General features: G+C 70.3%; 108 protein-coding genes, 2 tRNA genes and 2 pseudogenes (2 of these 112 running past the window's edge). 45 read left to right on the forward strand and 67 right to left on the reverse strand.

Annotated features, from left to right (window positions below; translation table 11 throughout):
• Positions 1–958: the 3' portion of a PQQ-dependent sugar dehydrogenase gene (locus tag KF840_22940; protein ID MBX3027762.1), read on the forward strand. 710 nt of this gene lie to the left of the window's left edge; only the last 958 of its 1,668 coding nucleotides appear in the window; the start codon falls outside the window, past its left edge; the stop codon is at positions 956–958.
• Positions 959–961: 3 nt separating this feature from the next.
• Here the strand turns inward: KF840_22940 and KF840_22945 are convergent, their stop codons facing one another.
• Positions 962–1,189 (reverse strand): helix-turn-helix transcriptional regulator, encoded by a 228-nt coding sequence (locus KF840_22945; GenBank protein MBX3027763.1) that lies wholly within the window; start codon positions 1,187–1,189, stop codon positions 962–964.
• Between the two features lie 220 nt (positions 1,190–1,409).
• Between KF840_22945 and KF840_22950 the strand changes: the two genes are divergently transcribed.
• Genes KF840_22950 through KF840_22965 form a run of 4 tightly spaced genes read left to right on the forward strand, consistent with a single transcriptional unit; the run spans position 1,410 to position 6,795 of the window.
• A complete protein-coding gene (locus tag KF840_22950) occupies positions 1,410–3,026 on the forward strand; it encodes a hypothetical protein (protein ID MBX3027764.1) in 1,617 nt (538 codons plus the stop codon).
• Positions 3,027–3,044: 18 nt separating this feature from the next.
• Positions 3,045–3,995 carry an alpha-L-glutamate ligase-like protein gene (locus KF840_22955; protein ID MBX3027765.1) on the forward strand — a complete coding sequence of 317 codons (951 nt, stop codon included), beginning with the start codon at positions 3,045–3,047 and terminating at the stop codon, positions 3,993–3,995.
• Positions 3,956–4,840: a transglutaminase domain-containing protein gene (locus KF840_22960; protein MBX3027766.1), complete on the forward strand. Its 885-nt coding sequence runs from the start codon at positions 3,956–3,958 to the stop codon at positions 4,838–4,840. The genes KF840_22955 and KF840_22960 overlap by 40 nt, the downstream gene beginning before the upstream one ends.
• Positions 4,837–6,795 (forward strand): hypothetical protein, encoded by a 1,959-nt coding sequence (locus KF840_22965; protein MBX3027767.1) that lies wholly within the window; start codon positions 4,837–4,839, stop codon positions 6,793–6,795. Before KF840_22960 ends, KF840_22965 begins: the two co-directional genes overlap by 4 nt.
• 13 nt (positions 6,796–6,808) lie before the next feature.
• On the opposite strand, the gene metH is transcribed toward KF840_22965, so the two are convergent.
• The 4 genes from metH to KF840_22985 form a co-directional block, all read right to left on the reverse strand.
• Positions 6,809–10,354, reverse strand: a complete 3,546-nt coding sequence (gene metH / locus KF840_22970; GenBank protein ID MBX3027768.1) for a methionine synthase — start codon at positions 10,352–10,354, stop codon at positions 6,809–6,811.
• 53 nt (positions 10,355–10,407) lie between these two features.
• Positions 10,408–11,628 carry a YihY/virulence factor BrkB family protein gene (locus tag KF840_22975; protein ID MBX3027769.1) on the reverse strand — a complete coding sequence of 407 codons (1,221 nt, stop codon included), beginning with the start codon at positions 11,626–11,628 and terminating at the stop codon, positions 10,408–10,410.
• Positions 11,629–11,699: 71 nt separating this feature from the next.
• Complete coding sequence (locus tag KF840_22980) at positions 11,700–12,416, reverse strand: hypothetical protein (GenBank protein MBX3027770.1); 717 nt, start codon at positions 12,414–12,416, stop codon at positions 11,700–11,702.
• A 6-nt stretch (positions 12,417–12,422) separates the two neighbouring features.
• Positions 12,423–13,241 carry an SDR family oxidoreductase gene (locus tag KF840_22985; protein MBX3027771.1) on the reverse strand — a complete coding sequence of 273 codons (819 nt, stop codon included), beginning with the start codon at positions 13,239–13,241 and terminating at the stop codon, positions 12,423–12,425.
• Between the two features lie 447 nt (positions 13,242–13,688).
• On the opposite strand from KF840_22985, the gene KF840_22990 reads away from it, so the two are divergent.
• Complete coding sequence (locus tag KF840_22990) at positions 13,689–15,056, forward strand: hypothetical protein (protein MBX3027772.1); 1,368 nt, start codon at positions 13,689–13,691, stop codon at positions 15,054–15,056.
• 59 nt (positions 15,057–15,115) lie between these two features.
• On the opposite strand, the gene KF840_22995 is transcribed toward KF840_22990, so the two are convergent.
• The gene (locus KF840_22995; GenBank protein ID MBX3027773.1) at positions 15,116–16,507 is read right to left on the reverse strand and encodes a PilT/PilU family type 4a pilus ATPase; all 1,392 of its coding nucleotides are present in this window, start codon (positions 16,505–16,507) and stop codon (positions 15,116–15,118) included.
• Between the two features lie 152 nt (positions 16,508–16,659).
• On the opposite strand from KF840_22995, the gene KF840_23000 reads away from it, so the two are divergent.
• Entirely contained in the window at positions 16,660–16,989 is a 330-nt protein-coding gene (locus KF840_23000; protein MBX3027774.1) for a hypothetical protein, read from the forward strand.
• A 37-nt stretch (positions 16,990–17,026) separates the two neighbouring features.
• Here KF840_23000 and KF840_23005 read toward each other — a convergent pair whose 3' ends face one another.
• Positions 17,027–17,401 (reverse strand): response regulator, encoded by a 375-nt coding sequence (locus KF840_23005; GenBank protein MBX3027775.1) that lies wholly within the window; start codon positions 17,399–17,401, stop codon positions 17,027–17,029.
• Positions 17,402–17,740: 339 nt separating this feature from the next.
• Between KF840_23005 and KF840_23010 the strand changes: the two genes are divergently transcribed.
• Positions 17,741–18,151 carry a hypothetical protein gene (locus KF840_23010; GenBank protein MBX3027776.1) on the forward strand — a complete coding sequence of 137 codons (411 nt, stop codon included), beginning with the start codon at positions 17,741–17,743 and terminating at the stop codon, positions 18,149–18,151.
• Positions 18,152–18,423: 272 nt separating this feature from the next.
• Here the strand turns inward: KF840_23010 and KF840_23015 are convergent.
• From KF840_23015 to KF840_23030, 4 genes are all read right to left on the reverse strand, one after another.
• A tRNA-Leu gene (locus KF840_23015) sits at positions 18,424–18,509 on the reverse strand.
• 15 nt (positions 18,510–18,524) lie between these two features.
• Positions 18,525–19,694, reverse strand: a complete 1,170-nt coding sequence (locus KF840_23020) for a tyrosine-type recombinase/integrase (protein ID MBX3027777.1) — start codon at positions 19,692–19,694, stop codon at positions 18,525–18,527.
• The gene (locus KF840_23025; protein MBX3027778.1) at positions 19,694–19,888 is read right to left on the reverse strand and encodes a hypothetical protein; all 195 of its coding nucleotides are present in this window, start codon (positions 19,886–19,888) and stop codon (positions 19,694–19,696) included. The genes KF840_23020 and KF840_23025 overlap by 1 nt, the downstream gene beginning before the upstream one ends.
• Positions 19,888–20,205: a hypothetical protein gene (locus KF840_23030; GenBank protein MBX3027779.1), complete on the reverse strand. Its 318-nt coding sequence runs from the start codon at positions 20,203–20,205 to the stop codon at positions 19,888–19,890. Before KF840_23030 ends, KF840_23025 begins: the two co-directional genes overlap by 1 nt.
• A 123-nt stretch (positions 20,206–20,328) precedes the next feature.
• Between KF840_23030 and KF840_23035 the strand changes: the two genes are divergently transcribed.
• Positions 20,329–20,568: a hypothetical protein gene (locus KF840_23035; GenBank protein ID MBX3027780.1), complete on the forward strand. Its 240-nt coding sequence runs from the start codon at positions 20,329–20,331 to the stop codon at positions 20,566–20,568.
• Positions 20,569–20,969: 401 nt separating this feature from the next.
• On the opposite strand, the gene KF840_23040 is transcribed toward KF840_23035, so the two are convergent.
• The 16 genes from KF840_23040 to KF840_23115 all read right to left on the reverse strand — a co-directional run bounded on the left by KF840_23040 (position 20,970) and on the right by KF840_23115 (position 34,942).
• Positions 20,970–21,257 (reverse strand): hypothetical protein, encoded by a 288-nt coding sequence (locus KF840_23040; GenBank protein ID MBX3027781.1) that lies wholly within the window; start codon positions 21,255–21,257, stop codon positions 20,970–20,972.
• Position 21,258: 1 nt separating this feature from the next.
• A complete protein-coding gene (locus tag KF840_23045; protein ID MBX3027782.1) occupies positions 21,259–22,566 on the reverse strand; it encodes a hypothetical protein in 1,308 nt (435 codons plus the stop codon).
• Positions 22,567–22,674: 108 nt separating this feature from the next.
• Positions 22,675–23,124, reverse strand: coding sequence for a hypothetical protein (locus KF840_23050; protein MBX3027783.1), 450 nt, complete (start codon positions 23,122–23,124; stop codon positions 22,675–22,677).
• Between the two features lie 277 nt (positions 23,125–23,401).
• Positions 23,402–23,635 carry a hypothetical protein gene (locus tag KF840_23055; protein ID MBX3027784.1) on the reverse strand — a complete coding sequence of 78 codons (234 nt, stop codon included), beginning with the start codon at positions 23,633–23,635 and terminating at the stop codon, positions 23,402–23,404.
• Complete coding sequence (locus KF840_23060; protein MBX3027785.1) at positions 23,628–23,825, reverse strand: hypothetical protein; 198 nt, start codon at positions 23,823–23,825, stop codon at positions 23,628–23,630. The genes KF840_23055 and KF840_23060 overlap by 8 nt, the downstream gene beginning before the upstream one ends.
• A complete protein-coding gene (locus KF840_23065; protein ID MBX3027786.1) occupies positions 23,822–24,235 on the reverse strand; it encodes a hypothetical protein in 414 nt (137 codons plus the stop codon). The genes KF840_23060 and KF840_23065 overlap by 4 nt, the downstream gene beginning before the upstream one ends.
• The gene (locus KF840_23070; protein ID MBX3027787.1) at positions 24,232–24,771 is read right to left on the reverse strand and encodes a hypothetical protein; all 540 of its coding nucleotides are present in this window, start codon (positions 24,769–24,771) and stop codon (positions 24,232–24,234) included. Before KF840_23070 ends, KF840_23065 begins: the two co-directional genes overlap by 4 nt.
• Entirely contained in the window at positions 24,764–25,000 is a 237-nt protein-coding gene (locus KF840_23075) for a hypothetical protein (protein ID MBX3027788.1), read from the reverse strand. The genes KF840_23070 and KF840_23075 overlap by 8 nt, the downstream gene beginning before the upstream one ends.
• A 110-nt stretch (positions 25,001–25,110) precedes the next feature.
• Positions 25,111–25,431 carry a hypothetical protein gene (locus KF840_23080; protein MBX3027789.1) on the reverse strand — a complete coding sequence of 107 codons (321 nt, stop codon included), beginning with the start codon at positions 25,429–25,431 and terminating at the stop codon, positions 25,111–25,113.
• A gap of 241 nt (positions 25,432–25,672) precedes the next feature.
• Entirely contained in the window at positions 25,673–27,454 is a 1,782-nt protein-coding gene (locus tag KF840_23085; protein MBX3027790.1) for an AAA family ATPase, read from the reverse strand.
• Positions 27,451–27,621: an AlpA family phage regulatory protein gene (locus KF840_23090; GenBank protein MBX3027791.1), complete on the reverse strand. Its 171-nt coding sequence runs from the start codon at positions 27,619–27,621 to the stop codon at positions 27,451–27,453. Before KF840_23090 ends, KF840_23085 begins: the two co-directional genes overlap by 4 nt.
• An 89-nt stretch (positions 27,622–27,710) precedes the next feature.
• Positions 27,711–28,274 carry a hypothetical protein gene (locus KF840_23095; GenBank protein ID MBX3027792.1) on the reverse strand — a complete coding sequence of 188 codons (564 nt, stop codon included), beginning with the start codon at positions 28,272–28,274 and terminating at the stop codon, positions 27,711–27,713.
• A gap of 338 nt (positions 28,275–28,612) precedes the next feature.
• Positions 28,613–30,115 carry an NAD(P)/FAD-dependent oxidoreductase gene (locus KF840_23100; protein ID MBX3027793.1) on the reverse strand — a complete coding sequence of 501 codons (1,503 nt, stop codon included), beginning with the start codon at positions 30,113–30,115 and terminating at the stop codon, positions 28,613–28,615.
• Positions 30,116–30,459: 344 nt separating this feature from the next.
• Entirely contained in the window at positions 30,460–31,440 is a 981-nt protein-coding gene (locus tag KF840_23105) for a glutathione S-transferase family protein (protein MBX3027794.1), read from the reverse strand.
• Between the two features lie 34 nt (positions 31,441–31,474).
• On the reverse strand, positions 31,475–34,432 hold the full coding sequence (locus KF840_23110; GenBank protein MBX3027795.1) for a right-handed parallel beta-helix repeat-containing protein: 2,958 nt from the start codon (positions 34,430–34,432) through the stop codon (positions 31,475–31,477).
• Positions 34,433–34,597: 165 nt separating this feature from the next.
• The gene (locus KF840_23115) at positions 34,598–34,942 is read right to left on the reverse strand and encodes a hypothetical protein (protein MBX3027796.1); all 345 of its coding nucleotides are present in this window, start codon (positions 34,940–34,942) and stop codon (positions 34,598–34,600) included.
• A gap of 193 nt (positions 34,943–35,135) precedes the next feature.
• Here KF840_23115 and KF840_23120 point away from each other — a divergent pair, with 193 nt between their 5' ends.
• A complete protein-coding gene (locus tag KF840_23120) occupies positions 35,136–35,354 on the forward strand; it encodes a hypothetical protein (protein MBX3027797.1) in 219 nt (72 codons plus the stop codon).
• Positions 35,355–35,367: 13 nt separating this feature from the next.
• Here KF840_23120 and KF840_23125 read toward each other — a convergent pair whose 3' ends face one another.
• The 3 genes from KF840_23125 to KF840_23135 all read right to left on the reverse strand — a co-directional run bounded on the left by KF840_23125 (position 35,368) and on the right by KF840_23135 (position 38,346).
• Positions 35,368–36,897, reverse strand: a complete 1,530-nt coding sequence (locus KF840_23125) for a thiolase family protein (protein ID MBX3027798.1) — start codon at positions 36,895–36,897, stop codon at positions 35,368–35,370.
• Between the two features lie 83 nt (positions 36,898–36,980).
• Entirely contained in the window at positions 36,981–37,364 is a 384-nt protein-coding gene (locus KF840_23130; protein ID MBX3027799.1) for a 4a-hydroxytetrahydrobiopterin dehydratase, read from the reverse strand.
• Positions 37,365–37,374: 10 nt separating this feature from the next.
• Positions 37,375–38,346 (reverse strand): right-handed parallel beta-helix repeat-containing protein, encoded by a 972-nt coding sequence (locus tag KF840_23135; protein MBX3027800.1) that lies wholly within the window; start codon positions 38,344–38,346, stop codon positions 37,375–37,377.
• A gap of 166 nt (positions 38,347–38,512) precedes the next feature.
• Here KF840_23135 and KF840_23140 point away from each other — a divergent pair, with 166 nt between their 5' ends.
• The 4 genes from KF840_23140 (at position 38,513) to KF840_23155 (ending at position 40,579) form a co-directional block, all read left to right on the forward strand.
• The gene (locus KF840_23140) at positions 38,513–39,217 is read left to right on the forward strand and encodes a response regulator transcription factor (protein ID MBX3027801.1); all 705 of its coding nucleotides are present in this window, start codon (positions 38,513–38,515) and stop codon (positions 39,215–39,217) included.
• Between the two features lie 109 nt (positions 39,218–39,326).
• Complete coding sequence (locus tag KF840_23145; protein MBX3027802.1) at positions 39,327–39,560, forward strand: hypothetical protein; 234 nt, start codon at positions 39,327–39,329, stop codon at positions 39,558–39,560.
• A gap of 22 nt (positions 39,561–39,582) precedes the next feature.
• A complete protein-coding gene (locus tag KF840_23150; GenBank protein ID MBX3027803.1) occupies positions 39,583–39,906 on the forward strand; it encodes a hypothetical protein in 324 nt (107 codons plus the stop codon).
• Between the two features lie 43 nt (positions 39,907–39,949).
• A complete protein-coding gene (locus tag KF840_23155) occupies positions 39,950–40,579 on the forward strand; it encodes a hypothetical protein (protein MBX3027804.1) in 630 nt (209 codons plus the stop codon).
• A gap of 186 nt (positions 40,580–40,765) precedes the next feature.
• On the opposite strand, the gene KF840_23160 is transcribed toward KF840_23155, so the two are convergent.
• On the reverse strand, positions 40,766–41,632 hold the full coding sequence (locus tag KF840_23160; protein MBX3027805.1) for a hypothetical protein: 867 nt from the start codon (positions 41,630–41,632) through the stop codon (positions 40,766–40,768).
• Positions 41,633–41,978: 346 nt separating this feature from the next.
• Between KF840_23160 and KF840_23165 the strand changes: the two genes are divergently transcribed.
• The 4 genes from KF840_23165 to KF840_23180 are packed head-to-tail and all read left to right on the forward strand — an operon-like array spanning position 41,979 to position 46,931.
• Positions 41,979–42,527, forward strand: coding sequence for a TetR/AcrR family transcriptional regulator (locus tag KF840_23165; GenBank protein MBX3027806.1), 549 nt, complete (start codon positions 41,979–41,981; stop codon positions 42,525–42,527).
• 37 nt (positions 42,528–42,564) lie between these two features.
• Complete coding sequence (locus tag KF840_23170; GenBank protein ID MBX3027807.1) at positions 42,565–44,961, forward strand: DUF3604 domain-containing protein; 2,397 nt, start codon at positions 42,565–42,567, stop codon at positions 44,959–44,961.
• A gap of 18 nt (positions 44,962–44,979) precedes the next feature.
• Positions 44,980–45,936, forward strand: coding sequence for a peptidyl-prolyl cis-trans isomerase (locus KF840_23175; GenBank protein ID MBX3027808.1), 957 nt, complete (start codon positions 44,980–44,982; stop codon positions 45,934–45,936).
• Positions 45,933–46,931 carry a HupE/UreJ family protein gene (locus KF840_23180; GenBank protein MBX3027809.1) on the forward strand — a complete coding sequence of 333 codons (999 nt, stop codon included), beginning with the start codon at positions 45,933–45,935 and terminating at the stop codon, positions 46,929–46,931. The genes KF840_23175 and KF840_23180 overlap by 4 nt, the downstream gene beginning before the upstream one ends.
• 154 nt (positions 46,932–47,085) lie before the next feature.
• Here the strand turns inward: KF840_23180 and KF840_23185 are convergent.
• Positions 47,086–47,158, reverse strand: a tRNA-Ala gene (locus KF840_23185).
• Positions 47,159–47,299: 141 nt separating this feature from the next.
• Between KF840_23185 and KF840_23190 the strand changes: the two genes are divergently transcribed.
• Positions 47,300–48,478, forward strand: coding sequence for an acyl-CoA dehydrogenase family protein (locus KF840_23190; GenBank protein MBX3027810.1), 1,179 nt, complete (start codon positions 47,300–47,302; stop codon positions 48,476–48,478).
• Between the two features lie 82 nt (positions 48,479–48,560).
• Here KF840_23190 and dksA read toward each other — a convergent pair whose 3' ends face one another.
• From dksA to KF840_23230, 8 genes are all read right to left on the reverse strand, one after another.
• Complete coding sequence (gene dksA / locus KF840_23195) at positions 48,561–48,926, reverse strand: RNA polymerase-binding protein DksA (GenBank protein MBX3027811.1); 366 nt, start codon at positions 48,924–48,926, stop codon at positions 48,561–48,563.
• Between the two features lie 63 nt (positions 48,927–48,989).
• Positions 48,990–50,165 (reverse strand): 1-deoxy-D-xylulose-5-phosphate reductoisomerase, encoded by a 1,176-nt coding sequence (locus tag KF840_23200; protein MBX3027812.1) that lies wholly within the window; start codon positions 50,163–50,165, stop codon positions 48,990–48,992.
• A gap of 80 nt (positions 50,166–50,245) precedes the next feature.
• Entirely contained in the window at positions 50,246–50,500 is a 255-nt protein-coding gene (locus tag KF840_23205) for a hypothetical protein (protein MBX3027813.1), read from the reverse strand.
• Between the two features lie 3 nt (positions 50,501–50,503).
• A complete protein-coding gene (locus tag KF840_23210) occupies positions 50,504–51,103 on the reverse strand; it encodes a hypothetical protein (protein MBX3027814.1) in 600 nt (199 codons plus the stop codon).
• Between the two features lie 65 nt (positions 51,104–51,168).
• On the reverse strand, positions 51,169–52,101 hold the full coding sequence (gene gluQ, locus KF840_23215) for a tRNA glutamyl-Q(34) synthetase GluQRS (GenBank protein ID MBX3027815.1): 933 nt from the start codon (positions 52,099–52,101) through the stop codon (positions 51,169–51,171).
• Between the two features lie 44 nt (positions 52,102–52,145).
• A complete protein-coding gene (locus KF840_23220) occupies positions 52,146–53,969 on the reverse strand; it encodes an NAD(P)(+) transhydrogenase (Re/Si-specific) subunit beta (GenBank protein ID MBX3027816.1) in 1,824 nt (607 codons plus the stop codon).
• Positions 53,966–55,123, reverse strand: a complete 1,158-nt coding sequence (locus KF840_23225) for a Re/Si-specific NAD(P)(+) transhydrogenase subunit alpha (GenBank protein ID MBX3027817.1) — start codon at positions 55,121–55,123, stop codon at positions 53,966–53,968. Before KF840_23225 ends, KF840_23220 begins: the two co-directional genes overlap by 4 nt.
• 378 nt (positions 55,124–55,501) lie before the next feature.
• On the reverse strand, positions 55,502–55,744 hold the full coding sequence (locus KF840_23230) for a hypothetical protein (protein MBX3027818.1): 243 nt from the start codon (positions 55,742–55,744) through the stop codon (positions 55,502–55,504).
• A gap of 100 nt (positions 55,745–55,844) precedes the next feature.
• Between KF840_23230 and KF840_23235 the strand changes: the two genes are divergently transcribed.
• From KF840_23235 to KF840_23250, 4 genes are read left to right on the forward strand one after another with little or no spacing between them, the layout of a single operon-like run.
• Positions 55,845–56,453 carry a TetR family transcriptional regulator gene (locus KF840_23235; protein ID MBX3027819.1) on the forward strand — a complete coding sequence of 203 codons (609 nt, stop codon included), beginning with the start codon at positions 55,845–55,847 and terminating at the stop codon, positions 56,451–56,453.
• Positions 56,454–56,468: 15 nt separating this feature from the next.
• Entirely contained in the window at positions 56,469–57,494 is a 1,026-nt protein-coding gene (locus tag KF840_23240; protein MBX3027820.1) for a glutathione S-transferase C-terminal domain-containing protein, read from the forward strand.
• Between the two features lie 5 nt (positions 57,495–57,499).
• Positions 57,500–59,167, forward strand: coding sequence for a sulfatase-like hydrolase/transferase (locus tag KF840_23245; GenBank protein ID MBX3027821.1), 1,668 nt, complete (start codon positions 57,500–57,502; stop codon positions 59,165–59,167).
• A 20-nt stretch (positions 59,168–59,187) separates the two neighbouring features.
• Entirely contained in the window at positions 59,188–59,604 is a 417-nt protein-coding gene (locus KF840_23250) for a DUF1330 domain-containing protein (GenBank protein ID MBX3027822.1), read from the forward strand.
• 13 nt (positions 59,605–59,617) lie between these two features.
• Here KF840_23250 and KF840_23255 read toward each other — a convergent pair whose 3' ends face one another.
• From KF840_23255 to KF840_23265, 3 genes are read right to left on the reverse strand one after another with little or no spacing between them, the layout of a single operon-like run.
• The gene (locus tag KF840_23255; GenBank protein ID MBX3027823.1) at positions 59,618–60,379 is read right to left on the reverse strand and encodes a glutathione S-transferase family protein; all 762 of its coding nucleotides are present in this window, start codon (positions 60,377–60,379) and stop codon (positions 59,618–59,620) included.
• Between the two features lie 47 nt (positions 60,380–60,426).
• A complete protein-coding gene (locus KF840_23260) occupies positions 60,427–61,215 on the reverse strand; it encodes a hypothetical protein (protein ID MBX3027824.1) in 789 nt (262 codons plus the stop codon).
• 2 nt (positions 61,216–61,217) lie between these two features.
• Positions 61,218–62,039, reverse strand: a complete 822-nt coding sequence (locus KF840_23265; GenBank protein ID MBX3027825.1) for a hypothetical protein — start codon at positions 62,037–62,039, stop codon at positions 61,218–61,220.
• Positions 62,040–62,206: 167 nt separating this feature from the next.
• Here KF840_23265 and KF840_23270 point away from each other — a divergent pair, with 167 nt between their 5' ends.
• The 9 genes from KF840_23270 to KF840_23310 all read left to right on the forward strand — a co-directional run bounded on the left by KF840_23270 (position 62,207) and on the right by KF840_23310 (position 71,831).
• A complete protein-coding gene (locus KF840_23270; GenBank protein MBX3027826.1) occupies positions 62,207–63,856 on the forward strand; it encodes a DUF3556 domain-containing protein in 1,650 nt (549 codons plus the stop codon).
• A gap of 5 nt (positions 63,857–63,861) precedes the next feature.
• Positions 63,862–65,307 (forward strand): NAD(P)/FAD-dependent oxidoreductase, encoded by a 1,446-nt coding sequence (locus KF840_23275; GenBank protein ID MBX3027827.1) that lies wholly within the window; start codon positions 63,862–63,864, stop codon positions 65,305–65,307.
• 71 nt (positions 65,308–65,378) lie between these two features.
• Complete coding sequence (locus KF840_23280; protein ID MBX3027828.1) at positions 65,379–65,600, forward strand: hypothetical protein; 222 nt, start codon at positions 65,379–65,381, stop codon at positions 65,598–65,600.
• A 30-nt stretch (positions 65,601–65,630) separates the two neighbouring features.
• A complete protein-coding gene (locus tag KF840_23285) occupies positions 65,631–67,175 on the forward strand; it encodes a lipase maturation factor family protein (GenBank protein ID MBX3027829.1) in 1,545 nt (514 codons plus the stop codon).
• Between the two features lie 10 nt (positions 67,176–67,185).
• Positions 67,186–67,728 carry a hypothetical protein gene (locus tag KF840_23290; protein ID MBX3027830.1) on the forward strand — a complete coding sequence of 181 codons (543 nt, stop codon included), beginning with the start codon at positions 67,186–67,188 and terminating at the stop codon, positions 67,726–67,728.
• 121 nt (positions 67,729–67,849) lie between these two features.
• Positions 67,850–68,965, forward strand: a complete 1,116-nt coding sequence (locus KF840_23295) for an exo-alpha-sialidase (protein ID MBX3027831.1) — start codon at positions 67,850–67,852, stop codon at positions 68,963–68,965.
• Positions 68,962–69,258: a MoaD/ThiS family protein gene (locus KF840_23300; protein MBX3027832.1), complete on the forward strand. Its 297-nt coding sequence runs from the start codon at positions 68,962–68,964 to the stop codon at positions 69,256–69,258. The genes KF840_23295 and KF840_23300 overlap by 4 nt, the downstream gene beginning before the upstream one ends.
• A gap of 129 nt (positions 69,259–69,387) precedes the next feature.
• Complete coding sequence (locus tag KF840_23305) at positions 69,388–69,612, forward strand: hypothetical protein (protein ID MBX3027833.1); 225 nt, start codon at positions 69,388–69,390, stop codon at positions 69,610–69,612.
• Positions 69,609–71,831: a hypothetical protein gene (locus KF840_23310; GenBank protein ID MBX3027834.1), complete on the forward strand. Its 2,223-nt coding sequence runs from the start codon at positions 69,609–69,611 to the stop codon at positions 71,829–71,831. Before KF840_23305 ends, KF840_23310 begins: the two co-directional genes overlap by 4 nt.
• A 66-nt stretch (positions 71,832–71,897) precedes the next feature.
• Here KF840_23310 and KF840_23315 read toward each other — a convergent pair whose 3' ends face one another.
• The 5 genes from KF840_23315 to KF840_23335 form a co-directional block, all read right to left on the reverse strand.
• Positions 71,898–74,822 carry an AAA family ATPase gene (locus KF840_23315; GenBank protein ID MBX3027835.1) on the reverse strand — a complete coding sequence of 975 codons (2,925 nt, stop codon included), beginning with the start codon at positions 74,820–74,822 and terminating at the stop codon, positions 71,898–71,900.
• 339 nt (positions 74,823–75,161) lie between these two features.
• Complete coding sequence (locus KF840_23320; GenBank protein ID MBX3027836.1) at positions 75,162–76,409, reverse strand: RNA polymerase subunit sigma-70; 1,248 nt, start codon at positions 76,407–76,409, stop codon at positions 75,162–75,164.
• A gap of 16 nt (positions 76,410–76,425) precedes the next feature.
• The gene (locus KF840_23325; GenBank protein MBX3027837.1) at positions 76,426–76,764 is read right to left on the reverse strand and encodes a YciI family protein; all 339 of its coding nucleotides are present in this window, start codon (positions 76,762–76,764) and stop codon (positions 76,426–76,428) included.
• Between the two features lie 442 nt (positions 76,765–77,206).
• Positions 77,207–78,484, reverse strand: a complete 1,278-nt coding sequence (locus tag KF840_23330; GenBank protein MBX3027838.1) for an IS1380 family transposase — start codon at positions 78,482–78,484, stop codon at positions 77,207–77,209.
• A 267-nt stretch (positions 78,485–78,751) separates the two neighbouring features.
• Positions 78,752–80,446 (reverse strand): autotransporter-associated beta strand repeat-containing protein, encoded by a 1,695-nt coding sequence (locus KF840_23335; GenBank protein ID MBX3027839.1) that lies wholly within the window; start codon positions 80,444–80,446, stop codon positions 78,752–78,754.
• A gap of 130 nt (positions 80,447–80,576) precedes the next feature.
• On the opposite strand from KF840_23335, the gene KF840_23340 reads away from it, so the two are divergent.
• Complete coding sequence (locus KF840_23340) at positions 80,577–80,960, forward strand: hypothetical protein (protein ID MBX3027840.1); 384 nt, start codon at positions 80,577–80,579, stop codon at positions 80,958–80,960.
• Positions 80,961–80,977: 17 nt separating this feature from the next.
• Positions 80,978–81,859, forward strand: coding sequence for an exodeoxyribonuclease III (xth, locus tag KF840_23345; protein MBX3027841.1), 882 nt, complete (start codon positions 80,978–80,980; stop codon positions 81,857–81,859).
• A gap of 58 nt (positions 81,860–81,917) precedes the next feature.
• Here xth and KF840_23350 read toward each other — a convergent pair whose 3' ends face one another.
• From KF840_23350 to KF840_23365, 4 genes are read right to left on the reverse strand one after another with little or no spacing between them, the layout of a single operon-like run.
• On the reverse strand, positions 81,918–83,579 hold the full coding sequence (locus KF840_23350; protein ID MBX3027842.1) for a response regulator: 1,662 nt from the start codon (positions 83,577–83,579) through the stop codon (positions 81,918–81,920).
• Positions 83,576–85,327: a response regulator gene (locus KF840_23355; protein ID MBX3027843.1), complete on the reverse strand. Its 1,752-nt coding sequence runs from the start codon at positions 85,325–85,327 to the stop codon at positions 83,576–83,578. The genes KF840_23350 and KF840_23355 overlap by 4 nt, the downstream gene beginning before the upstream one ends.
• 4 nt (positions 85,328–85,331) lie before the next feature.
• Entirely contained in the window at positions 85,332–85,721 is a 390-nt protein-coding gene (locus KF840_23360; GenBank protein MBX3027844.1) for a response regulator, read from the reverse strand.
• A gap of 6 nt (positions 85,722–85,727) precedes the next feature.
• A complete protein-coding gene (locus tag KF840_23365) occupies positions 85,728–87,227 on the reverse strand; it encodes a PAS domain S-box protein (GenBank protein MBX3027845.1) in 1,500 nt (499 codons plus the stop codon).
• Positions 87,228–87,498: 271 nt separating this feature from the next.
• Here KF840_23365 and KF840_23370 point away from each other — a divergent pair, with 271 nt between their 5' ends.
• The 3 genes from KF840_23370 (at position 87,499) to KF840_23380 (ending at position 91,881) form a co-directional block, all read left to right on the forward strand.
• The gene (locus KF840_23370; protein ID MBX3027846.1) at positions 87,499–89,367 is read left to right on the forward strand and encodes a PAS domain S-box protein; all 1,869 of its coding nucleotides are present in this window, start codon (positions 87,499–87,501) and stop codon (positions 89,365–89,367) included.
• 14 nt (positions 89,368–89,381) lie between these two features.
• Positions 89,382–90,461, forward strand: a complete 1,080-nt coding sequence (locus tag KF840_23375; protein MBX3027847.1) for a DUF2804 domain-containing protein — start codon at positions 89,382–89,384, stop codon at positions 90,459–90,461.
• Between the two features lie 187 nt (positions 90,462–90,648).
• Positions 90,649–91,881 (forward strand): cytochrome P450, encoded by a 1,233-nt coding sequence (locus KF840_23380; GenBank protein ID MBX3027848.1) that lies wholly within the window; start codon positions 90,649–90,651, stop codon positions 91,879–91,881.
• Between the two features lie 265 nt (positions 91,882–92,146).
• Here the strand turns inward: KF840_23380 and KF840_23385 are convergent, their stop codons facing one another.
• Positions 92,147–92,494 (reverse strand): type II toxin-antitoxin system PemK/MazF family toxin, encoded by a 348-nt coding sequence (locus tag KF840_23385; GenBank protein MBX3027849.1) that lies wholly within the window; start codon positions 92,492–92,494, stop codon positions 92,147–92,149.
• Entirely contained in the window at positions 92,485–92,724 is a 240-nt protein-coding gene (locus KF840_23390; protein MBX3027850.1) for a ribbon-helix-helix protein, CopG family, read from the reverse strand. The genes KF840_23385 and KF840_23390 overlap by 10 nt, the downstream gene beginning before the upstream one ends.
• Positions 92,725–93,073: 349 nt before the next feature.
• On the opposite strand from KF840_23390, the gene KF840_23395 reads away from it, so the two are divergent.
• Both KF840_23395 and KF840_23400 read left to right on the forward strand, forming a co-directional pair.
• Positions 93,074–93,304 carry a DUF433 domain-containing protein gene (locus tag KF840_23395; protein ID MBX3027851.1) on the forward strand — a complete coding sequence of 77 codons (231 nt, stop codon included), beginning with the start codon at positions 93,074–93,076 and terminating at the stop codon, positions 93,302–93,304.
• Positions 93,301–93,669, forward strand: a complete 369-nt coding sequence (locus KF840_23400; GenBank protein ID MBX3027852.1) for a DUF5615 family PIN-like protein — start codon at positions 93,301–93,303, stop codon at positions 93,667–93,669. The genes KF840_23395 and KF840_23400 overlap by 4 nt, the downstream gene beginning before the upstream one ends.
• Before the next feature lie 400 nt (positions 93,670–94,069).
• On the opposite strand, the gene KF840_23405 is transcribed toward KF840_23400, so the two are convergent.
• The 6 genes from KF840_23405 to KF840_23430 all read right to left on the reverse strand — a co-directional run bounded on the left by KF840_23405 (position 94,070) and on the right by KF840_23430 (position 98,585).
• Positions 94,070–95,659: a hypothetical protein gene (locus tag KF840_23405; GenBank protein ID MBX3027853.1), complete on the reverse strand. Its 1,590-nt coding sequence runs from the start codon at positions 95,657–95,659 to the stop codon at positions 94,070–94,072.
• 55 nt (positions 95,660–95,714) lie between these two features.
• Entirely contained in the window at positions 95,715–95,972 is a 258-nt protein-coding gene (locus tag KF840_23410; GenBank protein ID MBX3027854.1) for a type II toxin-antitoxin system RelE/ParE family toxin, read from the reverse strand.
• Positions 95,965–96,168 (reverse strand): type II toxin-antitoxin system Phd/YefM family antitoxin, encoded by a 204-nt coding sequence (locus tag KF840_23415; GenBank protein ID MBX3027855.1) that lies wholly within the window; start codon positions 96,166–96,168, stop codon positions 95,965–95,967. Before KF840_23415 ends, KF840_23410 begins: the two co-directional genes overlap by 8 nt.
• A 77-nt stretch (positions 96,169–96,245) precedes the next feature.
• On the reverse strand, positions 96,246–96,656 hold the full coding sequence (locus KF840_23420; GenBank protein MBX3027856.1) for a DUF1566 domain-containing protein: 411 nt from the start codon (positions 96,654–96,656) through the stop codon (positions 96,246–96,248).
• Positions 96,653–97,057, reverse strand: coding sequence for a four helix bundle protein (locus KF840_23425; protein ID MBX3027857.1), 405 nt, complete (start codon positions 97,055–97,057; stop codon positions 96,653–96,655). Before KF840_23425 ends, KF840_23420 begins: the two co-directional genes overlap by 4 nt.
• A gap of 82 nt (positions 97,058–97,139) precedes the next feature.
• Positions 97,140–98,585: a DUF1566 domain-containing protein gene (locus KF840_23430; protein ID MBX3027858.1), complete on the reverse strand. Its 1,446-nt coding sequence runs from the start codon at positions 98,583–98,585 to the stop codon at positions 97,140–97,142.
• A gap of 334 nt (positions 98,586–98,919) precedes the next feature.
• Between KF840_23430 and KF840_23435 the strand changes: the two are divergent.
• Positions 98,920–99,131: pseudogene (locus tag KF840_23435) on the forward strand (DUF433 domain-containing protein).
• A 46-nt stretch (positions 99,132–99,177) separates the two neighbouring features.
• Here the strand turns inward: KF840_23435 and KF840_23440 are convergent.
• The 5 genes from KF840_23440 to KF840_23460 all read right to left on the reverse strand — a co-directional run bounded on the left by KF840_23440 (position 99,178) and on the right by KF840_23460 (position 101,489).
• On the reverse strand, positions 99,178–99,582 hold the full coding sequence (locus KF840_23440; GenBank protein ID MBX3027859.1) for a type II toxin-antitoxin system VapC family toxin: 405 nt from the start codon (positions 99,580–99,582) through the stop codon (positions 99,178–99,180).
• A complete protein-coding gene (locus tag KF840_23445) occupies positions 99,579–99,812 on the reverse strand; it encodes an antitoxin VapB family protein (protein ID MBX3027860.1) in 234 nt (77 codons plus the stop codon). The genes KF840_23440 and KF840_23445 overlap by 4 nt, the downstream gene beginning before the upstream one ends.
• A gap of 365 nt (positions 99,813–100,177) precedes the next feature.
• Positions 100,178–100,411 (reverse strand): hypothetical protein, encoded by a 234-nt coding sequence (locus KF840_23450; GenBank protein ID MBX3027861.1) that lies wholly within the window; start codon positions 100,409–100,411, stop codon positions 100,178–100,180.
• A gap of 4 nt (positions 100,412–100,415) precedes the next feature.
• On the reverse strand, positions 100,416–101,072 hold the full coding sequence (locus tag KF840_23455; protein MBX3027862.1) for a ParA family protein: 657 nt from the start codon (positions 101,070–101,072) through the stop codon (positions 100,416–100,418).
• Between the two features lie 204 nt (positions 101,073–101,276).
• Positions 101,277–101,489 carry a hypothetical protein gene (locus KF840_23460; GenBank protein ID MBX3027863.1) on the reverse strand — a complete coding sequence of 71 codons (213 nt, stop codon included), beginning with the start codon at positions 101,487–101,489 and terminating at the stop codon, positions 101,277–101,279.
• 426 nt (positions 101,490–101,915) lie between these two features.
• Between KF840_23460 and KF840_23465 the strand changes: the two genes are divergently transcribed.
• Positions 101,916–104,198: a PHP domain-containing protein gene (locus tag KF840_23465; GenBank protein MBX3027864.1), complete on the forward strand. Its 2,283-nt coding sequence runs from the start codon at positions 101,916–101,918 to the stop codon at positions 104,196–104,198.
• Here the strand turns inward: KF840_23465 and KF840_23470 are convergent.
• Positions 104,195–105,204, reverse strand: a pseudogene (locus KF840_23470) (IS630 family transposase). The gene KF840_23465 and the pseudogene KF840_23470 sit on opposite strands and share 4 nt — an antisense overlap.
• Positions 105,205–105,264: 60 nt before the next feature.
• Here KF840_23470 and KF840_23475 point away from each other — a divergent pair.
• The 3 genes from KF840_23475 to KF840_23485 all read left to right on the forward strand — a co-directional run bounded on the left by KF840_23475 (position 105,265) and on the right by KF840_23485 (position 107,719).
• Entirely contained in the window at positions 105,265–105,699 is a 435-nt protein-coding gene (locus tag KF840_23475; protein MBX3027865.1) for a hypothetical protein, read from the forward strand.
• 121 nt (positions 105,700–105,820) lie between these two features.
• A complete protein-coding gene (locus KF840_23480; GenBank protein MBX3027866.1) occupies positions 105,821–106,561 on the forward strand; it encodes a hypothetical protein in 741 nt (246 codons plus the stop codon).
• A gap of 192 nt (positions 106,562–106,753) precedes the next feature.
• On the forward strand, positions 106,754–107,719 hold the full coding sequence (locus KF840_23485; protein ID MBX3027867.1) for a tyrosine-type recombinase/integrase: 966 nt from the start codon (positions 106,754–106,756) through the stop codon (positions 107,717–107,719).
• A gap of 3,552 nt (positions 107,720–111,271) precedes the next feature.
• Here the strand turns inward: KF840_23485 and KF840_23490 are convergent.
• Positions 111,272–112,651 carry a hypothetical protein gene (locus KF840_23490; GenBank protein ID MBX3027868.1) on the reverse strand — a complete coding sequence of 460 codons (1,380 nt, stop codon included), beginning with the start codon at positions 112,649–112,651 and terminating at the stop codon, positions 111,272–111,274.
• A 343-nt stretch (positions 112,652–112,994) separates the two neighbouring features.
• Here KF840_23490 and KF840_23495 point away from each other — a divergent pair, with 343 nt between their 5' ends.
• On the forward strand, positions 112,995–113,439 hold the 5' portion of the coding sequence (locus tag KF840_23495; GenBank protein ID MBX3027869.1) for a hypothetical protein. 239 nt of this gene lie beyond the right edge of the window; the window shows 445 of its 684 coding nt (coding positions 1–445); it begins with the start codon at positions 112,995–112,997; its stop codon lies beyond the right edge, outside the window.

Here is a 113,439-nt window from a genome sequence, read left to right on the forward strand (position 1 = left end):
CGACGTCGGCCAGAACGCGCGCGAGGAGGTCGACTTCCAGCCCGCTGCGTCGAGCGGCGGCGAGAACTACGGTTGGGACTGCCGCGAGGGGTTTGCTTCGGCCGCCAGCGCCAGCGGCTGTTCGACCACCGCGACCTGCATGCCGCTCAGCCTGTTCGTCGAACCGGTCCACGACTACGGCCACGGCGCCGGCTGCTCGATCACCGGCGGCTACCGCTATCGCGGCAGCGCCGTGCCCGCTCTCTCCGGCCTCTACGTGTTCTCGGACTACTGCGCCGGCGAGATGCGCGCTCTCGCCACCGCCGACGGCGGCCTGACCTGGAGCGCGCAGTCGTTGGGCACCCCGGTCGCCGGACTCTTCCCGACCGCGTTCGGCGAGGACGTCGCCGGCGAGCTCTACGTCGCCAGCGACGGCGGCACCGTCTACCGCGTGCAGGCCCCGGCTGCCGCGCCAGCCTGTCCGGGGTCACCGAGGGTCGGCTGCGCGAGCGCCGACAAGGCCACGATCAAGGCCAGGCGCGGCGGCGACGCCAACAGGAACACCTTGCTCTGGAGATGGTCGGTCGCCAGCGCCACTGCCGATTTCGGCGATCCCACCACCGCGACGAGCTTTCGCCTCTGCCTGTACGCCGATGCCACCCCTATCGATCTCTCGGTCGGCGTCGCCGGCGGCGGCGGCGCCTGGCGAAGCGCCGGCAGCGGCTTCCGCTACGGGGATCCGAGCGCCGCGGGCGACGGCGCGTTCAAGCTGCTGCTCAGGGGAACGCCCGGCGGCAAGTCCACGCTGCTGCTCAAGGCGAAGGGCGCGAACCTCGATCTCGCCGCCCTCCCCCTCGGCCTCGCCAGCGAACCGCTGGTCACGCAACTGATCCGCAACGACGCCCCGACCTGCTGGGAAGCCACCTTCACGAGTCTGACGGCCGATGACGGGAGCGCGCTGAAGGCGAAGTCACCCTGAGCCTCAGGCAGCGCGCAGCCGCGGCCGGCGGCGCGCGACGAGCGGCTCGAGGAGGGCTTCGATCGGAACCTGCAACGCCGCGGCGATGCGCGTCAGCTCGTCAGGCTGCGCTTCGGCGACCCCGTTCTCGATCGCCGACAGGCGCCCCCAGGCGATGGCCGCTCGCTTGGCGAGCACCATCTGCATCACCCCACGTTCGAATCGGCAGCGCTTGAGCGGCGTCAGTCGCATCGGTCTACCCCTCCATCGAGCCGCGCGGAGAGGGTGCAATCGATGTGCCCGGCGGCCGCGCGCGGGTCTCGATCGGCAATTCCGGGACAGTGTCGAAAGCTTGCCAGAATCGGGTGTTACGCCCGCGATGCGCACCTGCCACATGAGACGGCACAGAAGGCCGACGGCAAGTGGCCTCGGGACGCGGCCCATGGTAGGAGCGCTGCGACGTCGTTGACCCATGCGCGCGTGGATTGTGGTGAGCGGCGCCCTGATCGCCGCCGGTGTGGCGATCTTTCTCTACAAGCTGTTCGTCCTCGGCTATCCGCTGAGCGTCGCGGACGCGCCGGGGACGTGGCGGGTCGACATCATCGTCACCGCCACCGGCAAGGGCAGCCGGACGGTGATCGACATCCCGCTCCCGCGTCCGTCGGGCTACCAGCGCATCCTCACCGAGGAGGTGCACTCGGACGGACTGCGCTTCAGCATCAGCGAGGGTAGCGACGGCGACCGCCGCGGGCGCTGGCACGGGCGGCTCGACGGCACCGCCGCCCCCTCCTACCAGGTGACGCTCGAGGCGACGCCGTACGGCCGCCCGCTGCCGCCGAACGAAGCCGGCGGCAAGTATCCCGACTCGGTCGCCAGCTACCTCGCCCCGTCGCCGGCGGTGCAGCAGGGCGACCCGGCGATCACCGCCCTGAGCCGCGAGCTGCTGCTCGACCAGAAGAACAGGGCCGCCCTGGCGCGCGGCATCTTCGACTTCGTCTCCGGTGAGATCGGGGCGCTGAACAGCGTCGCGCCGATGGACGCCGTCACCGTGCTGCGCGAGGGCCGCGGCAATGGGCTCGGCCGCGCCCGCCTCTTCTGCGCCCTGGCGCGCGCCAACGGCCTGCCCTGCCGGGTCGTCGGCGGCATCGCCCTGGTCGACGGGCGCAGCGACCAGTTCGCGTACTGGAACGAGGTCTACCTGGGCGGCGGCTGGGCCCCCTTCGACGTCGTCGGCGGCCACGCCGGCAGCCTGCCCGCCGACCGCATGTCGCTCGGACCGATCAAGGGCGCCGAGCTGATCACGGCCGAGAACCTGAGCGCCCTGTCCTACCGCTTCGACGTCCAGTCCGAGCTCGAAACCTATGCCGAGCTGGTGAATCGGCGGCGCGCCAACTCGCAGCACTGGCTCGACCGCCTCTCGCTGCTCTTCCTGCCGGTGCAACAGCAGCATGCGCTGCGCATCCTCCTCCTCGTGCCGCTCGGGGCGCTGGCGATGTGCGTGCTGCGCAACATCGCCGGCCTGCGCACCTTCGGCATGTTCATGCCGGTGCTCATCGCCCTCGCGTTCACCGGGACCGGGCTGCTGTGGGGCACGCTGTTCCTCCTCCTGATCATCGGCTTCGCGCTGCTGTCGCGGCTGTGGATCCAGCGCCTCTATCTGCTGCTGGCGGCGCGCATCGCGTTCATTCTCACGCTGGTGATCCTGCTCATGGTGGCGCTGTTCATCCTCGGCGCCCGCTTCGACATGCCGACCGGCGGCGTCGGCGCCTTCCCCTTCGTCATCATGACGATGATCGTCGAGCGCATCAGCGTCGGCCTCGAGGAGGAAGGGCTGGCCAACACGCTGCGCCGCCTCGGCGCCACGCTGGCGTCGATCTACCTGACCTATGGCGTGATCCACGCCCAGGGCCTGCAGACGCTCTTCCTCATCTATCCCGAGCTGCTGCTCATCATCCTCGGCCTGCTCGTTGCCGTGGGCCGGTACACCGGCTACCGTCTGACCGAACTCGTGCGCTTTCGTGAGCTCGCCGACGTCAGCCAATCCGCCACCATGCCGCCGCCGAACGGCGGCCCGTCCGCTGGCGCCTGAGCGCTCGGCCCTCCCCTGATGCGGCGTCTCTTCGCCCGCGCCCGCGCCCTGCGCGCGCGCGGCGTGCTCGGCATCAATCAGCGCAACGGCGCCTTCGTCCTGCCGCTCAATCCGCGCCAGCACTACCCGCGGGTCGACGACAAGCTGATCACCAAGCGCCTGGCGCAGGCGGCCGGGATCCCCACGCCGGCCCTGCACGGCGTCATCGCCTTCCAGCATCAGCTCCGCGACCTGGGGGCGATGTTCGCCGGCCGGACGTCCTTCGTCCTCAAGCCGGCCCGCGGCGCCCAGGGCAACGGCATCGTGGTCGTGACCGGGAGCGACGGCAACGGCGGCTTCCGCAAGAGCAGCGGCGCGCTGCTCACCGCGGCGGCGCTGCGCCAACACGTCTCGAACACCATTTCCGGGCTCTTCTCGCTGCGCGGCGACGTCGATGCCTGTCTGCTCGAGGAGCGCGTCGTCCTGCACGCGGCGTTCGCCCCCATCGCCCGCTTCGGCGTCCCCGACGTGCGCGTGATCGTCTATCGCGGCCTGCCGATCATGGCCATGTGCCGCCTGCCGACCGCGCAATCGGACGGCCGCGCCAATCTGCACCAGGGGGCCATCGGCGCCGGCATCGCCATCCGCGATGGGCGCATCGTCCACGCGGCGCTGCAGAACGCGGGCGTCACCCACCACGTCGACACCGGCGCGCCGATCGTCGGCTTCACCATTCCGCTCTGGGACGACGTGCTCTCCCTCGCCGTCCGCTCGGCGGAGATGAGCGGCCTCGGGTATCTCGGCGTCGACATCGTCATCGACGCGCGCCACGGACCGCAGCTCCTCGAGCTCAACGCCCGCCCGGGCCTCGCCATCCAGGTGGCGAACGCCGAAGGCCTCCTGCCGCGGCTGCGGCGCGCCGAGCGCGTCCCCAGCGACGCCCTCTCCACATGGTCGAATCGTCTGCAGGTCGCGCGCCAGCTCTTCTGATCGGCGCCGTCCTGGCGCTGCTCGCCAGCCCGGCGACGGCGGCGCCGCCGCCCTCGACCTGGGAGGTGACGGTGGCGTTGCGCCTCGATGGCGGCGGCGGCACGCCGGTGAGCGCCCGCGTCGCCCTGCCGCCGAACGACGACCTGCAGGAGCTGCGCGACGTGTCGGTCCAGGCGCGAGGGCTGACCGCCACCGTGGTGCGCGACGGCGATGCGCCGCACGTCGAGCTGCGGGGCAAGCTCAAGGGCGCTCGCCGCGTCGCCGTCCAGTACGTCGTGCACCGCGCCCGCGCCACCGGTACCCTGCCGGTGATCCTGCCGCTCGACGCGCCGCCACCGGCCCTGCTGCCCTTCCTCATGCCCAGCCCGACCTTCCAATCGCGCTCGATCCTGGTGCGCGACTTCCTGGAGACCAATGTCGCGCCGATGCTGAGCACGCCGGGGGCGCCGGATCTCGTCCGCACCCTGCACCAGGTGACGCGCGACCGCTTCACCTGGGCGGGGGACGGCAAGACCCTGACGCTCGACGTCATCCGCTCCGGCCGGGGCAGACGCATCGGCATCGAGCGCGTCTTCACCACCTTTCTGCGCTGCGCGCGCATCCCGGCGCGCTTCGTCGAGGGCGTCAACCTGGCCAGCAGCACGCACCGCAAGCGCGTCTTCTGGACCGAGGTCTGGGGCCAGAACCGCTGGTGGCCGGTCAGCGCCTCCTCCGGTTGGATCGGCCGCCTGCCGCTGACCTACGTGGCGCTCACCCGCGATGGCCAGCGCGCGGTGCAGGTCGAGGGCGCCGCCGATTTCAGCTACGCCATCCAGGCCAAGCCACTGCCCGAGGCGCCGGCATGAGGCGGGTCGCCGTCGCGCTGCTGCTCGCGCTGCTGGCCGCGCGCGCCGGGGCGGAGACCGCACCGCTGCGCATCGCTCCCGCCTCCGATGCCTCGCTGTCGAGCATGTTGCTGCTGGCGGCGCCGCCGGCGGCGCCGGTCATCCTCTTCGATCCGCAGGACCAGGACGTCGCGACGCGCGCCCGCGCCGCGCATTCCGGGCCGGTCGAATGCTACGCCCGCAGCACCACCGCCGCCCCGGCGCGCGCGCTCGAAGAGGATCTCGCCGGCGTCGCCTGCGTCAACGCCGACGACCTGCTGGCCCTGGCGCAGCGCTGGTGGCCGTCGCCACCCGCCGTCGTGGTGGTGCCGGGCGGTCGCTATCCGTGGCTGCTGCAGGCGGCGGCCCTGGCCGGCGCCCGCGCGGCCGCGTTGCTGCCGGTGAACCCGCGCCGCCCGCTCGCGCCCGAGGCGCTGCAGCGCTGGGCGGGAACGCAGTGGATCCTCGTCGGCAGCCCGCCGCCGGAGATTCCCCTACCCGCCGGCGCCCGCGTGCAACGCCTGGAGACGCTCGACGCCGTGCGCGCCGCCACCGTGGCGGCCCTGGGGGACTTCACCACCGTCGCGGTCGCGAACCCGGCCGATCGGCGCGGTCGCTTCTCGCCCTCGTCGTTGTCGCTGCTGGCGCCGCGCATCGCCACCGTGCACAAGGCCCCCCTGGTGCTGGTGAGCGCCGCCGACCCCGAGGTGGTCGAGCGCGAGGTCGAGGCCGCGATCGCCGCCGCGGGGCATACGCCGACCCACGTCTACCTGGTGGGCGACGAGCTGGCGCTGCGCAGCCATCGCGTCCCCGATCCGGTGCTCGAGGCGGGCGGGCCGGAAGCGCTCGGCGGCGCCCGCGAGGTTCGCGTCGAGCTGTTCTCTCGCCTGCAGCGGCAGGAGCCCCAGGACTACGCGGTCGGCCGCTTCGTCGCCGAGGACGTCGCCCGCGGCAGCGCGACGCTCACGCGTCAGCTCGCGCCAGCCAACGACGGCGGTCGCATCGTCTTCCTCTCCAACGCCGACCAGGTGTTCGCCCTCGGCGAGACCATCTCGCGCAGCACGGTCAGCGAGCTGCGCAACGCCGGCATCAAGGTGCACGCCAGCTTTCGCGACGCCGTCACGCCGGCGGGCATCCAGGACGCGCTGCTGCACGCCGGCCTGTTGGTCTGGGAGGGACATGCCCGCGACCTCACCCTGGAGGAGCGCGGCGGCATCGCGGTCGCGCGCACGCCGCCCTTCGTCGTCCTGCAGGGCTGCTACACCCTCGACCGCTCCGATCCCTTCATCCTCCTCGACCGCGGCACCGAGGCCATCGTCGCCACCTCGGCGGCGATCTACAGCGCCTCGGGGTCGGCCTTCGCGCGGGCGCTGTTCGACGCCCTCCTCTACGACGGCGCCGACATGGGCACCGCGGTGCGCAACGCGCGCAACTTCCTCCTCGCCGTCACCGAGCTGAAGAAGCAGCGCGGCCACGCCGACTGGACCAAGACCTACCGCGCCGCTCTCGCCTTCGCCCTCTGGGGCGATCCGACCGCGCGGCCGCCGCTGGCCGCGCCGGTGAGCAGGGTCCCGCCAGCCTCCTGGCAGCTCACGGATGGCGCCCTCACCCTGACCATTCCGCCGCGCCATCTCGAGCCGGTGACGGTCGGGCCCTATACCGCGCATCCGGTGCCGCGCGCGATGCTCACCGGGCTCCTGCTGCGCGACGGTGACAAGCCGGTGTTGACGGTGAAGGAGCTCTTCTTCGCCGTCGTCCACCCCCCCGCCGGCAGGACGACGGCCTGCCCGCCCGCGGCGGGCTGGGACGTGCAGTCCTTCTACGCCCCGATGACCCGCACGCTGTCGGTGCTGGCACGCCCCCCGGGGGAGCTGGTGGCCAACCCCACGCCGAGCGGCAGCTTCGCGCTGCCATTGGTCGACGGACCGTGCCCCTGAGCTGAGCGGGCTCCTACACCGCCGCGCCGATGCGCGATCCCTCGTCGAGGGCGCGCTCGAGCTTTTCCGTGTCGCCGGGGCTGAGGCTGAAGTACTTCGCGTCGGGGTGGTGGAACACCAGCGCCGACACCGACCCCTCCGGCTCCATCATGAAGCCGTCGGTGAGATGGACGCCGATCTGCTGCTCGACCTCGAGCAGGCGGAAGAGCGGCGCCTGGTCCTCCAGGCGCGGGCAGGCGGGGTAGCCGAACGAGACGCGGATGCCGCGGTAGCGGACCTTGAACAGGTCCTGGATGGTGGTCCCCGGCGCATCGGGAATGCCCCACATCTCGCGCATCTTCTGGTGCAAGAGCTCGGCGAACGCCTCCGCGCCCTCGAGCGCCAGCACCTGCAGGATGTGCGAGCGCACGTACTCGCCCTCCGCCTTCCACTGCTCGGCCAGCGCGCGCACCCCGGGGCCGACGGTGGTGGCGAACATGCCGACGTAGTCGGGGCGCTCGCCGCGCGGCAGCGTGTAGTCGGCGAGGCACAGTCCCTCGTTCACCGTCTGGCGGCCGAAGTGGAACGAGGTCAGGACCGTGGCGCCGTCCGGCGACAGGATGTGCAGCGTCTCGCCCTCGGAGGCGGCGCGGAAGAACTTGTAGACCGCGGCGGCGCGGATGTCGGGCCGGGCGAGCATGACCTCCTCGACCTCGCGCACCCGCTGCCGCCACTCGAGGGCGCCGCTGTCGCCCCTGGCCAGCGCCTCGACGTACTTCCCCTTGAAGCCCAGGTGACGGTTATAGAGCATCACCGGGTTGATGTAGGGGAAGATCGCGTCGAGATCGTAGTCGCGCAGGACGTGCAGCTTGAGGTCCGGCGGCGTCGGAATGTCGTGATCGCGACGCACCACCGCCGGCGCCACCGGCGCCACCCCGACGCTCGCCGCGGCGCGCTGCTCGGCCTCGGCGCGCAGACTGGCGCCCTCGCGCGCCAGACGCTCCTCCAGGTTCGGGCGCCGCGCCGGATCCATCAACTGGTTGGCCAGGTCGAGCCCGCTCATGGCGTCGCTGGCGTAGGCGACGACGCCCTCGTATTCGGGCGCGATCTTCAGGCGGGTGAAGCGGTTCGACAGCGCCGCGCCGCCGACCAGGATCGGGCAGGAGACGCCGGCGTTGCGCAGGTCCTGCGCCGTCGCGACCATCATCTGCGCCGACTTCACCAGCAGGCCGGAGAGCCCGATGGCGTCGGGCTGGTGCTCCTTGTACGCCTTCACCAGCTCTTCCGGCGGCACCTTGATGCCCAGGTTGACGATGCGGAAGCCGTTGTTGCTGAGGATGATGTCGACCAGATTCTTGCCGATGTCGTGGACGTCGCCCTTGACGGTGGCGAGCACGATGCGACCCTTGAGCGCCGCGTCGCTCTTCTCCATGTGCGGCTCGAGGTGACCGACCGCCGCCTTCATCGCCTCCGCGGACTGCAGCACCTCGGCGACGATCATCTCGTTGTTCGCGAACAGGCGCCCGACCTCGTCCATGCCGGCCATCAGCGGCCCGTTGATGATCTCGAGCGGCGCGCGGTCGCCGAGCGCCTCGTCGAGGTCGGCGTAGAGGCCCTCCTTGGTGCCCTCGAGGATGTAACGGCCGAGGCGCTGGTCGAGCGTCAGATCGCTGCGCTCGACCACCGCCGCGCGCGGCGACTTGGCGCGGAAGTGGGCGCTGAAGGCGGCGATCGGATCGTCGCCGCGCCACCAGATCAGGTCCTCGGCGAGCCGCCGCTCCTCCTCCGGGATCGACGCGTAGCGCTCGAGCTTCTCGGAGTTGACGATCGCCATGTCGAGCCCGGCCTGGACGCAGTGGTAGAGGAACACTGCGTTCAGCACCTCGCGGCCCGCGGCCGGCAGGCCGAACGACACGTTGGAGACGCCGAGGATCGTCTTGCACTGCGGCAGCGCCTGCTTGATCAGGCGGATGCCCTCGATCGTCTCGACGCCGGCGCCGATGTAGTTCCGATCGCCGGTGCCGACCGGGAAGACCAGGGCGTCGATGTACAGGTCCTCGGCCGCCATCCCGTACGCCGTCGTCAGCAGGTCGTGCGAGCGTTGGGCGATGGCGAGCTTGCGCTCGCGGGTGATCGCCTGCGCCTGCTGCTTGTCCTCGTCGATGCAGCCCACGACCAGCGCCGCGCCGTAGCGGCGCGCCAGCGGCACGACGCGGTGGAAGCGCTCCTCGCCGTCCTCGAGGTTGACCGAATTGATCAGCGACTTGCCCTGGGTGCGCTGGAGCGCCGCCTCGATCGCCGCCGCGTCGGTCGAGTCGATCATGATCGGGACCTTGACCTTCTTCACCAGCATCTCGAGGAAGGCCGTCAGGTCCTCGGTCTCGTTGCGGTCGGGATCCTGCAGGCAGACGTCGAGGACGTGCGCGCCGCGGCGCACCTGCAGGCGGCCGACCTCCGAGGCCTCCTCGATCTTGCCCTCGGCGATGAGTTGCTTGAACTTCCGGCTGCCGAGCACGTTGGTGCGCTCGCCGACGATCACCGGCCGCGTGTCCTGGTCGACGACCAGCGTCTCGAGCCCGGAGACGACGCTGCGCCGCGGCGCCGCCGCCCGGCGCGGCGGATACTGGGCGGCGATCGCGGCGATCATGCGGATGTGCTCCGGCGTGGTGCCGCAGCAGCCGCCGATGATGTTGATCCAGCCCGCGGCGCAGAAGCGCTCGATCTTCCTGGCCAGCATCGGCGGCAGCTCGTTGTAGCGCCCCTCCTCGTCCGGCAGGCCGGCATTGGGGAAGCACGAGATCGGGAAGCGCGAGACCTCGGACAGGGTGCGCAGGTGGTCGGTCATGAAGTCGGGGCCGGTGGCGCAGTTGAGGCCGATGGCGAAGAGGTCGCGATGCGCCACCGAGACGTACAGCGACTCGACCGGCTGCCCGGCCAGCATGGTGCCCCAGGTCTCGATCGACACCGACAGCACGATCGGCAGGGTGCGGCCGAGCTCGGCGAAGGCGTCGTCGATGCCGAGCAACGACGCCTTGACGTTCAGCGTGTCCTGCTGGGTCTCGAGGAAGAGCAGGTCGGCGCCGCCCGCCGCCAGGCCGAGGGTCTGCTCGTGATAGGCGCGGCGCACCTGATCGAAGGTGACGTTCTCGGTGATCGAGATGGTGCGCGTGCCCGGGCCCATCGAGCCGGCGACGAAACGCGGCTTCTCCGGCGTCGAATGGGCGTCCGCCATTTCGCGCGCCAGACGGGCGGCCGCTTCGTTGATCGCGAACACCTGGTCCTGCAGCCCGTATTCGGCGAGCACGATGCGGGTGCCGCCGAAGGAGTCGGTCTCGATCAGGTCGGCGCCGGCCTCGAGATAGCCGCGGTGCACCTGCCGGATGGCGTCGGGCCGGCTGAGCACCAGGTGCTCGTTGCAGCCCTCGAGATCCGGGCCGCCGAAGTCGTCGGCGGTGAGATTCAGCGCCTGGAGGGCGGTCCCGGTGGCGCCGTCGAGGACCAGGATGCGCTCCCGGATCGCCTCGTCGAGCGCCTGTCGGCGGCGGTCTGCATCGGTCATAGATCCCGACCTGTAACCCATGCGCCGGGCCAATCCCAGCCATGTTTCACGACCGTCGGCGGCGCTGACGGCGGCTACAGCAGGTCGGCCAGCGTGCGCTCGGCCCACAGCCGGGTCAGGTCGTCGGCGCGGCGGCCAAGGGCCTGGCGCACCCGCGGATCGAGGTGCCCGGGCAGGCCGTTCACCAGCGTCTCGCCGGCGAGCTCGGCGAGGCGGATGCGGTGCGCGTCGCAGCCCAGCACGAAGGTGCCGGCGCGGTCCTCGACCGGCAGCAACCAGCCGCGCGTGATCAGTGGCGCGGCGGCCTCCTGCACGACGCCGAGATCGGTGCGCAGCGCCCGTGCCACCTTCGCCAGCTCGATCCCGTGCCGGCCGGCGGCGAAGGCGTCGGCGGCGCGCAGCAGCAGCTCCAGGGCGAGCGCCTCCTCGCGCTCCGCGCCCGCCGACTGGACCGCGTCCCCGCCGAGCTCGAGCACCGCCGCCAGCTCGGCGCCGGCGAGCACCACCGCCCAGCTCACGTACAGCCACACCAGCGTCACCGGCAACTGCGCCAGCGCGCCGTAGATGGCGTTGTTGCGCGCCACCCCGACCTGCAGGCTGACGTAACCGACCTGCGCGAGGTGCCAGGCGACGCCGGCGAACGCGGCGCCCACCAGCAGCGGTCCCCAGGCCGGGCGTCGATTCGGCATCACGGCGTAGAGCACGGCGATGCCGGCCGTGTTGATGGCGATCGGCGACAGCTCGAGCAGGCGCACGGCAAACCCGCCGAGGTAGCCGTTGTCGAGCATCCACTGCAGCAGCGTGTGCGCCTGGCTGGCGGAGGTGATCGTCGTCGCCGCGAGGAGCAGGAACGGGGTCAGCATGACGACCCCGACGTAGTCCATCACCTTGCGCCAGGCGGTCCGTTGCTGCGCGACGCGCCAGATCAGGTTCAGGCTCGCCTCGACGTTGCCGAGCACGCTGATGACCGTGACGATCAGCGCCGCCGCGCCGAGCGCGCCCAGGGTGCCGAAGTTGGTCTTGTCGATGTAGCCGATGATCAGGTTGACGGTCTCGGCATCGAGCGACAGCCGCGACAGCAGCACCGCTTCGAGGCGCTGCTGGGCGCCGAGCCCCTTGAGGACCGAGAACATCACCGCCAGCAGCGGCACGATGGACAGCAGGGAGGTGTAGGCGAGCGCCGAGGCGCGGACCAGGCACTGATCCATGTAGAAGCGCCAGCCGGCGATGCCGACCAGCCGCACCGGCCCGGGGACGTGGCGGCTGAAGCCGCCGACGCGGTCGCTCGCGCTCATCCGGTCGGCGCCTTACACGCTGGGCGGGCGCTGGTCCATCGCCAGCGCGCCCGTGACGGCGCGGCGGGCGCTCACGCGCCGCGCGGGCGGCGCCCGCCGGCGACCCAGACGCCCGCGGCGTAGGTCAGGAAGGCGAGCGCCGTGCCGAGAAGGGTGGAGGCCGCGACGCCCGCCATGTCGAGGCGCCCGGGATCGAGCGTCCCCAGGCGTTCCACCAGGAGCGCCAGGTCGTCCCCGCGCCAGCGCGCCGGGTCGAACCCCGGCCGCACGGTCGCGACCAGGCGCGAGACGATGATCGATCCGATCTCGTAGTAGTCGCCGGCGAGCGAGATGAACGGCGCCAGCGCCACCGGCAGCGCGGCGCCGAAGAGCAGCGCCTGGCCCCACCCCGCCGGCCGGCGCGCCGCGGCGCGCAGGGCCGGCACGCCGATCAGGATCGTCAGCGCGTACGGCAGGGCATCGGTGAGCAGATAGGTGAGGTCGCTGCCGCGCGTGTCGAAGCCGGTGAGCTGCCCGGCGTAGCGCGAACCGACGGCGACGAACGGGAAGACGCGCTGCAGCCAGGCGGCGCCGTACATGGCGTCGATCTCGAGCCGCGTCACCGTGCCGCCGCCCGCCAGGCAGCCGAGGGCGTGCAGCAGCTCGTGGGCCGGCAGGTAGAGCCACCAGGCGGCGACGGCGGCGGCCGCCGCCGCCAGCGGCGTCGCCCGGGACGGGGCGCGCAACAGCACCTCGAGCCCGGCGAGATAGTCGTCGACCGGCAGGCGGAGCAGCGCCGGGACGCGCACCGTTGCCTACGCCCCGCCGCGGCCGACGAACTCGTCCATCGAGCTGTTGACGCCGAGGACGTTCGCCAGCCAATCGAAGACCCCGACCGGCAGGACGCGCAACAGCGGCAGCAGGTGCACGGCCCAGGGCAACAGCAGGCGCCGCTGCCCGCGCGCGATGGCGCGCACGACGCGGCGCGCCACGTCGTCCTCCTCCAGGATCGGCAGCAGCCACGGGAAGCGCGAGCGCACGCCGCGGAACATGCCGGTGTTGATGTAGAACGGGCAGACCACGGTGGTCAGCACGCCGGGGGCGATCTTGCGCAGCTCGGCGCGCAGCGATTCGTCGAAGCCGGTCGCCGCCCATTTGCTGGCCGCGTAGTCGGCCAGCCGGGCGACGCCGATCAGCCCCGAGGCCGAGGCGATGGTGACGATGTGGCCGCTGCCGCGCGCGATCATCGCCGGCAGGAACGCCTTGCTGGTCCAGAACAGCGCCAGCACGTTGATCGCGAAGGTCGCCTCGATCTTGTCGTCCGGCAGCTCGAGAAAGTCCTTGCCGCTGACGACGCCGGCGTTGTTGACGAGGATGTCGACCGGACCGCCCGCCGCGGCGGTCTCGGCGGCGCGCGCGTAGACCTGGGCGCGATCGGCGACGTCGCAGACGAAGCCGCGGGCGTGGCTGCCCGGCACCGCGGCCAGGTCGTCGACCGTCGCCTGCAGCGCCGCGCCATTGATGTCCCAGATGGTCACCCGCGCCCCGGCCGCGGCCAGCTCGAGGGCCATCAGGCGACCGATGCCGCTCGCGCCGCCGGTGACCAGGGCGTGCCTGCCGGAGATCTCTGCCATGGGATCGAGTCTCTAGCGGATCGCGGCCGCCTGCGCAGCCCGCTGGCGACCGCGGTTTGTCTCTGCGGCGACCGCCGGGCTAGGGTCGACGCGTACACTCGCCGCAACGAGGGGGGAACGATGCTCGAGCAGCGCCTGGCGCGCCACGCGGCGCGCCGCACCTGGGGGACACGTCTGGTCGCGATCGCGACGCTCGCCGCGCTGGCGCGGCCCGCGTCGGCGGAGATCAGCCAGGCCTGCATCGCGGACTGCAACCGCGACGGCACGGTCACGGTCAACGAGCTGATCACCGGCGTGAACATCCTGCTCGGGTCCAGCGAGCTGTCGCAGTGCCCGCGCGCCGATTGCGGCCATCGCGGCGAGGTCTCGGTGAGCTGCCTGGTGCAGGGCGTCACCGCCGCGGTGGCCGGCTGCCTCGGCGTTGCCTCGCCCACCATCGAGGGGCCGGTGACCGGCGGCCGTGGCGCGCCCTTCGTCGCCTCCACCTCCTACGACCCGGGCAGCGTCGGCTACGCGCAGTCGGAGTGGCTGCTGTCCGGCACCGCGCGCTCCTTCCGCGACGACGGCCCGCTCGGGCCGGACGGCCGGTGGTCGGTGCAGGACGGCGATCGCGCCGCCTACAAGACCCGGGTCATCGTCCAACGGCCGATCGATCCCGCCGACTTCAACGGCACCGTCTACGTCGAGTGGCTGAACGTCAGCGGCGGTCTCGATGCCGGGCCCGACTTCGCCAACGCGCACGTCGAGATCATCCGCCAGGGCGCCGCCTGGGTGGGCCTGTCGGCGCAGAAGGTGGGCATCGAAGGCGGCACCGCCGCGGTCGGCGTCATCTCCATCCCGCTCAAGACCTACGACCCACAGCGCTACGGCTCGCTCTCGCATCCCGGCGACAGCTTCTCGTACGACATCTTCTCGCAGGCCGGTCAGGCGATCCGCGATCGCGCCGGCATTGCCGCCCTGGACGACCTGCCGGTGCGCCGCCTGGTCGCGCTCGGCGAGTCGCAGTCCGCCTTCCGCTTCGTCACCTACCTGAACGCCATCCATCGCACGGCGCGCGTCTACGACGGCTACCTGGTGCACAGCCGCGGCGCGATCGGCGCTCCGCTCTCGGAAGCGCCGCAGGCGAACATCCCGGTGCCCGGGACGGTGCCGATCCGTGACGACCTGGACGTGCCGACGCTCATCTTCCAGACCGAGACCGATCTGACCTTCCTCAACTATCACGCGGCGCGCCAGCCCGACGGCGGGCGGGTGCGCACCTGGGAGGTGGCGGGCACGGCGCACGTCGACACCTATACCCTGGTCAACGGCCCCGCCGACATCGGCGACTCGATCGACGCCGCCAGGCTGGTGATCACCAGCGAACCGGTCGCCGGCCTGGTGCGTTGTGGCGCGCCGATCAACTCCGGCCCGCAGCACTTCGTGATCAACGCCGCCGTCGCGGCGCTCGAGCGCTGGGTGCGCGACGGCACCCCGCCGCCGGTGTCGCCGCGGCTCGCGCTCACGGAGGATACGCCGCCCGCGATCGCGCGCGACGCGCGCGGCATCGCGCTCGGCGGCATCCGCACTCCGGCGGTCGACGTGCCCCTGGCGGTCCTCTCCGGCGATCCCCAACCGGGCACGCTCATCTGCGCCCTCTTCGGCTCGACGACGCCGTTCGACGCCGAGACGCTGGCGGCGCTCTACGGCGACACGGCGACCTACGCCGCGGCCGTCGCGGCCTCCACCGCGGCAGCCGTCGAGGCCGGCTTCCTCCTCCCGGCCGACGCCATCCTGATCAACGGCGCCGCGGCCGACACGCCGATCGGCGGCTGAAGCAGCGACGGCGCCCGCTGCCGGGGTCGGACGGCGACCTCGGCAGCGGGCGCGCGGGCTCACTGCCGCAGGTACTCCTGCAACGTCGCCGGATCGTTGGCGGCGGTCAGCGCCGCGTCGCGGGCGATGCGGCCGCCGCGCACCAGGTCGGCGAGGTGGCGCTCCAGTACCAGCATCCCCTCGGCGCCGCCGGCCTGCAGGGCGCTGACCAACTGGGCGGTGCGGTGCTCGCGGATCAGGTTGGCGACGCCGTGGGTGACGCGCAGGATCTCCACCGCCGGCACCACGCCGCCGCCGTCGGCGGTCGCCACCAGGCGCTGCGCCACCACCGCCCGCAGCGCCTCGGCGAGCTGCACTCGCACCTGTCGCTGGCGCTCCGGCGGATAGGTGTCGACGACCCGTTCGATGGCCGAGGGCGCGGTGCGGCTGTGCAGGCTGGCGAACACCAGGTGGCCGGTCTCGGCGGCGGTCAGCGCCAGCGAGATGGTCTCGGGATCGCGCATCTCGCCGATCAGCAGCAGGTCCGGATCCTCGCGCAGCGCATCGCGCAGACCGCTGGCGAAGTCGCGCACGTGGGTGCCGACCTCGCGCTGGCGAACCAGGCCGGCCGGCCGCTGCGGTCGGATGCGGTACTCGATCGGATCCTCGAGGGTCACCAGGACGCGGGCGCGCGCGCGCAGCGCATGTTCGAGGAGCGCCGCCAGGGTCGTGCTCTTGCCGCACCCGGTCGGGCCGCAGGCGATCACCAGGCCGTGCGGCAGCTCGGTGAGGGCGGCGAGCTGCGGCGGCAGATTGAGCGCCGCCAGGTCCGGCGCCTCGCGGCGCAGCAGGCGGATGGCGGCGCACAGGCCCTCGGCGCTGCGGTAGACGTTCACCCGCAGTCGGCCGATCCCCGGCACCTCGAGGGCGCGGTCGACCGAGACCTCGCCCTCGCCTCGTTCGCCGAGGAGCACGGCCGGGTCGCACGGCGGGACGTCGTCGAGCAGCGCCAGCGCGCCGTTGACGCGCATCACCGGCGGCGCGCCGGGGCCGAGGTGGACGTCGGAGGCGCCGCGCGCCTGGGCGCGCGACAGCACCGCGTACAGAGCCGGCGGCACGGCGCCGATCACCGCCTCGGCTTCGTTGTCCATCGCCGCGGCGCCCTCGTCGATGGCGCGCCGGAAGGCGACCTCCAGCGGCCCGCCGTCGCGCTGCGTGAGGTGCACGGCAAAGGTTCCCAGCTCGGCGCTGCGATAGGCGCGCGTCACCTGCCCGCCGCGCGCCAGCTCGCCGGCGCTGGCGCGCCACAGGTCGTCGAGCAGATGGCGGATGCCGTCGGCGGACATCACCGGCATGGTCAGCGACAGCTCGCTCGCGCCGGCGAACATGCGCGGGCGCTGCTTGGCGACCAGGCGCAGCTCGTCGCCGCCCTGCTGGACCAGGATGCCGAGCAGACTGTCGAGGGCGCGCATCGTCTCGCGACCTTGCCTGCCGGCGCCCTCGTGGGCAAGGAATCGCGCCCTGCGCGGCGCCTCGACGGGTTCGGCGCCAGTGGTGCCTGCGCGTCCGCATGTGGTCGCGATTTCCGCTGGGCCGGCCGCCGCCGCGCTGCTAGTCTCGCCGCGTGCGCTCCCGGCTCGCCACCGTCGTCACCGCCCTCGCCCTCGCCGGCCGGCTCGCCGGGCCGGCGCTCGCCGACGACCTCGGCGGCGTCAACGCCGCGACCGCCGACGCGGTACAGGCGCTGCAGCAACGCATCGTCTCCGATCCCGAGATGGCGGCGTCGATCCGCGACCTGCGCGACGATCCCCAGGTGCAGGCGCTGCTCGCCGATCCCGCCATCACCGCCGCCCTCGCCCGCGGCGACATGGCGGCGCTGCTGAGCGACCCCAAGATCCGCGCCCTGGCCGACGACCCCGCGGTGCAGCGGATCACCCGCCAGGTCGCGCGCTGAGCCGCCGCCCTCGCGTCCGCCTGGTCCGCCCGCCGTGTCAGCCCGTGCAGCGGCGGCGGATCTCCTGCAGCAGCTCGCCGATCTCACCCGTCTTCTCGACGTAGGCGACGCCGAGCGACTCGGCGACCGCCTTCAGATCGGGCGCCGCCGAGTAGCAGACCACCGGGATCGCGCGCACCGCCTCGTCGTCGTCCGCGAGCTGGGCGCGGCGGAACATCTGCCCATCCATCTCGGGCATCGTCAGGTCGAGCACCACGACGCGCGGCCGGGCGGCGCGCAGCTTCGCCAGCCCCTCCCGCCCGTCCGCCGCCGTTTCGACGTTGAACCCGGCCGTCGACAGCATGAAGCCCAGCACCTCGCGCACGTCATTGTCGTCGTCGACGATCAGCACCGGCCGGCCCCTGCGCTGCATGCGATCAGCATGGCAGAGCCGGTCCGGGTGGCAAACACCCACCACCCGAATTGCCAGCGTCGGAGCCCGAACCGATCGCGTTGCCAGGAATCGGAGAAGCGACCGCCCGCGCAGACGCCGGACGCCACGCCGCCGCGCTGGCGCCACAGCAGCCCGAGCAGCCGAAAAACAATGCCGGGGGCGGGAATCGAACCCGCACAGCGGTTACGCGCCAAGGGATTTCAAGCCGGCGGTCGAACTCACGGAGCCCTTGAAAGACAAAGCCTTTCAAGGGCATTCGTGTTTCTGAACTTAGGTGGAATTGGGTGACAGTGCGGTTATAGCCTTGGAGGAGTAGTGATGGGTGCGATCGACGAGGGGATTTCTGCGATCCGGGCGACGATCGCTGCGGTCAAGAAGGTGTCAAGAAGGTTCGCAAACTCACGAGGCGTTGATCGAGCAGTCGTTGAGCTGCAGAGCGCCATCAACGATGCGCGCGAGATGGCTGAGGATTTGCGATCCGAGACAATCGCTCTCTTGGCGCGGATCCGGGAGCTTGAAGAGCGCGCCGACTTTCGGGCCCGGATGGTTCATGATGATCGGGGGATTCTGCTGAAGGATCCGCCGCAAGGCTATGCGGAGGGGCCGTACTGTTCGGCCTGCTGGGAAGTGCGGAGGAACCTCGTTCTCCTCACCGACCTCGGAAGCCGCAACTATGCGGGGCCATGGGCTTGTCCCGAGTGCCACCAGGACGTGGCGAAGCCCCGTTGACAAACTGGTTATGGCCTGACGGCGAGTGCCACGCTGCATCTACTGCCGGGCTGCTACAACCGGTTACGAACGGTCGGTCGAACATCCGTTTCCCGAAGCGCTCGGCTGGCCGCATCCGTTGCGCCGTGGAGATGCCTGCGACGGCTGTGACCGAGGTGTCGGGAAGCGATCGCTGGTTCTACTTCCAACCTCAAGGCGACCGGCTGCGACCCTGATCAGTTCCAGGGTCCGCCGCATCCGCGGCAAGGCAGCCCAAGTAGCCGAAAAGTAAGTGCCGGGGGAGAGGATCGAACTCTCACGGCGGTTGCCCGCCAAGGGATTTTAAGTCCCTTGTGTCTGCCAGTTTCACCACCCCGGCGTGCAAGGAAATCAGCTACTTGGCGCGCCCCGCGCGAGCCGTTTTCGGCTCAGAATGGCCAATTGTGCCCAGATTGTGCCCGCCGCTCAACCGCGCCGCTTCGTCTTGCTGGTAGCGGTCGAGCCGTTCGGTGGCCTCGATCAGGTCCGCCTCGGCGGTGATGTTGTACCGCGTGAAAATCGACTCCGTCTTGTGCCCGGTGAACGCGCGCGCGACCGTCTGATGCACGCCAGCGCGGATCAGGTTGCGCGCCGCCGAACGGCGGAAGTCGTGCGGCGTGCGGTGCGCCTTGATGCGGCCCGTCGCATCCTTCGTCGCCAGGCCGGCCTTGAGACAGGCGCGCCGCCAGGCGTCGTAGTAGTCGACCAGCGGCTTGCCGTTGCGGTGAAAGACGTGCTGACACAGCGCGCCGCGGTCGCGGTTGACGGCATCGGTATAGGCGCGCTGCGCCTCGAGGAGCGCGCCCACCTCGGCGGTGAAGCGGATGACTCGGCCCTCATCGTTCTTCGTGGTGCCGGCATCCAGGCGGATCGTCTGCGCCTCGAAGTCGACGTGTCGCCACTGGAGCGCCTTCACCTCGCCGCTGCGCCAGCCGGTGAGGTACAGAAAGCGGAAGAACGCGACCAGCGGAGCCTGCAGGTGCGCGCACACCGCCTCGAGCTGTGGGCGGGTGAAGAACCCGCTACGGACGTTGCGTTCCGGCAGCTTCTCGATCGCGGGCGCCTGGTCGACCAGCCGTGCCTTGCGCCCCAGCTTGAACGCACGAGAGAGAATCGCCAGCTCGCGGTTGATGGTCGCCGGCTTCGCCGGCCGCTTCGCCTGCTGGCGGCGAATGATGTACTCGCCCACGGTCTCCGACGTGACGAACGCGGCGAACCGGTGCCCGAAGAACGGCAGCAAGTGCTTCCGCAGGCGTTCGCGCGTCTTGCCGACGCTCTTGCGCTGCTTCACCTCGTAGTCGGTGAGCACCAGGTCAAAGAGCCGGCTGACCTTGCAGCGGTTGAGCTGCAGGTTGATTGTGCGGCCCTCTTCGACGGCGGCATTACGCTTGAGCAGCAGCTTTTCCGCCGCCAGCCGCTCGGCGCTGCCGGTGCTCTCGCGCAGGACGCGGCCGTGCTGGCGGTACTTCACCCACCAGACACCGCCACGCTGGTAGATTGATCCCGTGAGCCCGTCGACCTTCATTATCCCCTCCCCTTCCGCCGCGCCGGCTTTGGCACGGCCGTCGGCGGCGGCGTGCAGGTCCAGCCGCGCAACCGCAGCGCGTCCGCCAGCTCCTCGGAAGTGGCCACGGTCACGCCGTGCTTCATCGACGTCCGCACGAGGTCGATGACCATGCTCGCCAGATCGTCCTTGATGTTGTCGGTTGGCGTCGCCATCACGCACCCGCCTTTCCGGCGACCCGCTGCCGCCACGCGATGTACTCCTCGATGTCCTCTTCCCGCGTGTTGCGCGTCATGCCCTCGGCGAGGATCGACGCGATGAACAAGGCCGGCACGCCCAAGCGCTTGCCCAGCTCGCGCTCGTCCTCGGTCTGGAGCTCGAGCCCGTTACACAGGTACTCGGGCAACGGCTCGTCGAGCGCCCGAATGGTGTCCGCAATCGCGTGAATGCGGATGCCCTCCGGTGTGTCGGTCGGGATCGCCGGCAGCTCCGGTGCTGCGCCCGCTGTCGTCGGTGTGCGTCTCCTCGCCATCTCTCCTCCGTTGGCCCGTGGCCGGTTGTGTGTATGGCGAGTGTATACACCGCTTGCCAACAGCCGTGCAACCGGAATAGGATGACCACACAGGCGGCGGACAGTCGCCAGTGAGGAGGCAGTATGGTACGCAGCGCCGCAGTTCGGGTGGGGAGGTTCGAGGAGATGGCAGAAGGAACGCGTCGAGGTGTGCCGGTATCGGTCCGCATCCCGCCGGAGCTGGCCCGCCGCCTGGATCGTCTCGTGCCGAAGCTGGCGAAGAACCAGTCACTAACGACGCTTGGCATCATCACGAAGTCGTCTGTCGTAAAGTTGGCGCTGCTGCGCGGCGTCGAGGCGCTGGAAGCGGAGTACAGCAAGTAGCTTACAGAATGGGGCTTATGCTCGCCTTCCTGTTCGTCGTCGCACTCCAGGCCGGCTGGCGCTTCGCACATGGATACAGAGATCGACTTACGCTTCGTCGGCTCCTACTCGATACGACTGCGTACTTCGTTGGCTTCTATAGCGGGGCCGCGACCATCTACATGTGGGAATACTTCGACTTCCACGGTGTGTGGCAATACTTGCACTCCTCGGGTCACTGACCGCATACACCGTCACCGCCCCCAGCGCCGCCCCGCACAGCGCACACGGCTGCTCCAGGTCGCCAGCCAGCGGCACGCCCGGCCGGCTATAGCGATAGCGGCAGCGCGAGCACGCCACGGTGAACCAGCGCCGGTCCGGCTCGCGTAACGGTGTGACGTGTGGCGTAACGGGTAACATCGTCACAGCTCCCGCACGTCCGGCACCCGCTGCCGATCGCGCCAGACGTGGATCAGTCGCCGGCAATTCGGCGGCACGCGGAACGCGGCCAGCGCCTCTCGCTCAGCCGGCGGCGGCGGCCGGTTGGTCTTGCACTGAACGAGAACCACGTCCGTCGACCCAATCCCGATAAGGTCCCACGCGCCCAGCGAGCCCGCGGCGCGCGTGACGGCGTAGCCGGCCGCCTCCAGCAGCACGCGGCTGCGGTGCTCGTTGCGCGTTCCCTTCGCTTTCGCGTTCTGAATCGCCATCTCAGAAGCCCGTCAGCCGCGCCACGCCGCGGAAACCCTCCCGGCGCCCGCCCGCCAGGTACGCGGCCATCGCGACCGCATTGGCGCGGTCATCGTGCGCGCCCGGCCGATGGTCGACACGGTCCTTGCCGCCGAACCCGCGTTTGCGCTCCAGGCCGCGCAGCTCGCGCAGCAACACCGGCTCCTGCGGCACCGTGATCGTGCCGGAGAGCACGCGCGGCAGAAACTCCAGGTACAGCGCCGAGCGGTCCAACTCGCTCGGGATCAGCGCCGCGCCGGCCCGCTCCGCGGCCCGCTGCGGGAACTGCGCGCCGTAGCGGTCCGCTGTGATGCGGTGGCACCCGTAGCGGCGGGCGAAGTCGACCAGCTCGGCCATGACCGTCTCGGGATTGTGGGGCGCGGGCCAGGCGCGCACCGCCGCCACCACGACCCGATCGCCGTCGCGGTACGCCACCGCCGCCGCGGTCGCATCGCGCTGTCCGCCCGACACGTCCGCGCCGCAGACGTACGTCACGCCGTCTCGCGGCGGCTGCTCGCGCCAGTCGGCCACGCAGGCGTCGAGCGCCTCGGGATCGAGCAGCGTCGCCAGCCCGGCCCGGAACTCGCCCAGCACCTCCGAGCGGTAGGCGTCGGGATCGTCGTCCCGCATCCGCTCGAGGTAGTCGGCTGGCAAGCCGTCGTGCATCGTCGTCGCCGACGCCTGCCAGACCAGTGTCGCCGAGTCCTCGCGGCCGAAGTGCCGGCGATGCAGCTCCCACAGCGCGCCCGCCTGCCCATACGGCGACGACAGCACCAGCAGCCGCCCGCCCGTGGTCGCCAGCGCCGGCGTCAGCGCCCGCAGCATCTCGACGTCCACGGGGTTGCCGTCGCTGGCCCTGTAGAACGCCAGCTCATCGGCAACGGCAACCAGCGCCCGGATGCCGCGCACCGCCGCCGGCCGGCAGGGATAGACGCCGATCGTCACGCCGTTGGCCAGCGTGAGCGCGTCCGCGGTGCGGCCAGTCACCATCCGCGCCAGCATCGGCACGCGCTCGAACGCCTGGCAGATGTAGCGGAACGCCGCGCGCATCGAGCCGCGCATGTCCTGCGCGACCAGCACCGCGTAGGTGCCGTCCGCGCTGCCGTCCGCCGGCGCGGTGGCGGCGGTGTAGATCACGACGTCGCCGGCCGTCTGTGTCTTGCCGGATTGGCGGCCGGTGATGACCGCACCCGCCGGATAGCCGCCGGCCCGCGGCTGCTCGCGGCCCGTGCAGGCGCGGAAGAGCGCCAGCCCGTTGTCGTCGAGCGGCAGGCCGTAGAGTGCCCGCAACCATGCATCCCACGCGCGCTGCGTCGCTGGGCGCCGCATGTGCGGCAGGCGCCCAAGTAGCTGCGGGTCGTGGCGGAAGTCGATGATGTCCACCGGGACGCGGCCCCGTCACATGCCGCGCGCCGGCATGAACCCATGGCGCGGCCGCCCGGTGCCGGCCGCACCGGCGAGGATGTCGCGCGCCTGGTCCTTGCTCAGCTCGCCCGCCTCGACGCGGCGGGCGACGTCCGCGCACAGGTCCTCGGCCACGCCGTCGTCGGCGGTGCCGGCGAGAATGGCGTCGAGCGTCTGGCGGGCCGCGCGCTCCACGCGCAGCAACTCGTCGTGCTCGACGCGCCAGCGCGTCAGGTCCCCAGCATCGGCGGCGGACGCCGAGCGGATGCGGTCCGCCAGCGCCGTACGGCGCGCCGCCGCCCGCCTGAGCGGCTCAGCGGCCGAGTCCGCAGCCGCGGCGTGTGCCCGATCGCGGAGCTGCCGCGCCTGGTCGGGCGCGGCGGCGGCGAGCGCATCCATCAGGCGGCGGTGCCGGTCACGCAAGGTGGTGATGATGTCGGTCATGATGAATCTCCAGCTCCTCCTGTCGGTGGTGTGAACCGGGCACCGCCGGACGCGCGCCGGGAGGAGTCGGACGCGACGCCGGCGGGCCGGCCTGCCGGGGGTCGGCAAGGGTCAGTGCATCGCCTCCCGAGCATCGAGGCGCGACATCACGCAGTTCGATTATCTTGGTGGTCGGTCAAGGCGTCGCCCACGGCCGCCAGCCGTCGACGCAAGTGCCACCGCTCGGCGTCCACGGCGTCGAGGTCCCAGAGCGGCCAGGCGAGGCGCTCGGCGTGCGTCATCGGCGGTCCTCGCCGTAGGCGTGCCGCCCGCAGGCGCAGCGCCAGTCCGCCAGCAGCCGGCCCAGCTGCCGCTCACTGGCGGCGCGCAGCACCTCGCGCGTGTGGCCCGGGCCGAGCTGGCCGCAGGAGGCGCCGGCGATCGGCAGCGCCACGCCACACTCCGGGCGCCACACGCGCAGCGGCGGGCCATCGTACGGGCTAGCAGGGCGCGGATGCGATGGGTCAGTCATCGAGGTCTCCCTCGAGCAGCCCGGCGGCGATCAGCTGGTCGCGCAGGCTGCCGTGCTGCGTCGCCACCGGCTGGCGATCGCGCTGCTGCTGCTCGCGGCGGCGGCGCACCTCGGCACTGATCGCGCTGCCGAGCGCCTGCGCGGCCCGGCGCTCGCGGTCGGATGCCCAGCGGCGGCCGGCGCGGCTCATCGGTCGGCCCTCGGGTGCGCGAAATCGGCCGGGCAAGGGGTAGACCCCACCCCGGCCGAAATCTGTGGACAAGACGTAGGAACGGCGGGCATTTTTCGGCGGCGCGTGGCGCGGCTGGTGCGCGTGTACGCCAACTCGCGGGCATACCAGTCGAGCACGCACCGGAACGGGATCACCACCGCGCCGTGGCGGTCGTGGCGATCGAGCACGCGGGCGAAGAACTCGCCGGGCTGGTCGATCCGGCCGCGGAACTGCCGCGTCAGGAAATCGAGCGACCAGCCGTAGCGCCGGGCGGCGCGGGCGAAGTCGCGGCACGTCACCGCCGCGGGCACCGGCAGGCGCGGGCGAGCATGGCAGGCACGGGCCGGTAGGCCGGTGTGGCAGAGGCACTCGAGGATGGCGTCGATCATGCGGGATCGTCTCCTGTGGTGTCGGCGGACACCTCGGCGTCGACCACGGCCGTCTCGCCGGGGCGGCCGGGCGCCGCGCACTGCTGCCGGTGCATGATGTACTCGCTGTGCGCGAATCGGCCGTCACACGTCGGGCACTGCGCGATGGCCTGCTCGATGCGGTCGGGACGCAGGCCGAGCGCCTGCAGCATCCGCGAGAGCGACTGGGCGTGCGTCACGTACCCGCGGCGCAGGATGGGCAGCAGCTCGCCCGCGTCGTCGACCAGGCGGTCGGCCTGCCCAAACACATGCCCCTCGATGGTCGAGCAGATGAGCGCAGCCGCCGCGCAGCGGTCGATGAGGAGTCTCTCGCGCGCCGTCAGCCGATCGTACCCGCCGGCATCGGCGGCGAGGTCCTGGCGCAGGTCGGCGAGCGCCCGAGCAATCCAGGTCCGCTGGTCGAGACTGCCGGCGGCGAGGTGGCGGGCGAGCGAGCGGGCACCGCTCTTGAGCGGCGTGCCGGCGCGGCGGGGCCCATGCCGACGACGATCAGTCACGGGATGCCTCCCGCCACTGGTCGACGAGGCGATGCAGGTCCTGCACGTCCAGTAAGCAGCGGCGGACGTGGGCGCCGGCAGCGCCGCGCCGGTGCTGGCGCAGCGTCACCGGCCGCGGCACCCGCACGGGCACCAGGGCACCAGACTCAACGAACTGTCGGACAAGGTCGACGCAGACGCCGAGTATCACCGCCCCATCGGCGATGGAGACCAGACGCGGCTGCAGCAAGCGAACCGCGGTGCAGTCTGAGTCCCGTGTGGGCGCGCGTCGGCCATGCGGCACAACGGCCGGCGAGCCCTGTGCCCGCGCTGTGCCCGCAGAATGGTCCCGAATGACGGTCACGCGGGCACCTCCGAGGCGATGCGCGAAGCATCGGCGGCCCCAGGGTCGCCGGTCGCGGGCCCCCCAGGGTCGCCGGTCGCGGGCCGCTCATCCGCCACCCGATCCCGCACCGCGAGCAGCTCACCCACCGTCACCCGTCCACACCACCGCCGCCAGCCCGTCTCGCCCTCGATGGTCTCACCGGCCACCTCGAGCGCCGGCCAGCCGCGGCGCGCGAGCCAGAAGAGCGCGGAGGAGAGGTCGGACCAGCGCGGGCGGTCGGTAGGATCGAGCGGACGCGGCGCCAGGAACGCGACTCGCGCCGGCGGCCGGCGCACCTCAGAATCGACGAAACCAGCCTGTGGATAACTTTCACGCTGATCCGCAGCTGCGGATCGCTCTGATCCGCGCCGTGATCCGCAATCGTGATCCGCAGGACCACGAGAAAACGTAGCATCGACAAGGGCCAGCAGCTCGGCTGATCCGCGCGTGATCCGCTGATCCGATCCGGCGGAGCCTCCGTGATCCGCTGATCCACCCTCTATAGGGTGGATCACGGATCGCTGGATCACGGATCGCTCAGTCATCGGTGTCCCCGTGGAGTAGTCCGGCAGCCTCGGCGAGGCGTCGATGGCGGGCGACGGTGGCGACGCCGACACCCAGCTCGGCGGCGATCTGGCGGTGGGTCATGCCGTCGCGCACCATGGTCGCCACGCGCTCAGTCAGGCAGTCATCGAGTGAGCGGGAGGCCCACACGAGCCCGCCGCGGCCGTCGTCGGAGAGCGACACCTCGATGGTGCGTGCGTCGTCGCCGTGCACGCCGCGCCCCTTCTCGAGCGCCAGCTCGACCCGTGCGCCCTGCTCGGCGCGGTAGTCGCGCGGGCGGCGGAGCGCGAGCACGGTGTCCAGGACGTCCTCGCGCCGTGACGTACCGCGCTGCTGGCCACCCTTGCCGGCGTGGTGCACGAGCAGGACAGTGCGGCCGGCGCGGCGCTGGGCGAGCGCCCAGCGCTGCAGCGGCAGCCACTCGTCGGCCTCGCTCTCGGCGGCGCTGGTCAGCGTCGAGATGCTATCCGCGACGATGACGTCGACGCCGTCGAGGTGCGGCGCGATGGCGCGCTGGCCCTCGGGGCGGGCGAGGTCGGGCAGCGGGCCCGGCTGCAGGTCCGGCGTGATGATCCGCAGCATGTCCGGGTCGGGCGCGATCCGCGCGCCGCGGATGAGCTGGCGCAGGCGGTCGCGCATCGTGACGGCCGGCATCTCGCCATCGATGTAGAGTACGCGGCGCGGCTGCGGCGCGGACCAGCGCAGGAGTGCGCTGCCTGTCGCGATCGCGAGCGCGACCGATAGCGTCAGGTAGGTCTTGCCGGCCCCGCGGGGGCCGTAGAGCATGGCGAGGCCCTGCGTCGGCAGGACCGGCGCCAGGACCATCTCGCGCGGCGCGAGGTCGAGCGTCAGCAGCTCGGCGACCGTGATGACGCGCAGCCCCGGCGTCGCGGCATCCTCGGACTCGCGCAGGCCGAGCCACTCCCGCAGCCGCGCCACCACCGCCTCGCCATCGGCGAGCAGCTCGGCGAGCCGCGGCCCGCCCGTCGCGCGGTCGCCCGCGGCGATGGCGTCCGCCGTGTCGCGGACGGCGCGCACGCGGTCAGCCACCTCGGCGTCGCCAGCGACGCGGGCGAGCACCGCCATGAGCCGCTCGGCGTCCTCGGCCGCCATGCCGCCGCGCAGCAGCAGCCCCGCGAGCGCCATGGCGGCGTCGTGGCGGGCACCGGCGGGCCAGCGGCGGGCGAGCATCGCGACGGCGGCGCACTGCCGCACGGCGCCCTGGAGGTCAGCCACGGCGACGTGCGCCGGCTCGCCGTCGCTGTGCCACGTGATCGCCTCGCCGGACGGGTGCGTCGACGGCGGCACGACGGTCTGACCGCCGGTCGACCGCAGCTCGATCAGCGTAACCGGACGGCCCTGCGCGTCGTGGGCGGTGGGGTCGCGTAGCCGCTCGGTCTGCGCCGGCGGCGCGTCGAGGCGGTACCAGGCGTGGGACTGGGGCGATGACGCGCGGCCATGCCGCAGGTCGGTCGCGGGGCCGAGCAGCGGCCATGCGGCCCGCGTATACGGGTCGTCTAGATCGACGTCGACGAGCCCGCCAGACGGCGCGCCGCAGAGGATGCCGATGCCGCCGGCGTCCCGCATCTCGCGGTCGAGGTCGTCGCCGCGCAGCCGCTGCCGCTGCCAGCCGCGCAGGGTCGGCGCCTTGCTGCGCTGCGGCAGCGGCACGACCGACCAGCCGCGAGCGACGTACTCGCGAGCCGCGACGAGGATGGCGCTCGGCGCCTCGGCGCGGGCGGTGGCAGCAGTCACGCGACCGCTCCCTGCCGGGCGGCCAGCCAGGCGCGCACGTCAGCCAGCCGGTAGCGCACACATCGCGCCGTCAGGTGCACGGCCGGCGGTGCGATGCCGCGTCGCTGCCACGCGTCGAGGGTGCGCGGCGCGATGCCGAGTGTCAGGCACAGCTCGGCGCGCGAGATGAGACGGTCAGCGTCGGGGTCGGTATGCGTCACGGTGCGTGCACGGTAGCGCGCACGCCGGCAGCGTCACGGGACCTATATCCGTGGCGCTAGGTCCCGCTGCTCCGACCGTCGCCGCTCGGTGGGACGCGCACGTACATGGCGCCCTTCTGCGCCATCGCGCGCAGGATGCTGCGCACCGCGGCGTAGCTGCGTCCGGTCGCCGCCGCCACCGCTGAGCAGGCCGCGTACAGCTCGCGGCCCGTCAGCGCGTCCGTGTCGACATCGCGGCGGTGTGCCATCGTCTGGCATTCCGTCTCGTATGGCGTGACGACGGCCTGCATGTGCTGCTCGTCGCCGTCGGTCCATCGCGGCCCGCGGGACCTACGGACTGCCGGCACGTCCTTCTTGCGGTTGCGATCCTTGGCGCGTCTCGTCTCCGTCTCGCGCTGCCAGGCGGCCCGGACCGCCGCCACGCGCTGGTCAGCGTCGGCGCGCTCGCTCTCCCTCACCGCCTGCTCCACCTGCTCCACCTGCTTGCGGAGCGCGACGTTCTCGGCCCGCAGGCGGGCCAGCTCGCTGCGCGGCGCACGCTTGGCGTGGGGTGCGGCCGAGCGCCGCACCTGCGCCTCGATTACCTCGCCGGGTACCAGCTCGATCCGCCGCCCCGCCATGTCCCACTCCCGCCGTGGTCCCGATCTGCTGTTGCACCGCCGCCGGCGAGGCGCTCGGGATGCGCCGTTCGGTCGGCCGGACCTAGCCGGCGGCGGTATGCTCGCGGCCTAGACTACCATTCGCTTCGCTGAGACCGGAGAGAGCGCGCCTGTGCCCGTTTCTGTGCCCGCCGCTGGCCACCCGGTAGCCGATTTCCAGCCACCGGGCAGCCAGCCCACTGAGACTAAGTGCGCGAAAACGCTTGCGGCACAAGGGCTAGATGGCATGGGCTGTGCCTTTTAAGTCCCTTGTGTCTGCCAGTTTCACCACCCCGGCGGAGGGGGAGCTGCGGCGAGGCTCACGAGGCGTGGCGTAAGGGTTCGCCGGCGGGCGGCGAGGCGACGACGGGGGTGCCGGGCTTGGTGAAGCGCATGGTGCCGTCGTCGATGGCGCCGTAGCGGAAGAGCAGGATGTCGCGGGCGTAGTTCTGGTGCAGCTTCCACGGCAGCTTGCTGCCCTGTTTGGGGAACTTGTGCAGGGAGCGCTGGAAGTAGCCGGAGCTGAAGTCGATCCACTGCTCCGGGGCGACGTCGGGGTCGGTCAGCGTCGGCGTGGCGATGGCGGTGCCGGTGGCGCGCATGTGGTTGAGGAGGCGGCAGACGTACTCGCAGGTGAGATCGGCCTTCAGCGTCCACGAGGCGTTGGTGTAGCCGAACGAGCTGGCGAGGTTCGGGACGCCGGAATACATCATGCCCTTGTAGCCGTACGTCTGCGGGAACTCGACGCGCCGGCCGTCGACGGTCGCCTCGAGGTCGCTCAGGAACTGCAGGTTGAGGCCGGTGGCGGTGACGATGACGTCGGCCTCGAGCTCCCGTCCCGACTGCAGCCGGATGCCGCGCGCGGTGAAGCGCTCGATGTGGTCGGTGACGACGCTGGCGCGGCCGTCCTTGATGGCGGCGAAGAGGTCGGCGTCGGGCACCAGGCAGAGACGCTGGTCCCAGGGATTGTAGCGGGGCGTGAAGTGGGTCGCGATGTCGTAGTCCGCTCCGAGCTGCTCGCGCACCTGCTCGAGCAGCTTGCGCTTCACCAGCCGCGGCCGCGAGCGGGCGAAGTTGAAGAACCAGAGCTGCAGCAGGACGTTGCGCCAGCGCACGATGGCGTAGGCGAGCGCCGGCGGCAGCCAGCGGCGCAGCCAGTTGGCGAACCCGTCCTCGGCTGGGCGCGACACGACGTAGGTCGGCGAGCGCTGCAGCATCACCACGTGGCCGGCGGTCTTCGCCATGGCGGGCACCAGCGTCACCGCGGTGGCGCCGCTGCCGATCACGATCACCCGCTTGCCGGCGTAGTCGAGGTCCGCCGGCCAGTGCTGCGGGTGCACGATGCGGCCGGCGAAGTCCTCCCTGCCGGCGAAGTCGGGCGTATAGCCCTGCGCGTAGTCGTAGTAGCCGCTGCACATGAAGAGGAAGTTGCAGGTGACGCGAACGGTGCGTCCGTTGTGCGTGGCCTCGACCGTCCAGCGCGCCGTGGTCGAATCCCAGTCGGCGCGGTCGACGTGATGGCCGAAGCGGATGTGCGGCATGACGCCGTGTTCGACGGCGGTCTCGCGCAGGTAGTTGAGGATGGACGGGCCGTCGGCGATCGCCTTGGCCTCGGTCCACGGCTTGAAGCTGTAGCCGAGGGTGTACATGTCGCTGTCGGAGCGGATGCCGGGATAGCGGAAGAGATCCCAGGTTCCGCCGATGTCGGCGCGCCCTTCGAGGATCACGAAGGTGCGATCCGGGCACTGGGCTCTGAGATGACAGCCGGCGCCGATGCCGGAGATGCCGGCGCCGACGACCACCACGTCGAAGTGTTCGGTCATTGTCCTGGTTCGCCTCCGTGCCCGCGCCGGATACGGCGCAGGGCCGATAGTCGAGCAGCGCCCGGCGCGGATCAAGAGGGTCGGTCCGAACGGACGAGGCGCAGTGCCGAACGGGCGGCCGGACGGGAGGGCCGCCGGATCGCCCGACCTGGGCCCGGCCGCCGCCCAACCTCGATACGACAAGACACCTTCACCACGGAGGCACGGAGACACGGAGTAATCTGGGCAAGAGGAGGTTCGGGGGCGAGATCCCCAACGGCATCAGCAATGGCCATAGGGATCGCACCCACCCGCCATTCCGACGCTGCACCCTCCGTGTCTCCGTGCCTCCGTCTTTCGTCACATCACGGCCAACTGCCCCTTTCCTGGGCATCGGCCGGCGTCGCGGGAGCGACGCCCTCCAGGGCGGTGCGGAGGGCCGGATCGTCCCGTTTGGCGGCGGCGAGGTCGGCGATGCCGCGCAGGGTGACGGGCGAACGCACCGCGTCGATCGCCGCGGTGAAGCTGGGGCGGGCGCGCAGACGTTCCCAGTACGCGGCGATCGTCGGCCGGCGGCCGTTGCCCCAGAAGTGCTCGGCCCAGTCGGCCTCGGCAAGGCGATCGAGGATCACCACCCAGCTCACGTCGGCGAGGGTGAAGCGGTCGCCGGCGATCCAGGGGCCGCGCTGCGCTTCGAGGTGGCGCCCCAGCGCGTCGAGATGGCCGCCCATGTCGTCCCGGCTGCGGCGCAGCAGGCGCATCGCCGGCCGGATCCTCGGCAGGCCGCGCACGGTGCGCAGCTTGAGCAGCCCGAAGAACAACGGCCGCTCCTTGTTGGGATGGGTGAGCAGGCCGCGCGCGATCTCGCGATAGGGGATGTGGCGCACCATGGTGGCGAAGAGCGGAAACGTCAGGCCGGGGACGCAGTGGCCGGCGCGCCGGTCGGTGCCCGTGGTGGCGTCACCGACCAGCGAGGCGCAGTCGACCCAGCGCTCGACCAGCGCGCGCGTGTCCGGGTCTGTCGCCAGCAGCTCGCCGCCGCGCGCGCCGTGCCGAGCGGCGTAGGAGATCTGCTCGTGGCTCTCGTACACCGGGTGTCCCTGGTGGACGAGAACCGGGACGGTGCCGGCCGGGTTGATCGCCAGGAAGGCGCGCGAGACGTTCTCGTAGGCGCCCGTCTCGATGAGATGGATCGGGCGGCTGCGGTACGCCAGGCCGAGCTCGGCGAGGCAGACGCGGACCTTCTTCGAGCAGAGGGAGAAGCTGTTGTGGTACAGCTCCCACTCCGCCTCGTGCGGCAGGGTGATCTCCGGGTGCAGACCGCCGCTCGGAGGGAGCCCGGGCATGCGCGCGCGGCCGCGTCCGCCGTCTCCTCCGCGCTCAGTCGTCCCGCCGACGGTCGAAGGCGTAGATGACGCTCTCGTACGTCGGGTTGTTGCCGGTCAGGTTCGAAGTCGACTCCCAGACGATGAAGCGGCCGTTGCTCATGCGGGGGACGAGGTTGTCGCCGAAGAAGGAGCGCGACACCAGCGTCAGCGTGTTGAGCGCGCGATCGTAATAGAAGACGCGGCGGTTGGCCGTGCCGGTGCCGCCGCTCTCCAGGGTCGAGGTCGACTCGAAAGTGACGAAGCGGCCGCGCGGGCTGCCGTGCGGGTTGGCGTTCTCGCCCGCCGTCGAGTGGGTGAGCTGGGTGAAGACGCCGCGCTCGACGACGAAGATCTCGCGATTGCCGTCGGCGTTCTGGCCGGCGTAGTCGCCGTTCGAGCTGAAGCTGTTGATGCGCCCATGGCGGGCGACCTGGCCGGCGCGGTTCTCCACCGGCGCGACGCTGTTGGTGAGCTGGGTGAACGCCCAGGCCGAGCCGCGCTGCTCGGCGAGGAAGAGCTCGCGGTTGCCGTCCGGATTGCCGCCGGTGAAGTTGGCGGTCGAATCGAACAGCACCTCCCTGCCGGTCTGCGTCGACGGGCGGCGGTTCTCGACCGGCGGCGCGGTGTTGGTGATCTGCTGCCAGCTCAGCCGCTTCGCGTCGTAGAAGAAGAGCTCGACGTTCGCGTCGGCGTTGCCGCCGGTCGGGTTGGCGTTCGACTCCATCGTCACGTAGCGGCCGTTGCGACCCGGCGCCGGCCGCTCGCTGTCCAGCCCCACCCCGTTGGAAATCGGCCTGATCACGGTGTTCGGGTCGCTCGGGCTGAGGCGGCGGAAATCGCGCGCCGACCACACCACCACTTCCTTCGACAGGTCCGGATTGACGCCGACGAGATTCGCGGTGTTGCTCGAGAACACCCCGCCGCGCTGGGTGACGCGCGGCGTGCCGACGACGTTGGCGCCGGTCGGATCGTTGCTGAGCTGGGTGATCAGCACGCAGACGCCGTCGGTGATGATCGGATCCTGCCGCAGGTCGCCCTTGCAGGTGCTCTGCTTGACGCACGGCGCGCCCGGATTGGCGCCGCCGATGCAGAACGAATTCTTCTTGCCCTGCGGCTTGCGGTTGAGGAGGAAGGTCTCGTCGCTGCCGTCCGCGTTGTCCACCGACAGGCGCGCGTCGCCGTTCAGGTTGCGCTCGCTGGTGAACGAGATGAAGCGGCCGTTGGGCGAGATGTCCGGGCTGCGGCCGAAGGTCAGGAAGTCGATCTCGGCGCCGCCGCCGCCGGTGTCACAGACGCCGCCGACGCTGGGGAATCCGGCCGGCGCGGGCTGGCAGAGGAACTCGACGAAGATGGTGTCGAGGCCGCCGAGGCGTTCGAGCACCTGGTCGCCGGTGCCGGCGGGGCGGTCGACGGCGTGGAACGGACCGGTCTGCGAGCCCCACCAGTTCAGGGTCGCGTCGACCGTCGCCTCCGGCGCCTCGTTGGCGAGGCCGACCCCGTTGTCCTCGATGTTGTTGGAGATCACCCGCACGCCGCCGGCGCCGGGCTTGATCACCAGGCCGTCGCTGGCGCTGTTGCGGACGTTGTTCTCGAGGAACTGCGTGCCCGGCACCAGCGCGCCCAGGATCACCCCCGCCTGGCTGGAGCCGTCGACGGTGTTCTGCGAGATGCCGAGGCCGGTGCCGAGATTGCTGAGCCGCATGGCGAAGCCGCCGCCGCCGCCGCCGGTCAGCAGGTTGTTCTGCACGGTGACGAACCGGGCCGGCGGATTCTCCTGCTGATCGAGATCGACCTGCGCGGCATTGCCGCTCACCGTGTTGCCGCTGATGGTCACGCAGTCGACCTTGCGCTGCCAGCCGACGCCGAGGGCGCCGTTGCGAATGACGTTGTTGACGATGGTCAGGTTCGAGCCGCGGCCCGGCGCCGGGCAACTGCTCTGGCCGAGACCGCAGATGCTGTTCGCGCGGATACCGGCCGTCGCGCCCTCGATGGTCAGGCCCTGGATGCGGACGCCGCTGCGGCGGACGTCGAAGGCGACCGCCGGGCTCTGCACGGTCGTCACCGCCGCGCCATCGGTGGAGCGGATCGTCACCTCCTGATCGACGAGCACCGACTCGTTGTAGGTACCGGGGCAGATGGACACGACGTCGCCTGCCGCCGAGGCGCTCACGGCCGCTTGGATGCTACCGAAGGTCGGCATGCCGCAGGCGCCGACGAAGCGCTCGGTTGGCGTGCCGCCGTGGGTGAACGTGCAGGCGCTGGAGAGCGTGCAGTCCGGCTCGCAGCCGTCGCCCGAGAACAGGTTGCCGTCGTCGCACTCCTCGGCCAGCTCGACCTCCCCGTTGCCGCAGTACGGCTCACCGAAGGTCTCCACCGGCGCCGCCACCTCCAGGTCGCCGGCGAGGTTGGGGTCGAAGGTGATGGCGATGCTGAAGACGCTGCTCAGGTTGACGGTCGGGAAGGCGCCGTAGAGGAACTGCAGGTTCTGCAGGCCGCCGACCGGAATGGTCTGGGTCGAGGAATTGGTGATCGTGCCGTCGCTGATCGTCACCGTGACGTCGTACGGCAGCGAGGACAGATCGGCGACGACGGTGAAGCGGATGCCGTCGCCGAGCGACAGGTCGGCGCCGAGGCCGGCGCCGTTGGCGTCGTAGCTCAGGGTCACCAGGCCGTTGGCCAGGACCGTCGAGGAGTAGTCCAGCACCTGGGCGCTGGGGATGACGCCGGCCCGCACCTCCGGGCTGCCGCCGGCGATCGCGGTGGCGGTGACGATCAGGGTGCGGCTGCCGCCGATGACTCCGGTCAGTCCGGCATCGGTGACCGTCGTCGTCCCGATGGTGTTGCGCGCCTGCCCCGGCGGCGACACCGTGTTCAGGCCCGCATCGCTGAAGTCATCGATGATGGTCTGGGCGCCTGCCGCCTCTGCCAGGGCCAGTGCCGCCAGCAGCGAACCGACGAGCAGACGCCACACCACTCCCGCAAATCGACTCGCGTGCCCCATGCATGCCCCCCGCGCAGCGGTTCGCGCCGGGGTCCCATCCCCGGACGCGCATGGTGCATGGCATGGTGCCCGCCTTCTTGGCAATGGGAATCCGCCGCGCCCGCTCGCCCGCGAGCGAGGGCGGGGTCGCCCGGGTCACTTCCCGCTGCTGAGCGACTCGGCCAGGCTGCCGGTATGGGCGTCGATGTCGCCCTTCACCACCGACGCGTCGCCCTCGGTCCAGCACGGCGCGCCCTTCGTCCGCGCCCGCTCCTCGGCCTTGTCCCAGGCGACCAGGAAGCTGCTCTCGCACTTGTCGAAGGTCGGGCGGGAAAATGCCCGCGCCGCATCCGCCGCGGCCGAGAGGCGGCACGTCGTGTACTTGGCGGCGATGCGCAGTTTGTCGCTCTCGCACTTGATCGCCGGATCGACCGCCAGGGCGGCGGAGGCGGCGAACAGCAGCCCGCTGCCCACCATCACACATCCCAGTCTGCTCACCATCGTCATCTCCCCGGTTGCGTGCGCGTTCAGTCGCGCATCCGGTGACCCAGCAAAGCGAGCGATGTGCCAAGGCGCTGGCGGACCTGCCAGTGGTGCGCGATTTCCGCGCCGGGTCGGGCGAAAGCGTCACCGCGATGACGCGGCGGCACAGTCGGGGTTGCGTCCGCGGCGAGCGATCTGCGAAGTCGGGTGCATGCCCAGCCCGCCGTTCGGCCATCGCCAGCGGAGTCGCGCCGCGATCATCCTGAGCCGACCGGACCCACTGCCCGCGCCGGCCGCCCAGGTCGCGCCTGTCGAACCGCCTGCTGGGCGCGACTGGCAGTGGGTGTGGTGGATACCGCTCGCCCTGCTGGTCGCCGGCGCCTGGGGCCTGCTCCTGTTCGGCGACTCGCTCCGCGCTCCGCCGGGCTGAGGAGGGACGCCGGTCAGCGGGTCAGCAGCATGCAGCCAGCGACCGGCCCGCCGCCGACGCCGACGACGGCCACTTCGCAATCGCGGACCTGGCGTTCCCCGCAGCCGCCGCGAAGCTGGCGCATCGCCTCGGCGACGAAACCGAAGCCGTGCAGGCGGCCGCCGGAGAGCTGGCCGCCCCAGGTGTTGCAGGGCAGCGCGCCGCCCAGGCTCAAGCGGCCGTCCTCGATGAACGGACCGCTCTCGCCGCGGCCGCAGAAGTCGAGCGCCTCGAGCCAGGCGAGGGTGAGGAACGAGAACCCGTCGTAGAGCTGGGCGGTGTCGACGTCGGCCGGCTTCAGGTCGGTGCGGGTCCACATCTGACGGGCGGCATCGCGCGCGGCCATCGTCGTCATGTCGCCCCATTGGTCCCAGGACGGGCGCGCGTCGATCGCCGTCCCGAAGGCCTCGAAGCGCACGGCCCGGTGCGGCAGATCGGCGGCGTACTCGGCGGCGGAGACGACCACGGCGGTCGAGCCATCGACCGGCGCGTCGCAGTCGTACAGGCCGAACGGATCGCTGACCATGCGGGCGTTCAGGTAGTCGTCCATCGACATCGGGTCGCGGTAGATCGCCTGGGGATTGAACGCCGCGTGGCGGCGCGCCGTGGTGGCGACGATGCCGAGATGCTGGCGGGTGGTGCCGAATTCGTACATGTGGCGGCGCGCGTACAGCGCCAGCCAGTTGGCCGCCGACATCGCCCCGAAGGGGATCAGGAAGGCGCCGAAGCCGCGAATCTCGTGCGCGCCGGCGCCGATGCCGAGGCGCCCGGTGTCGGCGGCGGCGGTCGCCTCGGTGACGGTGCGATAGACGAGCGCATGGCGGCACAGGCCGCCGGCGACGGCGAGCGCGGCGTGGATGATGGGCGAGATCTGCGCCGGGCCCTCGGCCCCCGACAGATACCAGCGCAGGTTCAGACCCAGGCACTCCTGCATGTCGACGACGCTCGGGCCGGTGAAACCGCCCGGCGCGGCAATCGGCCCCGGGTAGGTCGCGAGGCCGTCGATGTCATCGGGCGAGAGGCCGGCATCGGCGATCGCCTCCAGCGCCGCCTCGGCCGTCAGATCGAGGTCGGTGCGAAACAGACGACGGCCGATCGCCGACTGCCCGACGCCGGAGAGGATGGCGTGCCGTTCGGGTTTGTCGCGCATCACGCCGTCTCGTCCGGTTCGAACAGAGGCAGCGCGACGTCGTCGTTGAGAATCTCGAACGTCACCCGCAACGGCATGCCGATCGCGAGCCGTTCGATCGGACAGTTGACGATGTTGGTGGTGAGGCGCAGGCCCTCCTGCTCGACGAGCTCGACGAGGCCGATGACGTACGGCACCGGCTGGCCGGGGAACCACGCCTTGTGGTTGATCGTGTAGCTGTGCAGCCGCGCCCGGCCGCTCAGCGCGACCGGCGCGAGCTGGCGACCGCGGCAGCGCGGGCAGAGCGGGCGCGACGGGTGGATGAACCAGGCGCACGCCGTGCAGCGGGTCATCTCCAGGCGGCCGGCGCGACAGGCGCGCCAGAAGGGCTCGGTGTAGGGCTCGAGGGCCGGCAGCGGGCGCGGAAAGAGGCTCATGCGAAGGCGGAGCGGGAGCGATCAGGCGTGCGCCTGCTGGTCGGCGAAGGCGCGGTCGCACTTGGCGGCGAAGATGAAATCGCTCTCGGTGAGGCCGCGGATCTTGTGGGTCCAGATCTCGACCTCGACGCGACCCCAGGCGAGGCCGAGATCGGGGTGGTGGTTCTGCGCCTCGGCGATGGCGCCGATGCGGTTCACCAGGTCGAGCGCCTGGGCGAAGTTGGCGAGGCTGTAGCGCTTGCGCAGCGCCCCGTGCAGCGGCGATTTGGGATGCGGGTGGGCGGCGTCGGCATGCCACAGGGTCCACCCCTCGAGCTGGGCCAGCAGCGGCGCGATCTCCGCCTCGGTGAGCGGCGGGACGCCGCCGCGGCAGGGGACGCAGTTGCGTTCGGCGAGCGCGGTCATCGGGCCTCCGTCAGAGGGCGCAGGCGGCGCCGCCGATGGCGCACTGCACGGCGTCGCGCTCGCGGCCCTCGCCGCGGTTGCCGGCGCCGCGGTTGCCGCCGCCGTCGATCAGCCCCGGGCCGCGCACCGCGACGCCGTCGCCGCCGTTGTCGACCGCCTGGTTGCCGGCGAGGTGGAGCTGGCTGCCACTGCCGGTGATGCCGTCGCCGTCGTTGTCCCTCGCCTGGCAGCCGCGGACGTCGAGCCGCGACGCCTGCAGGACGATGCCGTCCTTGCGCCCGCCGCGCGCCGCGCAGTCCGCGAGCGTGTGTCCGATGCCCATCAGGCTGAATCCGGCGCTGCCGCTGCGATCGGCGACGTTGCCGCTCCCCGGGCCGCCGATCACGCCGGAATCGCCCATCACGAAATAGCCGAAGCGGCCGCAGTCCTCGGCGTGCGTCTCGCTGATCTCGAAGCCGCTGCCGGCGAGCGCGAAGCCGTCGCGCCGCGCGCCGGCGATGCTGACGCGGCGGACCACGAAATCGCGCCCGGTGACCCGCATGCCGTCTCGCTGGCTGCCGCGGATGGCGACATCCTGGATCAACGCGATGCCGTCGCGCCCGCGGGCGACGATGCCGTCGTCGAAGCCGTCGAGCGTGCCCGGCGCGCCACGGCTGATGATGCTGGCGCCGCCGGGACCGCCGTTGACCACCCGCAGCCCGATGCCGCGCCCCTTGCCGCGCAGCGTGTGCCCGGCCAGGTCCAACACCAGCGAGGTCCGGTCGTCGGTGGCGCGGAGGAGCAGGCCGTCGAAGCGGCAGGTGCTGCGCACCACCGGATCGTCGCCGAGCACCGTGCTGGACACGACTTCGTCGCCGCAGGCGCAGGGCACGTCCACCCCGCCGACGTCGTCGCCGCAGCGCTTGGCGGCGGCGGCCCCCGCCAGCCCCGCCAGGACGATCAGCGCCGAGACGCTGACGGGGACGAGGCGCGACACCGACATGGCTCGGTTGAACCATACGCCCACGGGAGCTTCAACCGGGTTCGCGGCCGGCGCGCGTGGTCCGACGGCACGCCAGACGCCCGGTCCTGTCGTCACGAACATAGGGGATTCCACCATTTTCAATTCACCGCGCCGCCGCTATACGGATGCCAGCGGGAGCAACGCGATGAGCAGCGAATCCTTCGACCACCTCGACAGCGCGCCGTCCGAGCCGAGCCCCACCGTGTACGTCGTCGACGATGATCCGGCGATGCGCTCGTCGCTGCGCTGGCTGATCGAGTCGGTCGGCCTGGCGGTCTGCACCTGCGGCAGCGCGCGCGAGTTTCTGGCGACCTATCGCGACAACGGCCCCGGCTGTCTCGTCCTCGACGTCCGCATGCCCGGCATGAGCGGTCTCGACCTGCAAGCGGAGCTGGTCCGCCAGAGCATCGAGATCCCCATCCTCATCATCACCGGCTACGCCGAGGTGCCGCTCGCGGTGCGGGCGATGAAGGCGGGGGCCTTCGACTTCATCGAGAAGCCGTTCAGCGACCAGACCCTGCTCGATCGCATCCGCGCCGCGGTGGCGCGCGACGAGGTGACGCGACGACGCCGCACCGTCCGCGAGCAGATCGAGGCGCGCATGCGTCTGCTGACGCAGCGCGAGCGCGACGTGCTCGACCGGGTGATCGCCGGCAAGAGCAACAAGGTGATCGCCGCCGAGCTCAACCTGAGCATGAAGACCGTCGAGGTGCACCGCGCGCACGTGATGGAGAAGCTGCGGGCGACCTCACTGGCCGATCTCATTCGCCTGGTGCTGCTCGCCGAGGGCAACGAGCCCGAGAACGCGTCGTCGACGTCTGGCAGGTCCGGCGGCGCCGACGTGCACTGACCCGGTTCGTCCGCCGAGCCGATCGGGAAAACCCGCAGCGGTATGCGGGAAAATCCCAACTTCTCAAGACTTGGGCCGCGTGGTACCTTCCCGACCGCTGGCATGTCGAATGACCAGCGAGCTCGCCGATCGGCATACGATCGGCCCAGTGGCGGTGGGGTGCTGTATGCGCAGGAAAGACACAACGGTCACGGCCAAGACGTCTCAGGCTCGTGCCGGCCGCGCCTCGAATGCGGGCTCGCCGGCGAAGCGCCGCTCGTCGCTGGCGCCGGGCCGCGCGCAGCTCGTGCCGATCGCCCTCCCCAGGCGCTTCGTCGACGGCGTCGCCTGGGATGAGGTCTGAGCGGCACGCCTGGGGGTGTCCCATGGCGAACGGCCTCCGCGGTTCCGTGGTCAACGCGCGGCGCCCGAGCGCGGCGCGCGCCTCGTTGCGCATCGACCCCACCCTGCCCCACGCGCTGGTCGGTCTCGTGCTCGCCGCCGGCGATGCGGGCACCGCGCGGCGCCCGCGTCCGCGCGCCAACGACGCGCGCCGGCGCCCGCTGCCCAGCCGGCTGCCGAGCGCGATCGCCACCGAGGTGCCGCCCAACATCCTGTACCGGCGCTATCCGCTGGTGACCTCGCTGCTGGTCGAGCTCGACGAGCTGCGCCGCGCGGGCATCGTCCCGCCGTCCCGGCGCAACCGCTGAACGCGCCTGGCATCTCCCGCGCGGCCCATGCTAGAGGCCGCGCATGGCTTCAGGCGGCAGGACGGCATCCAGCTCCGGAACCCGCAGCCGTCCGCCCGAGCTGCTGCGCAAGCTGATCGCCGTGGCCATGGATCTCGAGCGGCGGACCATGCAGCTCTACTGCCGGTACGAGACCCGCTTCCAGCATCCGGCGGAAGTGCGCCGCTTCTGGTTCGACATGGCGGAACACGAGTCGCGCCACTTCGGCGGTCTGGCCATGGTCGCCGGGCTGCTCGAGTGCACCCCTGAGCGCACCCTCCCGGCGGCGCCGGCGCTCACCCGCGAGCACGTGGAGCGCCTGCGGGCGCTGCTCGACAAGGCGGAAGCGGAGGCGCGCACCGAGATCACGCTGACCCGGGCCTTCGAAACCGCCCTCGAGATCGAGTGCTCGGAGATCGAGGACCTGGTCCTCGATCTGCTGACCGTCCTGAAGGGCGAGCGCGAGCGCGAGCGCGCGGTCCAGTTGGCGATCCACGACCTCGGCGATCTGAGCTACATGATCGAGCGCTTCGGCAACGATCGCGCCCTGCTCACCCGCGTCGACCGGCTGATCGAGCAACAGGTGCATCGCCTGCGCACCCGCCCCGCCGGCGCGACGCGCGCCCCGAAGCTGCGCGCCGTCCGCAGCCGCTGACTCGCCGCCCGCATTCCGGTCGCGCTGGCCGCGTTTCGGCGCGGCCTCCCGATTCCCTGCGCCTGCCGGGGCCTGAGCACGCCGGCGGCGGCGAGGCGCCGCCAGTGCGCGGCGCTCGCCCTTCTCAACCGCGCCCTACGTGGCGCCGCCGCGCGGCGCGGGCGGCTGGCGGCGCGGGCCTTCAGCTCACGGGCAGGTGATGCCCACCCAGGTATCGCAGTCGATCGCCAGCACGTCCGTCTCGTTGATCATCTCGCAGAAGCGGCACTTGGCCTGGTTCGCCAGACAGGTCGCCAGGCCAGCGGCGTCGATCGTCGGCGGCGTGGAGAAGCCGGCGCAGGCGCCGCCGGCGAACTCATCGACCGATCCCGAACCGCAGAACTGCCCCGCCGTGGTCTGCAGTTGCGCCTTGGCATTGGCGATCTTGCCTTTGGTGTCCGCGGCCACCGACAGGCCGCTCGCCAGCGCGGCGTTGGTGACGCACTGCTCGAGCTGCGCGTTGGTCGTGGCGCCGCTCGGCGCGAAGGCGCCGTTCGCGGTCAGCGCGTTCTTCTTGCACTGCAGCCAGATCTTGCCCATGGCGCGGGACAGCTTGCTCACCCGGTTGATCACCTTCACCTGGCAGGCGCATTCGCGGGCGTTGGTGTCGCACGACTTCAGGGCGCTCATGCCGGCGCCGAAGACGTCGCGCGCCAGGTCCTTGGCGCCGTCCTGCGCGGCATCGTTGGTGATGGTCGCGCCGGCGAAGAACATCGACGGCGTCCCGCTGCACTTCTTGGTGATGTCCGCCGTCGTCGACTGCCGTTTCTTGTTCACCGCGCCCTTGGGATCGGTGTCGATGCAGGCATCCGCGCTGGGGCCCGGATTGAGCTGCGTCTTCACGGCGGCGGCGACGCATCCGTCGCTCACCTTCAACTGCGCGGCCTGCACCTTCACGCCATCGCTATTGATCTTGTTGATGCAGATCTGCTCCGCCTTGGGCAGGGCGGCGAGCAGGACGCTCGGCGCGGCGAGCGCCGCCAGCGTCATCCCGATCAGCAGCTTTCGTGACATGCGTCCTCCTCGACTGATGCCGCGACATGCGCGGCCGAGCCCACGGTTCCGCGCCGCGCGCCACGTGTCCCCCACCCGGTGCCGGCCGTGCCGGCTCGGGTGGGCGCCCCCGCGTTGTCGGCGCCTGACTGATGACCCCCAAAGCGACGTTTCGCACCGACGCTAGCACGGCGACGCAATCGACCGAAGCACAATCTTCGGCGCCCGGCGCCGGCGCGGACAATCCTTGACTCTCGCGCTCCGACCAAATTAGACACCATGTCAGGTTCTGCCTTTGAGCTCGACGGCGAAAGCGACTCCGCGCCCCTACATGCCGGCGGCGGTGCGGCGCGACCACCTCCTAGCGGTGGCGGGTCGACTGGTCCGTCAGGGCGGCTGGAACGCGCTGTCGATGCAGGGACTCGCGGCGGCCGCGGGGCTCAGCCGCCAGACGGTGTACGAACATTTCGCCAGCGCCGAGGATCTCTCGGTCGCGACGCTCGTACACCTCTTCGAACGCGCCTACGAGGCGACCGCGATCATCGTCCGTGACGGCACCGAGCCGACGACCACCCTCGCCGCCGCCTACGACCTCTTTCTCGACCTGCCGGCGGAGGAACGCCGCGCCCTCAGGGCGCTGGCGAGCGACAGCGATGGCGGCCGCCGCGGCCTCGGGCGCGCCAAACGCCGCCTGCGCAGCCGCATCGCCGAGCTCTGGACACCGTACGTTCGCCACCTGACGGGCCTCGACGCCGCCGAGGCGACGGCCCTCACCTGGATGCTGATCACCGCCGGGTGGGGACTGGCCGACAGCATCGCCGAAGGCACCCTGAGCCGGAGGCGCGGGCGCGAGCTGTTCGTCCGCTTCGCCGTGCAGACGCTGAAGACCTGGCGCGCGCCGGCGTCACCTGACTGAGCGCCGCGCGTCGCATCACCACGAAGGGGGGAGCTCCATGACGACCGGGGGATTCTGGGCGCGGAAGCTGACACTGATCGCGGTGCTGCCGCCGATCCTGTCCGCCGCCGCGTTGGCGCAGCCGGGCCCATGGGCGCGCACCGAGACGCGCCAGGCGTGCGCCAGCTTCGACAAGTACCGCCAGCCGTTCTTCGGCGACACCCACGTGCACACCGCCTATTCGTCGGACGCCCTCTTCGCCGGCACGCGGGAGGATCCGCGCGGCGCCTATCGCTTCGCGCAGGGACAGGCCATCGGGCTGCCGCCGTTCGATGCCCAGGGCAACCCGACGCGCACCGCCCAGCTCCGGCGGCCGCTCGACTTCACCGCCGTCACCGATCACGCCGAGCAGTTCGGCGAGATCGCCGTCTGCCAGACGCCCGGTCTCGCCGGCTACGATTCGCCGGAGTGCGTCAGTCTGCGCAACCAGCTCGCCGCGCCGCTGCCGCCGCTGCCGAGCGTCCTGCCGCCCATCCCGGTGATCCAATTCCTCCTCACCTACGGCGTCCTCAACCCGCCGGCCCGCTACGGCTGGTGCGGCCCGGGCTCGGACTGCGCGCTGCAGGCGTCGCTGGTGTGGGAGGACACCCAGGACGCCGCCGAGCAGTACTACGACCGCACGTCGGCCTGCGCGTTCACCACCTTCGTCGGCTACGAGTGGAGCGGCCAACCGGGCGGCAACAACCTCCATCGCAACGTCATCTTCCGCAACCAGGTGGTGCCGCCGCTGCCGATCTCCTTCATGGAGGAGCCCACGCCGCAGGGCCTCTGGCAGCAGCTCCAGGCCCAGTGTCTCGACGGACTCACCGGCTGCGACGTGCTCGCCATCCCGCACAACCCGAACGCCAGCGGCGGCTTGATGTTCGCGCCGGTGAACGCCGACGGCAGCCCGCTCTCCCCCTCGGACGCCTTCTTCCGCGCCGGCATGGAACCGCTGGTGGAGATGAACCAGCACAAGGGCGATTCGGAATGCCGCCCCGGCGTCGGCGGCGCCACCGACGAGCTCTGCGGATTCGAGAAGCTCAACCGCCTGCAACTGTTCAGCCCGGTGTCCGATCCGAACCAGGTCTTCCCGGCCCGCAACTACATCCGCAACGTCCTCAAGGACGGCCTGCTCCAGGAACAGGCCATCGGCGTCAACCCGTTCAGGCTCGGCTTGATCGGCAGCACCGACGACCACAACGCCACGCCGGGCGCGGTCGAGGAGGAGGATTACGGCGGCTTCGGCCACATCGGCAATCGCGACCGCAATCCCGCCAACATGCTGGCGCGCGTGACCCCGGCCGGCATCGAGAGCACCCCCGGCGGCCTCGCCGTCGTGTGGGCGGAGGAGAACTCGCGCGACGCGTTGTTCGCCGCCATGCGCCGGCGCGAGGTCTATGGCACCAGCGGCACGCGTCCGATGTTGCGCTTCTTCGCCGGCCGCGAGCCCGGCCTGCGCTGCGGCGACCCCGAGTTCGTCGCCACCGCGTACCGCGGCGGCGTGCCCATGGGGGGCGAGATCGGTCCGGTGCGCGGCAACCGCAGTCCGCGCTTCGGGGTCCTGGCGATGCGCGATCCCGGCACGCCGGGCGCGCCCGGCGGCCTGCTGCAGCGGGCGCAGATCGTCAAGGGCTGGGTCGACGGCAACGGCCAGTCGCACGAGAAGGTGTTCGAGGTCGCCGGCGATCCGGCATCGACCGCCACCGTCGACACCGCGACCTGCCAGACCAGCGGGCCGGGGGCCGAGTCCCTCTGCGCCGTCTGGGAGGATCCCGAATTCGATCCGTCGCAGCGCGCGTTCTACTACGCCCGCCTGCTCGAGAACCCGAGCTGCCGCTGGAGCACCTACCTCTGCAACACCCTCGCCCTCGACTGCGCGCAGCCCGCGTCGGTGCCGGCCGAGTACGCCGAGTGCTGTAACCCGGCGGTCGCCAAGACCATCCAGGAGCGCGCCTGGTCGTCGCCGATCTGGTACCGACCGGAGGGTCTGGCGCGTCTACGCGGCAAGCTCTCCTTCGGTCGCAGCCCGCAGCGCGACATGCTGCAGTTGCAGGTGACGTTCGGGACCCTCCCGCCCGGTTTCGACGTCCGGACCCAGGATCTGGTCATCGCCCTGCAGGACGACGACGAGGTCTTTCGCGTCACCGTACCGGCCGGGTTCATGCAGGAGGAGACCCCGGGCCACTTCACCTGGCGCGATCGCGCCGGCAACCTGAGCGGGGTCCGCAGCCTCGATCTCAAGGTGACGCCGGGCGGCCCCGCGGTCCTGCGCTTGCGCACCCTGCCGCGCGCGTTCCCCAACGCCGACCGCAGCGACCATTTCATGGAGCTGACGATCCGGGCCGGCACGGCGGAGGTCCGCACCGCGCCCCTCTGGTCGGCGACCAGCCACCGCCTGGCGACGCGGAGCTGAGCCCGGAGACGACCGTCGATGCGCTGCCTGCGCCTGCCGCTGCTGCACTTCCTGCTCGGCGGCGTCCTGCTCTTCGGGATCGCGCGCGCCGTGCGCTCCGACGCCGGGCGCGATTCCCTCCGCTCGCCGGTGGTGATCACCGCCGCCGAGATCGCGACCATGCGCGACGCCTACACCAGGGAAACCGGCCTGCAGCCGACGGCCGCGGACGAGGCGGCCCTGGTGGACCGCGCCGTCGACGAGGAGCTCCTCTTCCGCGCCGCGCTGGCGCGCGGACTGGACCGCGACCGCAGCGTCCGTTCCTGGCTGATCGAGCAGATGCGGATCCTCACCGACGACGACGTCAGCGATGATGACGGCCTCTATGCTCGCGCCAGGGCGCTCGGGCTCGACCGCAAGGATCTGGTCGTGCGGCGCATCGTCGTGCAGAAGATGCGCCTGCTCGCGGCGCGGGCCGGCGAAGACGCCGTGAGCGAGCAGACGCTGCGCGCCTTCTACGACCGACACCGCGACGACTATCGCGCCCCCGATCGCGTCAGCGTCTGGCACCTCTACGTCGCGGCGGCGCGCGCCGACGATGCCGCGCCGCTGTTCGCCCGCGCCCGCGCCGGCGCCCTGTCACCGGCCGCCGCGGTGCGGCACGGCGACCCCTTCCCGCAACCGCCACATCTGGTGGATCAGTCGCGGCAGCAGCTCGTGAAGCTCTTCGGGGCTGCTGTCGCCGACGCGATCCTCGCCGCCCCGAGCGGATCCTGGGTCGGTCCGCTGCGCTCGCCGCTCGGCGTCCATCTCTTCTGGATCGAGGGTCTGGTCGCCGGCGCCGCGCCGCCGTTCGAGGCGGTGCGCGGCCGCGTCCTCGCCGCCTGGCGCCAGGAACACCGCGCCGAGCGCCTGACCGAGCTGTTGCGCGCGCTCCGGGATGCACAACCGCTGCAGGTCGAGTCGACGGCCTGGCGGGAGCGGCCCCGGGCATGAAGTTCCTCCGCCTCGCCGGCGCGCTACTGGCGACGATCGCCGCCACGCTGCCGCTGTCCGACGCGGCGCGCGGCCACGGCCTCGAACCGGCGCTGCTGGCGCTGCGCGAGCGCGCCCCGGGGCGCTTCGAGGTGACGTGGAAATCGTCGAAGCTCCGCCTCCCGGGAGCGGAGGTTCGCCCCACCCTGCCCGACCGCTGTCGCCAGACCGCCGACGCGCCGCAGGCGACCGACGACGGCGACCGCATCCGCCTGCGCTGGGTCGTCGACTGCGGGACCGCCGGGCTCGCCGGACAGACCATCGGTGTCGCCGACCTCGACGTCGCCACCATCGACGCGCTGCTGCGCATCGAGCGGCTCGACGGCAGCCACGTCGAGACCGTGCTCACGGCCCATCACCCGAGCTGGACGGCGCCCCAGGATCCGACCCGCGAGGAGCTCGTGCGCCACTTCGCGCGCCTCGGCGGGGAAGCCGCGATCGCCAGTCTCGACCGGTTGCTGCTGCTGCTGGGCCTGCTCCTGCTCCTGGCGGCCACGCCCCGGCGACTGCTGCAGGCCGCCGCCGCCTTCGCGCTCGGCCACGCCGCCGCCGTCGCCCTGATCGGCATCGGCGCGCTCACCGCCGCGGCGCGGAGCCTCGACCTCGGCATCGCCGCGGCGATCCTCTTCGTCGCCCTCGAGCTGACGCGATCGCCACTGAGCGCCCGCCGCCGCTCCGCCTGGCTGGTCGGGCTGCTCTTCGGCGCCCTGTCCGGCGCCGCCTGCGCCACCTCGCTCGCCGACAGCAGCGCGGCCTCGCTGGATGCCCCGCTGGCGGTGTTTGCCTTCACCGCCGGCGTGGCCCTCCCACAGCTCGCCCCGCTCCTGCTCGCCCTGGCGTTTGGCGGCATCCTGGCGCGCCGTCGCCCGCGCGCCGCCACGCTGGCGACCCGGTGCGCCGCCTACGCCATGGGAATCCTGGCCGTCTTCTGGTGCCTGGAGCGCGTCACCGCGTGAACGCCGCCCCCGCCGATGCCGACCAGCGGCGCCGGCGCGTCCGCGACCCGCGAGCTCGCCAGCAGGCCGAAGCGCTGCCGGCAGCCACGCCGCGCCGGCGCGGCGGAAAGGCCGGCGGCCCGCTGCCGGGCCGCACGACCTCATGGAACGCGAGTGGAGCCGATGGGAGTTGAACCCACGACCTCTAGAGTGCGATTCTAGCGCTCTCCCAACTGAGCTACGGCCCCGCGGTTCGCGAAGCGTGGATTAACCGATCCGACGCTGGCTCGCAAGCCAACGGTCGTCGCAGCGTCCGGGCCCGTGGCCGGTGGCCCGCGCGGCGCGCCTGGATTGACCGCGCGCTGGACGGCGCACTATGCGTTCGCGCCATGACGAGCACCGAGAGCGTTCCCGAATTCCGCCACGAGCTGCGCCGTTGGCTGGCCGCCCATCTCACCGACGACCTGCGCCGCGAGCGGCTGACCATGTTGCCGGAGAACGAACGCATCGCGGCGCTGCGGCGCTGGCAGCAGACCCTGGCGAAGGACCGCTGGGTGGCGATCACATGGCCGCGGGAGTACGGCGGCCGCGCCGCCTCGATCGCCGAACAGATCGCCTACGTCGAGGAGATGAGCGCGGCGGATGCGCCGGAGATCGTGAACAACCTCGGCATCGGCATCGTCGGACCCCCCATCCTCGCCTTCGGCAGCGAGGAGCAGAAGCAGCGCTGGGCGCCGCGCATCCTCACCGCGGAGGATCTCTGGTGCTGCGGCTTCTCGGAGCCGGGCGCCGGCTCGGATCTCGCGTCGCTGCGCACCCGGGCGACGCTCGACGGCGACAGTTTCATCCTCACCGGCCAGAAGGTGTGGACGACCTACGCCCAGCACGCCGACTGGTGCATGGTGTTCTGTCGCACCGATCCGACCTCGAGCCGCCGCAACGGCGTGTCGTGCCTGCTGGTCGACATGAAGAGCCCCGGCGTCACCGTGCGCCCGCTGCGCCAGATCGGCGGCCAGGCGGAGTTCAACGAGCTGTTCTTCGAGGAGGTCCGCGTGCCGCGCGGCAACCTGCTGGGCGAGTTGCACCACGGCTGGCAGATCGTCACCTCGGCGCTGCAGAACGAGCGCGGCATCATGTACGTCGTCGAGATGCAGATCCTGCTCAAGAAGCAGCGCGACCAACTCATGCGCTTCGCCCGCGAGCGCGGCGCCCACCGCAATCCGGTGACCCGCCAGCAGTTGGCGACCGTCTATCTGGGGGTCGAGACGTTCCGCAGCACCTGCCAGCGGACGCTCGACAAGCTGCTGCGCATGGGAATGCCCGGGCCCGAGGCCTCGATCATCAAGCTGCACTGGACCGAGCTGACCCAGTCCATGCCGCAGGTCGGCATGTCGATTCTGGGCCCGGCGGCCCAGCTCTACGACGTGCCCAACCCGGGCGAGCGCGCCGATCCGGAATTCGCCATCCAGGCCGGCTTCCTGCAGGCGCCCGCCGCCAGCATCGCCTCCGGCACCTCGGAGATCATGCGCGGCATCATCGCCATGCAGGTGCTCGGACTGCCTCGCTAGTCCGCTCGCGGTCCGCGGCCGTCAGCCACTGAGCCTCGATCCCGAGTCGGCGCCCTGCCGAGGGACGACGGTTCGCAGCGTCTCACGCCCGGCGCTGTTTGCGCTCCGCCTCTTCCTGCTCCGCTTTGCACTGAATGCACAGGGTCGTGACGGGACGGGCCCGCAGGCGGTCGACGCCGATCTCCTCGCCGCACTCCTCGCAGACGCCGTAGTTGCCCTCTTCGATCCGCTGCAGCGCCTCTTCGATCTTGTTGATCAGCTTCCGCTCGCGGTCGCGGATGCGCAGGGTGGCGTTGCGATCGGATTCGAGGGCCGCCCGATCGGCCGGTTCGGGGAAGTTCTCCTTGCCGTCGGTCATGCCACTGACCGTGCGCCCCGCCTCCCCCAACAACTCCGCCCGGCGGCTGGTGAGCAGATCCTTGAACCAGCTGATGTCGTGTTGTTCCAAGCCTGCGACCTCCAGTGAATTCTCTCCGGCTACCACCGCCGACACAGTCTGTAAACCACCGCCTCACGCGCTCGCCGCGATCGAGGGGACGGCGGCCAGGTCCGCCGCCGTGCGACGCGCCCAGGCGTCCGCCTCGAGCAGCGCCTCCAACGGCGCATCGCGCAGAACGGGGTGCCGATCGAGCACCCGGGACGCGATCCCTGGAATATCGAGATAGCTGATGGCGCCGTTCAGAAACGCTTCCACCAGCACCTCGTTGGCGGCATTGAGGACCGCCGGGGCGCTGCCGCGGGCCCGCAGCGCGGCGTAGGCGAGGGCCAGGCAGGGGAAGCGCTCGGTGTCCGGAGCGACGAACTCCAGGCGGCCGGCCGCCACCAGGTCGAGCGACGGCAGGTGGCCGAGCGGCAGGCGCTCCGGGAACGCGAGGATGTACGAGATCGGGATGGCCATGTCGGGAATCCCGAGCTGCGCCAGCACCGAGCCGTCGACGTACTCGACCAGCGAGTGGACGATGCTCTGCGGATGGACGACGACGTCGATCCGGTCCGGCTCGAGGCCGAACAGCCAGTGCGCCTCGATCACCTCCAGGCCCTTGTTCATCAGCGTCGACGAGTCGATGGTGATCTTCGCCCCCATCTTCCACGTCGGATGCCGCAGCGCCTGCGCCGGGGTGGCGCGGCGCAGCTCGTCCATGGTGGCGTGCAGGAACGGCCCCCCGGAGGCGGTGAGAATGATGCGCTTCACGTCGCCACGCCGGTGACCGTGCATCGCCTGGTAGATGGCGTTGTGCTCGCTGTCGATCGGAAACACGTTCACGCCCCGGCGCCGCGCCGCCGCCTGCACCAGCTCGCCGGCAACCACCAGCACTTCCTTGTTGGCCAGCGCGACGTCGCGTCCGGCCTCGATCGCCGCCAGCGTCGGCCGCAGCCCGATCGCCCCGACCAGGGCCGAGATCACCAGATCCGCGCCGGGCGCGGTCGCCACCTGGGCGATGCCGTCGATGCCGGCGAGGATCTCGCCGCGATACTCCGGGACCAGGGCTCGCAGCGCCGCGGCGCCGGCGGCGTCCGCCGTCGCCACCGCGTCGGGTTGGAAGCGGCGCACCTGCTCGGCGAGCCGCTCGACGTTGCGCCCGGCGGCCAGCGCGGCGGCGCGGAAGCGGTCGGGAAAGCGCGCCACCAGATCGAGCGTGGTGACGCCGATGGAACCGGTGGAGCCGAGGACGACGAGCGACTTCATCGTCGGCACCCTACCACGACCCGTGGGGCAGGACGCAATTTGTTCCGCGCCCTGGCGTCAGGAACGTCCCGCCGCTCGAATCACCCCTGCCGCTTCAGCCGCGCCCCGGCGGGCGAGGCCATGATCGCCGCGATCTCGTCGCGCAGTCGCGGCAGCGCCTCCTCGAGCGGCACCTCGCTGTCGAGGACGATCTCGAGCCGGTGGTCGGACCGCATGGCGATCCGGCCCGGCCGCTGCGGTTTCAACGGAATGACCACCGCCTCACGCGACAGGCCGAGCTCCTCGAGGACGGCGAAGACGCGCTCGATCTCGCGCAGCGTGACGACCGTCAGCATCGCTCAGGGAAAGGTCGCCACCAGGTCGGCGAGGCGCGCCCTGGCCTGGCGCAGGATCGGGGTCCCGTCGCCGACCAGCAGGGCGTCGAAGTCGAGGTCGAGGAGCCGGCGCACGCTGGCGCGCAGCGCCGGCGGATCGTCCATCACCTTCTCGCGCAGCAGGCTGAGCGCGCCCGGCGGGTTGCCCACCACGACGTCGCCGACGAAGAGCAGGCGACGTGCCGGCCAGTGCAGCGCGATCTCGCCCGCCGACTTGCCGGCCGCGGCGACCACCTGCAGCGGCCCGATGACGTCCCCGACCGCCAGGTGATCGTCGATCACCGCGCCCTGTCCTTCCGCGTAGCCGGCATCGGCGGCGTGGATCGCCGTCCGCGCGCCGGTGCGCGAACGCACGCGGTTCGCGTCGCGCACGTGGTTGCGGTTGGTGAGGAGGATGCGGCTGACGCCGCGATGGACGAGCTCGGTCAGGTCTTCCGGCGTCGCCTCCGCCGGGTCGATGCAGAGATTGCCGCCCGGCAGTTGCAGCAGGTAACCGTTGAAGTTGTAGCCGTGCGGCGGCGACAGCCAGGACCAGGTCCAGATGTCGGGCAGGATCTCGACCATCGCCGGGACCTTACCAGCTAGGCCTCGCAGCGACCAGCGCGCGATCGCCGGCCGGCGCCTGCGGCTCACGCGACGTCGAGGCGGATCTCGCGACGGCCGCGCAGCGGCTTCAGGTCGAACGCCTCCAGGAGCAGGCGCGGGGTCGCCTCCGCTTCGCTCGTCAGACCGAGGGCGCGCCCCAGGCGCGCCACGACCACGGCCGGAGACGCCCCGATCCGGCGAGCGTCCGCCAGGAGGTGGCTCGGGGTGCGCTTCTGCAGGCGGGCGCCGTCGGGCGCCAGCACGAGCGGCACGTGCAGCCAACCGGGCGGGCGCCCGCCGAGCATCTCGGCGAGCAGCGCCTGGCGCGGCGCCGAGGCCAGCAGGTCGGCGCCGCGCACCACCTCGGTGATCCCCATCTCGAGGTCGTCGACCACCACCGCGAGTTGATAGGCATAGACGCCGTCACCGCGCTTGAGCACGAGGTCCCCCACCTCCCGCGCGACGTCCTGCGTCACCCGGCCCTGCACGGCGTCGTCGATGGCGATCGTCCGCTGCGGCACCGCCAGCCGCACCGCCGGCGGACGCTTCCACTCGCGCACCCGCATGCCGAAGCGGCGGCAGGTGCCCGGATATGGCGGCCCCTCCTCGCCGGCGTGCGGCGCGCTGGCGCTGCGCGCGATCTCGGCGCGCGAGCAGTCGCACAGGTAGAGGACGCCGAGCCCGGCCAAGCGCGCCAGCGCCGCCTCGTAGTAGGCCGCCCGCTCCGACTGGCGGTACGGTCCCACCGCGCCGCCGACGTCGGGCCCCTCGTCCCAGTCCAGACCGAGCCACCGCAGGTCGTCGAGCTGGCGCGCCTCGCTGCCGGCGATCACCCGCGGCGTGTCGATGTCCTCGACCCGCAGCAGCAGGCGCCCGCCCTGCGCGCGCGCCCGCAGCCAGGCGACCAGGGCCGTGGCCAGCGAGCCGAGGTGGAGATCGCCCGTCGGCGAGGGGGCGAAGCGGCCGCGGTAGGCCATGGCGCCGGACCCGGGTGGCCGCGCCGGCGCGCGGCCACCCGGGATCAGAGCAGCGACTTCATCTCGCTGATCAGCTTGGTGATGCTGTCCTTGGCGTCGCCGAACAGCATCATGCAGCGCTCGTTGTAGTAGAGCTCGTTGTCGACGCCGGCGAAGCCGGGGCGCATGCTGCGCTTGAGGACGATGATCGACTTCGCCTTCTCGACGTCGAGGATCGGCATGCCGTAGAGCGGGCTCGCCTTGTTGGTGCGCGCCGCCGGATTGGTGACGTCGTTGGCGCCGACGACGAGGACGATGTCGGCCTCGGGGAAGTACGGATTGATCTGCTCCATCTCGACCAACTGCTCGTAGGGCACGTTGGCCTCGGCGAGCAGGACGTTCATGTGCCCCGGCATGCGACCGGCCACCGGATGGATCGCGTACTTCACGTCGACGCCGCGCTCGCCGAGGATGCTCGCCAGCTCGGCGACGGCGTGCTGCGCCTGGGCGACGGCCATGCCGTACCCCGGCACGATGATCACCCGCGCCGAGGTCTCGAACAGGGTCGCCGTCTCGTCCGCCGTGATGCTGCGCACCGTCCCCTTGGCCTCGGCCGCCGCCGCGGCCGCGTCCTCCGACGCGACGGCGCCAAAGGCGCCGAAGAGCACGTTGGTCGCCGAGCGGTTCATGGCGCGGCACATCAGCAGCGAGAGCAGGAAGCCGGAGGTGCCGTCGAGCGAGCCGGTGACGATCTGGATCTTGTTCATCAGCACGAAGCCCATCGCCGCGTCGGCGAGGCCGCCGTAGGAGTTGAGCAGGGCGATGACCACCGGCATGTCGGCGGCGCCGATGGGGATGACCAGCATGAGGCCGAAGACGAAGGCCAGGGCGACCATGAGGTAGAACATCGGCGTCGCCAGTTGGGTGCCGATCAGGTAGGCGGCGATGGCGCCGATCACGCCGAGCAGGGCCAGGCTGACGATGTTCTGGCCGCGATAGGTGATCGGCCGCCCGGGCAGCAGCTCCTGCAGCTTCGCCGCCGCGATCAGCGAGCCGGTGAAGGTGAGACCGCCGACGATGACCTCGAAGCTCAGCGCCGTCAGCGTCACCCGGCCGAGCTCGCCCTGGAAGCGGAAATACTCGGAGACGCCGACCAGGCAGGCGGCCAGCGCGCCCAGCGAGTGCGAGAACGCCGTCCGCTGCGGCACCGCCGTCATCGGGATGCGCAGGCCCATCCAGCCGCCGCCGACGGCGCCGATCGCCAGGCCGAGGAAGATCCAGGTGTAGTGGACGATGTGATGGTGGAAGAGCGTGCCGACCACGGCCAGCACCATGCCGTAGGCCGCCAGGAGCATGCCCGCCCGCGCCCACTTCGGCGAGCTCAGCCCCTTCAGGCCGAGGATGAACATCGCCGCGGAGAGGATGTAGGCGTAGCGCAGCACCTCGTCGGCGGCGTGCTCGCGCATGTAGACGAGCAGGCCGACGCCGACCGGCTTGGCGATGAGGATGCCGAGCAGCAGCACGCCGACCGCGCCCGACGCCCCGAGGGTGGCCTGCAGCTCGACCGGCCGCCGCTTGCCGCCCTTCTGCTCCTCCGCGGTCTTGAACATGCGCAGCATGCGGTCGGTGATGAGGAACCCGCCGAAGGCGTTGGTCGCCGAGCAGGTGACCGCGATGAAGCCGAGCAGCGAGCACACCCAGCCGTTCTCGACGTCGCTGTAGTCGCTGCCCGCCACCACCAGCGACCCGACCAGCGAGATCGCGGCGATGGCGTTGGTCGCCGACATCAGCGGCGTATGGAGGAGCGGCGGAACCTTGGTGATGATGTGGTAGCCGAGGAAGCCGGCCAGGAGGACGATGTAGAGACTGACCTCGAGCTCGCTGGTCATGCCGATGTCCCCGTCGCCATCGCCGCCTTGACCGCCTCGTTGACCACCTCGCCGGCGTGGGTGACGCAGGCCCCGGCGATCACTTCATCCGCCAGATCGATGGCGAGGGCGCCGTTCTTCACGAAGGCGTTGAGCAGCTCGGTGACGTTGCGCGCATAGAGTTGACTCGCGTGCACCGGCATCGAGGCCGGCAGGTTCACCGGACCGTGGATGCTGACGCCGTGCGCCACGACCACCTCGCCCGCCGTCGTGAGCTCGCAGTTGCCGCCGCTCTCGGCCGCCAGGTCGACGATCACCGACCCCGGCCGCATCGCCGCCACCGTCTCCTTGGTGATCAGCCGCGGCGCCCGCTTGCCCGGCACCATCGCGGTGGTGATGACGACATCGAAATCCTTCGTCTTCTCCGCCAGCATCTCCTGCTGCTTGCGACTGGCGTCGGCCGACAGGGCCTTGGCGTACCCGCCTCTGTCCTCGGCGTCGGAGACCCCGAGATCGAAGGCGAGGAACTTGGCGCCGAGGCTCTCGACCTGTTCCTTCACCACCGGGCGCACGTCGTAGCCCCACACCTGCGCCCCCAGGCGGCGCGCCGTGGCGATCGCCTGCAGACCGGCGACGCCGGCGCCGATCACCAGGACGCGCGCCGCGAAGACGGTGCCGGCGGCGGTCATCAGCATCGGGAAGAACTTGGGCAGCGCCTGCGCGGCGATGAGCGCCGCGCGGTAGCCGGCGATGTTGGCCTGCGACGAGAGCGCGTCCATCTTCTGCGCCCGGCTGATGCGCGGCACGCCCTCCATGCCGAAGGCGGTGATGCGCCGCGCCGCCAGGCGTCGCACCAGGTCGGGCTGGGTGAGGGCGTCGAGGAGTCCCACCAGCACCGACCCCTCGCGCAGCAGATCGACCTCGTGGCGGCCGCCCTCCGCGATCGGACGCTGCACCTTCAGCACCACGTCCGCCTCGCCACAGAGCGCGGCGACATCGGACGCGATGGTCGCCCCGGCGGCGCTGTAGGCCTGATCGGAGAAGGACGCCGCCTCTCCCGCGCCGTGCTCGACGGCGACGGTGAGACCCGCCTTCACCAGGGCCGCCGCCGCCTCGGGCGTCAGTGCGACGCGCCGCTCGCCAACCGCCCGCTCACGTGGAACCGCAATCTTCATTCCCCCTCACTCGCAAAACCCTGTGCGCCCTAACAGCCCCTGCGCGGGCGGGCAAGACTCGCCCTGCCCGGGAGCCGGCGCCGCCGCGCGCACCTTCCGAAGGGCGGCATCGGGTCGTTCCGGCGCCGCTCCGCTGGGACCCGTCACGGCCCCCGGGCGCTCGTCCGACGCCGCGAGATCGTCGACGCCGCGCCGCACGAGGCCAGGCGGAGGAGCTACGCGGCGCTGACGGCGCCCTTCACCACCGACAGCGGAACCACCCGTTCCGGGTTCGGCTACGGGGAGCGAGCGCCAGGTCGCCGATGACCGCGGGCGAGAAGACGAGGCTGACGCGCCGGCGCAGGATGTCACCGCACGCGCGCCGCGGCGAGCCCCGGCTCAGCCGCTCGCCGCCTGCACCGCCTCCCGGCCCTTCTCGGTCAACGAGAAGACCGCGCTCGCTTCGTCGTAGACCACCAATCCGTCGCCGACCAGCCCTTCCATCAACTGCGAGAACGCCTGGTGGCCGGCCTGGTAGAAGACCAGGCTGTGCGTGTGCAGCTCGCGAATCGGCAGCGCGCCGCCCTTCTTGGCGAGGAACTTCATCAGTCCCGATCGAGCCGCCGCCGTGTCCGTGGCCATCTCCTGCCCTCCCCTCGGTCCCTTCTAGCCCGCGGGCGCCGGGCGCGCAGCCGGGGCGCCCGATTGACATAGTGGCAGAGTCGATGCCACTTTCGACCGCATGCCCGCCCATCCGCTGCGCCGTCCGGCGCGCGCCGACGCCGACGGGCGCGCCCGACGTGCCCACCGCAGCGGCGAGGCGATCGTCGCGGCGCTCTACGACCTGATCGGCGAGGGCGTGCTCGACCCCACCGCCCAGCAGGTGGCGGAGCGCGCCCGGGTCGGCATCCGCACCGTTTTCCGCCGCTTCTCCGACAAGGAGCGTCTGTTCGCGGAAATGGACGCCCGCCTCACCGCCGAGGCGCTGCCGCTGCTCCGCGACGCGGCGCCGCAGGGGGGCATCGACGCGCGCGCGGCCGCCCTGGTCGAGCGCCGGGCCGTCTTCTTCGAGCGCATCGCGCCGTACAAGCGGGCCGGCAACCTCAAGCGCTGGCGCTCCCCGTTTCTCGCCGAACGGCACGGCCACCTGGTGACGGTCCTGCGCGGCGAGCTGCTGCGTTGGCTGCCCGAGCTCCGCCGCGCCCCGGCGGCGCTGGTCGACGCCCTCGAGCTGGCGACCTCGTTCGAGGCCTGGGATCGCCTGCGCGGCGAGCAGCGCCTCGCGGCAACGCGCGCCCGGGCGGTGGTTGAACGGACGGTGCTGGCGCTGCTGCGCGATCTCGCCCCCTAGCACAGGACACCTCCGATGCTTCCCACCCCGCTCCGCATCGTCGGCGCCGTCGGCTCTCCTTACAGCCGCAAGCTGCGCGCCGTTCTCCGCTACCGCCGCATCCCGCACGCCTGGGTGAACACCGGCTCGCCCGAGAGTCGGACCCTACCGCAGCCGCGCGTCTCGCTGCTGCCGCAGCTCATCCTGCCCACCGCCGACGGCGGCCTCGAGGCGCGCACCGACTCGTCGCCGCTGATCCGCCTGCTCGAGGGCGCGGTGCGCGAGCGTTCCGTCATTCCGCCCGACCCGGCGGTCGCCTTCCTCGACGCGCTGCTCGAGGACTACGCCGACGAGTGGCTCACCAAGGCGATGTTCCATTATCGCTGGGCCTACGCCGCCGACGTCGCCAACGCGGCGGCGATCCTGCCGCGCTGGTTCCGCACCGACCAGCCCGAGGCGATGGCCGTCGCCGCCGGCCGCGCCTTCGCCGAGCGCCAGGTCGGCCGTCTCGCCGTGGTCGGCTCGAATCCGCTGACCGCGGCGGTCATCGAGGACAGCTATCGCCGCCTGCTGCGGCTGCTCGACGCCCACCTGACGACCAGCCGCTTCCTCTTCGGCGGCCGTCCGGCGAGCGCCGATTTCGCGCTCTACGGCCAGCTCACGCAGTTGGTCGGCTTCGACCCGACACCGATGGCGCTGGCGCGCGCCGACGCGCCGCGCGTCGTCGCCTGGGTCGACATCGTCGAGGATCTCTCCGGCCTCGAGCCCGTGGACGCCGACTGGACGCCGCGCGCCGCCCTGCCCGACACCCTGCGCGCCCTGCTCGGCGAGGTCGGCCGCGTCTACGCCCCCTTTCTCCTCGCCAACGCCGATGCCCTGGCGCGCGGCGCCGAGCGCGTCGAGTGTCGGATCGACGGACGACCCTGGACGCAGCGGCCGTTCCCGTATCAGGGCAAGTGCCTCACCTGGCTCCGCGAGGGCTACCGGGCGCTCGCCGCCGACGATCGCCGCATCGCCGACGAGCTCCTCGCCGGCACCGGCTGCGACCGGCTGTTCGCCTGAGGCCGATGAGCCGCCGGCGCGTTCTCCTGCTCGTCCTCGTCGCCGCCGCGCTCGGCGCCCGGCCGGCGTACCAGTATCTCCAGCTCCACGGCCTCGGGCTGTTGTCGCGCGTCATCGATCCGATCGGCCCGCCGCGCGCGGTGGTCTGGAGCCCCGGTCCGGAGGTTCCCGCCGCCGCGCCGGCCGAACGGCCGCCCAACATCGTCGTCATCGTCGCCGACGACCTCGGCTACAACGATCTCACCTGGGCCGGCGGCGGCGTCGCCGCCGGCGCGGTGGCGACGCCGAACATCGACGCCATCGCGCGCGGCGGCGTCGAGCTCACCGCCGGCTACGCCAACAACGCCACCTGCGCGCCATCACGCGGGGCGATCCTCACCGGACGCTATCCGAACCGCTTCGGCTTCGAGCTCACGCCGGCGCCGAAGATCTTCATGCGCCTGGTGGCGCAGCGCATGCGCAGCCAGGCGGGCGGCGCGTTGCACCCGGCGGTCTATCACGCGGAGCGCGAGGGGGCGGTTCCGCCAATGGACGCCCAGGGCGTGCCCCCGTCGGAGATCACCCTCGCCGAGCTGCTGCGCGACCGCGGCTACCACACGCTCGGCTTCGGCAAGTGGCACCTCGGCGAGACCACGGCGCTCCGCCCGGAGGCGCAGGGGTTCGACGAGTATCTCGGCTTCTACCCCGGCGCCTCGCTGTACCTCGAAGTCGACGACCCGCGGGTCGTCAACTCGGTGCAGGACTTCGACCCCATCGACGCCTTTCTGTGGGCCAACCTCGCCTTCGCCGTGCGCAAGGACGGCGGACCGCGCTTCACACCCGCCGACTACATGACCGACTATCTGAGCGAGGAGGCGGCGCGCGCCATCGTCGCCAATCGCCACCGTCCCTTCTTCCTCTACTTCGCCCCCAACGCGCCGCACACGCCGCTGCAGGCGCGGCGCGACGACTACGACGCCCTGCCGCAGATCGCCGACCACCGTCTGCGCGTCTACGCGGCGATGATCCGCGCCCTCGATCGCGGCGTCGGCCGCATCCTCGCGGCCCTGGATCGCGAGGGCCTGGCGGACAACACGCTGGTCTTCTTCACCAGCGACAACGGCGGCGCCAACTACATCGGCCTGCCGGACATCAACCGGCCGTACCGCGGGTGGAAGATGACCTTCTTCGAAGGCGGCATCCACACGCCGTTCTTCCTGCGCTGGCCGGCGGCGGTCGCCCCCGGCACGCGTTTCGCCGCGCCGGTGGCGCACGTCGACATCTTCGCCACCGCCGCGGCCGCCGCCGGCGCGGCCCTGCCGGCGGATCGCCCGTACGACGGCACCGATCTGTTGCCCTTCCTGCGCGGGACGGCAGCGGGCGCGCCGCACGATGCCGTCTTCTGGCGCTCCGGCGGCTATCGCGGCGTGCTGCGGGACGGCTGGAAGCTGCAGGTCGCAGCCCGGCCGGAGCGCGTCTGGTTGTTCCATCTCGCCGAGGATCCCACCGAGCGACGCGACCTGTCGGGGGAGCAGCCGGAGAAGGTGGCCGAGCTGCGGGCCCTGCTCGACGCCCACGACGCGCAGATGCAGCCGTCCGCCTGGCCGTCGCTGATCGAGGGGCCGATCGCCATCGACCACCCGCTCGGCGTCCCCGACCGCGCCACCGACGAGTACGTCTACTGGGACAACTGAGTCCCGTGAGAGGAGTCGCCATGCACGTCGTCAACCAGGTCTTCCCCACGCCCGAGCAGATCATGCCGCTGGCCGGCGACGACTCCGGGCCGGTCGTCATGCTCAACCTGCTCAAGTTCCGCGACCGCGCCGTCTACCGCGACGGGCGCGCCGACGACTGCACCGGCCGCGAGGCGTTCCTGCGCTACGCGGCGCTGATGCAGCGCATCGTCGAGCGCGCCGGCGGCCGCTTCCTCTTCTCCGGCGAGGTCCAGGGCATCGTGATCGGCCGCGTCGACGAGCCCTGGGACCTGATCGGCCTGGTCGAATACCCGTCGCGCGCCGCGTTCTTCCGCATCGCCACCTCGGCGGAGGTGCAGGAGATCGGCGTCCACCGCGAAGCCGGCCTCGCCGGCCAGATCCTGATCCCACTGACGCCGCTGCGCGATCCGGTGTGATGCGCGACCGGGATCACGCGCCGCGCCTCCGCGGCGGCGCGGCGTCGAGCGCCGGGTAGTGGCGGAAGATGCCCATCTGGTTGAAGGGCTGACGGCGCGGCGACGCGAGATAGGCGACGATGCGGGGACGGGCGGCGACGCGGTCGCGCAGCGCCACCAGCAGCGGCAGCGACGGTTCGGCGCCCCGCATGGCGCGCGGAAACGCGTACCGCAGGCCTTCGACGATCTGGAACGCGGAGAGGTCGACGTAGGTGCGATCGCCGCCCACGAGCCACCGCCCGCGACCGCGCCGATTGCGCTGCAGGAGCCGCTCGAGCCAGCCGAGATACTTGGGCATCCGGTTGGCGACGAAGTCCGCGGCGCGCCGCTTCGCCGCCGCCCGCTGGTCCTCGTAGTAGAGGCCGCCGGCGATCGGGTGGTGGGTGTCGTGGATCTCGCCGATGAAGTCGGCGAGCGTCAGTTGGATCTGGTGCGCCTCGACCCGACGCGCCGCATCGGCCGAGATCAGACGCAGGCGCGGCGCCAGAAAGGCGAGCACGTTGGCGGTCTGCGACACCACCGCCGTCCCGACCTTCACGAAGGGCGGCGCGAAGGGCAACGGCCCGCGGCCCTTCCCCTCCAGGATGGCCAGCATCGCCGCCAGACCATCGCTGCGCTCGCGCGCCACGTCGACGTAGGCGGCGCCCGCCTCCTCGAGGGCGAGGCGGATGAGCTCGCCACGCCCCTGGATCCCCGGCCAGTAGTAGAGCTCGATCGGCTTGCCGCGCTGAGCCATGCCTCGCTCCCTTCCTCGCCCCCCTGTAGCAGACGAGGGCGACCCGCTCAGGGCGAGGGTGACGGCGCCCGGACGACCAACGGCGCGGCCACGAAGGCGAAGTCGGCCCCCGACTCCGACAGCGCCTGGATCTCGGACGGCACGGGCCCGGGATCCCGATCGTAGAGCAGGATCGCGGTCTGGATGACGCGCACGCCCGCTGGCACCTGGACCTCGACGGCGTTGCCCTCGACCGGGAGCACCCGCCAGGCGCTGTCCGGGCTGCGGGCGCGGACCGCGGCGCGATAGGCCGCGTCGGCGGGAGCGGCCGCGGACACGAACACGAAGCGGACCACGCAGGATTGCGAATCGGCGCTGCCGGCGCAGTTGGCGACGTCGCCGGCCTCGGGCTGGATGTCGACGCTCGGCTGCGACACCCCCCGGGTGGCGGTCGCGGTCGGCGAGGCGCCGATCGCGGTGCCGGTCCGGGTCGCGCTGGGGAGCGCGAGCGACGTCCCCGTCGGCGTCGCCGTGCGCAGCGGCGGCGTCGCGGTCTCGCTCTGGACCGGGCCCGGGGTGCCGGTGCGGCTCGGCAGCGCGGTATGGGTCGGCGTCGCCGATGGCGCCGGCGTCGCGACCGCCTCGGAGGCGCAGATCGTCAGGCCGCGCTCGACGACGCAGCCGCCGCTGCCGATCGCATTGTCGATGGCGCGGTTTTCGGCGGCGACGATGTCGAATCCACTCGATCCGCTGCCGCCGGCGCAGCCACCCAGCACGGCGGCGCCCCACGCCGCCAGGAACCAGGCGCCGGCGATCCTCCGAAAGGTCGGGCGCGGGGCGCCCAGCGTCCGCTCCATCATCACTCCTTGGGCCCGAACGGCGTCGCGTTGACGAGGATGTTGAGGAAGCGCGTGCGCGACGACGGGTCGGCCGCGAACTCCTCGACCAGGGCCCGGATGGCCGCTTCCAAGCGCTGCTGGAACTCGCCCAGGCGGGCGGCGTCGATGTTGAGGTAGTGGTTGCGCAGGTAGGTGCCGGTGTCGACGTCGGCGAGCGCCAGCTTGTCGATCATCCCCTTGGCGAACAGGGCGCAGAACTCGAGCGCCAGGGCCTGCCGCTCGCCGGTGTTCTGGGGGACGAAGTGGCGGCCGCGCCGCCGCACCGTGGCGCCGCGACGCTCGACCAGGTTGCGCTCGAGCAGGGTGGCCTCGACCTGTTCGGCGAGCGCCTCCGGCACGACGCCAGCGGCGGTCCGGCGCCCCTGCAGGCGGCGAAAGGCCTTGCGCCACGTCGCCAGCGACACCCAGCTCCCGTCATCCGGCAGCGCCGCGATCGCCTGGCTGACCAGCACCGCGAGGGCGGCGTCCTCGATCCCCGCGACGGCGCGCGGCGCGCGCAGCACGCGCTGCAGCTCGCGGCCGAAGGCGTAGATGATGCGATCGCGCCAGAGCAGCGCCAGCAGCTCGTGCGCATCCTGCTTGCGGATCGCCGCCAGGCGGCGGACCAGCGCCTCGCTCGGAAAGCGCTTGCCCTTCTCGATGTAGCCGAGCATCACCGGGTCGACGCCGCCGCCCAGCAATTCGTCGGCGAAGCGCCGCAAGGTGTACTCGTGGCCGCTCAGGACGCGCGTCTCGTAGAACACGTCCTTGATCCCCCGCTGCACCACCGGTCGGTCCGCCATCCGCATCTCTGACTAGCGAAGCTGGCATTGAATGACAAACAACACTTGTTGCCCAGACGCCTGGGCGAGCCCGCCGGCGCGGCGGCACCGCGTGTCGGCCCGGGAGCGCCCGGTGAGCATGGCCGGTGCTGGCAGCGGCGCCGCGCGATCGGCTAGAACGCGCCGCCATGGCCATCGATGGTGCGGCACCGGGGCCCAACGAGGACGCTCCGGCGGCGAAGGACTTCTCCACCCTGGTCCGTTCCGGGTGCGAGGATTACGTGCTGCGCGGCATCGGTCTGCCGATCGCGGCGTACGTGTTCCACGGCGTCAAGCTGATCCTCTTCGCGCTCGGCTGGATGTACTTCTGCAGCTTCACCCCCGGGCTGGGCAGCCCGTGGCACGTCGGCAAGTGGTGGTTCGAGGGCATCGCCTTCCAGAAGGCGGTGCTCTGGGCGTGCATCGTGGAAGCCCTCGGCTTCGGCTGCATGAGCGGTCCGCTCGGCTTCCACATCTGGCCGCCGTTCACCGCCTTCCTGCACTTCCTCCGCCCCGGGACGACCAAGATCGCCCCCTTCCCCACCCTGCCGCTGTTCGGTGGCATCACCCGCGGGTGGCTCGACGTCGCCCTCTATGCCGCGTTCATCGGCTCGCTGTTGCGCGCCCTCGTGGCGCCCGAGATCGGCACCGCCCAACTCCTGCCGATCGTCGTGCTGCTGCCGCTGTGCGCGCTCGCCGACACCACCATCGTGCTGGCGGCGCGCGTCGAGCACCATTTCGCCATGATCGTCTGCTTCCTGCTCGCCGGGAACTGGATCGCCGCCTGCAAGGCGGTGCAGCTCGCGATCTGGTTCTGGGCCGGCGTCTCCAAGCTGACGCGCGCCTTCGGCTACGTCGTGCCGCTGATGACGGTGAACAATCCGCTGCTGCGCAGCCCGGAGCTGCGGCGGCGGATGTTCGTGTCCTATCCCGACGACCTGACGCCGTCGCGCCTCGGCAAGGCGATGGCCCACGCCGGCACCTTCCTCGAGTTCGCCGCGCCGCTGACCCTGTTCTTCGTCACCCAGTCCGGTCCGCTGCTGGTGCTCGGGATGATCTTCGTCCTCACCCTGCACGGCTTCATCCTCAGCAACATGCCGGCGGGCGCGGTGTTCGAGTGGAACCTCCTCAGCCTCTACGCCGCGTTCTTCCTCTTCGTCGGCCACCCGACGGTGACGGTGTTCGACATCGACTCGCTGCCGCTGGCGATCTACCTCGTCATCGGCCTCCTGGTGCTGCCGCTGCTCGGCAATCTGGTGCCGGCGCGCGTCTCCTTCCTCGTCGCCATGCGCTACTACGCCGGCAACTGGGCCTGGAACGCCTGGCTGTTCCGCGGCGACAGCTACAAGAAGCTCGCCCGCGTCAAACGCGCCTCGCCGCTCCTGCAGGAGCAGTTGCAGCGCTTCGCACCGCAGGAGGCGGCCAACATGGACGCGCGCGGCATGGCCTTCCGTTCGCTGCATCTGCAGGGGCGCACGCTCGGCCTGCTGCTGCCGCGCGCCCTCGGCGTCCGCCCGTTCGCGGAATACCGCTACGTCGACGGCGAGAACGTCGCCGGCTCGGTGCTCGGCTGGAACTTCGGCGAGGGCCACCTGTGCGACGAACGCCTGCTGCGCGCCATCCAGGCGCAGTGCCACTTCGAGGAGGGCGAGCTGCGCGCCATCATGGTCGAGTCGCAGCCGCTGCTCGGCTCCACCCTGCACTGGCGCATCGTCGACGCCGAGCGCGGCCAGCTCGCCGAGGGGCACGTGTCGCTCGACCAGCTCGCCCGCCGCGCCCCCTGGGACTACGGCGAGTAGCGGCGATGACCGACGACGCGCTGGTCGTCGGCTCGGGGCCGAACGGCCTCGCCGCCGCGGTGGCGCTGGCGCGCGCCGGCGTAAGGGTGCGCGTCGTCGAGGCGCGGGACACCATCGGCGGCGGCCTGCGCACGGCACCCCTCACCCTGCCCGGGTTCGCGCACGACGTCTGCTCCGGCTGCCATCCGACCGGCGTCCTCTCGCCGTTCTTCCGCGCCCTGCCGCTCGCCGAGCACGGCCTGCGCTGGTGCCGGCCGCCGGCCTCGGTCGCCCACCCGCTGGACGACGAACCCGCGGTCCTGCTGCGGCGCTCGCTCGCCGCCACCGCCGCCGAGCTCGGCGCCGACGCCGCCGCCTATCGCGGACTCCTCGCGCCCTTTCTCCGCGATCCGCACGGCCTGCTCGCCGATCTCTTCGGACCCCTCCGCCTGCCGTCGCATCCCGTCCAGATGGCGCGGTTCGGGGCATTCGGCCTGCTGCCCGCGACCCTGCTGCTGCGCGTCCGCTTTGCCCAGGCGCGGGCGCGCGCTCTGCTCGCCGGCTGTGCCGCGCACTCGATCCTGCCGCTCGAGCGCCCGCTCAGCGGCGCGGTGGCGATGCTCTTCGCGCTGACCGGGCACGTCGATGACTGGCCGGTGGCCGCCGGCGGTTCGCAGGCGATCGCCGATGCCCTCGCCTCCTACCTGCGCGCGCTGGGCGGCCGGATCGAGACCGGCGTGCGCGTGCGCCGGCTCGCCGATCTGCCGCCGGCCCGCGTCGTCCTCTTCGACACCAGCCCGGCCCAGCTCGCCGACGTCGCGGCGCCGCTCCTGCCCGCCGGCTACCTGCGGCGCCTGCGCCGCTATCGCTACGGACCCGGCGTCTTCAAGCTCGACTGGGCGCTCGACGGCCCGATTCCCTGGCGCGACCCGCGCTGCCTGGACGCGTCGACCGTGCACGTCGGCGGCACGCTCGAAGAGATCGCCGCCGCCGAGGCCGCCGTCTGGCGCGGCGAGCATCCGGCGCGGCCGTTCGTCATGGTCGTGCAGCAGAGCCAGTTCGATCCCAGCCGGGCGCCCGCCGGCCGGCACACGGGCTACGCCTACTGCCACGTACCGGCCGGCTCGGAGGTCGATTGCACCGCGGCGATCGAGGGACAGCTCGAGCGCTTCGCGCCCGGCTTTCGCGACCGCATCCTGGCGCGACATCGCATGACGACCGCCGACCTGGCGCGCGACAATACGAACTACGTCGGCGGCGCGATCACCGGCGGCGTCGCCGATCTCTTCCAGTTCTTCACCCGCCCGGTGGCCCGCCTCGATCCCTACTCGACGCCGCACCCGCGCCTGTTCATCTGCTCCGCCTCCACGCCGCCCGGCGGCGGCGTGCACGGCATGTGCGGCTACTTCGCCGCCCGCAGCGCCCTGCGCCGATTGCAGCGCCTGCCGGCCACCGTCGCCCCGTTGTCCTGAGCACGGGCGCCGGGCGGGCGAGCGCGCGGCCAGCCCAGTGTGCTAGACCGGCGACGTCGAGAGGAGAGGACATGAAAGCAGCCGTACTGGGGTTGTGTCTCTTCATCTCCGCCGCCACCGCGCTGGCGCAGTCGGACGCCAAGATCAAGGCGATCCGCGGCGCCAACCAGGCGGAAGAGAAGGCCCACAACCTCGCCTCGGGCATCCACAAACGCGAGCTCGCCGGCGACGGCGGCGCGCCCGGCGAGGGCGCCAAGGAGGGACGGCCGAAACCGACGCCCGACGACAAGTAGCCTGCCGCGCCGGCCGCCACCGCCGCCGCCATGCCCCCGCGGCCCACCTACCTCCTCACCCGTTTCGCCATCCTGCGCCTGCTGGCGCTGGTCTACGCGGTCGCCTTCCTCGTCCTGATCAACCAGGCGCAGCCGCTGCTCGGCGCCGGCGGCCTGCTGCCCGTCGCGCGCTTCCTCGCCCACGTGCGCGACGCCGCCGGCTCCTCCAGCGCCGCCGTCCTGGCGCTGCCCACCCTGTTCTGGATCGACTGCAGCGACGCCACCCTGCTCGCCGCCGCCTGGCTCGGCCTGGCGCTCTCGCTGCTCGCCCTGGCCGGCATCACCAACGCCCTGCTGCAGCTCGCGCTGTGGGGCCTCTACCTGTCGTTCGTCCAGGTCGGCCAGCTCTTCTACGGCTACGGCTGGGAGACGCAACTGCTCGAGACCGGGTTCCTGGCCGTCTTCCTCTGTCCCTTGCGCGGCCTCGGCCCCTTCCGCAGCGCGCCGCCGCGCCTGGTGATCTGGCTCTTCCGCTGGCTGATCATGCGCATCATGCTCGGCGCCGCGGCGATCAAGCTGCGCGGCGATCCCTGCTGGCGCGATTTCACCTGCCTCGTCTACCACTACGAAACGCAGCCGGTGCCCAACCCGCTCAGTTGGTGGCTCAATGCCCAGCCGCGCTGGTTCCACGTCGCCGGCGTCGCGGTCAACCATTTCGTCGAGCTGATCGCGCCCGTCTTCGTCCTCGGCCCGCGCCGGCTGCGCGCCTTCGCCGGGATCTGCTTCATCGCCTTCCAGGTCATGCTGATCCTCAGCGGCAACCTCTCGTTCCTCAACTGGCTCACCATCGTGCCGGCGCTCGCCTGCTTCGACGACGCCGCCTTCGCCCGGCTCCTGCCGCGTCGCTCGCGCCGGCGCGCGCTCGCCGCCGCCGCGGACCGCCAGCCGTCGGCGCCGCAACGCGGCGCCGCGATCGCCCTGACGGCGCTGGTGGCGTTCCTCAGCATCAACGTCGTCGCCAATCTGCTCTCGCCCCGCCAGGCGATGAATCGCTCGTACGACCGGCTGCACCTGGTGAACACCTACGGCGCCTTCGGCTCGGTGGGACGGGAGCGGGACGAGGTGATCCTGGAGGGCACGAGCGACGACCACGTCGGCCCCGACACGCGCTGGCAGGAGTACCAGTTCCCCTGCAAGCCGGGCGACGTGACCCGGCGGCCCTGCGTCATCTCCCCCTACCACTACCGCGCCGACTGGCAGATGTGGTTCGCCGCCATGTCGCAGGCGAGCCGCGAGCCGTGGTTGATCCACCTGATCCATCAACTCCTGCGCGGGGACCCGGCGGGGAAGCGCCTGCTCGCCGTGGACCCCTTCCCAACGCAGCCGCCGCGGTTCATCCGCGCCCAGCTCTACCGCTACCAGTTCACCCGCCCCGGCGACGGCAGCCCCGACTGGTGGCGTCGCACCTTCATCCGCCCCTACCTGCCGCCGGTGGGACGCGACGATCCCGACATCGCCGCCTACCTGCGATCCCTGGACCTCGACGACGAGCCGGGGGACCGCCCCGGCCGTGAAATCGGCGCCGGGACTTCGTAGAGTCGCCCGCGTGCCTCCCGACCCGCCCCATCGCGCGTACTACCGCTCCGTCGCCGGCAACTGGCAGGGCCCGCTCGATCTCGCGCTCACCGATTGGAACGCCTTCCGCGCCAGCGCGCTGCGCCGCGCCGATCGCCTCCGCCTGCTCTCCATGCTGCTCACCGCGCGCCTGCTCGGGCCCTGCCGGCTGGAGACCAGCGTCGACGCCAGCGGCGCCGATCGCGATCTCATCGTGCACACGACGCGGGTGACCAAGTGGGGGATCACGCTGATGCGCAGCGTCGAGCACATCGCCCTCGCCGCCGACGGACGCGGCGCCCGTATGCGCATCGAGATGCGTCTCGCGCCGGCGCTCTGGCGCACCCGCGTCGAGTCGGACACGCCGGTGGTGGTGACCGCCGCCGGCGACGGCGCGAGCTACCGCTTCGCCTGGCTGGGCGCCGCGATGCGGCAGGAGGCGGCGCGCAGCGCGGACGGCAACCGGGTCATGCTCACCCAGACGACGGCCTTCTCGCGCGGCGTGCAGGTCCTCCAGCGGCACCCCCCTGCCTGAGGGCGAGATGCGCGAGCGCGTCTGCTCTTCGCGCTGTCGATTCCCGGGGGCCCCGACCGACGATGGGATGACCGGCGCCCTCGCGGCGCCGGAGCCATCGCGCCATGGAGAGGAGTGAGGAATGAGCAGGGTCCGGGTACTGGTAGGCACGCGCAAGGGCGCGTTCGTGCTCGAAGCCGACGGCACGCGGGACGACTGGACGGTCAGCGGCCCGCACTTCGCCGGCTGGGAGATCTACCACCTCAAGGGATCGCCGGCGGAGCCGGATCGGCTCTATGCGTCGCAGAGCAGCGCCTGGTTCGGCCAGCTCGTCCAGCGCTCCGACGACGGCGGCCGCACCTGGCAGCCGGTCGGCAACCAGTTCGCGTACGACGGCATCACCGGCACCCACCAGTGGTACGACGGCACGCCGCATCCCTGGGAATTCGCCCGCGTCTGGCACCTCGAGCCGTCGCTCGGCGATCCCGACCATGTCTACGCCGGCGTCGAGGATGCCGCGCTCTTCGAATCGCGCGACGGCGGCCAGAGCTGGCGCGAGCTCTCGGGCCTGCGCCGCCACGGGTCCGGCCCGCGCTGGCAGCCCGGCGCCGGCGGCCTGTGCCTGCACACCATCCTCATCGACCCCGGCAACCCGGCGCGGCTCTACATCGCCATCTCGGCGGCGGGCGCCTTCCGCAGCGACGACGGCGGCGCCACCTGGCAGCCGATCAACCGCGGCCTGCGCTCCGAGGGAATTCCCGACCCGGAGGCCGAGGTCGGCCACTGCGTCCACCGCATCGCCCTGCACCGGCAACGGCCGCGGGTGCTGTTCATGCAGAAGCACTGGGACGTCATGCGCAGCGACGACGGCGGCGACACCTGGCGCGAGGTGAGCGGCAACCTGCCGACCGACTTCGGCTTCCCGATCGACCTCCACGCCCACGAACCGGACACCGTGTACGTCGTGCCGATCACCAGCGACTCGCACCATTACCCGCCGGACGGCCGGCTCCGCGTCTATCGCAGCCGCAGCGGCGGCGGCGACTGGGAGCCGCTGACCCGCGGCCTGCCGCAGCGCGACTGCTACGTGAACGTGCTGCGGGACGCCATGGCGGTCGACGCGCTCGATGCCTGCGGGCTCTACTTCGGCACCACCGGCGGCCAGGTCTACGCCTCGGCCGACAGCGGCGACACCTGGGCGCCGATCGTGCGCGATCTGCCGCCGGTCCTCTCGGTCGAGGTTCAGACCCTGCGATGATCCGCATCGTCCTGCCGGCGCATCTCCGCACGCTGGCCGGCAGCGAGCGCGAGGTGCAGCTCGCGGTCGCGGGGCCGGTCACCCAGCGCGCCGTGCTCGACGCGCTGGAGGCGCGCTACCCGATGCTCGCCGGAACCATCCGCGACCGCGTCACCTTGCGCCGCCGCCCCTTCGTCCGCTTCTTCGCCTGCCAGGAGGACCTCTCGCACGATCCGCCGGACACGCTGCTGCCGGCCGCCGTCGTCAGCGGCGCCGAGGCCTTCCTGATCGTCGGCGCCATGGCCGGCGGCTGAGCGCGTCTCCGCTCCGGAATCTTAACCGGAATCTTAACCCGCCCTCCGTTCCGTCGCCGCCGCGGCGCGGCGTACACGCCAGCGCAACGGATCGACGCGATGGCGAGCTCCCCACGGCCGACGGCCCCGATGCCTCCGGCAGCACCCGACCGGGTGACCCTGCCGGCGGAGCGCGCCTTCGTCGTGCAGCTCCGCGCCGACGCCGACCCCGGCGGCGGCGTCGTCCGCGGCCGCATCGAACACCTCACCACCGGCCTCGCCGCGGTGTTCGAGTCGGTCGAGGAGCTCGTCGCACACATGCGCGCGGCGCTGCGCTCGAGCGCCGCGCCGCCCACCACGGAGGACACCGAATGAGCCGTTTGTCACGCTACGCCGCGCCGCTGGCCCTGGCCGCCGCCGCCCACCTCGCCCTGCTCAGCCAGGGCGGCATGCTCGGCTGCACCTTCGAGGCGCCGACCGGCGCCCAGGTCGACGACGACATGGACGACCCCAATTTCTACACCTGCCAATGCCGCTGCAGCGCGCCGGTCACCACCACCGTGCGGGTCGCGGCGCGCTTCGACGATGCCGAACAGAGCCCGCAGCGGATCGACGACACCGACGGGGCCACCGACCTCGACCTCGGCGTCGTGTTCGGCGCCCTGCGCTTCGGCAGCGTCGTCATCCCGCCGGGCGCGACGATCACCGCCGCCTCCCTCCAGCTCACCGCCGATCAGGCGTTCAGCAGCAGCAACGCCACGGCGTGCACCCTGACGCTGTTCGGGGAGGCGGTGGACGACGCCCCCTCCTTCGGCGCCAACTTCGCCAACCTCGCGGCGCTCCCCAGGACGACCGCGTCGGTCCCCTGGGCGGTCCCGGCGTGGGTGGTCAACGCCTCGGGCCCGGCCCAGCGCTCGCCCGACCTGCGGGCGATCGTGCAGGAGATCGTCAACCGGCCGGGCTGGGCGTCGGGGAACGCGCTCGCCCTGCTGCTCGCCAGCAGCGGCGGCCGACGCGAGGCGGAGTCCTACGACGGCAATCCCAACAAGGCGGCGGTGCTCGAGATCGCCTACCGCATCGCCACCGACCAGGCGCTGAACGTCTGCATGCCGGCGTCGCTCAATCCCAACCTGCGCGACGGCAACGGCATGCCGCAGGCGGAGCCGAGCGACATGGCGCTCCAGAACGACTGCGCCGGACGGGTCGAGACGACGCTCTCGCACATGGCGCAGGCGTGCGACTACCCGGCGCAGTGCGAGTGCGACGCCGAGATCGGGTCGCGCAAGTTCAACGCCGTCTGCAACGATCCCTGCGCCGCGGTGCCGCTCGATCCGAGCTGCGCCAACTTCGATCCGGTGGGCGGCACCACCACGGCGACCAACGCCCCGGGCGACGCGCCGGTCTGCGCCGCGACGCGCAATGCCGCCAGGAGCGGACCGAGCGCGCTGTCCGCCGCCGCCTTCGGACAGGTGAGCGAGTGCCTGGTCGAAGGCCCGGCGACGATCGAGATCGGCGACGAGGACAAGGAGTCGCGGGCGCGCGGCGTCGTCGAGCTGACCGGCCGGCCGTGTCCGGGCGCCCAGTGCGCCCTCGGCCTCGCCTACAATCTCAGCCTCGACAAGATCACCTTCGCCGTCCGCTTCCACGCCGACCCGGTGTTCGAGGATCTCGCGTCCTCGGGCAACAGCACGCCCGGCGCGGCGGTGATCGGCGCCAGCGGCCTCGGCACGGTCGCCCCCAACCAGGCGCAGAGCTCGTTGCGCGGCCGGCGCAGCAGCACCACCAGGGCCTACGTGCTGCCGAATCCGAACGACATCGGCGTCTTCGTCGACTGGCGCCATCACACCTGCGCCCTGTTCGGAACCGTCGCCAGCACGGCGGATGGCGAAACCAACGGCGAGGAGCAGCTCGCTGCCGAGATCAGCGCCAGCGGGGACATCGTCAACCAGCCGCCGCGCGCCGTCGCCGGGGCCGACCAGCGGATCGAGTGCGCCTCGCCGGCCGGCGCCAGCGTGCTCCTCGACGGCCGCGCCAGCAGCGACGCCGACGGCAATCTCGTCCGCCTGTCGTGGACCCGAGAGAGCCGCAGCGGCCCGCGGCTCGGCAGCAGCCCCACCCTCCTGCTCACCCAGCCGATCGGCGAGACGCGGTACGTGCTGCGCGCCCTCGACGATCTCGGACAGACCGACGAGGATGCGACCCGCGTCGCCGTCCTCGACAGCACCGCGCCCTCGGCCAGCCTCAGCGTCAGCCCGGCGGTGCTGCACAAACTGACGCCGGCGCTGGTCCCCGTGACCGCGACGATCCGGACCAGCGACCTCTGCGACCCGCAGCCGATCGTCCGCCTCAAGTCGATCACCAGCAACGAGGGCGATCTCGCCGACGCGACCCACACCAACCCGGACATCCAGGGCGCCGCCTTCGGCACCGACGATCGCCAGTTTCAGCTCCGCGCCACGCACCGCGTGCCGAACCGCGGTCGCCTCTACACGATCACCTACGAGATCAGCGACCACTCGGGGAATGTGACGACGCGTCTGGCGACCGTCTCGGCTCCGTATCTCTACGTGCTCCCGTACAACCCGTGGCGCTGAGCGGATGCGAGGCGGCGGCGATCGCCGCCGCCTCCCCTGGCGGGCCGCGGCGCCGGCGCTGCCGGGCTAGCGGGCGAGAAGCTGGCGGGCGGCGGCGATCTCGGGGGCGTTGGCGGGGCGCGGCGCGAACCACTCGTGCGCCTGGCGCAGGCGGGAGAGCCCCTCGACGCCGCGCCCCGTCCGGTCGTAGTGGCGTGCCAGGGCGACCGCCGCCCGCAGCTCGAGCAAGCGCGCCCCCTGGGCGCGGGCGACCGCCAGCGCCTGCTCGAGCGACGCCTCGGCGGCGCGCTCGCTGGCGCGGGAGGCCCGCCCGCCCGGTCCGCCCCCGGCGAGGAGATGGCTGTGGCCGATCAACACCGGCGCCAGGTGCACGCGCTCGCCGCTCTCCTCGGCGACCGCGATCGCCTCGTCATAGCGCCGCGCCGCGCTGGCGCGGTCGCCCTCCAGCAGGTCGGCCGTCGCCAGCATCCCCAGGTACGACGGGCGCATCAGCGCCGCGCCCGTCTGCTCCACGGCCGCGATGCCACGGCGCATCAGCGCGATGCCGTCGGCGACGCGCCCCTGCATCACCTGGCTCCAGCCGCAGATGGCCATCGCCATGCCGAGCACGTGCGGGAAGCCGTGCTCCTCGGCGAGCTGCATCGACTCGCGCAACAGCGCCTCGGCGCCCGCCCAGTCGCCGAACAGTTGTCGCGACACGCCGGCGCCGTAGCAGGCCCAGGCGAGCGAGAAGACATCGGGCAGCCGGCGGGCCAGCGCCAGGCCGTCGCCATCGAGCGCCGCCGCCTCCTCCAGGTCCCCCTGCAGCGCGCGCGTCCAGGCCAGCCACAGGGCGCACGCCACGCCCGGGTCGTAGCCGCCGTAGACCCGGGCGTGGGTCGCGTGCTGCGCCGGATCGTAGCCCGCCAGCCCGCGTTCGAGGTGGGCGGCCGACTCGGCCAGCGCGCCGGCGTGGAACAGCGTCGCGCCATGCCCGTAGTGCGCCTGCACGACGAGGTGGCGGTCGGCGCCCGGATCGGCCGCATGGCGCAACAATTCCTCGCCGAGCTCGCGCGCGACCGCCAGCGCGCCGCGCACGTGGTGGTACGACAGCAGGCCACGCAGGACCGGGAACACCTCCGCGGCGCCCCGCAACTCGCCGCACAGCGCCCGCGCCCGCGCGTAGTCGCGCTCGGTCTCGGCCGCGGCGTAGCCGCTGGTCGCCATGTGCAACGTCGCCCGCGTGACCACCAGGCGCAGCTCGCGCGCCGCACGATCGGCGACCGCGCCGGCATCCGCCAGCGCCGCCAGCGCGGCGCCGCAGTGCCCGACGGCCTCGTGCGGCGCCTGGTTGGCGAGCGCCGCGAAGGCCGCCAGTTGGTGGTACTCGAGGGCGCGCGGGCGCTCGCGGCCGCGCGTGAAGTGCATCGCCAGTTGCGCCGCGTGCTCGCCGGCGCGGGGCCCGAACCCGGCTTCCTCGCGCAGCCCGACGGCGCGGTGCATCCGCACCCGCCGCGCGGCGCCGATTCGCTGGTAGAGCACGTGGCGGTACAGGGCGTGGCGGAAGCGATAGCGGTCGCTGATCGTCCCGTCCGGCCATTCCGCGGCGCCGGCGTCGGCGATCAGTCCGCCATCGCCGGCCAGTGCCTCGCAGGCGTCCTCGACGACCTCCAGCGGTTCGCCGAGCGCCGCCGCGACGCTGGCGACGGTGAACGGGTCGCCGGCGACGCTGGCCGCCTCCAGCGTGCGCTGCGCCGCGGCGGAGAGCGCCTCGATGCGGCGGGCGATCAGCTCCTGCAGGCCGACCGGGACGTGCTCGGCGAGCCCGTCGAGGCTGCCCTCGCCGTGCCAGCGACCGTCCCGCCGGACCAGCAGCCCCTTGCCGACGAGGTCGTCCAGCAGGTTGATCATGAACAGCGCATTGCCCTCGCTGCGCTCGTGGATGCGGGCCGCGACCCGACGCAGGTCCTCGGCCGGGAGGCCGGGAAAGCGGCCCTCGACGTAGCGGGCGACGTCGTCGGGCGAGAGCAGCTCGAGCGCCAGCTCCTGGCACTGGCCGCTGGCGCGCAACTCCTGCAGGAAGGGGCGCAGCGGATGCTGATGGGCGATCAACTCGGCGGCGCGGGTCGTGGCGACGATCAGCAATCGCGCCGGCTCGCGTCGGCCGGCGACGAAGCGCAGCACATCCACCGTCGCATGGTCGCTCCAGTGCAGATCCTCGAGCAGCAGCGCCAGGGTGCGCGTGCGGGTGAATACGTCGAGCGCTTCGCCGAGCTCGCGCAGCCTGCGCGTGGGGCCGGCGCCGGCCGTGCGCCGCTTCACCGACGGCCGGGCCGCGAGCGCCGGCAATTGACCCGCCCAGCTCGGCGCGTGGCGGCGCAGCACCCGCGCCAGCTCGTCGCCGCGCGGCGCGCGCAGCAGACGCCCCATGGCGTCGAGCAGGGGCAGGTACGGCTCGCCCTCGCCGTACTGTTCGAGGCACTGGCCGCGGGCCACCCAGACGCCGGGGTGGCGCGTCAGCTCCTCGGCGAAGTGGTCGACGACCGCCGTCTTGCCGATCCCCGCCTCGCCGCTGACCACCAGCAGACCGCGCGCCCCCTCCTCCGCCCGCGCCAGGGCGCGGTGCAGCGCCGCCAGCTCGCCGTGGCGGCCGACCAGACCAGGCGCGCCCGCCGCGCTCGCCGCCGCGCCGCGCGCAATGCCGCCGATGAAGCGATACCCGGTGCGGCCGACGGTCTCGATGTAGCGCGGCGCCGCCACCGGATCGTCCAGGGCCTCGCGCACGGCGCGCACCGCGACCTTCAGCACCGCCCTGGTGACCGCGGTACCCGCCCAGACGCGCGCCAGGAGCTCGTCGCGCCCGACCACCTCGCCCGGCCGGGCCGCGAGGTAGGCGAGCACGGCGAGCGGCCGGGGCTGCAGCGCCACCGGCGCGTCCCCCTTCCAGAGGCGCACGGCGTCCTGGTCGAGCCGGTACGGGCCGAAGGTGATGGCGTTCGTCGGGCGGTTCATCGCGTGCCGAGGGGTCGCCCAGGTGAGGAAGCGCGGGGCCGGTAGCGCTCAATCACGAGCGCGGAGCGCGGGCAAGGTTCTTTTTCCCCCTGCCCACGGAGGCCCGCGCTGGCGGCGCCGCGCCGGCGCCCGCGGCGTCAGGCGCCGAACAGGTGATGCAGCCCCGCCCACGTCAGGGCGGCGATCAGGGGCTGCATCTTTCTCGCGCCCGCGACGGTAGGACTGCATGGCGCTCGAAGAGCAGCTCCTCCTCGCGGAAGAGCGACCCAGCGCAGCGGTGCGCTGCGTCCCTCGCCATGTGGCCCCGCGCTGGTGACGAGTCGGGCGGCGGCCGCCCGCTCACCCGGCCAGGGCGGCGCGCCGGCGCTGCAGGAAGCGGGTGACGGCCGGATCGCGCTCGAGGCCGATGGCCCGTTCGTAGGCCGCGTCCGCCGCGGCGCGCTCTCCGATATCGGCCAGCAGACGGGCGCGCGCCGCCCAGTAGGGCTGGTAGTCGGCCAGGCGGCGCGCGTCGCCGATCGCATCCAGCGCCGCCAGTCCGGCGGCGGCGCCGCGCCGCTCCGCCACCGCCACGGCGCGGTTGACCGCCACCACCGGCGAGCCCGTCATCTCCAGCAGCAGATCGTACAGGCGCTCGATCGCCTCCCAGTCGGCGCCGCCGCCCCGGCGCCGCACCACGTGCGCCGACTGCACCGCCGCTTCGAGCTGGTAGCGCCCGAGGCCCGGCAGGGCGCTGGCCCGCCGCAGCAGCGTCTCCGCCTCGTCGATCAGCGCCCCGTCCCAGGCGGCCGGATCCTGCTCGGCCAGCGGGACGTAGTCGCCGTCGGCGTCGCGACGCGCCGCCCGCCGGGACTGCGCGTAGAGCATCAGGGCCAGCAGACCGAGCGCCTCCGCCTGGTCGGGCAGCAGCGACGCCACCAGCCGTCCCAGCCAGATGCCCTCGTCGGCGAGGTTGCGCCGCCGCGCCTCGGTGCCGGAGGGATCGGACCAGCCCTCGCAGAAGGCGGCGTAGATCGCCTCGAGGACGGCGTCGAGGCGCTCCGCCATCTCGCCGCGGCCGGGGACCTGGAACGGGATGGCGGCGTCGCGGATCTTGCTCTTGGCGCGCACCAGGCGCTGCGCCATCGTCGCCGGCGAGACGAGGAAGGCGGAGCCGATGGCGGCGGCGTCGAAGCCGAGGATGGTCTGCAGGATGAGCGGCGCGCGCACGCCGGCGGCGATCGCCGGATGCGCGCAGGCGAACATCAGGGCGAGGCGCTCGTCGGGCAGCGCCGGCTGCGCCGCCGCCGCGGCGACCTCGTCGGCCATCAGTCGGAGGTGGGCCGCCGCCTCGCTGCGGCTGCGCCGCCGCCGCGCCGCGTCGATCTGGCGGCGGCGCGCCACGGTCGTCAACCAGGCCTCGGGGTTGCGCGGCACGCCGTCGCGCGGCCAGTCGGCGAGGGCGCTGGCGAACGCCTCCGCCAGCGCGTCCTCGGCGCCGGCGACATCGCCGGTGCGCGCCGCGAGATAGGCGACCAGCTTGCCGTAGCTGCGCCGCGCCACCGCCGCCGCCGCCGCGCGCGCCGCGCCGCCGTCGCCCTCGTCCATGCGGAGCGGCGCCCGGCTACGGCAACGGCCAGATCGGCCGCACCTCGACGACGCCGCGGCTGGCGCTCGGACAGCGCGCCGCCCAGGCGAGCGCGGTGTCGAGATCGGGCACGTCGATGATGTGGAAGCCGCCGAGCTGTTCCTTCGCCTCGGCGTAGGGCCCGTCGACGACCGTCGTCCTGCCGTCGACCAGGCGGACGCTGGTGGCGGTGCCGGCGCCGCGCAGGCGCTCGCCGCAGACGTAGATGCCGGCCTTCCTCATGGTTTCCGCGTAGGCGGCACAGGTCGGCATGCGCTCGTCCATCCTGTCCACCCGTTCCGCGTCGTCCTCGTAGATCAGCAGCATGTACCGCATGGCGTCTTCCTCCTACGCCGTCGTCGTTCGCGCCTGGCGGCAATCGACACTGCCGCGCCGGCCTTGCCCAAGAATTCGCTGCTCCGCGAGGCAGCCCCAGGTTGTTAGGTTGCTACGTTGTTAGTTGTTAGGCCTGAACGGCCTCTGAGACTAAGAACCTAACAACTAACAACCTAGCCCGGATTATTCACACTTTCGACGGCGCGGCCAGTGTTCGAGGCGTAAAGGGCGCCAGATGAGGTGCGGCAGAGCGGCGAGCGGGGTGTAGCGGGTCAGTGAGCGGCAAGTGCGGGTCGTAGGTAGACCGCGGATGATCCCGAGAGACGCGATGAGATCAAAGAAGCGCGCGGACGACCCGCGCACGGACATAGCACCGCCGTGCGCCCCGATCGGGGCGCCGCGGCGAGCGAGGTTTCAGCGAGGGGGAGGCGGGGGCGTGCGGCTATCCCGGCGCGCCGAGGGGGGCCATGTGGGTGAGGACGCGCTCAAACAGCGCCTGCCCCGGCCACCCGCTGGCGAGGTGGAACCACACCCGGCGCACCGAGCGGTGAACGCGGGCGCCCACTTTGAACAGACGCCCGCGCAGCGTGGCCATCGTGCTGCGGGCCAGCTCGGTCCCGACGAGCACGCGGCGGCGGAAGAGCACTGCCAGGTTGTACGCGTACGCATGCAGTTGGAGCCGGAAGGCATTGGCGCGATAGGCCGCACACGACAGCCGATCGGCGGCCAGATCGTTCTTGAGTTCCTTGATGTAGTTCTCGGCCTGCCCGCGTTGCTCGTACCAGTGGAAGATTTGCTGAGCCCGGCCGCGGCGGTTGGTCACCACGAAGCGCAGATTCCGTCCCTCGGCGGTGCGTTCGATCTTGGCCACCACGCGGCGCGGGCGGTGCCAACTGTGGGCTTGGTAGGAAAAGCTGGCATACAGCCGCACGCGCGCCCCGCGCCGTTCCCAGAGCGCTTCGGCCTTCTCGCACAGCGGCTGCACCAGGGTCTGCAGTCTGGAGTTGCGGGCAAAGCCGATCGCGTAACGCAGCCCGTGGCGCTCGGCATACGCGAGCAGATCGGGCTTGGCGAACTCCCCATCGGCGCGCAGCGCCAGCGGCTGGGCGGGACCGAAGTGGCCGCGCAGCCGCGCCAGCAACGGGCGCAGCAGCGGGATCACCTGGCGGCTCCCCATGGCGTTGCCGGGCCGCAGCCGCGAGCCCAGCAGCAGCCCGCTGCGCCCGTCGAAAATCAGCACGGGGTGATACATGTAGCCGCCGTAGTGCTGATTGAAGAACGTGAAGGGCTGCTGGCCGTGGGTCGGATCCTCGGTGGAATCTACATCCAGGATGATCTCGTCGCGCGGACCGCGCGGTTCATAGCGACACAGCCATTCGGTGCCCTGCGTCTCCAGCAGCCGGATCGACTCCCACGCGACCCCGTTCTCCAAGCGCGACAGCGTCGGCTGCGACGCCAACGCGGTCAGGCCGCGCGCCGCCACCGTGCACAGCGTCGGATCGCGCCGCAGCGCCGTCGCGTCGTTGGCGTCCTCGTAGCCGGCGGCAATTTGATACAGCCGCTGACGCAGCAGCGTCAGCAATTCGTGCTCGGTGAACCGCGTGTCGCGCGGGTCGGCGATCAACGTCGGCAATGCTGCCGTCACCCCGACCCGCTCATCGAATTCCCGCAGCAGCACCAAGCCCGCATCACTGGTGATCTCACCCCCATCGAATGCCACCGCCAGCTTCGGTGCGAATTGGAATTGGAATCCCGATCCGCTACGACACTCTGTAGCCACCGCCGCTCCTCCTCTCTGCTTCGATCAAGAGTCTCGCAGCCCTTGTCTGTAGCAGATTTCAGAGGTGCACGGTGGCTTTCTACTTTAGTAACCGTGAATAATCCGGGCTAGCAACCTTTCTTGGGCAAAGCCTATCGCGCCGCCGCCGCTGGAGGGAGGCACAGGACGCGGGCGCGGGCGGGCACGCAGGCCCACCCGCGCCGGCGATCACGGGCAGCCGCCGAGGGCGTTGTTGACGGCGGCGATCAGCTCCGCGATGCCGACCTGGCCATCGCCGTTGCTGTCGAAGCCGGGGCAGCGGTCGACCCTCTCGTTGCCGAGCGCGATGTTGACGCCGAGCACCAGCTCGTTGATGCCGACCGCGCCGTTGCCGTCGCAGTCGCCGGCGCAGGTGGCGCCGCCGGTGGGCGTCGCCGTCGGCGTCGGCGAGGGCGACGGCGTGGCCGTCGCCGGCCCCTCGGTCGGGGTCGGCGTGCTGCTGCCCGGGGCGGCGGTCAGCACGACGCTCGACTCGTCGTAGGCGATGCCGAAGGTCTGGCCGCCGAGCTCGAAGGTCGCCCCATTCGGCAGCCCGGCGAAGGTGCCGCTGACCCCCTGCCCCTGTTGCAGCACGAGCAGGGTGTAGCTCTGTCCGTTCGGCGGCACGCTGCCCAGGGTGAGCGACAGCGTGGCGCCGCCCAGGGCGACGGCGCCGTTGACCACGATCTCGTCGTAGCCCGTGCCCGCCGTCGGGCCGTTGATCTCCATCGCCAGCGTCGCCCCGCTCGCCAGGCTCAGACCGCCGCACCCGAACACCGCCGTGCCCGGGCCCGGGGACAGGGTGCCGCCGCTCTCCACCGTGCACGATCCGGCCGTCGACCCGCTGCCGCGCAGCGTCGCGCCGTCGCGCACGGTCACCCCCGCGGCGCCGCCGATGAACCCATCGAGCTGGAGCGTGCCGCTGCTCACCGTGGTGCCGCCGGCGTACGTCGCGGTGCCGCTCATCACCACGACCCCGGCGCCGGCGACGGTGATGCTGCCGCTGCCGCCGACGGCGCCGTCGATGGTCAGCACCGCCGGCGCGTCGAAGGCGCGCACGTCGATCGCGGCGTTGACCGTAACCGGGCCGCTGATGCTGGGCGTGCCGTAGGCGAGGATGCCGCCGCCCTCGAAGACCAGCGGCTCGGCGAGCGCGAAGCTGCTGCCGGGCGCGAAGGACAGGTTGCCGCCCTTGACGGTGGTGCCGCCGCCGGCGCTGCCCAGGGCCATGGCGTCGGCGAGGTAGAGCGCGCCAATGTGGCTCGTGGTGGTGCCGCTGTAGGTGTTGGCGCCGCCCAGGGTCAGCGCTCCGACGTTGGTCTTGCGCAGATCGCCGGCGCCGCTGATGACGCCGGTGACCAGGATGTCGCCGAGGGTATTGAAGGTCAGGGTGTGGGCTCCGAGATCGATGTCGGCCTGGATCCGCGTCTGCCGACCCGACGACGCGATGGTGGCCTGGGCGCCCAAGAGCAACGGGATCCGCCACACCAGGTTGGGATTACCGGTGCCGGGGTTTGACAGCGTCGCCGACCCTTCGAGGTTCACCGGCTTGCCGGTGAAGGCGTAGTCGCCGGCGCCCACCTGCGTCGCGATGTCGAGAAAGGTGACGTGCAGGCCGTTGAGATCGTTGTCGGCCGCGTAGGGAGCGTCGAGGGCGGGGAACTCGAGCTGGACGCCGGCCTCGTTGTCCTTCGGCGCCGTGCCGTTCCAGTTGGCGGGGTTGGACCACTTGCCGTCGCCGCCGCCGCCGGTCCAGGTGTAGCTGGCGGCGCCCGCCGCCGACGGGCCGGCGAGCGTCAGCAGCGCGACCAATAGCCACCCGCCCCGCCGCCGCCCGCGCTCGTTCACGCCGTCGCCAGTCCGATCCCGTCGCTCGCTCCGCATGCGCTCTCCCCGCTGGCGGGCATGATTGACCAGTCGCCCGCTAGTGGCAACGACTACCAACCCCGCGACCGGTTCCGCCAACGCGCCCGCCCATGGACGAAGCCGGCCGGAATGTGCTCCAGAACCGGACATGACTGAATCGCCGCGCGACGGCATGGTCCGGCTCACCCACATCATCTACGCCCTGCACGCCTTCAGCGCCGTCATGGGCGTCATCTCCTCGGCCGCCATCGTCACCGCCTTCCTCACCGGCTGGCCCTCGATCCTCGCCGTGGTGCTCAACTACGCCCGCCGCGGCGAGGTGCGCGGCACCTATCTCGAATCGCACTTCCGCTGGCAGATCCGCACCTTCTGGTTCGCGCTGCTGTGGGTCGTCATCGCCGTGCTGGCGTTCGCGACGGTCATCGGCATTCCGTTCGCCTGGCTGCTGGTGGTCGGCACCGGGATCTGGGTGCTGTATCGCATCCTGCGCGGCTGGCTGGCGCTCAACGACGGCCGCGCCATCGGCGCGTGAATCGGCGGGCTCGACGCATGCGCATCGCGACCTGGAACGTGAATTCGCTGAAGGCCCGGCTCGAGAAGGTCACCTGGTGGCTCGAGCGGGCGCGGCCCGACGTCCTGTTGATGCAGGAGACCAAGCTCGCCGACGGCGACGTGCCGGCGCTGGCCTTCCGGGCCGCCGGCTACGAGCTGGCGCACCACGGCGAAGGGCGCTGGAACGGCGTCGCCATCGCCAGCCGGGTGGGGATCAGCGGCGTGACCAGCAACTTCGGCCACCCGCTGCGCCCGGCGCGCACGGCGGAGGTCGGCGACGACGAGCCGCTCGCCGAGGCGCGGATGATCGCCGCCACCTGCGGCGGGGTGCGCGTCGTCAGCATCTACGCCCCCAACGGCCGCGCCGTCGATTCGCCCTTCTACCGCGCCAAGCTCGCCTGGTTCGACCGCCTGGCCCGCTGGCTCGCCGAGGCGGCGCGACCCGACGAGCCGCTGGCGGTGGGCGGCGATTTCAACGTCGCGCCGGCGGACGACGACGTCTGGGATCCGCACCTCTGCCGCGGCGGCACCCACGTCTCGCCGCTCGAGCGCGCCGCCTTCGCCCGTCTCTGCGACTGGGGCCTGCGCGACGCCTACCGTCTGCACCACCCGGAGCCTGGGCGCTACACCTGGTGGGACTACCGCGCCGGCAGCTTCCACAAGAACCACGGCATGCGCATCGATCACCTGCTGGTCACCGAACCGCTGGCGGCGCGCACCATCTGGGCGGAGATCGACCGCGAGGCCCGCAAGGGCAAGCCGGTGCCGTCCGACCACACCCCGCTGGTCATCGATCTCGACCAGCCCGGGGTCCCCTTCGACCCTGGCTGGAAGTCGGCGGCCGGCCGCATCGCGGCTCGCCAGGCGGCGACCGGCTGAGCCGCCTCCCGGGCCAGCGCGTTCCCGCCGCGGGAGTGCGCGCGCTCCTCGACGCGACTCAACCGAGGGTGGAGGCGTCGGCGGCGCGCGCATGCGACAGGTCGCGCGGCAGGACCACCCGGAAGGTCGATCCCTCCCCGACCGCGCTCTCGACCGTGATCGACCCGTGCAGCAGGTCGAGCAGCTTGTGCACGACGTACAGCCCCAGCCCGACCCCGGAGACGTGGGCGGTGTCGACGTCGCCGCCCTGGCGGAAGGGCTCGAAGATGATCGGCAACACGTCGGGCCTGATGCCCGCGCCGGTATCGGAGACCGCGATTTCCACGCCCGCCGGGTGCGGCCGCGCGCTCAGCGTCACGCTGCCCTGGGCGGTGAACTTGAACGCGTTGCCGAGCAGATTGCGCACGATGACCTTCAGCTTCACCGGATCGGTGTGCAGCGTCGGCAGCCCGGGCGCGAGATCGAGCTTGAGCGGCACGCCCGACTTCAGCCCCAGCGACCCGGCGTTCTGACCCAGCGCCTGGAGCCACTCGTCGAGCGTGATCGGTTCCACGTCGAGCGGCGCCAGGCCGCGCTCCAGGCGGCTGAGATCCAGCGTCGCGTTCACCATCTCCAGCAGGTCGCGGGCGCTCGCTTCGATCCGCCGCACCACCTCGCGCTGCTCCGCCGCCAGGGCGCCGAACTCGTCCTCGCGCAGCAGGTCGGCGTATCCGAGGATGATGTTCAACGGCGTGCGCAGCTCGTGCGACATGGTGGCGACGAAATCGGACTTGAGCCGGTTCGATTGTTCCAGCTCCTGCCGCACGCGCGCGTGCTCGAGGGCGAGCGACGCCATCTGGGCGATGCCGCGCCCGATGCGCACGTCGACGGCGGTGAAGGCCGCCCGCGCCTCGCGCCGGCTGGCGACCTGCACGCCGATGATCTCGTCGCCGCAGCGCAACGCGATGCAGAGCTGCCGGCTGGCGCACTGTTGCGGCGTGCAGAGCAGCTCGATCGCGGTCGGCTCCCGCTCGATCACGTCGTCGGTCTCGAGCTGCCCGAGCAGCTCCCGCATCGTCGCCAACGGCACCGCCATGGCGCGGGCGATCGACTGTTCCTCCGGCGCGGCGCCGGACGTCGCGATCGGCCGGAACACCTGCGAGTCGTGCTGCCAGAGCAGCGTGTGACTCGAATCGCAGCACAGCACCTCGGCCGTGACCTCGCACAAGGTCGCGAGCAGCGCCGGCGAGGCCAGGGTCGTGATGAGCGTGCGGCCGACGCGGTGCAGCGCCGCGGCGACGGCGTTGTCCTCGGCCAACGTCGCCGCCACCCGCCGCCGCTCGCGCCGCACCGCGACGTCGCGCAGCTCCCGCTCGATCGCCGGGCAGAGGCGGGCCGGGGCGCCCTTCATCACGTAGTCGTGCGCCCCCGCCTTCATCACCGCCACCGCGGTGTCCTCGCCGATCGCTCCCGAGACGACGATGAAGGGCAGGTCGAGGCCGCACTCCTGCAGCACGCGCAGGGCCTCGAGGCCGCTGAAGCGCGGCAGCTCGTAGTCCGAGAGGACGCAATCCCAGGCGCCCTCGGCGAGGGCGGCGCGCAGCGCCTCCGCCGTTTCGACACGCTGGGAGACGGGCGCATAGCCGCCGCGGCGCAGGTGCGCCAGGACCAGCGCGGCGTCGTCCGGGGAATCCTCCACCAGGAGGACGCGCAGCGGGATCGGCGTCGTCTCGCGGCTCACGCCACCCCCCCGTCCTCGGGGGCCTCTCCGCCCCCGCCGAGGGTGAAGGAGAAGGTGGCGCCGCGCCCCGGCGCGCCCTCGCCCCAGACGCGGCCGCCGTGGCGGGCGATGATGCGCTGCACCGTCGCCAGGCCGATCCCGGTGCCCTCGAACTCCGACTCCGAGTGCAACCGCTGGAAGGCGGTGAACAGGCGGCCGGCGTACGCCGGGTCGAAGCCGGCGCCGTTGTCGCGCACGTAGTAGATCGTCTCGCCGTTCTCCTCGTTGGCGCCGAACTCTATCTCGGCGCAGGGCACCCGACTACTGTATTTCCACGCGTTGCCGATGAGGTTGTCGAGCGCGATGCGCAGCAGGTGGGCATCGCCCACCGCCGTCAGCCCCGGCTGGATCCGCACGTCGACCCGGCGCCCCGGCGCCGTCGCTTGAAGCTCGCCGACCACCGCCCCCGCCAGGGCGCTCAAGGACAGGGGCTGCCGTGACATCCGATGCCGGGTGACGCCGGCCAGGCTGAGCAGGTCGTCGATCAGATGGCTCATTCGCTCGCTCGCCGCCTGGATGCGGCCGAGGTGCCGCACCCCGTCGGCGTCGAGCTGGGCGGCGTGGTCCTCGCGCAGCAGCGTGCAGAAGCCCTCGATCTGCCGCAGCGGGCTCCGCAGATCGTGCGATACCGAGTAGCTGAACGTCTCCAGCTCGCGCATCGCCGCGTCGAGCAGCGCCGTGCGCTCCGCCACTCGCCGCTCGAGCTCGGCGTTGAGGGCGCTCAACGCCTCGGCGCTCCGCTTGACCTCCAGGTAGAGGGTGCCGTTCTCGTACACGCGACCCGCCAGCGAACCGATCATCCGCGCGTGCCGCGCGTCCTCGTCGCCGAACTCGCCGCCGCCGACCTTGTCGGTCAGACAGAGCCAACCGTAGATGCGCTGCAACGACGAGACGCGGACGGCGAGCAGCGAGCGGAACGGCGGATAGGTCTCGGGCAGGCCGACCGCCGCGGCAGTCAGCCCGTCGGCGCCGCGACGGATGCAGGTCTCGTTGCCGAGCAGGGTCGCGAGCAGACCCGCCTCCGGCGGGGGCGGCGACAGGCGCGCCGCCAGATCGGCGGCGATGCCGCTGGCCAGGTAGTAATGCCACTGGGGGGAGCCGTTGCGGGTCATGGCGATGGTGGCGTGGCAGGCGCCGACGATCTCGCGCGCCGAGCGCGCGACGCTCTCCAGCAGGCGCACGGGATCGCGCTCGCTGGCCAGACGCTCGCTCAGGTCCAGGAGCCCGCGCAGGCGCCGGTTGGCGCCCTCCAGCTCGTCGACCTTGCGCGCCAGGGTGTCGCTCATGAGTTGCAGATGCTCGCGGCTGAACTGCGGCGAGAGGGCGGCGCGCGCCGGCGGCCCGCCGCGCAGCGCGTCGGCGACCGCGGCCAGGATGTCCTCCGGTTCGGCGGGCTTGGCGAGGATCTGGCTCACGCCGCACTGGGCCGCCAGGGCGCGGGCGGCGGGCTCGGGGTAGTGGGCGGTGTAGAAGACGACCGGCGTGGCGGCCAGCGCCGGATCGCCGCGCAACTGGCGGACGAGCTCGAAGCCGTCCATGACCGGCATCAGGAGGTCGGTGATCACCAGGTCGGGGTGCGTGTCGCGGGCGCGGGCGAGCGCGTCGGCCCCGTCGGCGGCCTCGACCAGGCGATGCCCGGCGTAGCCGAGCAGCGCGACCAGCAACTCCCGGTTGGCCGCGAGGTCGTCGACGATGAGGATCGTCGCCACGTCGCTAGCCCCTGCCGGCGTCCACCCCGGCGGCGCGCGCCACCGCGGCGATCTGCTCGACGAACGCCGGCGGCACGATGGGCTTGGCGATGTAGAGATCGAAACCGGCCGCCAGCACCGAGCGGCGGTCGCCGACCATCGCGGAGGCGGTGACGGCGACGAGAGGAATGTCGCGCATCGCCGGGTCCGCCTTCAGCCGGCGCGCGATCTCGAGACCATCGACGTCCGGGAGCTGGACATCGCAGACGATGATCTCGGGCCGCTCGCGGTGAGCGCTGGAGAGCCCGGCCATCCCGTCCATCGCCAGGCGCACCTCGTGTCCGAAGGCATGCAGCAGGTAGCGCATCAGCTCCAGGCTCGCGGGATCGTCCTCGATCACCAGGATGCGCGCCATCGTCGATCAGCCTTCCCCCAGCCGCAGCGAGAAGCGGCTGCCGCGGCCCTGCGTGCTCTTGACGTCGATCCGTCCGCCCAGCAGCTCCGCGAGCTTCCGGCTCAGGTACAGACCCAGACCTGTACCCTCGCGGCGACGGCGGTCGCCGAGGCGCTGGAAGGCTTCGAAGAGTCGCCCGATCTCCTCCGGGTCGATGCCGATCCCGGTGTCGGCGACGTGGATCGTCACCCCCGCGCCGACCCGCTCGGCGGTGATCGCCACGTGGCCGCTGTCGGTGAACTTGATCGCATTGCTCACCAGGTTCATCACGATCTGACAGAGGGCGCGGCGATCCGTGCGCAGGAAGACGTCGCCGGCGGGCATCCGCAGCTCGCAGGCCAGCCCCTTGGCCGCGGCCAGCGGGCGCGCCGTCTCGGCCAGGCTCTGGAGCACCTCGCGGCAGCTCACCGCCTCGATCTGGAGCTCCAGTTTGCCGGCCTCGATCTTCGCCAGGTCGAGAAGGTCATTGATCAACGACAGAAGATGCCTGGCGCTGCCTTGCACCGTGAGGAGCTGGCGCTCCTGATCGTCGGTCAGCGGCCCTGGAAGACGCATGAGCAGCGTGCCCGTGAAGCCGATGACGGCGTTGAGCGGCGTTCGCAGCTCGTGACTCATCGTCGCCAGGAACAGGTCCTTGGCCCGGTTTGCCCGCTCCAGCTCGATGTTCTTCTCGTGCAGCATGCGTTCGAAGCGCTTGCGTTCGGTGATGTCGCGGATCGAGCTGCTGACCAGCAACTCGTCGCCGGCGCCCAGGGGACTGAGACTGATCTCGACCGGAAACTCGCTCCCATCCTTGCGGACCCCGTAGAGATCAATGCCGGCGCCCATCGGGCGCAGGCGCGGATTGGCCAGATACCGAGCCCGGTGCAGGGGATGCTCCGCGCGGGCGCGGCGGGGGACCAGCACTTCGACGGAGCGGCCGAGCAATTCGGCCCGCTGGTAGCCGAAGAGCGATTCGGTCTGCGAGTTCACGAGCACGATCTCGCCGGTCCGGTTCACGATCACCATCGCATCCGGCGCCGACTCGAGGAGGGCGCGGAACCGCTCCTCGGCGCGCCGGCGTTCGCTGACGTCGCGGATGGCGCTGGCCACCAGCACGCCGTCGGCGGTGACGATCGGGCTCAAGCTCACCTCGACGGGAAACTCGCTGCCATCCCTGCGCAGGCCGAACAACTCCAGACCGGCGCCCATGGCGCGGAAGCGCGGGTCGGCCGCATAGCCGCTGCGGTGCAGGAGATGCCGCTGGCGCAGGCGCTCCGGGATCAGCATTTCGACCGATTCGCCGATCATCGCCTCGCCGGCATGACCGAAGATCCGCTCGACCTGCGCGTTCACCAGGACGATGCGCCCCGCCGCGTCGACCACCACCATCGCATCCGGCGCCGAATCGAGGAGTTGGCGGAACCACTGCGCCGACCGCTTGGCTTCACCGAGCGCCGCTTCGAGGTCGTCGATGCTCTTCATCATCCCAGACCCCGGACATTCCCACGAACGGGAAGGTCCGCTCGGGGGAATTATTCCATGTTCTCGGAAGAAAGCACGATCTTTTCGACCCCTGGCGGTTCAACGAGGGCATCGGCGCGTCAGGCCCGCATCGCCCCATCCCGCTGCCGCGACTCGTCATGTCCGCGGCTGGCCCGGGCCCCAGGAACGGACCCGTGATGCAGCGGGCATCCGGCTCGGCCGCTTGCCGCCGTGTGGCGGGTTTGGAAAGAGCAACGGTACAGGCTCGCATCCAATGACCGTCGCCCTCGAGCCCCCTGCGCCGCCGGCGCCCGAACCGCCCGCACGTCCCAGTCTCGGCCACCACTGGGCAGCGCGCCTGGTGGTCGCCCTGCTGGCCCTGCTCATCGTCGGCAGCGCGGCGGCAACGATCCGCGCCATGGGCGGATTTCTCGACAGCACGCGCTCGGCGACGCACTCCCGGCAGGTGGTCGAGGGGCTCAACGACCTGCAGACGATGTTCTTCGACGCCGAGACGGGCCTGCGCGCCTCCGTGCTGACCGGCGCGACCGAACCCCTGGCGGCGCTCGACGATGCCGAGCGCAGCGCCGGGCCGCTCCTGGCGCGCCTGCAGGCCGATCTGGAGGACAACCCGCAGCAGATGGCGAGGTTGGAGGCACTGCGGCCGGCGATCACCGCCCGGCTGACGGACCTGCAGAACCTGCGCGCGCTCGGCCAGACCGCTGGCCCCGCCGCCGTGGGGGCCACGATGGCGCGCGGCGAGGACCTGCGCCTGCTGCAGGCGACGCGGGCGCAGATCGACGCGATCCGCGATGCCGAGCTCGCCCTGCTGCAGGCGCGCGAGGCGCGCACCGCGGATCGATTGCAGCGCACGAAACAACTGCTCTGGCTGTTCGCGCTCGCCACGGTGGCGTTGCTGGTCCTGGCGATCGTCCTCGCCGAGCGCGACTTCTCGCGGGCGGCGCAGCGCATCGGGAGCGAGATGGCGGCGCGCCGCGAGGGCCAGCTCCTGTTGAGCGAACAGGAGGAACAGGGCCGCGCGGTGCGCGATTCGATCATCGACGCCATCATCACCATCGACGAGGAGGGCATCATCCAGAGCGCCAACGCCGCCACCGAACAGCTTTTCGGCTACCCGGTCCACGAGGTGGTCGGCCGCAATGTCAGCATGCTGATGCCGGCGCCCTACCACGACGAGCACGACGGCTACCTGCGGGCCTATCGCACCACCGGCGTGCGCAAGATCATCGGCATCGGCCGCGAGGTCACCGCTCGGCGCCGCGACGGCAGCACCTTCCCGGTCGATCTGGCGGTCAGCGAGGCGACCGTCGGGCATCGCCGTCTCTTCACCGGCGTGCTGCGCGACCTGAGCGAGCGCAAGCGCGCCGACGCCGAGGTGCGGGAGCTGCAGCGCCTGGTGCAGGAGCGCGGCCGCCTGGCCGACATCGGCGCCGTGACGGCGCAGATCGTGCACGACCTCGGCAACCCGCTCGCCGGCCTCAGCATGCAGGTGCAGCGCCTGGTCCGCCTCATCCGCCGCCGGCCCGAGCAGTTCTCGGAAGCCGCGATCGGCGTCGCCACCCAGGTCCTGGGCAGCGTCCGCCGGCTGGACGGCATGTTGCAGGAGCTCGGCGACTTCTCGCGCCAGCAGCGCCTCGACGCCGCGCCCATCGACCCGGCGCGCTTTCTCGACGCGGTCGCCGCCGCCTGGCGCCCCGTCGCCGAGGCGCGCGGCATCGCGTTGCGCGTCGCCGCGCCGGCCGCCGACCTGGAGATCGCCGGCGACTACGCGAAGCTCTTCCGCGTCCTCGACAACCTGGTGAAGAACGCCATCGAGGCCATCGGCGCCGGCCCGGGCGAGGTCTGCCTCGCCCTCGGCGTCCTCGCCGCGCAGCGGCCGGCCGTCCGCATCTCGATCAGCGACGATGGCCCCGGCATCCCAGACGACATCGACGCCTTCCGGCTGTTCGAGACCACCAAGCACGGCGGATCCGGCCTCGGGCTGCCGATCGCCCGCCGCATCGTGGAGGCGCACGGTGGCGCGCTCACCTTCACCACCCGGGTGCCGCGCGGCACCATCTTCCACATCGACCTGCCGTTGCGGCCGCCGCAGCACCGCCACGCCGACTCGGCCGCGCAGTAGGCGGACGACGCGCCATGCGCCCTGCCCTGCCCGATCACCTGCCGATCCTCGATCGGCGCGGCGCGCCGCCGCTGGTGGCCGGCGCCTACGTCGAGCGCGAGGTGCTCGCGGCCACCGATCTCTGCGAGGCCGCGGGGCGCCTGTCACCGGCGGCCGTCGGCTGGTCGCGCCGGCCGCTGGTGCGCGCCAACCTGCACGGTCGCTGGCCGCGCAAGAAGCGTTGGAATTTCTGGAACTGGATCAGTCCCCGCTTCGTCTTCTCGGTCACCCTCGCCGACATCGACGTCGCCGCCTTCTGCCAGGCGACCTTCATCGACTTCGCGACCGGGCGCTCGCTCGCCGCGATGGCGCTGGCGCGGCCGGGCTCGCTCGACCTGCCCGAGCACGTCGAGCGCACGGTGGCGTTCCGCGGTCGCTCCATGACCTACGTGAATCGCAACGACGGCGGCGACATGACCGTCCACTTCGCCGGCACCGCCAGGAGCGGCGAGCGGATCGGCGCCGACTTCGTGGTTCGGCGGCCCCCCGGGCAGGAGAGCCTCAACATCGTCGTGCCCTGGAGCGCCGACCACTTCCAGCTCAACTCGAAGCACAACACCATGCCCTGCGAGGGCGTCGTGACGGTGGGCGAGCAGCGCTACGCCATGGATCCCGCCGACTGCCACGCGGTCCAGGACTTCGGTCGCGGCATCTGGCCGTACCGTTCGTGCTGGAACTGGGGCGTGGCGACCGGCGTTCAGGACGGCGTGCGGGTCGGGGTCAACGTCGGCGCCCGGTGGACCACCGGCACGGGCGTCAACGAGAACGGAATCCTGATCGACGGTCGCCTGCACAAGGTGATGGAGGACCTGCGCTGGGAGTACCATCCGGGCGACTGGATGCGTCCCTGGCGCGTCCGCGCCGAGCACTCGGGCGCCATCGACCTGGTGCTGGAGCCGATCTTCGCGCATCGCGTGCGCGCCAGCCTCGGCATCGTCCGCTCCGGTGGCGTCTGCTGCTTCGGACGCTGGCGGGGGAGCATTCGGGTCGACGATCGCACGCGGCCGATCCGCGAGCTGATCGGCTGGGCGGAGGAGTTCGACCACCGCTGGTAGACGGCCGCCCGCCACGCGATCGACGCCGCCAGCGGCGTCCCGCGCGGCGATTACGTCAGCCGCCCACGCTCCGCCACCGCCGCGCGATCACAACGCCGCCGAGCGATCCCGCGCAATCGTGCCTTGACCGTCGCGCCGCCAACCGATACCAAACGTTTGTTTGGTCGAGACGAGCGAGGAGGCGCGCATGCGATTGCACGATGTCAATCTGGTCGACCCCGACATCTTCCAGCAGGGCACGCCGCACGAGATGTTCCGCGTCCTGCGGCGCGAGGCGCCGGTCTACTGGCACGAGGAACCCAACGGTCCGGGTTTCTGGGCGGTCACCAAGTACGAGGACCTCAAGCACGTCTCGAAGCACCCGGGCATCTTCTCCTCCGAGCGCCAGGGGACGCTGCGCGAGGATCCGCCGGCGCAGGACCTGCCGGCGATCCAGTCGATCATGCTCAACATGGACCCGCCGCGGCATCGCCAGTACCGCACGCTGGTCAACCAGGCCTTCACGCCGCGCATGATCGCCAACCTGCACGGTCGGGTCCGCGCCATGGTGCAGGAGATCATCGACGACGTGATCGAGCGCGGCGCCTGCGACTTCGTCGAGGACGTCGCCGCCCGCCTGCCCCTGGCGGTGATCTGCGAGATGATGGGGGTGCCGGAGGAGGATCGACGCCACATCTACCTGCTCGGCAACAAGATGGTCGGCATCGACGACCCCGACCTGCAGAGCGACGGCAAGCCGATCGTCCCCGGCGACGCCATGGCCGCCTTCGGCGAGATGTTCGTCTATGCCAGCAAGCTGTGGACGATCGCCCACGAGACGCCGAGCGACGACCTCGCCACCGCCCTCGTCAACGCCGAGCTCGACGGCCGCAAGCTCGACGAGATGGAGTTCAACTTCTTCTTCCTCCTGTTGCTGATCGCCGGCAACGAGACGACGCGCACGGTGACCAGCAACGGCATGATCGCGCTGCTCGAGCACCCCGACCAGCTCGCGGCGCTGCGCGCCGATCAGCGGCTGGTCCCCAGCGCCGTCGAGGAGATCCTGCGCTTCGCCCCCGCCGTGCACACCTTCCGCCGCACCGCCACGACGCAGACCACGCTCCGCGGCCAGACCATCCGCGAGCACGACAAGCTGCTGCTCTGGTATCCCTCGGCGAACCGCGACGAGGACGTGTTCCGCGACCCCGACGTCTTCGACATCCGCCGCAGCCCGAACGACCACGTCGCGTTCGGCTTCGGCGAGCACTACTGCCTGGGCGCCAACCTCGCCCGCCTCGAGCTGCAGGAGATCTTCCGCGGCATCACCACCCGCCTGCACGACATGGAGATGACCGCGCCCCCGCGCCGCCTGCGCTCCTGCTTCATCAACGGCGTGAAGGAGATGCAGGTCCGCTTCCGCCCCGGCCCGCGGTCGCGCTGACCCCCTCCGCACTCCCCGTCGTCGGGCCGCCGCGTACGGGTGGACCGCCGATGCCCATGCCGCCGCCGGCTACCTGGGCGACGGTGGTGAAGCCGCCGAAAGTTCCGGGCACCCTCGAGGCGCGGGCCGACGACTGCGGGCCCGTGGTGAGGCGTCCCCGAGCAGCGCCAATTTGAACCGGACCCCTGACCGGATTCAGTTTGGACCAGATGGTCCCCCGGGTGCGGGAGATGGACGGGCTGCGACGCGAGCTGGCGGCGTGAGCCTATCGCCCAAGCACGAGATCGAGTCCGGCGAGCAGCAACTCGACCTGGGTTCGGGACACGCGCCCCACGCGCTCACTCAGCAACAGCTTGTCGATGGCGATGACCTGGGAGAGGTTGGCGACCGAGTCCTTCGTCAGACCCGTGCTACGGGCGCGTAGCAGCACATTCCCTGGTGCGTCGGCCCAGCGTAGGTCGCTCGTCAGCGGCACGCAGACGACGGTCGGCAAGCGACTGCGATTGAGGGCTTCGCCCTGCAATACCACGATCGGGCGGCGGAACCCCGGACCCGACCCGGTCGGATCGGGGAGGTCGGCCCACCACACCTCCCCCTGCGCGACTACTTCCATTCGGTCCGTTCGAGAATGCGCCGGGCCGCAGTCGAGACCCCAGCATCACCCTGCGGACCCACCTCCTCGCAGACGCGATTCATCGCCTCCGTGACGGCCTCCGGATCATGACGAGCCAGGTATTCGGCCACCGCCTCCGCGTACAATTGGCTGCGCGACTTCCGCAGCCTGCGCGCCAGGCGCTCCGCGCCCGCGTACACCTCGTCGGGAATCGAGATCGCCGTCTTCATACCAGAAGTATAACCGCGCCTGCTGAACGCGGGCAAGCGACGTCTGCGCAGCCGTGGGACTGAAGAACATCGCCCCTGGGCGTGTAAGCGCCAACTGCCACGCTGCTGCCGCTGTCTCCATCCGTCTGGGAGGAAACGTCCCCAAGTATCGCCAGTTTGAACACCCTAACGAGCGTTTTGAACTCGGCGGTCGCCTGGGTGCGGTTGACGGGCTGCGACGGGCGCTGGCAGCATGACGCCTCGCCGGTCCTTCGAGGTCGTGGCGGCCGTCGGGGAGGCCCGAGAAGGTTTGATTCCGGACATGCGGGGGACGTGTGCTATCGGTCGCCAGTAGCAGCGGGAGCGATGGATGAAATTTGGGCGAATCACGGTCGATCCGAAGCTCATGGGCGGCGCGCCCTGCATCCGGGGCCTGCGGATACCGGTTGCCACGGTGGTCGGGATGGTCGCCGATGGCATGGCCGAGGATGAGATCCTGCGCGGCTACCCCGACCTCGAACTGGACGACATCCGCGAGGCACTCCGCTATGCCGCTGCGGCCGTTCGCGAGCGAGAGCTGCCGCTCGTCAAGGCCGGGTGAGGTTCCTGGTCGACAACGCGCTGTCGCCAGGTGTGGCCGAAGGCCTGCGCGTCGCAGTCCACGACGCTGTGCACGTGCGCGAGTACGGCATGTCGAGTGCTGCCGACGAAGACGTCTTCGCGCGCGCCGCGCGCGACGAGCGCGTCCTGGTGTCGGCGGACACCGACTTCGGAACGCTCCTCGCCGTTCGCCAGGAGAAGCGGCCGTCGGTGATCCTGTTCCGCCGCGCGAGTCAGCGCCGGGCCGACGCGCAGTCGCAGTTGCTGTGCGTCAACCTTCCCAATGTCCAGGCCGTGCTCGAAGACGGCGCAGTCGTGGTCTTGGAGGACACACGCGTGCGGATTCGCCTGCTGCCGATCGATTGAGGCAACCCGCAGAGTTCTTACGCGGTTGACCGTTTCAGGCCGCTCCCGGAAGGTCCCGCTGTCACCTTTGGGCACGGGCGGAGGGAGCCTCCCCGACGGGATTTGAACACGGTCAGCCGGAAGCGCCCGCGGCGCCGGAAGAGCCTGGAAACACAAGCGGCACAGAGCCTCGGCGCTCTCGCCGGCGCTCCCGCCCGAGCGCCTGAATATCCCAATTCGTCCCGGCGTTTCCCGCCGAACCAGTGACGGTCACTGGTCCACGTTTTCGCTTCGCCACGTGCGCGCGAGGCCGCCGTGCGGCCCTCCCCCCTCCCTGTCGGGTGTGCATTGCGACCGCGCTTCCTTCGATTCGCCGCGTTGCCAGCAGCTCCGCTGGCCGCGCCGAGTCGCCGCGGGCCCGTCACGCCGGACGAGAGCCGGCGGTCACATCGGGCGGAGCCGCGGGGGCCGTCACGCGCCCGTCACGCGGCCACCAGATCGCCACCACGGCGCGGGTGGCACAGCCAGGCAGCAGGGGCTCGCCCTCCCGCACGTCGGCGACGACGTAGCCGGCGCGCACGGCGCGTGACACATACGCCGCCCGGAGGGACACCGGAAAGCCGACGCTGAACCCGTAGCCCGCACGCGCCATGCCGACCCGCACCAGGCGCAGCGCCCGCGCCGCCGGCTCGCGCTGGGGACCGAAGAACTCGACAAAGCGCCCGACCTGGCAGAACAGCAGCGTCCTGGGTCCCGCGTGACGGATCAAGCGGCGGTACTGGATCGAGAAGCGCAGCGCGGCGACGGGCTGGTGCGGCCAGCGCAGCAGCACTCGCCACGGATCGTCGCCGACGGGCGCGAACAGCGCCACCAGCCAGCCGTGGCGGTCCCACAGGCGCGCCCAGTGTCGGTACGCGGCGCCGTGGCGGAGATGGCCGCTGTACGAGGCCAGGATCGCGCGCAGGGCCGGCAAGGCCTCGGCGTTTCGCTCGAGGTCGAGCACCAGTGCCGCGCCGTTCCAGCGCCGGCGCAGTTGGCTGCGCCCGAATTTCCGCAGCCGCGCCTGGCAGGCCGCCAGCGTGCGGCCGCGCGGGCGGCGATGATTCCAGCAGGTCGTCCAGCCGACGAAATCGACGCCGCGGCCGACCGGCTGCGGCAGTGCGTCGGGCTCGCGCAGGCGCAGTTGCAGCCGGTCGGCGACGAAGCCCCGGATCGCCTCCCGCCAGCGGCACAGGACCCCCGCGTCGGCGTGCAGCAGGATGCAGTCGTCCACGTAGCGCAGGTAGAGCCGACAGCGCAGCTCGCGCTTCACGAACTGGTCGAGCTCGTTCAGGTAGACGTTCGCCCAGAACTGGCTGGTCAGGTTGCCGATCGGCAGGCCGCGCTCGGGGCCGTTGCCGAACAGGCTCTTCTGCGCGGGTACCGGGTAGGCCTCCGAGCTCGGCGGCGGTGTCCGCCGGGGGCCGCGCCGGAAGTGATAGTCGGCGGCGGGGTCGTGGAAGAGGATCGTGCGGGTGAGCCAGCGCAGCTCCGGGTCGCGCACGGCGCGGGCGATGATCGCGTACAGCGTCGGCTTGTCGATCGACGGGAAGAAGCTGGCGATGTCAAGCTTCAGCGCCCACGCCGGCCGCCGGCCGTTGGCCGTGACGCGGCGCAGGAACTCCATCAGGCGGGTGCTGGCCGCGAGGACGCCCTTGGCGGTGCGGCAGGCGTACGAGTCGTGGATGAAGCGCGGCTCGAAGATCGGCTCGAGGCGCGACACCAGGACGTGGTGCACGACGCGATCGCGGAAGTCGGCGGCGAACACCTCGCGCGGCTTCGGGCCCTCTGTGACGAAGCAGATCGAGCGCCCCGGCCGGTAGGTGTGCTCGCGCAGCTCTTCCTGCAGCTGCAGCAGGTTGGCCTCGGCGTCGATCTCGAAGCGGAGCTGGTTGATGGTGTTGCGCTTGTTGCGCCGGCAGGCGCGGTACTGCCGCCACAGATTCTCGAAGGCGTAGAGGTCGCTGGTCATCGCCGGCCGTCGGTGGCCTGGGGCGTGCGACGGTGCGCTGGTCGTGCCCCCGGTCTCACCGGTATGCCTCGCGCCGAGGGCGGACGCGCAGGATCCGCACGGTGCGTCCGCGGTCGTCCACCTCGTACAGGACCCGGTAGTCGCCGACCCGCAGGCGGTAGTCGTCCCGCCCGCTGCCCTGGAGCTTGCGCGCGCCGGGCGGGCGCGGCGTGGCGGCGAGCGAGCGCACGGCGCCGACGACGCGGCGGAAGACCGCCGCCGGCAGCCGCATCAGATCGCGCTCGGCCTGGGCGGCGAGAACGACCTCATGCATCCGGCGTGTACGACTTCAGGAAGTCGTCCAGCCGCCGGAACTTGAGCGGTCGCCGCCGCATGGCCTCGAGGGCGCGCAGGTCGTGCGCGTCCTCGGCCCGCTCGAGCAGCTCGCGATAGTGCTCGATGTCGAGGATGACCGCCGCGGGCTTGCCGTCGCGGAGCACGATCTCCGGCGCCTTGCGCTTCGTCTTCATGTTTCCTTGCTCCCTGGACCGGCCACGATCCCACCATACCGCGCCATGGGGCGCCCCCCAAGGCAGCGCGAGGGGTTTCAGCGCCGGGCGGCGGGAGGCCAGCCTCCCGCCGCACCGGACACGGGGCCGCGCCCCGCCGGCCAGTGCCAGCGGGGCGATTCGACGGACCATGAGCCGCCGCGGACGGCACGAACATAGAAGGTATTGCTCTTATTGTTCGCGTTCACGTTGCCGTCGTTGAAGTTCACGTTCCACGCGTTGGTCGGATTGTTCTGGTAGGTAGTAGACGACCAGTAGTTGTTCGACTGCGTGGCCCTCGCCGCTTGTTCCCGCGCGCCGCCGAACGGCGCGGCGGCCGGACCCGGACGCCTGGCCCAGCCGCGGCCGGGGAAGGCGCCCTTGTGCCTCGGCCCCGCTACGGGGCTCCGGCGTTGACCGGCGGGCAGCCGATGCCGAGGCCGCCGGTGGACGAGGGACCTCATGATCATGGCACGCTCGGCTCCGCTATCTCGTCGAGAATCACGCGCCGATTCTGGCCACGGCCCCGTTGTTGGCTCTTCAGCCAACCTTCATTCTGCCTGGCGATGTCGGTCACCAGGCGGATGGCGTGCTCGAAGGACTTGAAGGTGGGCAGCGCCTGCGCGTCGTGGCACAGGCGCAGCACCACTTTCAGCTCCTCCACCTCTTCCCGCACCTGCAGCAGTACGCGCCCCTTCTCGCGCCGGGCGTTGGCGCGCACGATGAGCTTCAGCACCCGCCGCGCCCCGTCGCGCAGATCCTGCCCGAGCGAGTACTTGTGGTAGCGTGAGAAGCCGCGCACGAGCTGCTCGAAGTACAGGCACAGCTCGTACGCCGCCTTGTAGATCGGCAGATGTTCGGTCTGCGCCATGGCGCGAAAGCGTCCTCGCTGGGGGCTCCGCCCCCAGACCCCCGAATCAAATAATCAAAGTCTCAAAGAGCCAAATGATCGATCATGAGCCGCCGCGGACGGCACGACCATAGAAGGTCCCGCTCTTATTGGTCGCGCTCACGCCGCCGTCGTTGAAGCCCACGTCCCACGCGTAGGCCGGATTGGACTGGTAGGTAGTAGACGACCAGTAGAGGTCCGACTGCGTGCAGCTGCACGTCGCCGTCGTGCAGGCTGCAGCGCAACTCGTATTGAACGTCGGGTCGATCGCCGGACTGACGCGGCCGTGGTCCGCCAGCGTGAAGAGCTCAAACGAGTTCGGCAGCCGCCAGTCCGTCTGCCCGGCGAAGGCCGTGCAGCTCCCCGTGCCGGCCCCACTGCAGCACGCGTCCGGGTTGTTCAACGCGATGCAGCCGGCCACGTTGCCGTTGAGCACCTGGATCTTCTTGAACGCGTTGTACCAGGTGAAGGTCGCGCTGAAGTCGTGGATGCCGTTGGCGTTGTTGTCGTCGAGCTTCTCCCACACCAGGCCGGTCCGGTTGTCGGTGATCGTGCCGTTGGCGTTCACCGTGTAGCTGCGCGTCTGGCCCTTCAGCGTCGTCCCGTCCTGCCCCGACGGCGAGCCCGGACACGCCCCGAGGGTGCCCCCGCCCTGGTCGCACTGCGTCTGTCCCGTGCGCAGCGGCTGGCTTGGCAGGACGGTGCCGGTCACCCCGAAGATGTCCACGCCGCTCTTGATGTTTCCGGCCACCAGGTCAGTATCGCCAGCCACCGTTCCCGTGCCGTCGTGGTAGCCCTGGCTGATCGCCACCGGCGCGGTCCCCGGCGTCACGTTCTGCTGCCCGATGTTCGCCATGCTACCCGTCAGCCCGATGCCGGCCCCACTCGAAAACGTCTTCCCGCTCAGCACGTCACCTTGCGCCGCCGTGCCGGCGTTGACCGTCGTCAGGCTGCTGGAGCAGCTCGTCAGGCTGGCATTGCACGTGCCAAGGTTCGTGTTGCAGGTGCCCAGATCCCCGGTGCACGTGCTCAGGTTCCCGTTGCACGTCGTCAGGCTCGCCGTGGTCGCGGTCAGAGTGGTGTTGCAGGTGGCAAGGTTGGTGTTGGAGGTCCCCAGGCTGCCGTTGCACGTGCCCAGGCTGGCGTTGCAGGTCGCCAGGTCCCCAGAGCAGTCCGGCAGCGGCCCACCGGCCAGCGCGGTCGCCACGTCGTCGCTGCACTGCGTGAGGAACGCCTGGATCTGCGCCTGCGTAGCGCCCGCCGGGCACTGCCCCATGCCGTTGGTGTCCGCCTGATTGAACTTGGCCGCGAAGGAGTCATCGCACTTGCCGTAGTCCGGCGTCGTCGCCGTCTTCACCGCCTTGGCCTCGGCCTTCAGCCGGCAGAAGCTGTACTTGCCCGACGTCTTCAGCTCGCTCGACTGGCACTTCTCGGCATCGCTGACCGCCCCGGCCCTCCCCGCCGCCAGTAGCAGCGCCGCTGCCGCCACCAGCACTCTCGTGATCGTCATGTCCCCTCCCGCTGACGCCCGTCCGACCCGGTCCCCCCATGGGACGCCGCGGCAGGCAGCATCTCGCGCCTGCCATATCCGCAGCGCATTATTCAAGTAGTACATTAGCGTCTGCCGCGGCGATCTCCTGGAGGGCGCCGTTCCCTTCCCTATTGGCAACCTCGTCGCGATGAGCCGGAACCGCCGCCAACCATGTCAGGCGAGCCGCCATCGAGCAGCACCGAGTCCGAGGCGCTGCGGGAGACCGACGAGGGCGTCGAGGTGTGTCGGCGATGCGCCATCGTCCGGGAAGGCCGTTGGAGCAATCGTCCTGGGAGGCCCTTGGAGCATAATGATGACGGTCGCGCGCATCACCGTCGACCCGGCCCGCATGGACGGCGCCCCTGCATCCGTGGCCTGCGCATCCCGGTGGCCACGGTGCTGGACATGGTCGCCGACGGAATGACCGAGCCGGAGATCCTCGCCGCGTACCCCGACCTCGAGGCCGACGACATCCGCGAGGGGCTGCGGGATGCCGCGCTGGCCGTTTGCGAGCGTGAGGTGCCACGCGTGAAGGCCGGGGGAGATTCCGATATCGGCCGCGCCGGCGGTGTCAGTAACTGCGTACCGCGAGTCCGGGTACGCGGTCGAAGTGCCGGACGTTGCGCGTCAGCACCGTCGCGCCGTCGACCAACGCCGCTGCCGCGATCAAGACGTCCATGGTGCCGATGGAACGCCCGGAGCCGTTCAGCACCTTCACCAGCCGTGCATACACCGGCGGCAAGCGATTGTCTGGATAGCTCACGACGAGTCCCTGACACAGCCGCCGTACGCGTTGGCGCTCCACCGCCGGCTGCCGGGCCCCCTCTGCACCGACCAACAGTTCGCACAGCGCGTGTAGCCCGACACGGACCTCTTCGCCCGCCAGCGAAGCGAGCAGCGCCGTTGCGGGACCAGCCTTGCCCCGCCGGCTCTCGCGCAGGAGATCGACGAGAAACGAGGTGTCGGCGTGGATCACAATCGGACGCGGCGCGGGCGACTGCGGCGCCGCGCCTTCACCTGCTCGTCGATCGCATCAAGCGTCGCTTCCGACAAGCGCGTCCGCTGCGCGAGCTTCAGCAGGTCCGCTCCCGTCATCTTGCGGCCGAGGCGCTGCTTGATCGTCTGCGAGAAGGATTCGCCCGGCCGCTTGCAGCGCGAGAGGATCTCGTAGGCCTCGAGGTCGATCGTGATCGTCTTGACCGCCATGCACTGACCATGCACTTACAATCGCCCGTCGGTCAACAGCCGGGAACGCCAGCGAGCGCGCGCCCAGCCGCCCGGCCTGCGGCCTGGCTCGGCCTGGTCGAGCCGCTCCGGCCGTTCCTTGATACGGATTCTGACGCGGAGAGCCCACACCAGTGACACCGCGCGTGCGGTCATTGGTCGGCGGCTGAAACCCCTTGTGGAGGAAGGCGTCCCCGACGGGATTTGAACCAAGCTGAAAGCTTGAAAACAAAGGGCTTTGTGCGCCGCGATGTGTCCCAAATGGCCCCGATTCGGGGCAGTTTGAACACCGGTGTTCAACTCGCGACAAGATCCGTGCAGGCAGGGCTTACATCCCGCGCCCGTCGTCAGCCGGTGCTTTCTTTGTAGTGATTGAAGGCTCGCTGCACGAGTTCGACCATGCTCATCCCATGGCGCACCGCGTACAGCTTGAACTCCTGGTGGAACGCGATCGGGACGCGAACATTGAGCGAGTGAATCTCGCCGGGGACGGGCTTCGTCAGGTTCTGGCTGGCACGAGCCGCCGGCGGCGGTTCTCCCTTGGTCGTGCGTGCCGGTGGCTGCTTGACCGTCGTCACCATCGGATTACGCCGCTCCTTGCAGCTCGGTCAGCTTGTCGATGCGATTGATGATGGCCTGGGCGAGCTCCTCGGCACGCTGATTCAGGCTTCGAAAGGGCGTCTCCGTCAGGGTGCGCCCCAGATCGAAGGCGCGGCGGTACGCCGTGCGCTCCGGGATGCCGCCGGGCAGAACATAGTACCCTGCCCGCTTGATGTAGTCTCGGGCCTCCTCGAGTTCGGCCGCGCTGTCGCCAACCTTGAGGAGCGCAATGGCGATCTTGCCAGCGTCGACCCGGTTCTTCGTCAGTTCATGCGCCAGCCGCACGGTCGGCTCCAGATCATCGAGGGCCAGGCCGGTAGGCAAAATCAGGAAGTGACTGACGCGGGCGACCTCGAGTGTCGCCGCCGTGGCGTGGGGCGCACCGTCAAAGATGACCAGGTCGTAATGGCCGGCGACCTTACGCGCATCTGCAACCGAAGCGAACTGCTCGACGGCGACTTGCGGGTCCGCGCCGTTGTTGAGCCGCCTCGACTGCCATTTGAAGCTCGTGGATTGCGACAGATCGAGGTCCGCGATTTTGACGTTCCAACCACCCGCCGCATACTCGCGGGCGATGATCCGGGCCAGGGTGCTCTTCCCTACCCCGCCCTTCTGCGACACGACGCCGATCAGCAATCCCATCCACCAGCCCCCCGAGCGCTTCCTTGCGTGCATGACCGCAAGCGTTCTTGGACGAAAGCGCGCTATTATACCGGATATCTATATTGTTGCAACACACAATAGCCGCAGCATCTCCACCGTGCGTGCATGCTGCAGTGCTGACAAGCGAGCATGAACGCGTACAAGCGGGACGAGGGTGGACCGAAGCCCACCCTGCCTGGCCGCTTATGCGGCCTGTTCCTGCGGCTTAGCCTTCGGCGTCCTGAGGCTAATCCGGCCGGACGCAACCGGGACCAGATCAAGCTGGAGCGTATAGCCCTCGCTATCCTTGTGCTTCCATGCGGCCCCGATCCGGGTCCAGAACCCCTCTTTGCCATCCTCGCCGTCGCGCACGTGGTAGGCGATGAAGGCTGGGGAATTCTTCTCTGTCTGAAACATGGTGTTCTCCTTTCATGGTTGGTTTCGGATGCGCGGGACACAGCAAAGGCGAAGAAGCCGCCGGCTCATGGCCAACACGGACGCTTGGAGCGGGCCGGCCATTGATCCAGCGGCGCGCCTGGCGACACGCGAAGCCTAACGAGACCAACCGGAAAGGGGAACGAGAATCGGGAGGAGGGGTCCCATTGACGAATCCACTCCGAGGGGAACGGCGCAGGCCGGCAACGAGCCAGGCGGCCGTGGCGGGGCTTGCGCGGGGGAACGCGTGCATGCATGCACGCAAAGAAGCCGCTGCTCTCCGAGCGAACCAGCCGCTCAAGCAATTCGCCTCGTCAACTATTCTCAGCCAAGCGTATCCGAGATGCGTGGAGCTCCACACGCAATCGTGATAGACGACTGCGCACTTTTTCGAACCACGTTGATGATATGAGCCTGTATGATGAAGTCACGGCGCACCCGCGCGGCGCCCAATTTTTCCGGGCGGACCTCCACATCCATTCCTACGGCGGGTCGCACGACGTGAAGGATTCCACGATGACACCCGAGGCCATCGTGGCAACGGCGATTGCTGAAGGTTTGGGCGCGATCGCTGTGACCGATCACAACGAGATCAACAACGTCGCCCCCGCGTTGGCCGCCGCGAAGAACAAGCTCTTTGTCGTGCCAGGCGTCGAACTGTCCACACCGGAAGGGCACCTCCTATGCTATCTCCCATCCCTTCCCGCACTAGAACAATTTCACGGACGATTGAGCATCGTCGATCGGGATACACCGACGTCGCGATGTCAGACCGGGGTTCTCGAGTGCCTGCGACTTTTGCACGAGATTGGAGGCTTCGGTGTCCTGGCACATGTAGATGGTGACGGCGGCTACGAGAAACACGTTCCTGGGTACGGTCCTCACAAAGTCGATGTGCTCTGCCATGCTGGCCTGCTCGGCTTGGAGCTGAAACACGAATCTTCCCCGATTCTTTACACCAATGAGGATTCTGACCCGCAGCGAGCGGCAATTGCCGCCGAGAGAATCGCTCGACTAAAGCTCGGGAGCCGCCAGTTTCTAGCGCGAGTGTCCAATTCGGACTCGCACGCGCTTACCGCACTCGGAAAAAACGCGAGCGGCGATCGCCGCGTCACCCGCATCAAGATGGACACGCCTACCTTCGCCGCTCTCAAGGTAGCGTTCGAGGACAGCGATGCGCGCGTCAGGCTCGAGGCACAGTTGCCGCCTTCGATCGCCCACGTGGTAGGTGTTCACATCGAGGGAGGATTCCTCGACGGTCAGATGATCCACTTCAGCCCGAATCTGAACTGCATCGTGGGGGGTCGGGGAACCGGCAAATCGACGACTTTCGAGGCCGTTCGCTGCCTCTGTGGCGAGCAGAGCGACAGCGACCTTGTGGATTCGGAGATATGGCCAACAAAGATGCATCTGATTTGGCAGGATGAAGCCGGCGTGCGGCATCTCCTGTGTCGCGAACTGAATGGTATCGTTGAAAATACCAATGATCCCGTGTCAGGCCCGTCCGCCTTTCGTATCGATTGCTTTGGCCAAGGAGAGACGGCCAAGATTAGCGCTCAGGCCCACTCCAATCCGATGGCACTGCTTGGATACCTCGACCGGTTTGTAGACGTCCGGCAGGCGCGTGACGATGAAGAGCAAGCACGAAGCGATCTTCTGAGCTTGCAAACCGAAATCGAAAAGGCCGAAGCCAATGTAGAGCTGATCCCACAACACGAACGGGCTCTCGCGATTGTCCAACAGCAGTTGCAAGCCCTTAAAACGGCAGGCGCTGAGGATCTCATCGAACTCCAGCGTAAACTCGCCGAGGAAGCAACACTACGTGAAGCTGTCGCGCAAAAGCTTAGTGCAGTAAAGGACATCATCGCCGGCGGTTCGCCAAAAGCAACGTTGGCAGAGCTGCGTACTCTCGCGGACCCACAACACCTAACCGTTGGTCCCACGGAGTTTCGACTAATTCTCGAGCAGGTCGGGGCCTTCGAGCAGCATTCGGCGACCGTAGATCAGACCCTGCAGGCCGCACTGAGCGGCCTGATCGCATCGACGCGCTCTGAGCTCACGAAATGGAAGGGCAAGGAGAGCGCAATTCAGGCTTCGATAGACGCGAAGCGCAAAGAGCTGGAGGCGCAAGGGCATCGCTTGGACATGGCATACATCCAGAAGCTCGCTAAGGACGAAGCGACGCATCGGCAGAGTGTGGCGGACTTAAAGACGTGGAAGCCTCATCTCAACCAACTGCGGATCAGGCGGGCCGCTGCGCTGAAAGCGCGCTGGAGCGCGCGATCTGCGATCTACACCGCGCGCGAAGGGTTTGCGAGGCGTGCCAATAGGGTGTTGCACGAATCTCTTTCAGATTTAACCGTCACTTTGAAGTTTGTCGAGAACGGGTGCTCACCAGAGGCCGAGCGGCTGATTGTCGACACGATGGGCTGGCGAACTCTACAGGTGCCAGGTGCGCGCGTACTAATTCAGAATCTTACGGTACCTAAACTGCTCGACGCAGTCAGTGCGAGGGATACAAAAGCCATTACCTCGCTGACAGTCGATGGTGCGCAGGTCTTTGATTTGAGGGCAGCGACGGTTCTCCTGGAGCGCCTTGCGCAGCCGCACGTTAGGTACCAGCTCGAACGTTGCGAATTGCATGAGCTGCCGCGCCTATTGAGTCTCGCAGAATATAGTGACGGGATCTAGAACAGCTCCGCTTGCTGCCAGAAGGCGGTCACCAGCGTGGGGCGGCGCTGCATTCGGCGCAAGGCGCGGCGCGCCACGGTGGTGAGCTGCGAGAAGTCCTTCGGACAGAAGTTGGGCAGCTCATGCTTCTTCCAGTACCCCCAGATGTATTCCACGGGGTTCAGCTCCGGCGCGTAGGCGGGCAGGTACTCCAGGTGAATCGCGCCGCGCTGGCGAGCGATGAAGTCCTTCACCAGTCGACTGCGGTGCTGCCGCAGCCCATCCCAGATGATGAGCAGCTTGCCGGGGAGGGCCCGTTGGAGACGGCCCAAGAAGTCGACGATCTCCGGACTCTTGATCGTGCCGGGGTACAGCCGGAAGTAGAACTGCCACCACGTTACGCCCGCGATCGCCGAGAGCGTCTTCCAGTGGAAGTGATACTGGAGGACCGGGGTCTGCCCCCGCGGCGCCCATGTCCGACAGCGGTGCGGGCGCTCACTGAGTCCGCTTTCATCGATGAAGACGATGGTGCGCCGCTCGCGGCGGGCTTTTTTTTAAGGGCGGGCCAGTGCTCGCGTTTCCACCAGCGGATACGGGCTTCGTCGCGCTCCAGGGCGCGCCCGGTCGGCCGCTGGCAGCTCCACCCGAGCTGCCGGAGCAAGCGCCAGACGTGGCCGGGATGGAAGCGCTCCGCGAACTCCTGCTCGATCAGCTCCGCGACGCGCCCGGTGGTCCACAACCCGGTGGGGTATCCGAGCGCTTCCGGGCCGCGCTGCAGGGCGCGTTCGAGCTGGCGGCGTTGCGAGGCGGTCAGGCGCGGTGGGCGCCCCGCGCGCCCCGCCTTCTTCAGCCCGGCCCGCCCGTGGGTCGCCAACTGCTGCACCCAGCGACTCACCGACTGGCGATGGACGCCCACCCGCCGCGCCACCTCGGCCGGTTTCACCCCGGCCTTCAGTAACCGCGCGGCCTCCAGTCGCCGCCGTTCCAACTCATCAAAATCCCGCTTCACCCCCGCCGGATTTCCCATGGATCGTCGTGTATCACATCCGCCGCTCAATGTCACTATATTTTACGATACTCAATAATAGTGCAGAAGCAAGTGACCATGCCGGGCGGATCGGCCAAACCGATGGCGAGGGAGTTTGCGGCTCTCTCGATGGGGCAGAAACAGTCCGTGTTGCTGGCACTCACGCTGTCCGCGAGCGCAACCCACCCACTGATTGTTGACCAACCGGAAGACAATCTCGATGGCGAGTTCATTTATCGCAGCCTGGTCCCTGTGTTGCGCAGAGCCAAGGAGCAACGCCAAATTATTATCGTTACGCACAATGCCAACATCGCGGTCTTAGGGGACGCAGAGCAGATTGTTGTGCTCCGCAGCACCAACGAAAGAGGGTCGATTGCGACCCGCGGGTCGATTGATCACCGGAAGACACGCGATGAGGCGTGTAAGGTATTAGAAGGAGCCCAAGAAGCCTTTGTGCGCCGCGCCCGCACGTACGGGCTGCGAATCGAAGCGTAACTGCCGCCAAATGCAAGCGCCTCCCGCGAGAGTGAACACTGCCACGAGAATGAACAATACCACAGGCGGCAAAGTTGTCGCTGCTACCTCGACAACCCAGTGAACACCGGAGTGCATCTTGATGGACTACTTCACCGTAGAGGAGCTGCATCGGATTGCCGTCGAGCTTCTTCGAAACGGAGAGGAACTTCAGAACATCCTCGACCGCAAGGACTCACCTGGATTACTCGAGCGAATTCCAAGCCTACTTTCTGCGCTGTGCGAGACCGTTAGCCGTCTTCACGAACTTCTTGGGGACCCAAATTCCCCGCTCGCCGACGTAGTAAGGCGCGCTGCAGGGATCCAATACTCTGCCGTAGGTCACCTTGAGCGGTTTCTGACTGAGCATAGCAACACCCTTAAATCTCTCGGCATTAGTCCGGTATTCGTAGACCGCGTACGCGATGTTCTTAGGGAGCAAGTCGATGCGCGTGGCGAGCACGACCTAGAGAACCCCGAGATCCTCGACCCAGAGGTCGTGGAGATCGTCCGTGACTTCAGCACACTCGTCTGCGAGGTGTCCCGGATCCCAGAAGTCACCCGTGAAATGCTTGAAGGTGTTGCGGAAGGGGTCATTGGCACTGCTTTGGTTGTCGTCGATATCACGTCAGCGGCAACGGTCGCACCTCATGACTTCACGGGCTGGACCCTGGTTAAAGTTATCAAATCCGTTTGGTCCGGGACGACAAAGATCCGAAGGGCCATCGGTCGTCTAAAGGAAGCGATAGCCTTCTTCAGGGGGCACAAAGAGACGGAGCGACGACAGGCCGAACTGAAGAAGCGACCGCCGGCGAAATCGCCCCTTGATAAGAAGTCACGCTGACACGTCGGACTCTTCAGGGCGCTGGATGCGGGTTCTAACCGCACAGTCCCCGGTGAGCTTGGGCCGAAGTGCCTAAGGGCGGGTTGCCCGAAGATAATCAAGCTCATGTTTAGATTTGCTATGTAACATAACGTCCTTTATGTTGCACTGTATGCGCCCGCTGGTAGGTGCCCCATATCGACCGCGTTAACCATTTCGAAATCCCAGCCCCTGCTTCCGGGCGAGTTCCCCGGCGTGCCCAGGATCATCGCCGCGGCCGGCGATCGGGCGCGGCGTCGCTTCCTCGAATTCTTCACGGCGACGATCCGGAACAAGAACACTCGGGCAGCCTACGCGCGGGCCACCCGGGATTTCTTCGTCTGGTGTGACGTGCGAGGCCTTCACGGGCTCGCGGAAATCGAACCCGTCGTCGTCGCCACCTACATAGAGGAGTTGACCGGCCGCCGATCGGCTCCCACCGTCAAGCAGCACCTGGCGGCACTCCGGATGCTGTTCGACTGGCTTTTGACCGGCCAGGTGGTCCTGCACAACCCGGCCAGCGCCGTCCGCGGACCTCGGCACATCGTGCGCCGCGGCAAGACGCCAGTCCTGTCCGTCGAGGAGACGCGTCAGCTGCTGAACGGCATCGATATCGGCAACGTCGTCGGCCTGCGTGACCGCGCGGTCATTGCCGTCATGGTCTACAGCTTCGCTCGCGTCGGCGCCGTTGCCGGGATGAAGGTCGCGGACTACTACACCCAGGGGCGACGTGCCTGGCTGCGGCTGCACGAGAAAGGCGGCAAGCGGCACGATGTGCCGGCGCACCATAAGGCCGAGGAGTACCTGGACGCCTACATTGCTTCCGCCGGCATCGCCGAAGAGAAGAATTCTCCCCTTTTCCGTACCACCCGTGGTAAGACGCGGTTCCTGACCGAGACGCGCATGAACCGCACCGACGTTTTCCGGATGATTCAACGCCGCGCCGGCGACGTCGGCCTTTCAACGGCGGTGTGCTGTCACAGTTTCCGGGCGACCGGCATCACGGCCTATCTCGAAAACGGCGGTACGCTCGAGCACGCGCAGCAGATCGCGGCGCACGAGTCGCCGCGGACGACGAAGCTTTACGACCGCACCGACGATCAGATCACACTAGATGAAGTCGAGAGGATTTCGATCTGACGTGTTGGCTGTGTCCCGGAACGTCACCGGCAACCTCTTATCGGACGCTTCCTGCCCCAGTGCTGGCGCAAGTTCGCGAGTTGCCGGCGGTAACGTTCCGGGAAGATCTGGCGGTGGCTCGTTACGCTCGAGGTCTACCCGCCGCGCGCCGGAGCGGTGGTGTTTGGAACTTTGCTCCTCCAATGCCTGTCCGGGTCTCAGCGTGCAAGCCTCAATGGCCTCTCATTTTTCGTCGAGATCACCCACGCCCCCTCCTTTGCTGACTACGAACAGCCACATTGATACCGCGGTGGCGTGCAGGATGAGCAGAGTACTCCATTGCAAGTTTGTCCGGCCGGGCAATCGCCCAGCTCACAGCCGGAGATAGCGCAGTCTTCAGGCCCCGCGTACGCGCTGCAGAAGAACGGGTATCCGCAAGGGATTGACACGGTGCAGCCGCCCCCCGTGCCGTCGCAGGGTATTAAAGGTCGCGATGACGTGCCGGCGTAAAATAGTAACCTGCACATTACCGCAGCTCTGCCGTTGGGAAGGGTGAAGGGTGCACTGCAGCGGGGGCGGATGGAACGGGAGAGAGTGCCATCAGTCCCAAACGGGTACCCACTTGGTGGCACACTGCCAGTACTATCAAGCCCCAAGTCAGATCGAAACATCACACGACCATCTAAATTGAAACCCGTTACAAGACATCCTGCGGCATCAGCAAAAGGATCGCCGGTCGATATACATGTGTACGTCCCGAAATTAACAAACTCCGGTGGCACTTCGTCCAACACATTCCACGGGGGAATCCCAAAGACGGCTTCAACCTGACAGTCAGCGGGAGTGCCGCATGTTTCGGTTACGGTCGGCGCCGCAGTTGGGGTCGGCGTCGGGGTCAAGGTCGCCGTCGGGCGATCCGTTGCGGTCACCGAGGGCGTCCCTTTCGGCGTCGCCGTGGTGCCAGTATCTGTTGGCGTTGGTATCTTTTGTGTTTCGGTGGGAGTGGGTGTAGACGAAGCGCCCCAATGGGCGAGAGCAAACTGATAAGCAGCGTCGCCTCCGAGAAAGATTCCGACACCGCAGACGGTTTCGACGAACACCTCACAAGCAGCTATAAGGGGCGGTGCCTCTGCCGCCAGCAGGCAGGCACCAGCTAGCGCGGCACATCCCGGTTCGGCTGCAAGCGTCACTCTCACTGCGAATACAAGAGAGGCGATGTCGCAGAAGATGCCACCATCGCTGGAATCTGTCTGTCGCAGGTTGGCTTCCAGCAGGTTGACTGGAGTAAACTCGCGAAGCTTCTGAGATCTGGCATCGGCGGCGGTGACGTTCGATATCCATGATGGCGTGGATGCCAGTGCCATTAGAGCGAGAATGGACTGCTCCGAGGCGGCCCACTTGTCTGGACTAGAACCTGAGTCAATATCGCGCCTAAGCGCTGCGGCTATGGAATCGACAGACTGCGATAACGACCGTACGCCAAGTTGAGAGTTCCCGATCTGAACGAAAGCAGATCCGTCACTAGTCGCAACGATAGTGGCTCGGCCATTGTTGCCGAATGCTGCATCAAGCAGGCCCGTTACTATACCGTCGGCTGACACGTTTAGAGTCCCGTTGAGCGTGACCGGAGCTGGCAAGGAAGCGTCAGTTATGGTCTCGTTGTTAAACTCCATCGGGATAAACCCCGACGGCGGACACCCGATCAAAGCGGCGCCGACGGCGGCGACCAGTTCGTTGATGCTGATGGCGCTGTCATGATTCCCGTCTCCGGCCGTGCACGTTGAGATGCCGGTGTTGCCGAGGGCGATATTCACCATCGCAATCAGCTCGTTCACCGTGACCGTATTCCCGCCGTTGCAGTCGCCGGGACAGGCAGACTGAGCGTGACTCGGCAGGATGCGGAGAAGAAGCAAGGCAAGAGGCGTGAGCACGAGCGCGAGGCAACGGCACGACCGGATCATTTCGACCCTCCCCCCCAGAGGCCACTCGGTCCCAGAGCACGATCGCCAAGACCATAAATGCAGACTCGGGCCCTATTCACTGACACGTGCAGCTAGCAGTACACGTCAGGCCACCGCCGCACGATTCCCGCGGCCCGCATTCAAACAAAGACCCGTAAGTCCGCCCTGCAGTTGAATATCCACACGGAATGGCTGCATTGCAGCCATTTGGTTCCTCGCAAGGCAACGAGGTCGGCTCCAAAGGCGAGTTCCAGAGCGAGCATCGGATATACGTATCGTTAAAAGATGCGATATAATACGGCGCGCTACACCGAGCCAAATAGAATCCAACAATTGGCTTCACAGAGTAGCCGCTCGGCGGCACACTGCCGGTGCTGTCCAAGCCCAGGTCAGACCGGAAGAATAACCTGCCATCGTATCCAAATTCTTGCGTGACGCAGGCGGCGGCGTCTGCAAACGGATCGGAGGTGGCCGGGCAGTTCGCGATGCCCCCATTCACAAGCGGCGGAGTCCCCTGAAGTTCGTCCCAGGGCGGCACTCCGAAAGCGGCTTGCACCTGACAGTCCGCCGGGATGCCACAGGTCGGATTCGGCGTGCCCGTCGGCCGCGGGGTGTCCGGTGCCGGTGTGGGCGTTGTCGTCGGCGTCGGCCTAGGCGAACATTCCTCATCCGGCAGGCCAAACAACCGGCACACACCAACAGGGTTGATATCGCTTATCCGCTGCACGAGATACTGCATGTATTCCGATGTAGCGGCCGTAGCGGCGGCGCGAGCCTCGTAGTGCCGCTCCTGGCCATGCCAGCAGGAGAATGGCGGCTCAACACACGAATCCGCGGCCGCCTGCTCGCAGGGCTGGTCCTTGTTGATGCCTTTGCAGCCCTTTGTGCAGGGGGAAGAACATGATGTGTCTGGTGGAACCCCCATTCCGTGCTGGCATTTTCCCTTGCGTGGAAGGGCTTGGGATTGGCTACATGCCGCGCATGGCCCTAAAGACATTGTCCAATCGTCTACAGAAAAGTAACCGGTCGTGAGTTTCTGCGGTCCATTTCGTCTATAGGCAGGCCCGACAGACAACAACATTCCGGCATCATTTGCGTCACAAAAGGCATCGCCGGGTAGTGGGTCGAGTAGAGTAGTTTTTCCAAACTGCCAGCCGTAAACCATCGTGAGAGTACCGTACGGATACAGCGAAACAAAATTGCTATGGGAGTAAAAGTCTTGTATCGCGTGCAGTGCTTCACCGACTCGTTGAACTGGGTTCTGTGTGATCACGCATGATAAGTAACCGGAGTAGTCCGGTGTAGCAAAACACCGAACTGCCGTATTGGTCCAACCGATGATGTTTGTTGAACTAGCTCGAAGGGCTTCGTTGTCAAAATGATAGGACGAGGAGAAGGGGTGGCGTTTATCCACGGCAACTACCTCTCCAGCGAGTTCCGATTGTCGCTGTGTCGAAAAGCGAACGCGTCCATTCGGGCCGGAAGCGCTCATCGCGGAGAGCGTAAACAGAGTCACCTCTCTATGAATAGGAGGCATAAACCCCGGGCTGGGGGAGGAAAAGAATAGACTAGCGAGAACCGCCAATAGCCAATACTGCTTCACAGCCGTACTCTACTCAAGCAGAACGGGCACCGTGAATGACGTCGAACGATTGGGATTACTGGAACTTGTGAGGGTTAGAGTTATAGAAGACTCTTGGGAGCGTGCTTGAATACCAGGTGCCGATACCGTCACCAAGATATCGGCGCTGGCACCTGAAGCGAGCGTTATGGAGGTGGTGTTGAGATGGAGACCGAGATTTAGCGTGTCGATAACGGAGACCGCGAATGAGTCGGGTGCACCGTGATTCATGGCAGTAAAGTGGAGAGTTGCGGTCCCTCCGGGTGGTAACTCAGATGGATACTGAGGATCCGGATCCCAGTTGAGCTGGATGAATTGTGGGGTAAACAAGGTACGGCTAACGACATTGTAAGCACCGCCGTCGCGAGTCAAACCCGAAACGGCCACCTTAAACGGCTCCGCCGGGATGTTAAACTGTCCAACATAGTCAGTAGCAGCGGCGAGCGGGTGGTTCTGAACGAAACTGACGCTCTGGACCGGTTGACCCTGGATGTCGACAAGGCGAAATGCAGCGGTTGCGTAAGGCCCGCCGATATCTGCAATGATATAGGTCGTCAGACCCGTAACGGGCTGAGTGGCAGTCACTGTCGTCAGGCCCCGGTGTACGAGTCCTTCTAGCTGCGCCAGCTGGACGATCAATTCAACGCGGTTGGCCTGATTCGGGCACGTGCAATCGCTCCGGCATGCGCCGGGACATGTGTGCGCGTCCGCGCCGTCACATTCTTCCGTTACCTGGTTGAGTACGCCGTCACCGCAGACTGGTGGGGCCGGGGTAGCAGGAGGGGGTGCTACCCCAGAGATGAGATCAGCGATCTTGGCCACCCGGATGTCGAGATCGCTACGGAGCTGTAAAGCTGATTGCAGGAAGCAAGCTCCAGGAAATTTGTTCAGCTTCGCCGTCCAATCGCTGTCGGCGCGCGCGCGGCAGCGCGAGAGATCGGGCGCGCTACCCTGTGTGTGGGCCTTGGCATAGGCCGTCAGGCTGCATTGCAGGTAGGTGCCGAGAGACTTTTCCTGCGCTGCCGTACAACCCGTATCGTCCAGCGAATCAAAGGTTGCGGTCGACACGATATCAGTTGCAAGGTCGACTGCCTCTCTCACCACTTGGCCGTGGCCTTGTGTTGGGCACATCCCTTTAGGGTCCGATTCGACCTTTGACCACTGCTGCGCAAAGCGATTCTGGCATGAATCGAAGAAAGGTGCGGTATGACGGGCCGTTGCATTAGCAGTGACCCGCAAAATGCAGTTAGCGTACTTCCCGGCCGCGGTCAGCTTCGCGGCGACGCATTTCGCACCCGCGTCAGCGGCGGCGAGACCGGGTGCGGGAGTGAATGCTAAGCTGGCGCCGAGGGCGATGATCGCCGCTGCCACTGGCTTTTGGTTGATATCGCGCAGTCGGCGGCGCCTGGGGTGGGATGAGGTCATTGGAAGAGGCGAACAGGATTTCAAGTGTCTAGAATGTCCTATAGCAGGTGGCCTGATGTCAACGAAAACGCGATCCGCCCGCGTCGCTGGGTCCAAGCAGAAACGCCTTGACGAAGCGCGGGGCGGCTCTAGGGTCTCTTGATTGCCACGTGCTTCTCGAGGGGGGGCCGCCACGCCGATACGACACACCAATCCTGCAGACAGACAGCTCACCGTGGGTGAGCGCGCTGTCCCCTACCCTGCCGCACCTTGGGATCCAGCCACGGCGCCTACCGCCGAGCTTGTCGCCATGCTGCTCGACATTGACCGCAACGTTGCCCTAAACCTCGCCGGCGGCGATCTCGGCCAGCTCGCGGTTGCGACCGCGTATGAGCTGACCGCCATGGGCCTTCCGCCGGCTGGTATTGAACGGCTGTGGACGCTCTTCGAATTCGCCAGGCGCTACAGCGAACGGGAATTCCCCGTCGGCGAGCCGTTCCGCTGCTCGGCCGACATCTACGGACATTTCCGCGAGCGGCTCGCGACCGAGCGCGTCGAGTTCTTCTATGCAGTCCTGCTCGACAACAAGCACCGCAAGCTGCGCGACGTTCTCCTCTCCAAGGGCTCGCTGACGGCGAGCATCGTCCACCCGCGCGACGCCTACTTGCCTGTAATTCGCTACAGTGCCGCCGCGGTAATCTTCGTCCATAATCACCCAAGCGGCGATCCGACGCCGAGCCGCGAGGATCTGGATA

The sequence above is a fragment of the bacterium genome, from assembly GCA_019637795.1.
Taxonomy (GTDB): Bacteria; Desulfobacterota; Binatia; order HRBIN30; family CADEER01; genus JAHBUY01.

Coding starts and splice junctions, on each gene's coding strand:
- KF840_23060 (MBX3027785.1), bottom strand. CDS start 23,825: ATGAGCCGCGCCGGCCGCCGCTGGGCATCCGACCGCGAGCGCCGGGCC.
- KF840_23205 (MBX3027813.1), bottom strand. CDS start 50,500: ATGCTGACGGTCGTCACGCTGCGCGAGATCGAGCGCGTCTTCGCCGTC.
- KF840_23255 (MBX3027823.1), bottom strand. CDS start 60,379: ATGGCTCAGCGCGGCAAGCCGATCGAGCTCTACTACTGGCCGGGGATC.
- KF840_23230 (MBX3027818.1), bottom strand. CDS start 55,744: ATGGCCACGGACACGGCGGCGGCTCGATCGGGACTGATGAAGTTCCTC.
- KF840_23145 (MBX3027802.1), top strand. CDS start 39,327: ATGACCAGCGAGCTCGCCGATCGGCATACGATCGGCCCAGTGGCGGTG.
- KF840_23105 (MBX3027794.1), bottom strand. CDS start 31,440: ATGCCCGGGCTCCCTCCGAGCGGCGGTCTGCACCCGGAGATCACCCTG.
- KF840_22995 (MBX3027773.1), bottom strand. CDS start 16,507: ATGCGCGCCCTCGACAGTCTGCTCGGCATCCTGGTCCAGCAGGGCGGC.
- KF840_23050 (MBX3027783.1), bottom strand. CDS start 23,124: ATGACCGACATCATCACCACCTTGCGTGACCGGCACCGCCGCCTGATG.
- KF840_23320 (MBX3027836.1), bottom strand. CDS start 76,409: ATGGACGAGGGCGACGGCGGCGCGGCGCGCGCGGCGGCGGCGGCGGTG.
- KF840_23385 (MBX3027849.1), bottom strand. CDS start 92,494: ATGGAAGTAGTCGCGCAGGGGGAGGTGTGGTGGGCCGACCTCCCCGAT.
- KF840_23150 (MBX3027803.1), top strand. CDS start 39,583: ATGGCGAACGGCCTCCGCGGTTCCGTGGTCAACGCGCGGCGCCCGAGC.
- KF840_23410 (MBX3027854.1), bottom strand. CDS start 95,972: ATGCATGAGGTCGTTCTCGCCGCCCAGGCCGAGCGCGATCTGATGCGG.
- KF840_23095 (MBX3027792.1), bottom strand. CDS start 28,274: ATGGCGGGGCGGCGGATCGAGCTGGTACCCGGCGAGGTAATCGAGGCG.
- KF840_23450 (MBX3027861.1), bottom strand. CDS start 100,411: ATGGTGACGACGGTCAAGCAGCCACCGGCACGCACGACCAAGGGAGAA.
- KF840_23005 (MBX3027775.1), bottom strand. CDS start 17,401: ATGCAGCGCAGGGGCCGGCCGGTGCTGATCGTCGACGACGACAATGAC.
- KF840_23010 (MBX3027776.1), top strand. CDS start 17,741: ATGGGTGCGATCGACGAGGGGATTTCTGCGATCCGGGCGACGATCGCT.
- metH (MBX3027768.1), bottom strand. CDS start 10,354: ATGGGTTACAGGTCGGGATCTATGACCGATGCAGACCGCCGCCGACAG.
- KF840_23270 (MBX3027826.1), top strand. CDS start 62,207: ATGGCCATCGATGGTGCGGCACCGGGGCCCAACGAGGACGCTCCGGCG.
- KF840_23310 (MBX3027834.1), top strand. CDS start 69,609: ATGAGCCGTTTGTCACGCTACGCCGCGCCGCTGGCCCTGGCCGCCGCC.
- KF840_23265 (MBX3027825.1), bottom strand. CDS start 62,039: ATGGCGGACCGACCGGTGGTGCAGCGGGGGATCAAGGACGTGTTCTAC.
- KF840_23235 (MBX3027819.1), top strand. CDS start 55,845: ATGCCCGCCCATCCGCTGCGCCGTCCGGCGCGCGCCGACGCCGACGGG.
- KF840_23190 (MBX3027810.1), top strand. CDS start 47,300: ATGACGAGCACCGAGAGCGTTCCCGAATTCCGCCACGAGCTGCGCCGT.
- KF840_23305 (MBX3027833.1), top strand. CDS start 69,388: ATGCCTCCGGCAGCACCCGACCGGGTGACCCTGCCGGCGGAGCGCGCC.
- KF840_23380 (MBX3027848.1), top strand. CDS start 90,649: ATGCGATTGCACGATGTCAATCTGGTCGACCCCGACATCTTCCAGCAG.
- KF840_23250 (MBX3027822.1), top strand. CDS start 59,188: ATGCACGTCGTCAACCAGGTCTTCCCCACGCCCGAGCAGATCATGCCG.
- KF840_23465 (MBX3027864.1), top strand. CDS start 101,916: ATGAGCCTGTATGATGAAGTCACGGCGCACCCGCGCGGCGCCCAATTT.
- KF840_23340 (MBX3027840.1), top strand. CDS start 80,577: ATGACTGAATCGCCGCGCGACGGCATGGTCCGGCTCACCCACATCATC.
- KF840_23405 (MBX3027853.1), bottom strand. CDS start 95,659: ATGACCAGCGACCTCTACGCCTTCGAGAATCTGTGGCGGCAGTACCGC.
- KF840_23390 (MBX3027850.1), bottom strand. CDS start 92,724: ATGAAGACGGCGATCTCGATTCCCGACGAGGTGTACGCGGGCGCGGAG.
- KF840_23415 (MBX3027855.1), bottom strand. CDS start 96,168: ATGAAGACGAAGCGCAAGGCGCCGGAGATCGTGCTCCGCGACGGCAAG.
- KF840_22955 (MBX3027765.1), top strand. CDS start 3,045: ATGCGGCGTCTCTTCGCCCGCGCCCGCGCCCTGCGCGCGCGCGGCGTG.
- KF840_23335 (MBX3027839.1), bottom strand. CDS start 80,446: ATGCGGAGCGAGCGACGGGATCGGACTGGCGACGGCGTGAACGAGCGC.
- KF840_23460 (MBX3027863.1), bottom strand. CDS start 101,489: ATGTTTCAGACAGAGAAGAATTCCCCAGCCTTCATCGCCTACCACGTG.
- KF840_23040 (MBX3027781.1), bottom strand. CDS start 21,257: ATGGCGATTCAGAACGCGAAAGCGAAGGGAACGCGCAACGAGCACCGC.
- KF840_23425 (MBX3027857.1), bottom strand. CDS start 97,057: ATGGCGCAGACCGAACATCTGCCGATCTACAAGGCGGCGTACGAGCTG.
- KF840_23245 (MBX3027821.1), top strand. CDS start 57,500: ATGAGCCGCCGGCGCGTTCTCCTGCTCGTCCTCGTCGCCGCCGCGCTC.
- KF840_23315 (MBX3027835.1), bottom strand. CDS start 74,822: ATGAACCGCCCGACGAACGCCATCACCTTCGGCCCGTACCGGCTCGAC.
- KF840_23200 (MBX3027812.1), bottom strand. CDS start 50,165: ATGAAGTCGCTCGTCGTCCTCGGCTCCACCGGTTCCATCGGCGTCACC.
- KF840_23180 (MBX3027809.1), top strand. CDS start 45,933: ATGAAGTTCCTCCGCCTCGCCGGCGCGCTACTGGCGACGATCGCCGCC.
- KF840_23055 (MBX3027784.1), bottom strand. CDS start 23,635: ATGACTGACCCATCGCATCCGCGCCCTGCTAGCCCGTACGATGGCCCG.
- KF840_23155 (MBX3027804.1), top strand. CDS start 39,950: ATGGCTTCAGGCGGCAGGACGGCATCCAGCTCCGGAACCCGCAGCCGT.
- KF840_23220 (MBX3027816.1), bottom strand. CDS start 53,969: ATGACCAGCGAGCTCGAGGTCAGTCTCTACATCGTCCTCCTGGCCGGC.
- KF840_23175 (MBX3027808.1), top strand. CDS start 44,980: ATGCGCTGCCTGCGCCTGCCGCTGCTGCACTTCCTGCTCGGCGGCGTC.
- xth (MBX3027841.1), top strand. CDS start 80,978: ATGCGCATCGCGACCTGGAACGTGAATTCGCTGAAGGCCCGGCTCGAG.
- KF840_23035 (MBX3027780.1), top strand. CDS start 20,329: ATGGTACGCAGCGCCGCAGTTCGGGTGGGGAGGTTCGAGGAGATGGCA.
- gluQ (MBX3027815.1), bottom strand. CDS start 52,101: ATGGCCTACCGCGGCCGCTTCGCCCCCTCGCCGACGGGCGATCTCCAC.
- KF840_23300 (MBX3027832.1), top strand. CDS start 68,962: ATGATCCGCATCGTCCTGCCGGCGCATCTCCGCACGCTGGCCGGCAGC.
- KF840_22945 (MBX3027763.1), bottom strand. CDS start 1,189: ATGCGACTGACGCCGCTCAAGCGCTGCCGATTCGAACGTGGGGTGATG.
- KF840_23365 (MBX3027845.1), bottom strand. CDS start 87,227: ATGATGAAGAGCATCGACGACCTCGAAGCGGCGCTCGGTGAAGCCAAG.
- KF840_23100 (MBX3027793.1), bottom strand. CDS start 30,115: ATGACCGAACACTTCGACGTGGTGGTCGTCGGCGCCGGCATCTCCGGC.
- KF840_23210 (MBX3027814.1), bottom strand. CDS start 51,103: ATGGTCGAGATCCTGCCCGACATCTGGACCTGGTCCTGGCTGTCGCCG.
- KF840_23275 (MBX3027827.1), top strand. CDS start 63,862: ATGACCGACGACGCGCTGGTCGTCGGCTCGGGGCCGAACGGCCTCGCC.
- KF840_23455 (MBX3027862.1), bottom strand. CDS start 101,072: ATGGGATTGCTGATCGGCGTCGTGTCGCAGAAGGGCGGGGTAGGGAAG.
- KF840_22965 (MBX3027767.1), top strand. CDS start 4,837: ATGAGGCGGGTCGCCGTCGCGCTGCTGCTCGCGCTGCTGGCCGCGCGC.
- KF840_23020 (MBX3027777.1), bottom strand. CDS start 19,694: ATGAAGGTCGACGGGCTCACGGGATCAATCTACCAGCGTGGCGGTGTC.
- KF840_23030 (MBX3027779.1), bottom strand. CDS start 20,205: ATGGCGAGGAGACGCACACCGACGACAGCGGGCGCAGCACCGGAGCTG.
- KF840_22975 (MBX3027769.1), bottom strand. CDS start 11,628: ATGAGCGCGAGCGACCGCGTCGGCGGCTTCAGCCGCCACGTCCCCGGG.
- KF840_23140 (MBX3027801.1), top strand. CDS start 38,513: ATGAGCAGCGAATCCTTCGACCACCTCGACAGCGCGCCGTCCGAGCCG.
- KF840_23295 (MBX3027831.1), top strand. CDS start 67,850: ATGAGCAGGGTCCGGGTACTGGTAGGCACGCGCAAGGGCGCGTTCGTG.
- KF840_22950 (MBX3027764.1), top strand. CDS start 1,410: ATGCGCGCGTGGATTGTGGTGAGCGGCGCCCTGATCGCCGCCGGTGTG.
- KF840_23370 (MBX3027846.1), top strand. CDS start 87,499: ATGACCGTCGCCCTCGAGCCCCCTGCGCCGCCGGCGCCCGAACCGCCC.
- KF840_23225 (MBX3027817.1), bottom strand. CDS start 55,123: ATGAAGATTGCGGTTCCACGTGAGCGGGCGGTTGGCGAGCGGCGCGTC.
- KF840_23170 (MBX3027807.1), top strand. CDS start 42,565: ATGACGACCGGGGGATTCTGGGCGCGGAAGCTGACACTGATCGCGGTG.
- KF840_22985 (MBX3027771.1), bottom strand. CDS start 13,241: ATGGCAGAGATCTCCGGCAGGCACGCCCTGGTCACCGGCGGCGCGAGC.
- KF840_23395 (MBX3027851.1), top strand. CDS start 93,074: ATGAAATTTGGGCGAATCACGGTCGATCCGAAGCTCATGGGCGGCGCG.
- KF840_23375 (MBX3027847.1), top strand. CDS start 89,382: ATGCGCCCTGCCCTGCCCGATCACCTGCCGATCCTCGATCGGCGCGGC.
- KF840_23445 (MBX3027860.1), bottom strand. CDS start 99,812: ATGGCGGTCAAGACGATCACGATCGACCTCGAGGCCTACGAGATCCTC.
- KF840_23025 (MBX3027778.1), bottom strand. CDS start 19,888: ATGGCGACGCCAACCGACAACATCAAGGACGATCTGGCGAGCATGGTC.
- KF840_23135 (MBX3027800.1), bottom strand. CDS start 38,346: ATGTCGGTGTCGCGCCTCGTCCCCGTCAGCGTCTCGGCGCTGATCGTC.
- KF840_23360 (MBX3027844.1), bottom strand. CDS start 85,721: ATGGCGCGCATCCTGGTGATCGAGGACGATCCCGCGAGCCTGGAGCTG.
- KF840_23260 (MBX3027824.1), bottom strand. CDS start 61,215: ATGGAGCGGACGCTGGGCGCCCCGCGCCCGACCTTTCGGAGGATCGCC.
- KF840_23160 (MBX3027805.1), bottom strand. CDS start 41,632: ATGTCACGAAAGCTGCTGATCGGGATGACGCTGGCGGCGCTCGCCGCG.
- KF840_23480 (MBX3027866.1), top strand. CDS start 105,821: ATGGACTACTTCACCGTAGAGGAGCTGCATCGGATTGCCGTCGAGCTT.
- KF840_23430 (MBX3027858.1), bottom strand. CDS start 98,585: ATGACGATCACGAGAGTGCTGGTGGCGGCAGCGGCGCTGCTACTGGCG.
- KF840_23115 (MBX3027796.1), bottom strand. CDS start 34,942: ATGGTGAGCAGACTGGGATGTGTGATGGTGGGCAGCGGGCTGCTGTTC.
- KF840_23280 (MBX3027828.1), top strand. CDS start 65,379: ATGAAAGCAGCCGTACTGGGGTTGTGTCTCTTCATCTCCGCCGCCACC.
- KF840_23065 (MBX3027786.1), bottom strand. CDS start 24,235: ATGATCGACGCCATCCTCGAGTGCCTCTGCCACACCGGCCTACCGGCC.
- KF840_23325 (MBX3027837.1), bottom strand. CDS start 76,764: ATGCGGTACATGCTGCTGATCTACGAGGACGACGCGGAACGGGTGGAC.
- KF840_23420 (MBX3027856.1), bottom strand. CDS start 96,656: ATGATCATGAGGTCCCTCGTCCACCGGCGGCCTCGGCATCGGCTGCCC.
- KF840_23285 (MBX3027829.1), top strand. CDS start 65,631: ATGCCCCCGCGGCCCACCTACCTCCTCACCCGTTTCGCCATCCTGCGC.
- KF840_23130 (MBX3027799.1), bottom strand. CDS start 37,364: ATGACCGCGCTCGCCGAACGCAACTGCGTCCCCTGCCGCGGCGGCGTC.
- KF840_22960 (MBX3027766.1), top strand. CDS start 3,956: ATGGTCGAATCGTCTGCAGGTCGCGCGCCAGCTCTTCTGATCGGCGCC.
- KF840_23240 (MBX3027820.1), top strand. CDS start 56,469: ATGCTTCCCACCCCGCTCCGCATCGTCGGCGCCGTCGGCTCTCCTTAC.
- KF840_23120 (MBX3027797.1), top strand. CDS start 35,136: ATGCCCAGCCCGCCGTTCGGCCATCGCCAGCGGAGTCGCGCCGCGATC.